This is a genomic window from Microbacterium sp. GCS4 (genome assembly GCF_001262495.1).
In the GTDB taxonomy this organism is placed as follows: Bacteria; Actinomycetota; Actinomycetes; order Actinomycetales; family Microbacteriaceae; genus Microbacterium.
On record NZ_LGYE01000001.1, the window covers coordinates 729,656 to 844,998 of the forward strand.

The following is a 115,343-nucleotide window of genomic DNA, read 5'->3' on the forward strand; positions in this document are numbered from 1 at the left end:
GTCGCGGTCTGCGGCAGGGTGACGAGGTCGCTGAGCGGAACGGCGACGTCGCGCGCCTTCTTGTCCGTGAACTCCACGGCAGCGGCCACGGCGCCCGCGGCGTCCATGAGCACGCCCTCCCTGCGGGACTGGTCCACGATCGTCGCGACCTCTCCCAGGGTGAACGTCGAGGCGGCCTCGTTCTTCGGCTCGACGCGGAACAGACGCAGCACGCCGTTCGCGGCGGCGTTGAGCACCCAGATCACCGGCATGAAAGCCTTCGACACCCACACGAGCGGCGGTGCGAGGAGCAGCACGGCGCGGTCCGGAACCGAGAACGCGAGGTTCTTGGGCACCATCTCGCCGAACACCACGTGCAGGAACGAGACGACCAGCAGTGCGATCGTGAACGACACGGTGTCGACCACGGCATCCGACCATCCGATCGCGTGCAGCGGCGTCGCCAGCAGGTGGTGAATCGCCGGTTCGGACACGTTGAGGATCAGAAGCGAGCAGATCGTGATGCCGAGCTGCGAGGTCGCGAGCATGAGCGTCGCGTGCTCCATGGCGTACAGCGCGGTCTTGGCCGCGCGGGAGCCCTGCTCCGCGCGCGGCTCGATCTGCGAGCGCCGCGCCGAGATCACGGCGAACTCGGCACCGACGAAGAACGCGTTCGCGACCAGCAGCACCACGAGCCAGGCGAGTCCTGCCCAATCGTTCATCGGGTCACCTCGCCGTCCGCGATCTCCGGGTTCGGGACGTAGCGGATGCGGTCGACCCGCCTTCCGTCCATCCGCACGACCCGCAGGGTGCCCGTATCAAGGGGCACCTCGTCGCCGACGCTCGGCACGCGCTCGAGCACGCTCATGACGAAGCCTCCGACCGTGTCGTACACGTCGCCCTCGGGCACGTCGACACCCGCGCGTCGACGCAGCTCGTCGGGGCGCAGTTCGCCTGGGAAGGTGATGCCGTCACGTCCTGTGACGACACCGGCCCGGGTGCGGTCGTGCTCGTCCGACACCTCGCCGACGATCTCCTCGACGAGGTCCTCGAGCGTCACCAGCCCTGCGGTGCCGCCGTACTCGTCCACGACCACCGCGAGCTGGTAGCCGCGGGCGCGAAGCTCAGCGATCATGCCGTCGACATGCGCGGTCTCGGGCACACGAAGCGGCTCGGTCGCGAGCGCCCCGGCCGGCACCTCGGCCCGACGGTCGCGCGGCACCGAGATCGCGGCCTTGAGGTGCACGACGCCCGTGATGTCGTCGAGGTCGTCGCCGTACACGGGGAAGCGGCTGTGCCCCGTGCGACGCGCGAGCTGCAGCACGTCGTCGGCCGAGTCGCTCGCGGCGATCGCGTGCATGCTCGGCCGCGCCGTCATGACGTCGGCGGCGGACAGTCGAGAGAACGTCAGCGTGCGGTCGAGGAGCGTGGCCGTGTCGGCCTCGAGCACGCCGGCCATCGCCGAACGCCGCACGAGGGAGGACAGCTCCTCGGCGGTGCGGGCACCCGACAGCTCCTCCTTCGGCTCGACGCCCATGCTGCGCAGCACTCCGTTGGCCGAGCCGTTGAGCACGACCACGGCAGGCTTGAACACGGTCGTGAAGGCGACCTGGAACGGGACGACGAGCTTGGCGGTCGCGAGCGGCAGCGCGAGTGCGAAGTTCTTGGGCACCAGCTCTCCCAGGATCATCGACAGCGCCGTCGCGACGAGCATCGCGACCACGGTGGCGAGCGGGGCGATGACCGCTTCGGGGAAGCGCCACGCGACGAGCGTCGGACGCAGCAGATTCGAGAGCGCCGGCTCCATCGTGTAACCGGTCAGAAGAGTGGTGAGCGTGATCCCGAGCTGAGCCGACGACAGGTGCGTCGACGTGTGCCGCAGGGCGCTGATCGTGAGCGAGAGGCGGGACTCCCCGCGGGCCTGGCGGGCCTCGACCTCAGCACGGTCGAGATTGACCAGAGCGAATTCGCTCGCGACGAACAGACCGGTGCCGACCGTGAGCAGCAGCCCCACGCCCAACAGGATGAAATCCATCAGAGTGACCCCTCACAGCGGAGAGGCGGGCGGTGGGGCGATGTACTGCAACTGGGAGGGTCGTCCATAGTGAGAAAATAATACGGGATCACGCCGTGCGCGAGGCCGTCACCAGCTGACCGGGAGCGCCTTGCCCTCCTCGTAGCCGGCGGCCGACTGCAGGCCCACGAGCGCGCGCTCGTGGAACTCCGCCACGGACGCCGCTCCTGCGTAGGTGAACGACGATCGCACGCCCGAGGTGATCATGTCGAGCAGGTCCTCCACACCGGGGCGAAGCGGGTCGAGGTAGATCTTCGATGAGGAGATCCCCTCGGCGAACAGCTCCTTGCGTGCCCGCTCGTACGCGTCGAGCCGTCCGAACCGCGCCTGCACCGCCTTGGTGGACGCCATGCCCCAGGACTCCTTGAAGAGGCGGCCGTCCGCATCGGACTGCAGCTCGCCGGGCGCCTCGATCGTGCCGGCGAACCAGGAGCCGATCATGACGGATGCCGCTCCCGCGGCGAGCGCGAGCGCGACGTCGCGCGGATAGCGCACTCCCCCGTCCGCCCACACGTGCGCGCCCAGCTCCCGCGCGGCCTGCGCGGTCTCGAGCACGGCGGAGAACTGCGGGCGCCCGACGGCGGTCATCATGCGGGTCGTGCACATCGCCCCCGGGCCGACGCCCACCTTGAGGATCGAGGCCCCCGCATCGACGAGGTCGCGCACACCGTCGGCCGTGACGATGTTGCCCGCCACGAGAGGGATGCCGAGGCCGAGGCCGGACACGGTGCGCAGCGCATCCAGCATCCCCTCCTGGTGGCCGTGCGCGGTGTCGACCACGAGCACGTCGACGCCCGCGGCCGCGAGGGCCTTCGCCTTGGCGGCGACATCGCCGTTGATGCCGACCGCTGCCGCGACCGCGAGGCGCCCGTCAGCGTCGAGCGCCGGCCGGTACAGGGTCGACCGCAGCGCGCTCCGTGCGCTGAGCGTGCCGACGAGGTGTCCGTGGCGGACGATCGTGACCGTCTCGACGCCCGCGTCGGTGATGACGTCGAACGCATGACGCTCCGAGCCGATGTCATCCGCGTCGAGCGCGGGGGTGCCGGCGTGCACGAGGTCACCCAGCTGCGCGTCGGGCAGCGCCGTCGCGAGGCGCGTGGCGGGGAGAACACCGAGGATGCGCTCGACGTCGAACGGCGCGGAGCCGGTCGCCACCACGATGCCGTGACCGGGAGCCGCCGGGAGCAGACGCATCGCGTCGGCGACAGAGGCCTCGGGTGGGAGGACGATCGGAGTGTCCCAGAGCACGGGCTGCGCCTTGACGTCGCGGATCGCGGCATCCAGATCCTGCAGCGGCATGTCCTGCGGCAGCACGCCCAGTCCCCCGCGCCGTGCGAGCACGGCGGCCAGACGTGGGCCGGTCACCGAGTTCATGTTCGAGGCGACCAGGGGCAGCGTCGCGGGCGTTCCGTCCTGCGGGGCGAGGTCGACCTGGAGCCGACTCGTCACGGCCGAGCGGCGGGGCACGAGGAACACGTCCGAGTACGTCAGATCGACAGTGGGTGATGCGCCGATGAACTCCATGACTCCACGGTACTCAGATCACGCGACGAGGGTGTCGCGCCTGGACGATTGCACGCCGAAACACGTTAGGCTTGATGGTCGAGAGTGTGCGGGCCCGGACGCATCCTGACGTCCTGACGTGCACACGTGGAATTCAGCGATGAAAGAGGGCGATCGAGCGTGTCGAACCAGGTGACCGGCGTCAGCGGCGACGGGGGGTTCGGAGCCAATTCCTGGCTCGTGGAAGAGCTCTACGAGCAGTTCAAGGTGAACCGCGACTCCGTCGACAAGGAGTGGTGGCCGATCCTCGAGAAGTACCACTCCGAGGCAGGAGCCGGCGCAGGGACGCCGGCGGCACCCGCCGCCCCGGCATCGCAGCCCGCAGATGCCTCGGCCGCGCACCCCGTGACGGCCCCGATTCCCGTGATCGGCGCGCAGCCCGTCGCCCGCACCACGGCGAAGCCCGCCGCGACGGCGCCCATCCCGGCGCAGGCTCCCAAGCCGGAGGCCAAGGAGACGGAGTCGTCCGCCGAGGAGGACAAGGTCACCCCTCTCCGGGGGCTGCCGAAGACCCTCGCGGCGAACATGGACGAGTCGCTCACCGTCCCGACCGCTACCAGTGTCCGCACGGTCCCCGCGAAGCTGATGATCGACAACCGCATCGTCATCAACAACCACATGTCGCGCACGCGCGGCGGCAAGATCAGCTTCACGCACCTGATCGGCTGGGCGCTGATCCGCACGCTCGACGAGTTCCGCAGCCAGAACGTCTTCTACGCAGAGATCGACGGCAAGCCCTCCGTGGTCGCCCCCGCGCACGTCAACCTCGGCATCGCGATCGATCTGCCGAAGCCCGACGGCACCCGCGCGCTCATGGTGCCGAGCATCAAGCGCGCCGACACCATGACGTTCTCGGAGTACCTCGTGGCCTACGAGGACCTCGTCACCCGCGCCCGCAACAACAAGCTCACCGCGGCCGACTTCCAGGGCACCACGGTCTCGCTCACCAACCCGGGCGGAATCGGCACCGTGCACTCCGTGCCGCGACTCATGAAGGGCCAGGGCTGCATCATCGGCGCCGGTGCCCTCGAGTACCCCGCCGAGTTCCAGGGGGCGAGCGCGAAGACGCTCAACGAGCTCGCGATCGGCAAGACGATCACGCTCACCAGCACCTACGACCACCGCGTCATCCAGGGCGCCGGGTCCGGCGAGTTCCTCAAGAAGGTCCACGAGCTCCTGATCGGTCAGCGCGGGTTCTACGACGACATCTTCGCCGCGCTCCGCATCCCCTACGCACCGATCCGCTGGAATCCCGACATCGCGGTCGACCTCGCCGAGCGCGTCGACAAGCAGTCCCGCGTGCAGGAGCTCATCAACTCCTACCGGGTGCGCGGCCACCTCATGGCCGACATCGATCCGCTGGAGTACCAGCAGCGCTCCCACCCCGACCTCGAGATCGAGAGCCACGGCCTCACCTTCTGGGACCTCGACCGGGAGTTCGTCACCGGCGGCTTCGGCGGTCGGCGCATCGCGAAGCTCCGCGACATCCTCGGCGTCCTGCGCGACTCGTACTGCCGCACGCTCGGCATCGAGTACATGCACATCCAGGATCCGGAGCAGCGCCGCTGGTTCCAGGAGAAGGTGGAGGTCAAGTACCAGAAGCCCGGCCACGACGAGCAGCTGCGCGTGCTGCGCAAGCTCAACGAGGCCGAGGCGTTCGAGACCTTCCTTCAGACGAAGTTCGTCGGCCAGAAGCGGTTCTCCCTCGAGGGCGGCGAGTCGCTCGTCCCTCTGCTCGACGAGATCCTGCAGGGCGCGGCGACCGCCGGGCTCGAGGGAGCGGCCATCGGCATGGCGCACCGCGGACGCCTGAACGTGCTCACGAACATCGCGGGCAAGACCTACGGCCAGGTGTTCCAGGAGTTCGAGGGCACCCAGACGCCGGGAAACCAGCGTGGCTCCGGCGACGTCAAGTACCACCTCGGCACGCAGGGCACGTTCATCGCCGACGACGAGTCGGAACTCCCCGTCTACCTCGCTGCGAACCCCTCGCACCTCGAGACCGTCGACGGCGTACTCGAGGGCATCGTTCGCGCCAAGCAGGACCGCAAGCCGATCGGCACCTTCACCTGGCTGCCCATCCTCGTGCACGGCGACGCCGCGTTCGCAGGCCAGGGCGTGGTCGTCGAGACCCTGCAGATGTCGCAGCTGCGCGGCTACCGCACCGGCGGCACGATCCACGTGGTCGTCAACAACCAGGTCGGCTTCACGACCCTGCCCAACGACTCGCGCACCTCGGTGTACGCCACCGACGTCGCCAAGACCATCCAGGCGCCGGTCCTGCACGTGAACGGCGACGACCCCGAGGCCGTGATCCACGTCGCGCAGCTCGCGTTCGAGTACCGCGAGCGGTTCCACCGCGACGTCGTGATCGATCTGGTCTGCTACCGCCGCCGCGGACACAACGAGGGAGACGACCCCTCGATGACGCAGCCCCTCATGACCGACCTGATCCAGGCGAAGCGCTCGGTGCGCAAGCTGTACACCGAGTCGCTCGTGGGCCGCGGTGACATCACCGAGGAGGAGTACGACGAGGCCAAGGCCGACTTCCAGAACCGTCTGGAGATCGCCTTCGCCGAGACGCACGCCGCAGAGACGGGGGCCACCCCGGTCGTATCCGAGCAGGCGCCGATCGAGGAGCAGGTCGGAGCCCCCGAGGTCACCGGCGTTTCGACAGAGGTGATCCAGCTCATCGGCGACGCCTTCGTCAACAAGCCCGAGGGCTTCACTGTGCACCCGAAGCTGCAGCAGCAGCTCGAGAAGCGCCTCGACATGAGCCGCAACGGCAACATCGACTGGGGCTTCGGCGAACTGCTGGCCTTCGGCTCGCTCCTCGTCGAGGGCACGCCCGTGCGACTCGCCGGTCAGGACTCGCGACGAGGCACCTTCGTGCAGCGACACGCGACCCTGCACGACCGCGCGAACGGCCAGGAGTGGCTGCCGCTGTCGAACCTCTCCGACTCTCAGGGGCGGTTCTTCGTCTACGACTCGCTGCTCAGCGAGTACGCGGCGCTCGGCTTCGAGTACGGATACTCCGTCGAGGCTCCCGAGGCTCTCGTGCTCTGGGAGGCGCAGTTCGGCGACTTCGTCAACGGCGCCCAGTCGGTGATCGACGAGTACATCTCCGCGGCCGAGCAGAAGTGGGGGCAGCAGTCCAGCGTCACTCTGCTCCTCCCCCACGGCTACGAGGGCCAGGGACCCGACCACTCCTCGTCGCGGATCGAGCGCTTCCTGCAGATGTGCGCACAGGACAACATGATCGTCGCGCGTCCCTCGACCCCGGCGTCATACTTCCACCTGCTGCGGCGCCAGGCCTACGCGCGTCCGCGCAAGCCGCTCATCGTCTTCACCCCGAAGGCGATGCTGCGACTGCGCGGCGCGACCAGCCCGGTCGAGGCGTTCACTCAGGGCCGATTCGAGCCCGTGATCGACGACACCCGCGAACTGGACCGCAACGCCGTCAAGCGCGTGCTCGTGCACTCGGGCAAGGTCCACTGGGATCTGCGGTCCGAGCTCGAGAAGAACCCGAACCCGGAGATCGCGCTCGTGCGGCTCGAGCAGCTGTACCCGACGCCGATCGATGCACTGAAGGCCATCACCGACACCTACCCGAACGCGGAGCTCGTGTGGGTGCAGGAGGAGCCGGAGAACCAGGGCGCATGGCCATTCCTTGCGCTCTCCTTCGCGGACGTACCGGGCGACCGCACGTTCCGTCCGATCGCACGCGCCGCCTCGGCGTCTCCCGCGACGGGGTCGTCCAAAGTGCACGCCGCCGAGCAGGCGACACTGATCCGCGAAGCGGTCACGCTCGGCTGAATCTGCGCGACAAGATGAAGGGCCCCGATCTCCTGATCGGGGCCCTTCGTCATGCGGCGTCGGGGGTGCGACGGTGCCGCCCGGTCAGTACCAGATGTCGAGCACGGGCGCCGGCAGGCTCACGAACGCGCGGTCGAGTGCCGCGACCGTGTCCGGAGTCGCTGCGATGCGTCCGGCACCGGCGAGGGATGCCGCGCGCACGCCGCCCGCATAGATCGATGACAACGCGGACACGTCGAGTTCGACGTCCGGTGTGACCGCCTCGACGGATTCCACCGCGGCGGCTCCGGCGGCATCGACCCGGAGACGCCAGTCGCCGGCGGCGAAACCGAGGGGGTCGGTCACGCGCAGCACGACGTCGAGCGGCGACATGTACCGCCGTGCGGTCAGCGCGGCGGTCACGTCGAGGATGCGCAGCCACCCGTGATCATGCACAGTCTGCGTCACACCACGCTGATCGAGCACGAGCCAGGGCAGAGAGTCGTCGAGCGGACGCAGGTCTGCCTCGACGCGATCGACGAGGTCGTGCTGCAGCGCGAACCGCCACAGTGCGCCCGTCGCCTCCGCCGTCTCAGCGACGAGCAGGCGCACCTTCATCGTGTGGCGCCACGCGGCCTCTCCAGAGCCTTCGGCCAGCGTGTACGCCATCGCACCGCGCACCTCTCCCGAGGCGTCCCGGTAGCGCACACCGCGGACGCTGTCGCGGTCCGTGTCGGCGGGCGCGAGTCCGGACATCTGCTGCCAGCGCGCCGTCCATCCGGGGATCTGCCCCGGCCTGGACCCGCGTGCGCGCTCGTGCACAGCGCCGAGCTCGCTCGCGAGCGTGTCGCGATCGACGTACTCCAGTCGGCCGGGCGCCGCCGGAGCCGCCCAGCCCGCACGGCGTGTGTCGACGGCGACGCGCGCGACGGGGATCGCCGAGCCGAATCCGTAGCGCCCGTAGATCGTCGCCTCCGAGACCGTGAGCCCGGCCACGGGGACGCCGGCGGCCACCGCGGCGCGCAGCTCGCCTTCGAGCAGGGCTCGCGCGATGCCGCGCCGACGATGCGTCGCGGAGACCGTGACCCCGCTGATGGCCCACATCGGGAGCTCTCCCCCGCCGGGCAGGCTGAGGGGCGTGACCCAGGAGTCGACCGTCGCGACGGGCCTGCCGTCGGGTGCGCCTCGATCGAAGACGCCGATGTTCCGACGGGACTCGAAGGTCGCGGTGCCGAACGCGAGCGACTCCGCGCTCTGCTCCGGTCCGAGGAAGCCCCGCGAGACGGCGCGTTGGAACGCCTCGGACTCCGCGGCATCCGAGGTGTCGATCACCCGGTAATCGAGCTCGTCTGCGGAGAGGCGATCGGCGGAGGCGGAGTCGGCGGGGATGTCGCGTGCGTCGATGAGCGTCATGCCACCACCCTACGGGTGGGCGGCGACGTAGTCGGACGGGCGCCGCTGCGGCCTAGTGCTGCGCGGCCTGGACCTCGCGCAGGCGCGCGAACACCTGATCGCGGAGCTCCTCGGGAGCCGTCTCCTTGCACGCACGCGCCACGACCTCGGTGAGGGTCTTCGCGACCAGCGCCTCGTCCCGGCACGACGGGCAGTTCTCGAGGTGCTCGCGGATCTCCGAGTGCTCGGTCTTGCAGACCTCGTTGCGGAGGTACTCCTCCAGGTCCTGGCGGGCCTTATCGCAGCCGCAATCGCTCATTTCCTGCTCCTCGTGTCGGCCGCGGAGATTCCCCGCTCCGCGGCATAGTCGGCCAGCAGCTCCCGCAGCATCCGCCTGCCTCGATGCAGGCGGCTCATCACGGTGCCGATGGGCGTCTTCATGATGTCGGCGATCTCCTGGTAGGCGAAGCCCTCGACGTCAGCGAGGTACACCGCCAGCCGGAAGTCCTCCGGGACAGCCTGCAGCGCGTCCTTCACGACGGATGCCGGCATGTGGTCGATCGCCTCGGCCTCGGCCGAGCGGCTGTGCGAGGCCGTGGTCGACTCCGCGCCGCCGAGCTGCCAGTCCTCGAGCTCGTCGATCGTGCCCTGGAACGGCTCCCGCTGCTTCTTGCGATAGATGTTGATGTACGTGTTCGTGAGGATGCGGTACAACCAGGCCTTGAGGTTCGTGCCCTGCGAGAACGTCGACCAGGAGCCGTACGCCTTCACGAACGTCTCCTGCACGAGGTCGGCGGCATCGGCCGGGTTGCGGGTCATGCGCATGGCGGCGGCGTACAGCTGGTCCATGAACGGAAGCGCCTGCTCCTCGAACTCCCGTCGAGGGTCGCTGACCGTGCTTGCGGGTGCGGTGTCATCCATCACCGGCCAGTCTAGGCCGCTGAGGCGCACGGATTCGCGTTCCAGCGTGGCGAGCATGCTTCTCTCTTCCGGTCTCGAGATCGCGCCGTTCGGTCGGGCGGCGACTCGTCTTCACTAAAGTGGGAACCGATGAGCGCTGACAGGTATTCCCCCGCCCCGGTCCGCGGCGCCTACACGGCCCCGACCGCCTCCGACGCCGTGCACGCCACCGTGACGATTCCAGGCTCGAAGTCGCTCACGAACCGCGAGCTCATCATCGCAGCGATCGCGGACGGCCCCGGTCGGCTCGTGGCACCTCTGCACTCCGACGACTCGCGACGGATGGTCGACGCGCTCCGCGCGCTGGGCATCGGGATCGAAGAGGTCGAAGGGTCGGGCGAGTTCGGTCCGGACCTCGTCGTCACTCCCGCCAAGCTCGTCGGCGGTTCGACCGTCGACTGCGGTCAGGCCGGCACCGTGATGCGCTTCATCGCGCCGCTCGCGGGACTCGCGGCGAACGACGTGCACCTCACCGCACACGAGTCGGCGCTGCACCGACCGATGGGCGGGCTCATCACGGCGCTCCGCGACCTCGGAGTGGACATCGACGACGAGGGCACCTGGGCGCTTCCGTTCACGATCCGCGGTCACGGCCGCATCATGGGCGGGCGTGTGGAGATCGACGCATCGGCCTCCAGCCAGTTCGTGTCGGGTCTGCTGCTCGCTGCGCCGCGCTTCGACGTCGGACTCCACCTCGTGCACACCGGGGAGCACCTGCCGAGCCTCCCGCACATCGACATGACGATCGAAGCGCTCAGCCGCCGCGGCATCCGCATCGAACGCCCCGCGCACGGCGAGTGGCTCGTCGAAGCCGGGGTGCCGCGCGCCAAGGAGATCGCGATCGAACCCGATCTCTCGAATGCCGCGCCCTTCCTCGGCGCAGCCCTCGTCGCGGGAGGGTCCGTCTCCGTTACCGGGTGGCCCGTGCACTCGACGCAGCCCGGCGCGCTGCTGCCGGAGATCCTCCAGGCTCTGGGAGCGCACGTCGGTCGACACAGCGGCACCATGACCGTCAAAGCGGGCTCCGAGATCCGCGGTCTCGACATGGACCTGTCCGCGGCCAGCGAGCTCACTCCGACGCTGGTGGGGCTCGCCGCCTTCGCCTCCGGGCCGACCACGATCCGCGGCATCGGACACATCCGCATGCATGAGACGGACCGCATCGCGGCGCTCATCACGAACCTCCGTGCCCTCGGCGGCGAGGCAGAGGAGCTGCCCGACGGCCTGCGCATCATCCCGCGTCCGCTGCACGGCGGCACGTGGAAGGCCTACCACGACCACCGCATGGCGACGACCGGCGCGCTGATCGGTCTGCGTGTCCCCGGTGTCGAGATCGACGACATCGGCACGACCGCGAAGACGCTCCCCGAGTTCACGGTGCTGTGGGAGCGGATGCTGCGAGGCGCGTCCGCGTGAGCTGGCTCGACGACGCCGACGACCTCGAGGACGACTACGAGGAGTACGACGAGAGCAGCATCCGCACCCGCCCGAACCCGAAGGCGAACCGGCCGCGCACCAAGCGGCGCCCGGCGCACGATGACGCCCAGATCGGACGGGTCCTCGGCGTCGACCGCGGACGGTACTCGGTCATGCTCGACGAGAACGGCCCCGAGGAGCGCACCATCACGGCGGCCAGGGCGCGCGAACTGCGCCGGACCCCGATCGTCACAGGTGACCAGGCACGAGTCGTCGGCGACACGTCCGGCGAAGAGGGCACACTGGGACGTATCGTCGGGATCGTCGAGCGCACCTCGCTCCTTCGGCGCAGTGCGGACGACACCGATCAGGTCGAGCGGGTGATCGTCGCGAACGCCGATCAGATGCTCGTCGTGGTCGCCGCGGCCGATCCGGAGCCGCGCGCACGGCTCGTCGACCGCTACCTCGTCGCTGCTCTGGATGCCGGCATCCGGCCGCTTCTCGTCGTCACCAAGACGGACCTCGCCGACCCCACCTCGTTCCTCTCGCATTTCGACGGCCTCGACCTCCGTGTGTTCACCAGCGCGCGGGCGGAGATGCCGGTCGATGAGATCGGCGCGGCGCTCGTCGGCCACTCGACCGTGTTCGTCGGCCACTCGGGCGTGGGCAAGTCGACGCTCGTGAACGCACTCGTGCCGACCGCGCTGCGCGCCACCGGCCATGTGAACCAGGTCACGGGCCGAGGGCGTCACACCTCGTCGTCGACGGTCTCCCTGCGGTACGAGAGCGCTGACGGGTCGGGCTGGGTCATCGACACCCCCGGAGTGCGCTCTTTCGGCCTCGGACACGTCGACCCGGCGAACATCCTCGCCGCTTTCACGGAGCTCGCCGTGATCGCCGAGAACTGCCCGCGCGGCTGCACGCATCTCGCCGACGCTCCGGACTGCGCACTGATCGAGGCCGCGGAGCGCGGTGAGCTCGGCGAGACGGGGCTCGCGCGACTGGATTCGCTGCAGCGCCTGCTGCAGACCTTCGCCGACAAGGCGGAGCAGACGCCCGGCCGATAGGCTGGACCCGTGACTGTGCGCCTGGAACCCGGAACCGCTGCCCCCGACTTCTCCCTGCTCGACCAGGACGGCGACACCGTCCGGCTCGCGGACCTCCATGGCGAGAAGGTCGTGCTGTACTTCTATCCCGCGGCCATGACTCCCGGATGCACGACGCAGGCCTGCGACTTCCGCGACAGCATCTCCTCGCTGCAGGGCGCCGGGTACCGCGTGATCGGGGTCTCGCGCGACGAGCCGGCGAAGCTGCGCGAGTTCCGCGAGCGCGACGGGCTCACGTTCACGCTGTTGAGCGACCCCGACCACTCCGCACACCTCGCCTATGGCGCGTGGGGCGAGAAGATGAACTACGGCAAGGTCGTCGAAGGAGTTCTGCGTTCGACCTTCGTGATCGACGAGGACGGCACGATCGCTCTCGCGCAGTACAACGTGAAGGCCACGGGGCACGTCGCCCGGCTGCGCAAGCAGCTCGGCATCGACGCCTGAGCGCTCCGCCTTCGCTGAGCGCTCCTCCTACTCGGAGGGGCTCGCGTTCTCCGCGCGCGTCGTGGCGATCAACAGCACGAAGCACAGCAGCCCCGGCAGTCCGACGGCGAGGGTGAACACCCACGACACGGGCTGGATCGTGAGCGACGCCAGGGCCAGCGCGACGGCGAGCACCTGGAAGACGATGCCGCCCGAGCGCGCCCAGGAGCGCCCCGTCCTCGTGCCGATCGCGAAGGCGGCGAGCGCCGCCGCGCCCAGCAGTGTGAGCACGATCAGCGCGATCGCGGTGGGCAGGGATGCGGCATCCCCTGACCCGAGGCCGACGATCTCGATGAGGGCGAACACGATCAGCGCCAACGCCTCGAGGGCGAGGATCGCAGCGGCCGCGAGAGCCAGGGCCGGTGAGCGCACGTTGTCTCCTGAGAATCGAATGGGAAGCGAAGAAACCCTTGATTTCGCCTGGTTCATGTAACAGAATAGACAGCGTCATGTGCTCCCACAGCGGCGTGGGGCGGGCTTCGTGCCCGCATCACAGAATGCGGGCAACCGTCCGTATCTCAACAGGGTAGCTGAACCCGAACTGCCACCCGAAATCCGCGTCGTCGCGCTGCGACGGCTCACAAGTCCCACACCGAGGAGCCCCCTATGGATTGGCGCGACAAGGCCGCCTGCTTGACTGTCGACCCCGAGCTTTTCTTCCCCGTCGGGAACACCGGTCCGGCAGTCGACCAGATCGAGAAGGCCAAGACCGTCTGCGCCACCTGCACCGTGACCGAGATCTGCCTGCAGTACGCCCTCGAGACCAGCCAGGACTCGGGCGTGTGGGGAGGCCTCTCCGAAGACGAGCGCCGCGCCCTCAAGCGCCGCGCCGCTCGCGCCCGCCGCGCCTCCTGACCGTACTACGCCGAAGCGGCCCCGGACACCGTCCGGGGCCGCTTCGGCGTATCAGGGCGTGACCTCGCACTCAGGCGGTCAGCCAGCGCAGCGGGATGTCGATCACGACCTCCGTGCCCTCACCCTCGCTCCCCCGCCACTCGATCGAGCCGCTCAGCTCGCCCTGGATGAGGGTGCGGATGATCTGCGTGCCCAGCCCCTGCCCGACTCTGCCCTCCGGCAGGCCGTGCCCGGTGTCGCGGACGATGACGCGCAGGTTCTCCTCCGTGCGGGTCGCGTCGATCGTCACGATGCCCTCCTGGCCGGCCAGACCGTGCTCGACGGCATTGGTCACCACCTCGGTCAGCGCGAGCGCCAGCGGCGTGGCGTACTCGCTCGGCAGCACCCCGAAACGACCGGTGGACTGGGTGCGCGCGCGGGTGTTCGGCGCCGAGGCGACCTCGGCGACGAGCTTGAGCACGCGGTGGAAGACCTCGTCGAAGTCGACCTTCTGCGTCAGCCCCTGGGCGAGCGTGTCATGCACCACCGCGATCGCGTCGACGCGCCGCATGGCCTGGGTCAGAGCGTCTCGCGCCTCGTCCGAGTGGGTGCGTCGCGCCTGGATGCGCAGCAGCGAGGCGACCGTCTGCAGGTTGTTCTTGACGCGGTGATGGATCTCACGGATCGTCGCGTCCTTGGTGATGAGCTCCTGCTCCTGGTGTCGGAGCTCCGACACGTCGCGGCACAGGACGATCGCGCCGATGCGGGTGCCGTGGTGCTTGAGCGGGATCGCGCGGAGAGACACCGTCACGCCCCGCGCCTCGATGTCGGTGCGCCACGGGGCACGACCGGTCACGACCACGGGCAGCGATTCGTCGACCTGACGCGACGGCGGCACGAGGCGGGTCGTGACCTCGGCCAGCGACTCCCCCTCGAGCTCGTCGTCGAAGCCCATGCGGTTGAAAGCGGAGAGGGCGTTGGGGCTCGCGAACGTCGTGATGCCGTCGACATCGATGCGGATCAGTCCGTCCGAGGCGCGCGGCGCCCCGCGACGGGGAGAGGTCGGGGCCGCGAGGTCGGGGAAGCTCCCGTCGGCGATCATGCGGAACAGGTCGTTGGCGCATTCGTCGAACGTGATCTGCTGCCGGGACGGCGTGCGCGCCTCGCCGAGGTTGGTGTGCCGTGTCACGACGCCGATGACCGACGGGGGCCGCTCGGCGTCGCCGCGCACGTTCACGATCGGCACGGCCCGAACGCGGGTCGGGGTCTCCTCGAACCAGTCGGGTGACGAGGAGTCGACGATCTCCGCGGAGTCGAATGCGCCCTGCACCTGCGTGCGCCATTGCGGACGGACCCGCTCCCCGACGATGTCGCGGTAGAAGAGGGTGGCGGCGCCGCTGGGGCGGGCATGGGCGACGGCGATGAAAGACCCGTCCTCGGTCTGCACCCAGACGACGATGTCGGCGGACGCGAGGTCCGCGAGAAGCTGGCCGTCACCGGCGAGTCGATGGAGCCATTCGACGTCGTTGTCGGTCAGGCGGCCCTGAGCGTGGGCGAGATCACTGAGTGTTGACACCCGTCCAGCCTAGAGCGCACCGGCTCACAGGATCGCCAGCGACGTGGAGCGCCACCGACGATCGAGCCCCTCCAGGCGGATCGCGACAGCCCTGGTGCGTCCGGGCCCCGCGACCACGACGACCGCCTCGACGATGCCGTCCGCGGGCTCCGAGGCGCGGATGCTCAGGATCTCGAAAGATGGACGCGCCGGTGGCACACCGCGCGCACTGCGGGCCCGCGCGGACAGGTTCGCACGGGTCACCAGGCTGCGGTAGGCGTCCTCGCTGAACCAGCGGGCGAGCTGATCGACCTCCCTGATCCCTGCGAGGACCTCGAGCACGCCTCTCGTCAGGCTCCGCAGCAGCGGCAGCGGGTCCGGCAGCTCGAGGCGTGGTGTGGGCTGCGGGCCGAAGTACTCGTGAAGCGACATCTGGGACCTTCTCCGTCCGGGGAACTGCGGTCAGTAGAGCACGCGGGATCACACCGGATCGGGGCTTCCGCCGAAGTGTGTGGATAACTCGTATGCCCGAACCATGCGGTCGCCTACCGTGTCTCGGGTGCACTGGGATCGTCTGTTCGAAGACCTCGAGGGTCAGCTCGCCTCCGAGTGGGAGAGCGAGCGCGCCGCGCTGGATGCCGAGTCGGAGCGTCTGCGCATCTCCCGTCTGGACCTGCGGGACCGGCTGCGGGTCCTCTGCGACTCCGGGGCCGCGGCCACGGTCGACGTCGCGGGCGGCGATCGCATCCGCGTGCGCCTGCAGGCCCTCGGCGCGGACTGGACGGCCGTGGCCCTGGCGGAGCCTGAGGGCGCCTTCCGGGCTCGCGCGACCCGGATCGTGCCGGTGCACGCGATCCGCGGGATCGGGGTCGACCACGGTCAGCTGCTCGCGAGCCTGGACGGCGCCGACCGCGACGACGGAGTGCTCCAAGAGCGGATGACCCTCGGCTTCGTGCTCCGCGACCTCGCGCGCCGTCGGGTCCCGGTGCGCGTCCTCAGGGTCGGAGACTCAGAGCTGCACGGGACGATCGACCGCGCAGGGGCGGATCACCTGGACCTCGCGGTCCACGATGCCGGCGCGCCGCGGACCGTGAGCGCCGTGCGCAGCTTCTGCATCGTGCCGTTCAGCGCTCTCGCCGGGGTGCAGATCGTCGGGGATCACATGCCCTGAGCGCGGACGCCGCCCCACAGCTCGGGGAAGCTCGCCTCGTTGGCCTGACGCCACAGCGCCATGCGCCGCGCCTCCTCGACCTGCTCTGCGAGGTATCCGGCGAGGCTCGGCTCCTCGATCCGCCACCGCGGCGGCGCACCGAGCCTCGATCCGCGCAACCGCCCCTGGTACACGAGCTCGACGACCTCGTCGACCTCGATGCCCAGCAGTTCCGCCACCTGCGCGGGAGCGAGGTAGCGCGCGGCAGGGACGGAGGACTCGGACATGCCACCATTCTCCCCCTGCGGCGGTCATGCTCCCCGATCCGTCCGACGGTGTGGATAACTCGCGGAGTGCACCGCCGATTTCTGTTTGCATGTCCCGCATGAGCATCCACCCCCGACCCCGTCGCGCATTCTGGGTCGACCTCCGTTTCGTCATCGGCCTCGCCCTGATCGCCGCGTCGATTGCCGGCGTCGGGCTCGTGGTGTCCTCCGCAGGAGCGACCTCGCCCGTCCTCCAGGCCTCGCGCACGATCGTGCAGGGCGAGGTCGTGACGGCCGATGACCTACGCGTCGTGGAGGCGAACCTCGGCCCGCTCGTTGACGACTATCTCTCCCCCGCATCCGTGCAGGAGGGCGTCGTGGCCGCGCGCACTCTCGACGAGGGCGAGCTCGTCCCTCACTCGGCTCTCGCGGACGCGGACGCGAGCCGCACGACCACCGTCGTCATCGCGAGCAGCACCGGTGTCCCCCGGGACGTCGTCCCCGGGACCGTGGTGGAGCTGTGGGAGACCCCGGAGGCCACGGAGGACGGCGTGGTCGGTGCACCGCGCGTCCTCGTCGGCGACGCGATCGTGCACTCACTGGTCGCGGACGACAGCGTGCTCGCCGGCGGACACACGGGTGTCGAGATCGTGATCGAACGGAGCGCGGTGACGGACGTGCTCGCCGCGATCGCCGCAGGCGCGCAGCTGGCGATCGTGCCCGTCGGGACCGACCGATGACCACGGTGCTGATCGGCCTCTCCGAGCCGCGCGCGGGCGCCCTGGCCGCCGAGCTGGAGCTCGAGGGAGCCGTCGCGATGATCGCGCCGGCCGAGGCGCTCCTCTCGTCTCTGGCGGGCGCCGACGCCGTCGTCGTCCCCGCACGACGCGAGCTGCTGACGCCCGCGTTCATCGCTGCCTGCGACCGTGCCGCCGTGCGGGTCGTCCCGGTGGGCGATCATGACAGTAGGGCGCTCGCACGACACGGACTGCCGGCCACCCTCGCCGCGGACGCGCCCGGCTGGGAGGTGCTCGCCGCACTCGGCGACACCGACCCCCTGCCGCCGTCGGAGCACGACGGAGACCACCGCATCATCGTCGTATGGGGCTCGCACGGCGCACCGGGCCGCTCCACAGTCGCGGTGCAGCTCGCGGTCGAGCTCTCCCGCCACGGGCGGCGGACCGCACTCGTCGACGCCGATACCGTCGCTCCGTCGCTCGCCCTCATACTGGGGCTGAGCGATGACGCACCCGGGATCGCCGCCGCCTGCCGACGCGCAGAGCTCGGGTCCCTCGACGATGCCGAGCTCACCCGGTTGTCGGTCGCCCTGCCGACGAGCGCCGGCGAGATCGCCGTCCTGAGCGGGATCAACCGTCCGTCGCGATGGCCCGAACTCTCAGCCGAGCGTCTCCGTGCGGCACTCGGCGCATGTCGGGCCTGGGCCGAGGACTGCGTGGTCGACGTGTCCGGCGCGTTCGACGCCGACGACGAGGTGACGTTCGACATCGCCGGACCTCGCCGTCACGCCGCGACGACGTCGGCGTTGGCCGAGGCGGACGCCGTCGTCGCCGTCGTCGCCGCCGACCCGCTGAGCATCAGCCGTTTCCTCCGCGATCACGCCGAGCTGCGCCGCCTCATCGGAAACGCCCCGCTGCGGATCCTCGTCAACAAGGTGCGGCCGGGTCCGCTCGGACTCGATGCGCGCGGTCAGATCCGTCGCACCCTCGAGAGGTTCGCGGGTGTCACGGACATCGTCTTCCTCCCGGTCGACCAGCGTGCGACGGACTCCGCGCTGCTGCAGGCGCGCCCGCCGTCCGACGTCGCCCCGCGCTCGGCGTTCGTCGCCGCGGTGCGGCGTGCCGCGGCAGAGCTCGCCGCGGGCTCCGCTCCGACTACTGCCGGTAGCTCGCGAGGAAGTTCCCGAGCCGTTCGACGGCCTCGGCGAGGACGCGCGGCTCCGGGAGCGTGACGATTCGCAGATGGTCGGGAGTGGCCCAGTTGAACCCGGTGCCCTGCACGAGCAGGATGTGCTCGGACACGAGGAGGTCGTAGACGAGCTTGGCGTCGTCCCTGATCTCGTGCACGTTCGGGTCCAGTCGAGGGAAGGCGTAGAGCGCCCCCTGGGGCTTGACGCAGGACACGCCGGGGATCGCTTCGAGACCCTGCCAGGCGACATCTCGCTGCTCGTGCAGCCGTCCCGTCGGCGCGATCAGCGCGTCGATGGACTGCACACCGCCCAGCGCCGCCTGCACCGCGTGCTGGGAGGGCACGTTCGGACACAGGCGCGTCGAGGCCAGCAGCGTGATGCCCTCCAGGAACCCCTTCGCGTGGGACTGCGGGCCCGTGATCACGAGCCATCCCGAGCGGTAACCGGCGACGCGGTATGTCTTCGACAGGCCGTTGAAGGTGAGGCACAGCAGGTCGGGCGCGACGGTGGCCGTCGGGATGTGCACGGCATCGTCGAAGAGGATGCGGTCGTAGATCTCGTCGGACAGCAGCAGCAGCTCGTGCTCGCGCGCGATCTGCACCATGCCCTCGAGGATCTCCTTCGAGTACACGACACCCGTCGGGTTGTTCGGGTTGATGATGACCATCGCCTTCGTGCGCGGCGTGATCTTCGAGCGGATGTCCTCCAGATCAGGCTGCCACTCGTCGTCCTCGTCGCAGACGTAGTGGACGGGGGTGCCGCCGGCCAGACTCGTCATGGCCGTCCACAGCGGGTAGTCGGGCGCCGGGATGAGGACCTCGTCGCCCTCGTCGAGCAGTGCCTGCATGGTCATGGTGATGAGCTCGGACACGCCGTTGCCGAGGAAGACGTCCTCCGGGTCGAAGCGCGGGAAGCCCTCGATCTGCTCGTAGCGGCTCACGACCGCGCGACGTGCCGACACGATGCCCTTGCTGTCGCTGTAGCCGTGGGCCGTCGGGAGCGCCGCGAGCATGTCGTGCACGATCTGGTGCGGGGCCTCGAAGCCGAAGATCGCCGGATTCCCCGTGTTGAGCTTGAGGATCCGGTGGCCCTCTGCCTCGAGTCGCGCCGCCTCGACGAGCGTGTTTCCACGGATCTCGTACAGGACGTTCTTGAGCTTCGACGACTGGTCGAAGTGGCGCGATGGGGTCATTGCGCAAGCCTACAGGGACGCGAAGAGGGCCACTCCGCACGGAATGGCCCTCTTCTCACGATGCGCGTCCGCGCGTGCTACTTCTTCTTCTTGGACTGTGCGCGACGCTGTTCGCGATTGCCGGCGGCCGGCGCCTCGGCATCCGTGCGCTGACCGAAGGCGCCGCGCGGAGCATCCTGCTGCGGCTCCTCCTGCTGTCCTGCCTGCGCCCGAGCGGCCGCCTGGCGCAGGCGGTCGGTCGCCGCCTGCTGAACCTGACCGCGCTCGTTGCGGACCTCTACCTCGCCGGCGTCGTTCGCCGCCGAGTACTCGAGTCGCTGCTCGCCCGCGCCGTCCGACAGCCCCTTAGCCTCGACCTCGGCGGTCTCGGAGTCCCCGGCGCGACGCACCTCGACCTCGAGGTTGTAGAGGTAGCCGACCGACTCCTCCTTGATCTGGCCCATCATCGACTGGAACATCGCGTAGCCCTCGCGCTGGTACTCGATGAGCGGGTCGCGCTGGGCCATCGCGCGGAGGCCGATGCCGTCCTTCAGGTAGTCCATCTCGTAGAGGTGGTCGCGCCACCGGCGATCGAGCACCTGCAGCACCACGCGACGCTCGAGCTCACGGGTCGCGGCCTCGCCCAAGGACTCCTCGCGCGCCTCGTACGCGATCTTCGCGTCGGAGAGCAGCTCGCGGGTCAGCCCTTCGGCCGTGATGCCGCCCTTGCGGTCGGCGGCCTCCGACACGACCTCGTCGATCGTGACGCTGACCGGGTACAGGGTCTTGAGCTCCGTCCACAGGGCGTCGAAGTCCCAGCTCTCGTTGTGGCCTTCGCCCGTGTGATCGCGCACGACGCCGCTGATCGCATCCTCGATGAAGTGCTGGACGCGGTCGGCGATGTCGTCGCCCTGGAGCATGTGCCGACGGTCGGCGTAGATGGCCTCGCGCTGACGGTTGAGCACGTCGTCGTACTTGAGGACGTTCTTGCGCATCTCGGCGTTGCGTGCCTCGACCTGCGACTGGGCGCTGCGGATCGCGCGGGACACCAGTCCCGACTCGATCGGGACGTCGTCCGGGAAGTTCGTGCGGGACAGGATCGCCTCGGCCGCGCCGGACTGGAACAGACGCATCAGGTCGTCCGTGAGGCTCAGATAGAAGCGGCTCTCGCCGGGGTCCCCCTGACGGCCGGAACGTCCGCGCAGCTGGTTGTCAATGCGCCGCGACTCGTGGCGCTCCGTCCCGAGCACGTAGAGGCCACCGGCCTCCTGCACCTTGGTGGCCTCCTCGGCTACGACGGACTTCATGGACTCATACGCCTCGTCCCAGGCGACCTCGTACTCCTCGGGGGTCTCGACGGGGTCGAGTCCCTTGCTCTTGAGCTCCTGCACCGCGAGGAACTCCGCGTTGCCGCCGAGCATGATGTCAGTACCGCGGCCGGCCATGTTCGTCGCGACCGTGACCGCACCCAGGCGTCCGGCACGTGCGACGATCTCCGCCTCACGTGCGTGGTTCTTGGCGTTGAGGACCTCGTGCTTGACGCCCTTCTTCGCGAGCAGACGCGAGAGGTACTCGCTCTTCTCGACACTCACGGTGCCGACGAGCACGGGCTGGCCGGCGGCGTGGCGCTCGGCGATGTCCTCGACGACCTGCGCGAACTTGGCGGTCTCGTTCTTGTACACGAGGTCGGGCTGGTCCTTGCGGATCATCGGACGGTTCGTGGGGATCGGGATCACGCCGAGCTTGTACGTCGACATGAACTCCGCCGCCTCGGTCTCGGCCGTGCCGGTCATGCCGGCGAGCTTGTCGTAGAGACGGAAGTAGTTCTGCAGTGTGACGGTCGCGAGGGTCTGGTTCTCGGCCTTGACCGGCACGCCCTCCTTCGCCTCGATCGCCTGGTGGATGCCCTCGTTGTACCGACGGCCGACCAGGATGCGGCCGGTGTGCTCGTCGACGATCATGACCTCGTCGTTCATGACGACGTAGTCGGTGTCCTTCTTGAACAGCGCGAGCGCCTTGATGGAGTTGTTGAGGAACGAGATGAGCGGCGTGTTCGCGGACTCGTACAGGTTGTCGATGCCGAGGTAGTCCTCGACCTTCTCGATACCCGGTTCCAGCACGCCGACCGTGCGCTTCTTCTCGTCGACCTCGTAGTCCTCGCCGGCTTCGAGTGTGCGGGCGATCTTCGCGAACTCGGCGAACCAGCGGTTCGCCTCGCCGGACGACGGACCCGAGATGATGAGCGGCGTGCGCGCCTCGTCGATGAGGATCGAGTCGACCTCGTCGACGATCGCGAAGAAGTGCTCGCGCTGGACCAGGTCCTCCTTGCGCCACGCCATGTTGTCGCGCAGGTAGTCGAATCCGAACTCGTTGTTCGTGCCGTAGGTGATGTCGGCCGCATACTGCTCGCGGCGCACGGCGGGAGTCTGACCCGACACGATGATCCCGGTGGTCATGCCCAGCGCACGGAACACCCGCCCCATGAGCTCGGCCTGGTAGCTCGCGAGGAAGTCGTTGACGGTGATGATGTGCACGCCCTCGCCCGCGATGGCGTTGAGGTATGCGGGGAACGTCGCCACGAGGGTCTTGCCCTCACCGGTCTTCATCTCGGCGATGTTGCCGAGATGAAGCGCCGCACCGCCCATGATCTGGACGTCGTAGGCGCGCATGCCGAGAGTGCGCCGGGCCGCCTCGCGCACGGCCGCGAACGCCTCCGGCATGAGCTGGTCGAGCGTCTCGCCCTTCTCGAATCGCGCGCGCAGCTCGGTCGTCTCGTTGCGCAGCTCCTCGTCGGTGAGCTTCGAGATGTCCTCTTCCAGCGCGTTCACGGCCTTCACCACCTGGTTCAGGCGACGGATGACCCGTCCTTCGCCGGCGCGCAGCAGCTTCTCAAGAGGATTGGCCACAGATGTCATCTCCCTGTCGATGGGTCCGGCGGCACCGTCGGTTGGGGCGTCGCGCCAGGCATACCTTGCCATGTTACCGGGCCGTGACCTGCACGTGGCCTGCATGGCGCGCCGCCGGTCGGTTTCCGGGTATGCATATAGTGGTCCTCGACTCCAGGAGGCCTCATGTCGGTGCGCCAGACGCTGCTCGCGATCCTCGTCCAGGGCCCGTGCTACGGGTATCAGCTGCGCCACGAGTTCGACCGCCGCACCGGGTCGGTGTGGCCGCTCAACGTCGGGCAGATCTACAACACGCTCGAGCGGCTCGAGCGCGACGGACTCGTGCAGCGCGGAGCCGCGGACGCACAAGGGCATGTCTACTGGGAGATCACCACGGCAGGGGCGGACGAGGTCGACCGCTGGCTCCTCGCTCCGGTCGCACGCAGCACCGTGGCCCGCGACGAGCTGACGATCAAGATCTCGGTCGCCGCCACACTCCCCGGGGCCGACGCCGGAGAGATCATCGATCGCCAGCGAGAGGAGAGCACGTCAAGACTCCGCGCCCTCCTGGCCCGCCGGACGTCGCACGTCGACGCGGATGCCGAAGGCCTGGCGCGTTCGCTGGTGCTGGACTCGTTGATCTTCGCGGCGGAAGCCGAGCTGCGCTGGCTCGATCATGTGCGCACGCGTCTCGCGGAGCATCCGCGGCATGCGCTGGCCCTCGAGCTCGACCCCGAACGGCCCCGGCGCGGGCGACCGGCCCGCATCGCCGGCTCCGTGCTCGTCGTCTGATCCCCGTTCGCCTGGAGCGGATGCACAGCCCGTCTGAAGCCCCGGGAAACTAGGATCTGAGACATGGCTGGAATTTGGGGCAGACGCAAGCGCGAGCAGGAAGAACTCGCCGCACAGGACGCCGATCTGGCGCGCCGGGCCGAGCAGGCGCTGGTCGCCGCCGACGAGCGCATCCGGTCCACCTCCGACGAGCTGGTCTTCGCGCAGGCCGAGCTCGGCGACTCGCTCACGGGCGACCTGTCGAAGGCGCTCGACGCGGTGCGCACTCATCTGCGCGAGGCCTTCCAGCTCCATCAGCTCAACCACGACGAGATCCCCGACACCGCGGAGGAGCTCCGCACTCGCAACGCGCGCATCGTGCAGCTCTGCGACTGGGCGCAGGATCTCCTCGACGAGAAGACCTCCGACCTCGCCGAATCGATCGCGAAGGTGCGCCGCGCTCCCGAGATCATCGCGCAGGTGCGTGCGGACGCCGCCGCGCTCAGCTCGCGGATCCCGCACACCAACGACACCGTCGCGCGGCTCTCGGCACGCTACGCGGATTCGGCCATGCACCAGATCACCGCGAGCGCCGCGGAGGCCGAGCAGCTGATCGCGTTCGCCACCCACGGAGCCGACGTCTCCGAACGCAGGCGCGAGGCGAAGCAGAACGAGGAGGCGAACCTCGCGCTCGAGACCGCCACCGAGGCGACACGTCGCGCCTCCGCGCTGCTCGACGCCGTGGAGGACTTCGAGATCGAGGCGCTGCGCGCCGAGTCCACGCTCGCCGAGGTCGTGGCCGACTCGCGCGGAGATCTCATCGCCGCGCGCACCGCCCCGCAGGTACCCGCCGTGGCCGCGGCCGTGAGCGACCTGCAGAACGCGCTGAGCGCGCTCTCCCCTGCTGGCTCCCCCGGCGACCCCTTCGCCGAGCTCTCGCAGCTGCGCGCGGCCAACACCGCGCTCGACGACGCGATCGCCAAGGCCCGCCACCGCGCGGAGCATCCGTTGCCCAGCATCGCGCAGGTGCAGCACGCGATGGACGACGCGGACCGACAGCTCGGCGTGGCCCGCGGACTCATCTCCGGCCACCGCGGCTGGATCGGTGCGGATGCGCGCACCCGGCTCGCGGAGGCCGAGCGACTGCGCGTCGACCTCGCAGATCTCCTCCCCGCCGAGGACACACGGGACCAGGCGCTGGCGAGTGCACGCCGCGTCGCGCACCTCGCGGCCGAAGCACTGCAGCTCGCTCAGCGCGACATCGACTCCTCCCGCCCGCAGGACCAGGGGTGGGGTGGCGACGGCTGGGGCGGCGGAGGCGGCTGGGGCGGCGGACGCCGCGGCGGAGGCGGAGGGGACATCGCGTCCGGCATCCTCGGCGGTCTCGTGATCGGCAGTCTCCTGGACGGCATCTTCGACTGATCGCCGCACCATCCGGGCGGATGGATCCCCGCGGACCGAGAACGGCCCGCCTCCTGTCGAGGCGGGCCGTTCGCGTGTCATAGAGCGCTCAGGATGCGAGCGCTTCGGCAGGGGGCGCCTGGGTGTCGAGCGCGATCACGCCGTAGTCCCAGCCCTTGCGCCGGTAGACGACGCTCGGGTGGTCGGTGCGCGCGTCCACGAACAGGAAGAAGTCGTGACCGACGAGCTCCATGCGGTCGACGGCCTCCTCGACCGTCATCCACTCCGCGTCGAAGCTCTTAGTGCGGATGACGACGGGCGAGTACGTCTCGTCCTCGTCGCTCTGCACGGGCACGCTGCCGGTCGCCACGGCGCGCAGGACGTCTGCGGATGCCGGCTCGACGTCGATCCCCTCGAGGGAGCCGCTGCCCTTCTCGAAGTGCGCTCCGCGGGGATGCTGTCGGCCATCGACCCGCTTCTCCTTGGCGCGACGGAGCTGCTCGGACATCTTGTCGACCGCGAGGTCGAGGGCGACGAACTTGTCGCCGTCCGTGGCCTCGGCCCGGACGATCGGCCCTTTGCCGACGAGCGTCAGCTCCACGGTCTCCTCGGGGACCTGGCCGTTGCGGTACACCCGGTGGGTGACCTTGATGTCCAGTCGCTGCGCACGCGCTGCGAGCGTCTGAATCCTGGCGATCTTCTCCTCGACAACGGACCGGAAGCGATCGGTGATACCCACTCCGACGCCGACGATGCTCGTTTCCATTGCTGCCTCCTTGTCCCGGTCCTCCCGGCCAAGGGCGGACCGTGGTCGCCTTGTGACCCCCCACGGTAGTCCGCATGCGACCGGATGTCACGGGTCATTTCCTCCGTGTCGCCCATGCGGTTGCTCAGGGTTCGCTGTGACGCGGCGTGGCGGCGAGCACGACGGCGGAAGACACTCGATAGCCTGCGCGCGCGAGAGTCGTCGCCGCCTCGTCGAGCGTCGCTCCCGTCGTCATCACGTCGTCGACGACGATCACCTCGCGACCGTCGCTTCCACTCCGTGCGCGCATGCTCCCCCGCACGTTCGCCGCTCTGTCGGCGACGTCAAGACCTCTCTGATCGCGTCGACCGGGAACCGTCGAGAGCACGCGCAGCGGACGATGCCCGGTGCCGCGGATCAGGACCTCGGGCACGCTGAACCCTCGCCGACGCATCGAACGCCGCGAGGTCGGCACCGGCACCAGAGCCGCGGACGGAACCGGCACCAGAGCCGCGGACGGAACCGGGGAGCGGGCGATCGCTGCCGCGAGCGCTGCACCGAGCGGGCGCACGAGGAGAGTCTCCCCGTCGTCCTTCAGGCGTCGGACGCAACGCGCGCGGACTCCGTCGAACGGCAGGGCCGCGCGGACGGCGAGACCGCCCGGCGTGCGCAGGTCGATCGGAGCGGCGGACAGCTCTCCCCTGCACGCGTCGCACAGGATCACCTCGGGCGCGCCGCAGCCCGCGCAGCACGCGGCGAGGAGCAGACCCAGGACTTCCGTGCCGAGCGAGCGGAGGGAGGCGGAGAGATGGGGGTCGCGGAACATTCCTCGAGCATCGCCCACCGCTGCCGCAGGGGAACGCGGTGCCCCGGCGTGTGCCCGGCGTCTGTGCAGAGCCGGATCAGGCTGGTCGGCCGTGCAGGAGGGGTCCCGACGGGTCAGTGACCGGCGCGGGTGCCGAGCAGGAGCACGCCGTCGGTGGACTCGCTCCACGCCGATCCGCTGCGCGCGAAGACGGAGCCGTCCGAGGAGAGTATCCGGACGCCGGAGTTCGAGCGGGATCCCGCGATCGAGATCGCCGCGGTCGGGGCCGCCTCGACCGTGCCGGTGCCTCCCACGACCTGGGTCAGCACCGTGCGGTCCTCGCCGGAGCTCAGCACGCCGAGGCGATCCTGCCCGAGCCACACGAGTCCGAGCGCAGCGTCGTCGAGCTGGGCGACCTCCTCCGTCGGCCCGAGCTCGGTCGGCGTCCCCGCCTCGTCGCGGACGATCGCCGACACGACGAGCCACTGCTCGCCGCCCACGACGATCACGGCCGCGATGCGCGCGCCGTCCGCGGAGACGCGGATGGCCGACACCTGCGAGGCCTCGGGCCACGCCGAGGCGATCTCGAGCGCGCGGACGTCCGTGCTGATCGCCTGCAGCGCCGCGGGCGCGCTCGACGGCACCGACCAGGTGTAGTCGAACGGATCCATGGACGGGCGCACCAACAGGGCCCGGGGATCGAGCTCGTCGAAGTTGCCGTCGCCTGCCATCCAGACGTGCCCGTCGGCGAGCTGCACGGCAGCGTGCGCTCCGCTCACCGACACGTCGATCGCGGCGACCGGCTGGGTGAGGGCGAGGACCTCTTCGGTCACCCCGGGCAGAGGCGTGATCTCGCCCCCCACGAGGGTGCCGAAGGTGCCGTCCTTGAGCACGAGGCTGCCGCCGTCCGGCGGATCCTCGACGATCTTCGCGACGCCGGCCTCCAGGGGGCGACCGTCGACGGTGAAACGCACCTGGTTGATCTGCAGTTGGGACGCCGTGAAGGTCGCTTGCAACTGTGTCCGCATGCGTGCGAGAGTGACGGGATCGAGGCCGAGGGCCGCTCGGTTGAGCGCGACCTCCGCGACCTGGTCGGCGTCGATGGGTACCGCGTCGCGCGCCAGTTGCACCCCGGCGGGGAACGCGCTCTGCACGGCCGGGTCGAGCCACGGGCTCGGCGCCCCGCCGATCAGCGTCTGCGCGATGGTCGTCGCGACCGTCGCGCGCCGTGGGAACCAGCGCACATCGGGCACCAGCCGCTCCCAAGTGACGTCGTAGTACTGCAGGGCGTAGTCGTCGTACACGCGGGAGAAACGCGCCTCGTCGAGGACCACGCCGTCCGGCGCCTCGGAGATGCGCCACTGCCCGTCGCTCTTCACCACCACGAACGCCGAGTTCGATGCTCCGATTGCTTCGCTGTAGGCACCGGTGCCGTCGACGCTCGCGATCTGCTCGAAGGTCACGCGCACGTCGGCGCGATCGCCGTCCTCGGCCTCCGCGTCGTCCTCCACGTTCGAGTCGAAGGACCGGGTGGACGCGCTGACGTCGACCGACACGCCCGTGCCGGGACGCCAGGTCGCGGCGAGATCGGGCGTGAGAAACGTTCGTGCAGTGTCCCAGTTGTCGGCCGGGGTGATCGCCGCTTCCATGAAGCCCTCCACGATCGCGGCCGGCCCGGCCCCCTCGGCGGGGCCCGAGGCGAGCGGGAGGAAGTCCGGGTCCTCCGGCGAAGCGCCGAGGGGGAGGCCGCGCTGCGCATCCCCTGTCGTGGGAAGCCCCGTGCAGGCTGAGAGCAGCAGAGCTGCGGTCACACCGAGAGCGAGGGCTCGAAGCATCCGGGGGAAGCGCGCGGTCATTCCAGGCTCCCTCGATCGAACAGCTCAGCCGGGAGATCCGCGAGCTGAATGGGCTGCGTCGCATCACCGACCTCCCCGAGCGCGTCCTGCGGCTCCAGGGCGATGGGCGACGGTCCGTCGAGGGTCTCGCCGCGCGGGATCGTCAGGACGAAGTTCGTGCCGACGCCCAACTCGGACCAGACCGCGAGGGATCCGCCGTGCAGGGTCGCATCGCCGAGAGCGATGGAGAGGCCGAGCCCCGTCCCGCCGATCGTGCGCTGCCGCGACGGATCGGCGCGCCAGAAACGGTCGAACACGCGCTCGGCATCCGCCGGGTCCATACCCAGCCCGAAATCGTGCACCCCGGCCGCCACTGCATGCTGGTTGCTGTCGACCGTGACGACGACCGGTCGCCCTTCCCCGTGTTCGATCGCGTTGCCGATCAGGTTGCGCAGGACGCGACGGACGCGCCTCGGGTCCATGTCCACGGGCGAGTAGCCGCCGGGCGCGACGAGCCTCAGTTCGCTGCCGCGCCCGTCCGCGAGCGGCCGCATCTGGTCGATCACGTCCTCCGCGAGGTGGGCGAGGCTCGTCGCCTCGAGCTCGAGCTGCACCGACCCCGCATCGTAACGACTGATCTCGAGCAGATCCGACAGCAGCGTCTCGAAGCGCTGTACCTGGGTGTGCAGCAGCTCCGTCGTGCGCGCCGTCGTCGGGTCGAACTCCTGCTTCTGGTCGTTGAGCATGTCCGCGGCCAGACGGATCGTGGTGAGCGGCGTGCGCAGCTCGTGCGAGACGTCCGACACGAACCGCTGCTGCACGAGCGAGAGCTCGCCGAGCTCCTTGATCTGCGCTTCGATGCTGTCGGCCATGGCGTTGAACGAGCGGCCGAGCGTCGCGAGCTCGTCCTCGCCGTACACGTCGAGGCGAACTCCCAGATCGCCTGCGGCCAGACGTGCACTGGTCTCCGCGGCCTGGACGATCGGTGTGGCGACCGTCCGCAGCACGACGAAGGAGATCGCGGCCACGATCGCCACGAGTCCGATCCCCGCGATCCACAGCGTGCGCTGCACGAAGGTGAGGGTGTTGTCGGCGTCGGCGAAGTCGTAGGCGAAGTAGATCTCGAAGGGCCCCGCCTCCGGCACCTGCAGCTGCTGTCCGACGATGACGCCCGGCACGGATCGGCCGCCGACCTCGAGCGACACCGACTGCCAGGACTGCCAGTCGTCGAACTCCGCGACCCTGTTGTGCAGCGCGTCACTGATGTTGTTCATGCTGAGTCCGGCCGTGAAGCCGTTCAGCGGGATGTCGACGTTCGCCTTCACGCGCACTCCCGCGAGGCCCTCCGCCGTGGAGTTGCGGCCGAGGTCCGCCTGCACACTGTCCCACAGTTCGGACAGCGCACCCGGGTTGTCGCCGAGTGCGGTCGCGTCGAGTGTCATCTGCGCCTGGTCGATGGAACGCCGGGCGTCTTCGAGCGCCTCGTTCTTGCGCGATTCGAACAGGTCGCTCTGGATCACGAGCGCCATCGTCACACACGTGATGAGGATCGCGGTCGAGGTGAGCAGGAGTGTGATCGTGAGAGTCCGGAACCGCAGCGAGCGACGCCAGAGGGCACCGAGCACCCCCGGCCAGCCGCGCCAGTCGCGCAGGACAGCGATCGCCGTGGTGGTCGCTGTGGTCGCGGCCATGACGGACCTAGGCCGGGCTCCCGGCCCGGTAGCCCACGCCGCGCACCGTCATGACGATCCTCGGGTTGTCGGGGTCGAGCTCGACCTTGGCGCGGAGCCGCTGCACGTGCACGTTCACGAGACGCGTGTCGGCCTTGTAGTGATAGCCCCACACCTGCTCGAGCAGCATCTCGCGCGAGAACACCTGCTGGGGCTTGGACGCGAGGGCGACGAGGAGCTGGAACTCGAGCGGCGTGAGCGCGATCGGCGTCGTGCCGCGGCGCACCTCGTGCGCGTCGACGTCGACGGTGAGGTCTCCGACCCGCAGCTGCTCCCCCACGGTGGTGGGCGCTGGACGCAGCCGGGTGCGGATGCGGGCGACGAGCTCCTTCGGATTGAACGGCTTGACGATGTAGTCGTCGGCGCCGACCTCGAGGCCGCGCACGACGTCGGACGTGTCGCTGCGCGCGGTGAGCATGATGATCGGGACGCCCGACTCGGCTCGGATCCGCGTGCAGATCTCGATGCCGTCCATGCCGGGCAGCATGAGGTCGAGGAGGACGAGGTCGGGGCGCTGCGTGCGCCACTCCTCCACCGCTTTCGCGCCGTCCGCGCAGAACACCGGCTCGAAGCCCTCCGTGCGCAGCACGATGCCGATCATCTCGGCGAGCGCGGTGTCGTCATCGACCACAAGGATGCGTGAGGTCATAACTGTTACCTTATGGCACTGAGTACCACGGCCCCACGTCTGCGCGGGCGAGGTGTGTTATGACACGATGGGAGCGCACGACGGAGGGAGTGCCGGTGACCGGCCAGACGTGGACCCCTGCCCCGAAGAAGGGCATCATCCCCCTGCATCCGATGACCTTCGGGATGCTGCTCGGACGCTCGTTCTCGGCGTTGCGGCACAACCCGAAGGTGCTGTTCGGGTTCGGCGTCGTGATCCAGCTCGCCGTCGTGGTGCTGAGCGCGGCGGTCATGGGGTTCGTCTTCGCGACCGCGTTCACGCGCCTCGAGTCGCTCTCGTCCTCGTCACCCGACTTCGAGGCGATCCTGGCCGGCACGATCGGCATGAGCATTGTGGCCGGCATCGCCGTCGGCCTCGCATCCATCGCCTTCACCGCTCTCATGCAGGGCGTCGTCGCCGCCGAGATCGGCAACGCGGCGCTCGGTGTGAAGGCGTCGCTGGGGGCGCTCTGGAAGAAGATGATCCCCGCCTTCTGGCGGCTCGTGGGCTTCGCGTCCCTCTCGATCGTCTTCGTCTTCGGCGTGATGGTGATCGTCTTCCTCGTCATCGCGGCTTTCGTCGCCGGGGGCCTGGGCGGATCCGTCGAGGCCATCGGCGGCCTCGTGATCGTCGTCATCCTTCTCGTCCTCGCCACCATCCCGCTCGTGGTGTGGCTCACCACCAAGCTCCTGCTCGTACCGTCGATCCTGGTGCTCGAGCGCGCGCGGTTCCGCGAGGCGCTGGTGCGCTCGTGGCGGCTCACGCGCGGCCGGTTCTGGGTCGCGTGGGGCGTCACCTTCCTGATCGGCGCGATCATGGGGATCGCGATGCAGGTCGTGAATCTGCCCGTCAGCCTCCTGAGCACGATGCTGGGCGGAGTGATAGCCCCTACCGGTTCCCAGGACCCCGCGGCCATCATGGGTTTCGTGTTCGCGCTGCTCGCACCGCAGATCCTCCTCCTCGTGCTGCAGGCCATCACACTCGTCGTGCAGAGCTCGGCGGGGACCCTCGTGTACCTCGACTCCCGCATGCGGTACGAGGGCCTCGACCAGGCGCTCATCAGCTACGTGGAACGTCGTGATCTCGGCTGGACCGAGGAACAGCTCGAGGATCCGTTCGCGGTCGACCCCGCCCGGGCCGTCACGAGCGCTCCCCCGCCCAAGCAGGTGCCCGAATGGGCGCTCGGTGCGGGATACGCGGGCGACCCGTACCCGGGTCAGCAGTACCCGGGTCAGCAGTACCCGGGTCAGCAGTACTCGCCGTACCCGGAGCAACAGCCCGTGCATCCGCAGTATCCCGGGCAGCAGTATCCGGCACAGCAGTATCCGGCGCAGCCTCCTGCCCCGCCGCACCCCGGACAGCAGTATGCGGCCCCGCAGCAGTCGTCACAGCCTTCGGACGCATCCGCACCGCCGCCCTACGCGCCGCCGCCCGCGCCCCACGACGCCTCCGGCGCACCGGATCCCGGCAGCTCGGGCTCCGACTCCGGCGGTGCAGGCCGCGCATGATCCGTCCGATCGACGTGTTCGTCCCCGACGGGGACGACGCCAGGCGCTGGGCCGAGGAGGAACTCTCGAACCCGCGCTACGCCGACGCGAAACCGACCTGGTTCGATCTCCTCATGCGTGACATCGGACGCTTCCTCGGCGACCTGTTCAGCGCCGACAACGGCGCCACCGTGGGGCCGACGGCACTGATCGTCGTCTGCGTGATCGTGGTGGCTGCCCTGATCGTCGCACTCCTGGTCTGGGGACGCCCGCGGCGCTCGCAGGCCGTGCGCAGGCCGTTCGCGGGGCTGCTCGGCGCCGACGACGACCGCAGCGCCGCCGAGCTGCGGTCCGACGCCGAGCGCAGCGCCCGCGACGGGGATTGGGACGCGGCGACGATCCTGCGCTTCCGCGCCCTCGCGCGCGACCTCCTCGAGCGCGATCTGATCGATCCCGCTCCGGGGGCCACGGCGCAGGGGATCGCCCGCGAGGTGTCTTCCGTGTTCTCTCAGGAGTCCAGCGCGGCCCGCGCCGCCGCCGTCTCGTTCGACGACGTCCGCTACCTGCGGCGTCCCGCGACGTCCGAGAGCTACGCCGAACTCGCCGCGACGGACGAGCGACTGCGCGCGGCGCGCCCACAACTGGTCAGCGCATGAGCGCGGTAGTCGAGGAGATCCCGGCGTCGACCGCCGAGGCGCCCCAGCCGGGTCGACGGCTGCGTGGCCTCGGCGGCTGGGCCATCGTCGCGGCACTCGTTCTGCTCGGGGTGTTCGTCGCGACTCAGGTCGGCGTCCAGATGCCGGGCGGTCGGGGATCGCTCGACCCCGAGGGAGTGGGCGACTCCAGCAGCATGGCCCTCGCCGAGCTCCTCCGCGACCAGGGCGTCGACGTCACCGTCGCACGGACACGCGCGGAAGCCCGGGCGGCGCTGACCGACGACGCGACACTCGCGCTGGCCAATCCCTACACGCTCACCGACGATGCGATCCTCGACCTCATCGAACCCGCCGACCGCGTGGTGTTCCTCTCCTCCGGCACGCACCTGCTCTCGCTCCTCGACCTCGGCGGCAACGCCGCCCCCGACTCCGCCGCCGTCGGGCCGTCGTGCGATGTCCCCGAGTTCGCCGACGTCGGCTCGATCCGACCCGACCGTCTGTTCGACCCGGCCGACGGCGTGAAGGGATGCTTCGGATCCGCAGACGCCGCCGCCGTGCTGCTCGACGAGTCCGAAGGCCGCACCCGCATCATGGTCGAGGGAGCGCGCCTCTTCAGCAACGCCTACCTGGCTGAGGACGGCAACGCGGCGCTCGGACTCGCTCTGCTCGGCCAGACCGATCGCGTGGTCTGGTACGTGCCCAGCTTCGAAGACACCGACATCGAGGGGCAGTCCCCCGACACCCTCGGGTCCCTCACCCCCGGCTGGGTCACGCCCGCAATCCTCCTGCTGCTGCTCTCGGGGCTCGCGGCCGCCCTGTGGCGCGGTCAGCGCTTCGGCCCCCTCGTCGCGGAGACCCTGCCGGTGACGGTCCGCGCCTCCGAGACCATGCACGGCCGGGCCCGCCTGACCGCGAAGTCCGGCGACGCCGGCCATGCCGCGGAGGCGATCCGCGACGGAAGTCGCCGACGGCTGGCGCGTCGTCTCGGTCTCGCGGTGCATGCCACGCCCGACGAGGTCGCGGACGCGGCATCCGACCGCCTGCGGATCCCCCGCGGGACGCTGCAGTCGTTGCTGTCGGGGCCGCTGCCCGGCGACGATCCTGCGCTGGTCGAGTACTCCCGGCGCCTGCAGGAGCTCGAGGCCGCCGTCGATGCGGCTCTCGCGGACATGCGGAGACCCGAATGACCCGAGCGCATCCGATGACTCCACGAACAGACACTCCCATCAGCCTTCGACCGGAAGCCGAGGACACCGCGTGACCACCGACCCCACAACCGACTCCCCCTCCACCACGTCGGCGCCCTCCGCGACGGCGGCGACCGCATCCGACGGCGACCTCCGACAGGCCATGCACCGGGTGCGCTCCGAGGTCGACAAGGCCGTCGTCGGTCAGGCCGGCACCGTGACAGGACTGCTCGTCGCCCTCCTCGCCCGCGGCCACGTCCTGCTCGAGGGTGTCCCCGGTGTCGCGAAGACCCTGGTCGTGCGCTCGTTCGCACGCGCGCTCGGCCTCGACACCAAGCGCGTGCAGTTCACGCCCGACCTCATGCCCGGCGATGTGACCGGATCTCTCGTGTACGACGCGCGCACCGGCGAGTTCGATTTCCGCGCGGGCCCCGTGTTCACGAACATCCTGCTCGCGGACGAGATCAACCGCACGCCCCCGAAGACGCAGGCGGCGCTGCTCGAGGCGATGGAGGAGCGTCAGGTGTCGGCGGACGGCACGAGCCGCGCGCTGCCCGATCCGTTCCTCGTGGCCGCCACGCAGAACCCCATCGAGCACGAGGGCACGTATTCCCTGCCGGAGGCGCAGCTCGACCGCTTCCTCATGAAGCTGGTCGTCGGGATGCCGGAACGCGACGCCGAGGTCTCGGTGCTGCGCCGACACGCCTCCGGCTTCTCGCCGCGCGAGCTGACCGGGGTGCAGCCGACCGTGACCGCGGACGAGATCCGTGCGGCGCAGGACGCCGCCGCTCGCGTCGAGGTCACGGACGACGTGCTCGGCTACGTGGTCGACCTCGCTCGTGCGACGCGGCAGTCCCCGTCCGTCGAGCTGGGTGCGAGCCCGCGTGCCTCGACCGCGCTCCTCGCGGCGGCGAAGGCCTGGGCCTGGCTCAACGCCTCCTCCGCCGTGACACCCGACCACGTGCAGACCATGCTCGTGCCCGTGTGGCGGCACCGGCTGCAGCTGCGACCCGATGCGCAGATGGAGGGGGTCTCGGCTGACGCCGTGCTCACCTCGGTCGTGCAGCAGACCCGGGTGCCGATCTAGGTGTTCGTCACCGGTCGTCTCGCGCTCGCGGTCGCCGTCGGCGTCGTGCCCGTCGTCCTGTCCGGGCTCGCCGGGTTCCCTCCGTACGCGGCGCTGGGGATCTGGATCGCAGTGTGCGCCGTGCTCGTCGCGCTCGACGTGCTGCTCGCACCCAGCCCGCGCACCGTCGTCGTCACCCGACGCGTGCCGACGAGGACTCGCCTGGGCGAGCTCGTGCCCGTGAGCGTGGCGCTGCAGAACCAGGGCACCCGCACGCTGCACGCGCTGATCCGCGACGCGTGGCAGCCGACGGCGGGTGCGGGCAGTGACCGCCAGCGCCTCGTCGTCCCTCCGGGCGAGAGGCGGCGGATCGACATCCCGCTGCTCCCTCGACGCCGTGGCGAGCTCGTGAGCGAGTTCGTGATGATCCGCTCGCGTGGTCCGCTCGGCCTCGCTGGACGTCAGGCGCGGCATCGCGTGCGTGGGACGGTACGAGTGCTGCCGGCGTTCTCCTCCCGCAAGCACCTGCCGTCCCGGCTCGCCCGTCTCCGGGAGCTCGACGGCAACACGAGCGTCCAGGTGCGCGGCCAGGGCACCGAGTTCGACTCGCTGCGGGAGTACGTGCGCGGCGACGACGTCCGCTCTATCGACTGGCGCGCCACGGCGCGCGCGGGGACGACCATGCTGCGCACCTGGCGCCCCGAGCGGGACCGTCACGTCGTGATCATCATCGACACGGGTCGCACGGCGGCAGCACGCGTCGGCGACGGCACCCGCGTCGACGCCGCGCTCGAGGCATCGCTGCTGCTCGCGGCGCTGGCGGCCCGGGCCGGGGATCATGTGCACCTGCTGATGTACGACCGGGTGGTGCGCGCACGGGTCACCGGGGTCGAGGGTGCGGCGCTCCTGCCCGCACTCACCGACGCGATGGCCCCCGTGCACGCGCGACTCGTCGACACGGACTGGTCCGGCGCGTTCGCGGCGGTGCGCACTCTCACGACCCGCCCCTCACTGATCGTGGTGCTCACGGCACAGGACGCCGCGGAGTCCGCCCGCGGCTTCCTCGGCGCGTTCCCTGATGCCGGTCGTGCCACCTCGATCCTCGTGGGCTCGGTCACCGACGACGGGATCGCCGATCTGACGACGCAGCGGGGATCGCGCGAGGAGATCTATCTCGCCGCCGCCGCCGAACGCACCATGCGCGATGCGGAGAACGTCGCCGACGCGATCCGCCGTGCGGGCGGTGAGGCGATCGCCGCAGACCCCGAGACGATGCCGCCGCGCATCGCAGACCGCTACCTGGAGCTGAAGGCCGCAGGTCGGCTCTGAGACTGCATGTCGGGGCGCGCCGCGTCAGCCTGCCACGAGACGCGGCGTACCCGCCTCGTACTCCACGAGGTCACCGGTCTCACCGCGTCGGTGAGCACGGCCGCCGATCACGAGCATGTAGATGAGGAACACCGCGAGCGCCGCGGCCCCGATCCCGATCTTCACCGGCCATGGCAGTGTCCAGCCGGTCACGAAGCCCTCGACGAGCCCCGCGAGGAACAGCGCGAAGACGAGGCCGATCGCGACGGTCGCGAGGGAGCGCCCCTCGGCCGCGAGCGACTCGGTGCGCGAACGATGACCTGGAGCGACCCACGACCAGAAGAGGTGCAGACCGCCCGCGGCCGCGACGAAGATGCACGTCATCTCCAGCATCCCGTGCGGCAGGATGTACAGCACCATGATGTCGGCCTTGTCATGTGCGGCCATGACCGCGCCCGACACCCCCAGGCCCATCGCATTCTGCACCAGCGCGTACACCGGCCAGATCCCCGTGACGCCGAACAGCACGCACTGCAAGGCAATCCAGGCGTTGTTGGTCCACACCATTCCCATGAAGACGGCCGCCGGGTTCTCGGTGTAATACCCGGTGAAGCTCTCGTCCGCATACTGCTCCAGCGCGTCGGGCGGCCCGAGCGTCGCGATCAGCGCAGGATCGGAGGAGATCCACGCCGCGGTGCCCACTGCGACCGCGATGAAGGCGACCGCGATCACGAGGGTGGTCCAGCGCAGTCGGTACAGCGCCGCGGGAAGCTGCAGCGTGAAGAACCGCGCGGTCTGCGTGAGGACGCTGTCCGAGGCCCCGGTGAGTCGCAGTCGGGCGCGCACGAGCACCGTCGACAGGTAGGACCCCTGCGGAGACTCCCCCACCGAGGTCTTCAGCTCGGCGAGATCCGCGGATGCCGCGCGATAGCGGACGATCAGCTCGTCGACGCCTGCTCCGTCGAGGCGCGCACGGCTCAGCTCCTCCAGGCGTTCCCATTCGGCCCGGCGTGCATCTGTCAGCGCATCGGCATCCACCTGATTTACTGTACTCATGTCTGCCCCGCTCGATACATCCGACGAGGTGCTCTCCGGCGAGGCCGTCGCGATCGACGTGCAGCCCGTCGGCTTCGTCCTCCGGGCTGCCGGCGCCCTGATCGACATGGCCGTCGGCTTCGGAGTCTTCCTCCTGTGGATCTTCCTGCGCGTCTGGCTGCTCGACGCCGGCGTCCTCGACGAGGCGACCGATCGGATCGCGACCGTGAGCGCGCTCGTCGTGAGCTTCGTCGTGCTGCCGATCACGATGGAGGTGGCTCTCAAAGGCCGCAGCTTCGGCAAGCTCGCGGTCGGCGGTCGCATCGTGCGCATCGACGGCGGTGCGACCGGATTCCGTCACGCCTTCATCCGCGCCCTGCTCGGCGTGCTCGAGATCTACATGACGCTGGGGAGCGTGGCGGTGCTCTCCGGTGTCTTCAGCTCTCGTTCGCAGCGCCTCGGCGACATGGTCGCGGGGACGTACAGCCAGCGGGTGCGCACGCCGAAGCTCGCGCCTTCCGTGCCGGTGCTCCCGCCCTCCCTCGCGGGGTGGGCGCAGATCGCCGATGTCGCCCGGCTCCCCGACCGTCTCGCACGGCGCATCTCGCAGTTCCTGCAGACCGCGCCGCGGCTGGTGCCGACCGCACGTGCGCGCGTCGCCCACGATCTGCTCGCCGAGGCGTCGGCCTTCGTCTCCCCGCTTCCCCCGGTCCCGGCCGAGCAGGTGCTCGTCGGCATCACGGTGCTGCGGCGCGAGCGAGAGCGCCGAGCGCTCGAGAACGCCGACCGTCGCGCCGAGAAGCTCACCGGACGCCGCGTCGGCGTCTGAGGCAGCGTCCGCGTCGTCCGCGGCGTCGTCGGTCGACCGTGTGGCGACGACGCGTCAGGCGCGGAGCGCCTCGTGCCGCACCACGAGCCAGCCGGCGGGGACCGACAGACGATCGGCGTGCGGCGCGCACAGGTCGTGCGCGTGGGGATGGTTCGCGGCGCCGAGCGGGCCCAGCGCCGCCATCTGGTCGCCGTAGTCGTAGGTGAGCGTCGCCACCGCTTCTCGCGCGCAGCCGACCTTCGAGCAGAGTCTTCCGTCCATCACCGTCAGGCTACGTCCGCTCGGACTCGGTTCGTGGATGCCGCGCCGCCGGTTCCTCCCTCGGTTCGGCCTAGACTTTCGCTATGCCTCGTCGTGCCCGCTCCTCCGCCGCCCCTCGTCGTGGAGCGCGCCACGGACGGCACGGACGTCTGGGGCGGAGCGAGGTCGTCCGGCCGCCGCTCGCGCCGCTGGACGGGCGGATCGACCGGTTCGACCTGACCGTCGGAACCGCCGTCGAGTTCCTCAGGGGCACGTGGCCCGAGCTGGAGGAGGTGCGGTTCGAGATCGGCGCGATGCCCGCCTTCGACGGTGGCGACGAGGTCCCGCGGTGGTACCTGGACCGGCAGAACAGCCGCATCGTGCTGTTCCGGCTCCCGATCGAACGGATGCTGCCGCCGGGCCACGACGACGGCGCGCATCGACGCATGGCGATCGAGAGCGCGGTGTTCCGTGCCGCGGCCGAGTACGTGGGCCGTGAGCCCTGGGATCTCGGTCACGACCACTGAACGGACGCCCCTAGGCTCACGTCCCGAAGATCGCCCGCGTCGCGCTACCCCTCAGGGATAGACCGTGATGCTCTGCTGCGCTCCCGCGGCCGGCCACACCGGCCAGCCGGCCAGCGCCCCGGCTGCGGACATCGTCACGGAGGCGTGCACCGGAGACGAGGGCGTCACCGAGTAGACGGTACGCGGGTCGAGGTCCACGGCCGCCGAGGAGCCGGCGGGCACGGTGACCGTCGTGGGGTCCCCGGCCCCCTGTTCCGCGATCTCGACCTCGGCATCCTGTTCCTCGTCGTTCACGAGAACCAGCCGAGGGTCAGGACCGTCGGGGACCGCCACCAGGACCTCGGAGTCGAACTCGGGGGCGGGCAGGAGCCACGCGAAGTCGGTCTGCGGCCCTGAGCCGTCCTGTTCGCGCACACCGGCCAGGACGGGGACGTCGGCATCGACCTCGACGGTGTACTCCCCCGGCGGCACGGCTGACAGCGAGAGCTCGGTCGGCTCGTCGGCCGTGAGCGGAATGGGCAACTCCACGACGGAGGAGGACTCGCCGACCGTGCGGACGGTCACGACCGCCTGAGCATCGTTCTCGGGCGACATCAGGCGGACGACCGCCGTCTCGCTGCCGTCCGCCGGGCTCTCGATCACCTGGACGCCCGGGATGACGGGATGCCGCTGAGGAGCCGTCACGGCGTCCTGGAGGTCGGCGCCGGCGGGGTCGAGGGTCCGGGTGAGCGAGGACTGCAGCACGGCGCGCACCGGGGACCCCGTGGTCGTGACCTTCACGACCGGGATCTCCGAGCCGCTCGCGATCGACGTCAGCGGAAGAGCGACCTGCGCTCCGGCCGGTACGATCACGGACGTCGATGCGCGCACGGTGCCGAAGAGCGACAGCGTCACCGTCGAGGGCACCGCGCCGGGGTTCGTGAGCACGATCAGGTCCTTGGCCCCGGTCGCGACCGTGCCGCCGAGCAGCCAGGATTCGGTGCTCGTCGGGCGGCACGGGGCCGCGGCGAAGCCGAACAGGTCCTGCTCCGCCAGGTTGACGGACTCGGTCGCCCCGAGCAGCGGCGCGATGCGCCCATCCACCTCGCCGACGAGCCGGCGGACGTCGCCGGCTCCGACGAGGTCGTCGACGCGGAGGGCGGTCGATTCGGGTGCGCCGTCGGACCCTCCCGAGGTGATCGTCGGCGTCGCCGCCGAGACCATCTCGAACGGATTGGCGGAGTCGCGTCCGAGAGCACGGAAGTCGCCGTTGCACACGAGTACCGTGTCGCCCGGCATCGGGGTCACGTCGGCCTGAGCCGGCTCGTGCGAGACGGTGGGCCACGGCGCGGCGATCGCGAGCACAGCGCCCACGACGCACGCGGCCGCGACCACGGCCCCGGTGAGCACGCGGGCGCTCGTCGCTGCCACACGGAAGACTCGATTGCCGTTCATCGGCTCTCCTCCTCGGGACGTGGATCGGACGAGGCGGATGCATCGGACTCAGAGTCGGACTCGGACTCGGGCGCGGGCGCGGGCGCGGGCGCGGGCGCGGGCGCGGGCCGATCCTGCTGGTCCGATGCCGGAGCATCGGACAGGGGATCTCCGGATGCCGGATCATCGGTTGCGGGGACGTCGAGGTCGTCGTCATCCGCCGAGGCATCGCCCGGCGGGTCGTCACCCGCCGGAGCCTCGCCCGCGAGCCCGTCGGACTGCGCCGCAGTCTCGACGGAATCCGGCGTCGTCTCCGACTCGTCCTCGGGCTCCCCGCCCTCGACATGCCGCGGCAGAATGATCCGCTCCTCCGGCGCGAGACCCACGATGCGCGACGTGGCGCGGGCGGCACGCCGAGACGCTCGGGTCGGGATCGACAGCAGCAGAGCAGCGAAAGCCAGAACCAGCTGCAGGGTGATGACGAGGCGCGATGTCGCCTGCTGCGTCGCGGAGAGCGTCGCTCGGGGCTCGGCGTCGGCCTCGAGACGGTAGAGCACGCCTCGATCGGTCGTCCCCGCCTGCACGAAGCCTGCGCGCTGGTCGAGGGCGGTGACCGCTGCGGTGCGCAGTGCGCGTGCGCGGTCGGCCTCCTCGCCGGGCACCTGCGCGAGGAGCACGTAGGAGATGCCCAACTCGCCGAGCTCACCGGCCGCATCGAAGTCTCGGGCGGAGAGCAGGTCAACGGACAGCGTCGTGACGTCCTGGCCGCGCTGTGCGGTCGCTGTCGAGAGGAGCGTCGTCTGCGCGCCGAGGGTCTCGCTCGCACCCCACGCGACCTCGGAGGAGAGACCCCCGTCGTTCTGCGGGGTGAGCACGAGAGTGCCGACCGGACGATCTCCGCCCGCCTGCGCCGCGACGTACGCCGGCAGGGTCGATGCAGGGCCGTCGGTCAGGACGGAGGTCTCGTCGCCTCGATGCTGGGCGGCGAGCGCTGGGACGGCGCACACGGCGATCGCAAGACCGGCGACCGCCGCACTGACCACGCGGAGCCGTGGAAGCGTGATCGCGCTGTCCAGGGTCACCAGCGCTGCCCCGAGAACGCCGATCCAGGCGAGACTCAGTCCGGTACCCGGCCAGATCGCCACCGGAACCCCCTGGGCGAACGCGACCGTGATCCCCACCGCGAGAAGCGCCGTGGCGAGCCCCGAGGATGCGACGACGAGCAACGTGATGCCGGCTCGCCAGCGCGGGGAGACCGTCGATGCGAGCGCGAGCAGCGCGAGAGGTGCGAGGAGGATCCCGGCCCACGGAACGATCTCCGCCCCGACGAGCGTGTCCCACCTCGCGATGTCGGGCGACGGGAATCCCGAGACGAGTCCGAGTCGACCGGCAGCGTCCGCGGCCGCCTGGGGTCCGGCCCACAGGTACCCGGGATCCGCGAGCACGGCGATGAGGCTCCCGTGGCGCACCTGCCAGAAGACGAGCGGCACGAAGAGCGCGGCAGCGGGGACCAGGACCCAGAGCAGACGCACGGCGCCGCGGATGCGTGCGCCGGCGAGGCTGATGCCGACGGCCACCACCCACAGGAGCAGCAGCGCGGGTGCGAGAGAGGGCGCGCACGCGACGACCGCGGCGAACACGAGGGACGCAGCGCCCGCGGCGCCCCACGACCGGTGTGCCACGACGGCGGTGTGGAACAGCCACGGGAGGAGGAGGTGCACCAGCACGGCGGCGGGACGGCCGTCGACCAATGCTGTCAGGAAGGTCGGCGCGAGCGCCCAGACGATTCCGGCGAAGATCCGCAGGCCCGCACGGTCCGTCACGCGCGTCGCGGCGAACCAGCCGCCGAGGACGGCGAGCGGGAGGGCGAGGATCCAGAGCAGAACGAGGGAGAATGAGGGTCCGGCCGGCCATAGGGACCCGAGCACCGCGATCACCGCCGCGAAGGGGTCGGCAGGCCCGATCACGTCGACGCCCAGGCCGCGGAGCCCCCAGGCGGCGTCCGCCCACAGTGCGCCGACCGTCGTGCGAAGCGGGAGCAGGGCTCCGCCGCCCAGCACGGGCCAGGCCAGGAGGGTGGTGAACGAGGCGACGCTCACGACGAGCGCACCGAGCACGGCCCAGGCGCCGCCGCCGGAGAAGAACCGGAGCTCGCTCACGGCGCCGTGCTCGCTGCCGTGCCCGTCGTCGAGTCGTCGACGCAGATCGCCGCGCGTGACCCGCAACGGGGCGATGCTCGACCAGCTGGAGGTGCGGAAGGCGCGGATCCGCTCTCGCGACCTCGTGATCGCGGGAACGCGGGCCATGGCCGTCACCGCCGCGCCCCATTCGGGCGCGACCGCTTCGGGACGCTTGCCGATCAGATGGGTCACCGAACGCCACAGGGCGAGCGGGAGCAGGCTGAGCCAGTGCAGGGGCACGGCGACGGCGGGAGCGTAGGCGAGCCGTCGGTGAAGCTGGGCGAGCCTGGTCGCGAACGCGCGGCGGCTGCGTCCGACGGGAAGGGCGGCGGGTCCGTCGGGCGAGACGGAGATGCGCGCGGCGGGCGCGAGGACGACGCGCCCCCCACCGAGGCGCGCGCGGACGCCGAGGTCCAGCCCCTCGTCCGCTCCGGCGAGCGCGGGGTCGGGACGGAGCGCGTCGCGGACCTCCGAGCGGATGAGCATCCCTCGGATGTCGGCGCCGAGGACGTCATCCCGGCCGTCGTGCTGCCCCTGGTCGAGTTCGCCGGCTGCGAGTTCGACGGACCGGCCGAGACCGGTCATGCTGACCCCGAGCGAGACGATCTCGCGATCGTCATCCGTGTGCACGAGCTTGGGAGCCGCGATTGCGGCGGAGGGCGAACGCTCGAGCGTGCCGATCAGCCGCTCCAGTGCTCGCGGATGCGGTGCGGTGTCATGTGCGAGCAGCCAGACGGCGCTGCCGGCCGCGACGCGCGGCCGGGCGAGTTCGACGGCCTCGGCGAAGGATGTGCTGCCGCGCGCCTCGATGACGCCCTCGACCAGGGAGGCCACCGCGTCGCTCTCGCGCGCGGTCGTGGCGTCACCGCACATGACGAGCGTGATCGCGACGGCGCGGGTCGATTGGGCGCGCAGTGCGTCCAGCGTGCGGAGCAGTTGCGCGCGAGCGGAGGAACCGGGGCGCGCCACGATGATGGCATGAACTCGGGCTGGCATGACGTGGTCAGCCTAAGCGGCTCGGCCCCGGGTCTGCGGCAGTGGCTCCGGCGTGGCCGCGAAGCCGGAGGCGACGCGGCTGGTCAGCTGGCGCGGCGCTTGAGCTTGCGGCGCTCGCGCTCGGAGAGACCGCCCCAGATGCCGAATCGCTCGTCGTTGTTGAGCGCGTACTCGAGGCATTCTCCGCGGACGTCGCACGATGTGCAGATCCGCTTCGCGTCGCGGGTGGAACCGCCCTTCTCGGGGAAGAAGGCCTCCGGATCCGTCTGCGAGCACAGGGCGTCGGTCTGCCACGCCAGAGCGTTGTCGTCGTCGGACTCGACCTTTCGAACCCCGGGAACGCCGAGGTTGATCGGATCGACGAACCAGTTCTCCGGTACGTCCGAACGGTAACCCGTCATCTCGATCTCCAACCCTTGTTCCGCCCCCTCGGCGGGCCGTGCACCACTAATTACACCCGTGTGATTCGCTGCGGTCAAGTCGCGGATCGTAAACCCTCAATCATGTCTTGAAGGTTCATGGACGTTCTTCGGCGTGTCGCGCCCGCCGAGTCACGCTCGCGAGCGAGGTGCAGCACCCGGCGTGGCGATGAAGGCCTCGCCCCGACCGGACAGGGTGAGCGACGTCTCCTCTGCGCCGGCGAAGACGACCGTGCCGACGGGGACGCGCGTCGCGCTCCCGTCCGCTCCCGTCACCGAGACCTCCCCCGCGGTCGCGAGGACCATCGTCGGACCCTCGACGGTCAGCTCGAGCGCCTCCCCGGTCAGTTCCGCGCGACGGAGCGCGAAGTCCTCGATCGGCACGGAGTACTCGGTGAGCGCTCCCTCCGTATCGGGTCGCAGGACCGGGACCTCACCCGGCGCGGTGTCGAGCACGGACAGCAGCTCCGGCACGTCGATCCGCTTCGGAGTGAGGCCGCCACGGAGGACGTTGTCGCTCGCGGCCATGATCTCGACGCCCAAGCCGGAGATGTACGCGTGAAGCAGGCCCGCGCGGAGGAACACGCCCTCGCCGCGGCGCAGGACGACGTGGTTCATGAGGAGGGCGACGACGACGCCCGGGTCACCCGGGTAGGTGTCGGCGATCGTCGCCACGGCCCGGAGGGTGGTGGCCCACTCCCCCGTCTCCGCTGCCGCCGCGGAGCGGACCGACGAGATCACCTCGTCGACCTCGACCTGTGCATGCCCGGAGAGCAGCCAGCCGATCGCGTCGCGCAGAACGTCGCCGTCGCCTCGCAACCGGGCGGCGAGCGCGGCGACGCCTTCTCCGTCACCCAGCGCACGCAGCAGCTCGAGCGTCGCATCGACCGGCCGCAGCCCGCTCAAGGACTCGAATCGATCGCTGAGGGCGACGATCAGCTCGGGCTTGTGGTTGTCGTCGCGGTAGTTGCGGGTGGGATCGTCCATCCCGAGAGCGGACTCGCGAGCCCAGCCGTCCTTGGCCTGCGCGATCGTGGGATGGACCTGGATCGACAGCGGGGATGCCGCGGCGAGCAGTTTGAGCAGATAGGGAAGCCGTCCGCCGGTGACGGCATCGAGGGTTCCTCCCCCGGCCACGTCGGCGGGGTCGCCGGGGTGGTCGCCGAACCACACCTCGGCTTCGGGAACGGCGGACGGTCTTCTCCCCTCAAGCTCGGCCAGAAGGGTGTGCGATCCCCAGGCGTAGTCGCGCGGAACGTTCGTCAGGCTCAGCAGCATGTGACCAGGGTAGGGGTCTGCGCCGACACGATGCGACCCGGACGTGGGCGCCGTGCGCGTCGCACCCGGTGCGCGCTCGGGTGCGCGCGGTAGCCTGAACGCGATGGCGCAGTACACCAAGCATCCGGCGGCAGCTCCGCCCCAGGCCCCTGAGCGGGAGTCGACGGGGCATCTTCTGCTGCGCGGCTACATCATCCTCGTGCTGTTCGCCGTGTTCGCCCACGCCGCGGTCTACAACCTCGTCGGCGGTTACGGTGCGGCCGCGGTCCTCGCAGGGTTCCTCATCGCGACGCTCGCGATCGGCATCCCGATGGTCGCCCGCCGCCGTCCGCAGCGCTTCGCCTGGCGTCGGCTGCCCTGGGCCGCGACCGCCTACACGGCTCTGGCGCTGATCTCGGTCGCCTGGTCGCAGTGGCGCGAATCGACGCTCCTCACCTGGGCGCTGCTCGCGACGGTCACCGTGAACGCCCTGTTCATCGTCCACGTGCTCTCGTGGAACGAGATCGTGCGCGCGCTGGCCTCGGCGTTCAAGTGGATCCTCGGGCTCTCCCTCGCGCTCGAGCTCTGGGTCGCACTGATCGTGCACGGGCCGATCCTCCCGAACTTCTTCGTCCGTCCGGAGGGGGAGAAGATCAACGCGCACTGGTACTGGGTGCGCGGCAACCTCCTCGACGGCGACCGCATCCAGGGGATCGTCGGCAACTCGAACCTGCTCGCCATCATCAGCCTCTTCGCGATCATCGCGTTCGGCGTGCGCTTCGCGGCGCGCGCCCGCTGGCGGACCACGCTCGCGCTGTGGATGCTGCTCGCCGCATACTTCCTGCTGCGCGCAGGCTCGGCGACCGCGTACGCGTGCGCCGCCGCCGCCGGGGTGGTGCTGGTGGTGGCGCTCCTGATGCGACGCCAGCGCACCCCGGGCGGCCGCACCCGCCTGTACATGATCTTCTTCGGTGGAGGCGCCGTGCTCGTCGCCGCCGCGTGGGCGCTGCGCGAGCCGCTCCTGTCGCTGCTGGGCCGCAGCGGCGACCTCACGGGACGCTCCGACCGCATCTGGACCAAGGTCCTGGAGCGCGCAGCGGAGCATCCGGTGTTCGGCAACGGATTCTCGAGCCCCTGGGTGCCCTACGATCCGGCGTTCGACGGATGGATCGTCGACCACGGGATCACGGTGTTCCACGCCCACAACATGTGGCTGGACGTGCTGATGCAGCTCGGCGTCGTGGGCGTCGTGCTGATGGCGCTCGCCTATCTGAGCCTGCTGTGGCGATCCTGGTTCTTCGCGGTCGACCGCCCGCGGTGGGATCTGACGAGCGACCGTCCGTACTCCCCGATCACCCTGCTGCCGAGCCTCTTCACAGTCGTGCTGCTCGTGCAGGGCCTCACCGAGTCCACGCCCATCATGCTGTGGGGCTGGATGCTCCTCGTGATGCTGTCGTTCAAGATCAAGTCGATCCCCCTGATCGGCGTCGGCGAGCGGGACCGTGTCATCGAGCATGGCGAGAGAGCGCGGCGGGTTCCGTGACGGCGGGCCGGCGGTTCGTCGACCTCCTCGGCTCGGCCGAGTTCGCGCGCGCGTTCACGATCGCGGTGCTCAGCGCCGTGTTCGGATCGTTCGCGATCGAGCGCATGACCTCGCAGGTGACGCTCGCCACGATCATCACGATGCTGTGCGCCGTCGGCGCCGCGATCCTGTGGGTTCGACGCGAGGAGCTGTCGCTCCTGCGACTCGCCCCGTCGTCCCTGCTCGCCTTCCTCGCCTGGGCACTCGTGAGCCTCTTCTGGACCACCGACAAGTCCGACACCGCCTTCGGATGGATGGCGCTGTTCGGCTTCGCCTTCCTCGCGATCACGGTCGGCCACATCCGTGACACGCTCCAGACGGTGAGGGCACTGGGAGACACACTCCGCATCCTGCTCGTGCTCTCCCTCGGGGTCGAGATCCTCTCGGGGATCCTGTTCGACATGCCCTTCGGGTTCCTGGGCATCCAGGGGAACCTCGCCCTGGGCGGGCCGGTGCAGGGCCTGTTCGGCAGTCGGAACTTGCTCGGCTTCGTCGCCGTGCTCGCCCTCATCACGTTCGTCATCGAGTGGCGCTCGCAATCGGTCACGGCACCGATCGCAATCCCGTCTGTCGCGCTGGCCGCCCTGCTCGCCTTCCTGTCGTCCTCCCCCACGGTCATCGTGCTGGCGGCCGCCGTCGGCATCGTGACGGTCGCGCTCACGATCGTCCGTCACACGCCGTCGGAGCGACGCGGACTCGTGCAGTGGGTCCTCGGCATCCTGGTCGTTCTCGCCCTGACTGCGGCCTTCGCCCTGCGGCATCCGATCATCGCGCTGCTCGACGCAGGGTCCGACTTCTCGATCAGGGCGACGCTGTGGAACACCATGCTGGACTTCGTGTCGCTGAAACCCATCACAGGATGGGGGTGGTTCGGCCCGTGGGCCCGTGGCGAGTACCCCTTCACCTACATTAACTTCCTGCTCGACGATCACCATCAGAGCGGCCTCAACGCCTACTTCGACGTGATGCTGCAGCTCGGATGGGCCGGACTCGTCCTGTTCCTCGCACTCGGGGGCGCGGCGACGGTTCGATCCTGGCTCGTCGCCAGTGTTCGGCGTTCGGTCGTCTACGCCTGGACGCCGCTCATGCTCGTGACGCTCGCGGTCGACTCGATGTTCGAGAGCTTCACGCTCGAGGGAGCCGGATGGTTTCTCCTCGTGCTGTGCGCGCTGCGCGCAGGACAATCCCGCTCGTGGCGGGAGAACATCGACGCCGCGCACACCGGGGCGATCCCCACGCTGCGGCCCGAGCGCTGAGCGGGTCCACCGGGAACTCCTGACACCTGCGGGTAGGCTGGGGTCTGCTCGCGGCGTTCCGCGGGACCTCACCCTTCGGAGAATCTCACTCGTGACAACCGTCCCCTTCGCCCCGGCGTCCGCCACGATCGTCATCGTCACCTACAACCGGACGCATCTGCTGACCGGACTCCTCGAGAGCATCATCGCGATGGACCCGAAGCCGGGTCACGTCGTGATCATCGACAACGCCTCCTCCGACGACACGACCGAGGTGGTCGAGTCCTTCCGTCCGCGCCTCCGCACCGACCTCGTCTACCGCCGCCTGGAGACGAACACGGGCGGCTCCGGCGGATTCAGCGAGGGGATGCGCACCGCGTACGAACTCGGATCCGAATGGATCTGGATGATGGACGACGACGTCGAGGTCGTTCCCGACGGCCTGGCGAAGATGGGCAAGTGGGCGCCGCGCTTCAAGAGCATCCAGGGCCGCCGCTACGACTACGACGGCAGCGAGTTCTACTGGCAGTACCGCATCGCCGAGCGCATGGGCATCCCGATTCCGTTCGCGCCGTCGGGCTTCGATGCGTCCGGGTTCAAGGAGATGAACAGCGGATGCTTCGAGGGCATGTTCATCCACCGGTCGATCGTGACGCAGATCGGGTTGCCCGACCCGCGTTTCTTCATCTACTGGGACGACCAGATGTACGGCTGGCTGGCGTCGCGTAAGACCACCGCCGTGATCGTCGACGAGTTCGTGCTGCGCCGTACGCGCGAGATCAAGCAATGGGACATGGGCATCCGCCACATGAACGCGTCGAGCAACGCCTACCGGTTCTACATCATGCGCAACCGCGCGTACATCAAGCAGTACTACCGCGTGCACGGCGTCTACAACCCCGTCCTGTTCGGACTGGGCACGGCGATGACCTTCGCGAAGGAACTCATCCGCCTGGTCTTCGTCGAGCGCACGGTGCGCGGCACGAGCAACCTGTTCCGCGGGCTCAAGGAGGGCGGACGTCTCGGACGTGACCGCTCCTGGCAGCCGATGGCACCCCTGGAGGACTGACGAGATGAGCGACGAGCAGCAGCCGGATGTCCGCTGGGCGCCGATGGAGCCGAAGCCGCGGAACCGGGGACGGGTGTGGCTGATCGTCGGCCTGGTCGTGGCTGCTCTCGTCATCGTCGGCGTGGTGCTGTTCTTCCTGCTGCCTCGCGGCGACGAGTCCGCGCCGGGTGCCACTGCGACGCCGAAGCCGTCGGCGACCGCCACGTCCACCCCGACGGCTGAACCCACCGACTCCGCGGAGCCGACGACGCCGCCTGTGACGGCTCCGCCGGAGCCGGTCGACCCAACGATCGAAGCTTTCCGCGGTCAGGTGGAGGCATGGCTGTCGGATGGTGCGCGCGGCCTCGACATCGTCGCTTCCTCGACCGGCCAGGACGCACTGTCCGCCGTCACGATCCTGCAAGAGGACGCGCAACGCCTCGGCGGTGCGCTCCCCCCATCGTCGATCGCGGATCAGTGGCGCACTGCCGCCGAGCAGTACACGCAGAAGCTCGTCGATGTCCGAAACGCCGTCTCCGCCCCATCGGACACGACCGTGTCGATTGCCGCTGCTCGCGAGGCTCTCACGGAACTCTCCGCCCTCGTCGGACTCTGACGCCCCACCGCGCCGCGCTCAGCGACGCCCCCACCACGACGCGCTCAGCGGGCGTTGTAGTCCGCGTTGTAGCGGTCGAGCACCTCGCTGATGGGGGCGTCCAGCACCAGGCCGCCCTTGTCGAGGTAGAGACCACGCGTGCAGAAGCGCCGCAGGTCGCGCTCGTTGTGGCTCACGAAGAACAGCGTGCGCCCCTCGGCGAGCAGCTCGTCGATGCGCTTGTAGCACTTGTCGCGGAAGGCCTTGTCCCCCACCGCGAGCACCTCGTCCACCAAGAGGATGGGCTCGTCGAGCTGCGACACAACAGAGAAGGCCAACCGCACCTTCATCCCGTTGGACAGGTGCTTGTACGGGGTGTCCTCGAATCCGGCGAGCTCGGCGAAGGCGATGATGTCGTCGTAGCGGCGGGACACCTCATCGCGTGACATGCCGTGCAGCCCTGCCGTCAGCCGCACGTTCTCGCGCACCGTGAGGTCGCCCACGAATCCGCCGGTGATCTCGATGAGGGGCGCGACGCCGCCGTTCACCTCGACGCTTCCCTCGTCGGAGAGCAGGACGCCGGCGACCAGGCGCAGAAGCGTCGACTTCCCCTGTCCGTTGCGACCCACGACGCCGATCGACTCTCCCTGCTGCACCGAGAACGACACGTCTCGCAACGCCCAGAACTCCCCCGGCCGCGAACGCCGCGACGCGCCCGCGAAGAGGTCCTTGAAGCTGCGACGACCTCGCCTGTTCCGGCGGAAGTGGACTCCCAGACCCTGCACATCGATCGCCGGCGCCATCACAGCTCCTTCAGCACGGGACGCTCGAGGGAGCGGAAGGTCCAGACTCCGAGGACGAGGATCACGATGGTCATCGCCACGCTCACGAGGAGGGTGAAGGGGTTCCACTGATCGGGGAAGAACGGCATCCGATACAGCATCATGATGCCCGCGAGGGGGTTGAAGGCGCCGATCGTCTGGAAGACCCCGGGCAGGTCGGTCACGTTGTAGATGATCGGGGTGGCGTAGAACATCGCGCGGAGGACAAGGGCGGTGGTGCGCTCGAGATCGACGTACATCACGCACAGCGGGGCGACGAGCAGCCCGAGCCCCACGAGCAGGACCGTCTGCAGGAAGACCGCGACGGGCAGCCACAGGATTCCCCAGCCGATCTGCACGGTCTGGGCAGGGTCGAGTTCGACGATGAGATTCACGACGATGAAGATCACGAGGACCGGGAGCGAGAAAAGGTACTCCATGCCCTTACTGAGCACGATCCGGTTGATCCAGATGGATCGGGGGATCGCGGTCGAGCGCACCAGCCTCGCGTCCTTCTTGAACGCGCGGGTGAAGTCCGACACCGAGGAGTTGAACCATACCCACGGCAGCAGCGCGCTGATGAGGAAGATGATGTACGGTTCTTCACCGACGTCCCGATGGAAGATCTGCGTGAACACGAACCAGTAGATCGCGCTCATGACGAGCGGATCGAGGACGGACCACAGATACCCCAGGAAGCTGGTCGAATACCGGACCTTGAGGTCGCGGGCCGACAACAGCCACAGGGAGTGCAGATAGCGCCGGGGCGTCCCGGGCGCCCCGACAGCAGCGTGACTCACGATGTCGATCCTACGAGAGCGAGTTGTTCCACAGCGACAATGCCGATCCGATGGCCATGTGCATGTCGAGGTACTGATACGTGCCGAGGCGGCCACCGAAGTGGACGTTCCGCTCCCCCTTGGCGAGCTCCCGATAGGCGAGAAGTCCGTCGCGGTCGGCAGCCGTATTGACCGGGTAGTACGGCTCATCCTCTCGTTTCGCGAACCGGGAGAACTCGCGCATGATGACAGTCCTGTCGGACCCGTACACGTCCTTGCGCTCCGGGTGGAAGTGCTTGAATTCGTGGATGCGCGTGTACGGAACGTCCATATCCGGGTAGTTCATGACACTCGTGCCCTGGAAGTCGCCGACGTTCAGCACCTCCTGCTCGAAGTCCAGAGTCCGCCAGCTGAGCGCGCCCTCGGCGTAATCGAAGTAGCGGTCGACCGGGCCCGTGTACACGATCGGGACCTGTCCGACCATCGCCTTCTTGTTCAGAGGCTGGGTCTCGTCGAAGAAGTCGACACCGAGCTCGACCTCGATGTTCGGGTGATCCGCCATCCGCTCGATCCAGGCCGTGTAGCCGTCGGTGGGCAGGCCCTCCCAGGTGTCGTTGAAGTAGCGGTTGTCGTAGGTGTATCGCACGGGCAGCCGGCTGATGATGTCACCCGAGAGCTTGTGGGGGTCGGTCTGCCACTGCTTCGCGGTGTAGTCGCGGAAGAACGCCTCGAACAGGGGACGCCCGACGAGTGCGATGCCCTTCTCCTCGAAGTTGGCGGCCGTCTTCACGTCGAACTCGCCGGCCTGCTCCCGCACCAGCGCGCGTGCCTGGTCGGGCGTGTACGCGGACTGGAAGAACTGGTTGATCGTGCCGAGGTTCACCGGCATGGGGAAGACGGTGCCCTTGTGGGTCGTATACACCCGGTGCACGTAGTTCGTGAACGTCGTGAAGCGGTTGACGTACTCCCACACCGTCGCGTTCGAAGTGTGGAACAGGTGCGCGCCGTAGCGATGGACCTCGATACCCGTCTCGGGTTCCGACTCGCTGTAGGCGTTCCCGCCGATGTGGTGACGACGGTCGATGACCGTGACCTTGCGGCCGGCGTCCGCCGCCCGCTCTGCGATGGTGAGACCGAAGAAGCCCGATCCGACGACGAGAAGATCAGAGTGATTCGCGCCCAATGCGCACCAGCTTCCCACCCTCGCTCGCGGACTCCAGAGCGGACTCGACGACCGCGAGCGTGTGCGTCGCCTCCCGCATCGTGGACAGCTCGGTCTGCTCGCCGAGAACCGCATCGCGGAACGCTTCGAGCTCGGCCCGGAGCGGCTCGCGCTTCGCGAACGCGAATCGCGTGACGTCTCCCTCGGAGACTCCCCGGAAGTTCGACACCGATTCCCATTCCAAGAGTTCCGTGCCGTTCGCGTGGAAGGTCAGATCGCCGGCAGCTGTGTCGGCGACGAACGTGCCTCGCTCACCGGTGACCATCGTGATCCGCTCCTTCATGGGGCTGAGCCAGTTGACCAGATGGTTGGTGATGATCCCACTGCCCAGACGTCCGGACATCGCGATCATGTCCTCGAAAGCACGTCCGCTCTTGAACGCGGTCTGCGCGCTGATCGACCAGTACTGCGACTGCGCCACCCACGCGGTGAGGTCGACGTCGTGGGTTCCCAGGTCCTTCGCCACCCCGACGTCGCCGATGCGCGCGGGGAACGTGCTCTGCCGACGAGTCGCGATCTGGTAGACCGCTCCGGCATCGCCCTCGGCGAGACGACGCCGCAGCTGCTGCAGCGCGGGGTTGAAGCGCTCGACGTGCCCGACGGCGCCGATCAGTCCGCGCGTCTCGAAGGCCTCGCTCACCCGGAGCCCGGATTCACTGTCGTCCGCGATGGGCTTCTCGACGAGTGTGTGCACGCCCGCCTCCGCGAGCGCGAGCGCCGCGGAGGCGTGGAATCGCGTGGGGATCGCCACGACGGCGATATCGATGCGGGCCGCGATGAGTTCATCGACATCCGCCAGGAGGGGGATCCCACCGGCGACTCGGAACGGGTCGCCTCCCGGATCGGCGATCGCGACGAGCTCGACACCTTCGATGTCACGAAGGATGCGAGCGTGGTGACGCCCCATCGACCCCACACCGAGGAGACCCGCTCTCAGCACCGCCATCAGCTGCCCGCCCCTGCGAGCGCGTTGACCGCCTCCACGATCCGCTCGAGGTCCTCCGACGACAGCGACGGGTGCACCGGGAGGGACACGGCCTCACGTGCTGCGCGTTCGGTCTCGGGAAGATCGAGACCAGGAGCGTACCGCTGAAGGGACGGAAGCCGGTGGTTCGGAATGGGGTAGTAGACTCCGCTGCCGATCGAGTACTCCTCCTTGAGCGCGGAGACGAAGCCGTCTCTGTCCTCCTGCACGCGGATCGTGTACTGGTGGTAGACATGGCGGGCACCGTCGGCGACCGGCGGAACGATCACGCCCGCGAGATGGGAGTCGAGGAACGCCGCGTTCGCCCGGCGGGACTCCGTCCAGGCTTCGACTTTAGTGAGCTGTACCCGGCCGATCGCGGCATGGATGTCGGTCATACGGGCGTTGAAGCCGATGACCTCGTTCTCGTACTGGCGCTCCATGCCCTGATTACGCAGGAGGCGCACGCGCCGCGCGGCGTCCTCTTCCGGTGCCACGACCATGCCACCCTCGCCGCTGGTCATGTTCTTCGTCGGGTACAGCGAGAACATCGTCATCGCGCCGAAAGTGCCGACCGGACGGCCGTCGAGTGCGGCGCCGTGTGCCTGGGCGGCGTCTTCGAAGAGGGCGAGACCGCGCGCCCGCGCGATCTCGCCGAGCTCGTCCATCCGCGCGGGGTGCCCGTACAGGTGCACGGGCAGGATGCCTCTGGTGCGCTCGGTGATCGCGGATTCCACGGCCGAGGGGTCGAGGGTGAAGGTGTCCGGCTCGATGTCGGCGAACACCGGCGTCGCCCCGGTGAGCGCTACGGCGTTCGCCGTGGCGGCGAACGTGAACGACGGCACGATGACCTCGTCTCCGGGGCCGACCCCGGCGGCAAGGAGCCCGAGGTGGAGCCCCGAAGTGCCGGAGTTCACTGCGACGACAGGCAGCCCCTGAACGAAGTGTTCGGAGAACTCCTTCTCGAAAGCCGCGACCTCCGGCCCCTGAGCAACCATGCCGCTCTGCAGGACGCGGTCGACCGCTGCCCTCTCGTCGTCGCCGATCAGCGGCTTCGCCGCCGGGATGAACTCGGTCATCGATCCTCCAAAGCCAGTTCGCCCTCGCGTTCGAGGTAGGTTTCGCCCGTCTCCGGGCAGGTCCAGATTCCGGGGCCGGTCTCGTCGAGCGGCACCCCTGCGCGCCCGACCCAGCCCACCCGTCGTGCGGGGACGCCCACGACGAGCGCATGATCCGGCACGTCCTTGACGACGACGGCTCCAGCTGCGACCGTCGCCCATCGCCCGATGCGTACCGGCGCGACGCAGGTCGCCCGTGCGCCGATGGAGGCTCCGTCGCCGATCTCGACGCCGACCGCGGTCCAATCAGAGGCACTCTTGAGCTCGCCTGACGGCGTCACTGCCCTCGGATACGTGTCGTTCGTGAGCACGACGGCCGGGCCGATGAAGACACCGTGCCCGAGGACGGCGGGCTCGTAGACCAGGGCGTAGTTCTGGATCTTGCTGTTCGCTCCGATGCGGACGCCGGTGCCGATGTAGGCTCCCCGGCCGACGATGCAGTTCTCGCCGATCTCGGCCTGCTCCCTCACCTGGGCCAGGTGCCAGATCGACGAGCCGGAGCCGATGCGCGCATCGGCCGACACATCGGCACTGGGAGCCACGCGGACCGGGGAAACGCCCGGCGTCGATGAGTCAGGGTTCGCGGAGACGGTCACAACGTGAGAGCTTACCGGCAACGCTCTTTGCACGCCTGGAAGGACGCGGCGTTCAGATGACGACGAGGATGAGCCGAGTATCATTGCCGCGGCAAGGCAGTTTCGCCCGCGTGCGGCGAGTTCCGCCACCGACTCGACGGCAGGACCTCTCAGATGACCGATGACCGGCCGCCCCGGGGCGACGTTTCCGCTCCTCGAGGCGTCTCGCCCCACATCCGCGCTCACGCCAAGGCGCTCTTCGCTGTGGGCATCGCGAGTATCCTCGGTATCCTCGCGTCGTTCGTCTTCCAATTGTTGAGCGCTCGTAGCGTGACTCCTTCGGAGTTCGGACTTCTCTCCGCGTTCTTCGTGATCGTGAACGTCGCTGCCGTCGGTAGCGCCTCGCTGCAGAGCACCGTCACGGTCAAGACCGCGGAGGCACTGTCGGCCCCGGCCCCTGCTTCGCGCTCGTCTCGCCGTCTTCCGTTCGAGGCTCTTGTTCTCGGTGTCGCGGGCGGCGCGCTGGTCGCCAGCGCGTCGCCTTGGCTGGCCGACGCGCTAGACACGACCCCCCCGATCATCCTCGCCGCTGCGGTGACGATTCCCTTGAGTTTCGTGTTCGCTGACGCCATGGGACTTCTCCAAGGGTCGGGCCGGATCTCACAGGCGGTGTGGTGGTCGACCTTCTCCCAGCTCGGGCGTGTCCTCTTCGCGATCATCGTCATCATCGCCGGCCTGGGGCTCGGAGGGATGGTGGGAACGGTCCTGGCGGCCCTTCTCATCGCGGTCGTGGGAGGGCTGTGGTCGTCACGGAGCATCCCGCGTCCCGCGCAGGGTGTGTTCAGTCTCGACGGACTCACGATCGTCGCGCTCACGATAGCGTTCGCCTGGCTCACCACCTCCGACGTGATCTTCCTTCGCGCTGGCGCACCCAGCGATCTCGCGGGCATTTACGCATCGGCGACGGTTCTGGTCAAGGCCGGTCTGCTTCTTCCCTCGACGCTGTCCCTGTACCTTCTCCCCCGTTTCGTCAAACATCGCGACAACCCCAACCTCGCTCGTGTGGGTGTGCTCGTGACGCTCGGGGTGTCGTTGGCCACCAGCCTCGTCATGATCGTCGGCTTCGCAGTGCTCGGAGACTGGTTGATCTCCCTCATCTATAAAGAGGACTACAGCTCCGCGGCGGAGCTGCTCGTCCCGGCCGCCGTCGCATATCTTCCATGGATCGCGGCTCAGGGGATGATGATCAAGATGACGAGTTTCGCTTCACGCGGCGCAGCCCTCCTCCTGCTCGTGGCGGTCGCGGCTCAGGCGATCGGCTTCTCTGTGACGGTTCCGGACGTCTACGCGATGCTGACGGTGTTCGCGGCGATCGGGTTCGTCGTGTTGATCACGTTCCTGCTCATCGATGCCCGCCGAGCCGGCGTGTTGCGCGCCGCAGAGCGCTCTCGCGCGGAAGATCCGAACTCGGGCCCCATCGTCTGAGCCGAGGCTCGCAGCGACGGCTCGATACGCTCACGGCTGGGGTTCGCGCGGAGCGCGGTGACCACCGTGGATCGCTAGAAGCAACTCTCTGATCCGACTGGCAAGAATTCGCCCCTGTCGCACGAGGATCCTTCTGTTATGAACCAAATCCTCGCGCGATGAGATCTTCCACCACGATGTCCGACGGCGAAATCGGCGGACGTCCTGCCGGGAAGCGGTGATGATCGGGGTCTTCGAGGAACGCTCGAACCGCGTCCAGGTCCCATCCTGACAGCACGACGTTGCGTCCGACGCCATCCTGACGCTCGGTGGCCACGCGATGGACGAGGGTCGGGATACCGAGCAGCGCGGCCTCTTCCTGCACTCCGCCGGAATCAGTGACAACGAACTCCGCGTGTTTGAGCAGGATGACGAACTCGCTGTGCGACTTCTTCGACTCGATCACGACACGGTCTCCTGCGTGCGCGCTCGCCAGGACGCGCTCGAGGGTCTCGGAGTTGTACGCATCCACCAGCAAGCGGATCGGAACCGGACTGTGCTTGATGAGAGCGCCGATGGTTTCCTGCACGAGTTGCTCGTTGGAGATGAACTCGAAGCGATGCAGGAGCGCGAGAGCGTACCTCTGACCGGCCTCACGTTCGACCTCGTCGTGATCGAGGACGGCATCGATCACCGTGTTCCCGTGTGTCTCCACGACGTTCTCTCGACCGCGCAGATTCGCGGTCGCGATCTCCGAAGGTGTGTAGTGCACACTGGCCATACGCCCGACGATGCGGCGATCCAGCTCCTCGGGGAACGGGTGACGCCAGTTGCCAGACCGCAGACCGGCTTCCACGTGTGCGCTCGGCACTCTGAGTCGCCGAGCGATGTATGCGCCGACAACGCTCGTCATCGTGTCGCCGTGCACAACGACGACGGTATTGGACGGAAGACTGCGCTTGAGCTCTGACCGGTGCTTCTCGATCCACCGGAATGCCTGCCACCCCCAGCCGATCACGTCGGTGGCACGGCGCAGCGGCTTTCCCCGGTTGCCGTCGGCGATGATCCGGTCGGGCTCGCGCAACCCCAGCTGAGGAAGGATCTTCCTCAGCGCCTCAGTGTGCTGCATCGTGAGCCAGTGCTCGTAGCGGATGCCCCGGGCATCGAGTCGGCGCATGATCGGAGCCAGTTTGATGGCTTCGGCGGTGGTTCCGTAGATGAAGACGATCACTGTGTATTGACGGTTTCTTTTCGAGCGCGAGCGAAAGCGCGACGGTGGACGAAGACGCCGCGGACCAGACCGGCCCAGAACACGGCGCCGAAAGGCACGACATAGGTCAGATATGAGACGATCGCACGCGCCGGGGCTCTGCGAAGCGCTGCGACACCAGCGGGCGCGAGGAGACCGAGTACCCCGAGGGCGACGAGTACGAGCAGAAGACCCCCTCCGCCGATCGGGAGCGCGATGAGCAGGGCCAGGACGTAGGCGATCGGCAGGATGCTCAATCCGACCAGGACCAGATTGCGGAGAGCACTCGTACCGGCGTAACTGTCGACGAAGAGGGTTCCACGTGTGAACGCATGGGAGAGGAAGGAGTTCACAGTGACCCGAGGCACGTAGATCGCTCCGAATCCGGGATCCAGACGCATCGGTCGACGTGTGATCACGTACCTCAGCAGCTTCGTATCGTCGGAGACGAGGGCCGCGTTGTCCTCGGGCCATACGGCTTTGCACGCCTCGAGGAAGAGCTGGCGTCCGATGAGGAGTGAGCCGGTTCCCTTCGGAACGCGATCGAAGTTCTCCTCGGTGATCTGGGTCGGCCTCGGGTCCGCCAGGTAGCTTCCCCAGAAGATATGCAACGGCACTTCCCAGAAGCGGCTGACGAGCGGACCGTCGGGTGCCGTCGGCACGTGTCCGTTCCAGACCTGACCCTCGGGCAGCTCTGGATCGACGCGCTCGAGATACTCGAAGGCGTCCGGCTGCAGGCGCATCCTGTCTCCCATGATGAGCACGCGCTCTCCAGATGCCTCCGCGGCTGCGGCGTAGAAGGCCATGAAGCGCCCGCTGTTCGGCTGGGAGACGACTCGCATCGGGATAGGGCAGGAATCCCGATAATCTCTCAGCACAGCTGCCGTATCGTCCGTCGATCCGTCGTCGACCACGACCAGCTCGACCGTCCAGGCGGTGCGCTGAACAGCGTGGACGATGGAGTCGAGGGCCGCCGAGATCCAGGGACCGGCATTGTACGACGCCAGGATCACCGAGACCGCGGGCGCACGTCCCGACTTCACCTCAGCATCCGACACAGCTGATCCCTCCTCCTGGCCGCCGGGCATTCAGACGATTCTCTCATGTGCGGGCCGGAGCGACGGACGTCGACCCGCGTGCCCACCACCACCGTATCCCCGTCGCCTTCCGCCCGCGTGTCTGCCGCTGGCACACCTCGATAGGATGAACTCCGGATTCCACGGACGTCAGCAGCCGGCTTGAGCCATCCTCAGACGAGGAGAGCTGCCACGGCCGCACACCCATCTACGAGGAGAACTTCGCGATGACCCGCCGGACACGACAGATCGTCGCCTCGGTCTTGATCCCGTTCGCCCTGCTGCTCGGGCTGCTTTCATGGGGGGTCGCCTCCCCTCCCGGCGCCAGCCCCGACGAGGACTACCACATGGGCAGCATCTGGTGCGCTGCCGGTCCCGTGGATGGTCGGTGCGAGATGGGCGCCACTGAGAAGGAGCGAGTCCTGCCCGCGGACGTCGTCGACGCGGCCGCATGCTTCGCGTTCGACTCGGGGCAGTCCGCATCCTGCCCTCTCGATGAGTCCTCCCTGAAATCGTCAACCCGAGGCAACTGGGTGGACAACGGCTATCCCCCGGTGTTCTACGGGGCGATGAGCGTCTTCGTCACGGACGACATGTCGGTGTCCGTCGTGCTCATGCGCAGCGTGAACGCGCTGCTTTACGTGAGCATGCTGACGCTGTTGTTCTTCCTGCTTCCCCTGCGGCTGCGTCCCCCCTTGGTCTGGGGTGCGCTCATCGGCATGATACCTCTGGGCGTATTCATCATCCCCAGCGTGAACCCGAGCGCCTGGGCGGTCCTCCAAGCGACGGGGCTTTGGCTGGCTGTGTGGGGATTCTTCCGCCAGACCGATGCGCGGAAATGGGGACTCGCCGCGATGTCGGTCGCGTTGATGGTGATGGGTGCAGGCGCACGGAGCGACGCCGCCGCCTATGGCGTGCTCGCGGTGCTCGTGGGCGTCGTGTTGGGGTACCGCCGCGACAGGAGATTCCTCATCGAACTCGCTCTTCCCGTAGTGTTGATCGCCATCGCGGCGTCTCTTTTCCTCACCAGCGGACAGTCAGGTGTGCTCACGGCGGACACAGAGCGCACGCAGAGCGTCTTCGCTCTCCTCGTCACGAACGTGCAGCAGCTTCCGCAATTGTGGATCGGTGCCTTCGGTTTCTGGGGGCTCGGCTGGTTCGACACGCCGATGCCCGCGCTTGTGTGGGTGACATCCGCCTCCCTCTTCGCCGCCGTCGCATTCTGGGGACTGCGCAGGATGAAATGGCGGAAGGTCCTGGCGCTCGGCGCAGTGTCGCTCGCGCTGGTCGTGGTGCCGCTCTACATCCTCGTCCGGGAAGGCATCCTCGTCGGTCAGGGAGTGCAGCCGCGCTACATCTACCCGCTTCTCGTCATGTTCGCAGGCGTCTCCCTCATAGGCCTGCGCAGGCTTTCGCTCGGGCTGAGCCGCACGCAGCTGGCGGTCGTGGTAATCGCTCTTGCCGTGACCAACAGCCTCGCTCTCCACACGAACATGCGCAGGTACATCACCGGCCTCGACAGCTCCGCGATCAATCTCGACCGCGATGCCGAATGGTGGTGGAACTCACCGCTCTCTCCCATGGTGATGTGGGTGGTCGGCTCGCTCGCCTTCGCCGTGGCAGTCATCGCGTTGGCGTGGGTCTCTGCCGCTCGCGACAGTGCAGCGAGGGCTGAGGCGATCGCCGCACTCTGACACCTCCCCCGCGAACTGCGGGCGGGCTATCGGTGGTCGCTCTCCCGAGGCTCCGAGGCCTCCGCGCGGAGGTCGTCGACATCCGCGCGGAGGATGGCGACCTCCTCGGCGAGCCTTCGCGTCTCATCCTCGGCCGTCGACAACTCCCAGGACTGGTGGAGCGTAACGCCCACGAGAAGAGCCAGCGCACCGACGAACAGCAGGTTCGACGGGACCTGGACGCCGAGCACCGAAGACAGCGAGACAAGCAGATCGGGGAAGATCGTGAGCACCAGCATCAGCACGCCGATGATGAGCCACAACACCGCGTACTTCTCTCTCAGCCTGTGGCTCAGAAGCATCCAGATTATCGCTGCGAGCACTGCCGCCGCGAAGACGATTCCCAATACGACGATGATCATGAGTGCGCCTTCCGGCGTCCGCGGGTGAGAGAGAGTCCGAGAGCGAAGAGCGACCGGAACAGGTAGACCGTGGAGCCGATCGGCCCCTGCGATGGTCGTCCGTAAGCACGTGGCCTCATCGCGACCGGCACCTGCACGACAGTCAGCCCCGCATGTGATGCGGCAACGAGAGAGTCGATGGTGTCTCCCAGATACTCGGCGGGGTAGTACCGCACGTACTGCTCGATGGCACGCCGGTTGGCGGCGCGGAAACCGCTTGTCACGTCGGTGAGCTTCGCCTTCGTCACCCGAGACACGACCGCCGCGAGAAAGAGCATCGCCCAGCGGCGGGGGCCCCTCGCCGAGTAGTCGCCGACATCGGCGAACCGCGCCCCGATCGAGATGTCAGCATCGTCCAACCCTGCCAGAACAGCCGCGATGTTCTCGGGGTTGTGCTGCCCATCGGCGTCGACCTGGATCGCCGTGGCATAGCCCCGCCGTTTCGCATATGTGAACCCGGTTTTCATCGCTCCGCCGACGCCGAGGTTGAAAGGGAGCGACAGGACACGCGCACCCGCTCGCCGCGCGACGTCCGCTGTGCCGTCCGTCGATCCGTCATCGATGACGACGATGTCGTACCGAGGGTCTGCTCGAAGGATCTCAGAGACGGTGTTACCCACGCTCTGTTCTTCGTTCCACGCGGGTACGATCACCAGCACTCGTTCAGTCTGCGTTGTCACGCTGAGCCATTCTAGTCATTGGGTCGGTGTCGCTACCGTCGCCTGTGGATCGTGATGTTGTACACCACGACCTCGCATCGCCGCAGAAGATACAGGGCTTGACACTTTAGGGTCTCGAGGATCGAGAGCTGCGCGAGACGGCGCCTCACGGCCCGTCGATCCTCCTGGTAGACCTTGTCGTCGGTCGCCGTCGTGCGACTGCGCTTCTCGAGGCGAAGGGTCTTGAGCCCGCTGTATGCTCTGGCGGGTGTGATACCCATCGATCGCGCGACGTCGAACGAAGCGAGATGCGCGGCAACGATGTCGGAGTAGTAGGCGGTCGACTTCAGGGCATGCGAGACGCTGTCACCTCGCTGCAACCAGAAGTACAGCGCGTCGCTGCACGACACAACCTTCTGCGCGCGCCGATAGAGCGTCATCGCAACCGCGACATCCTGCGCGAATCGGCCCGCAGGGAAACGCACGCCGTCGAACAGCTCCGCCCGGTACAGCTTGCCCCAGTTCGCCTCGCTGAAGTAACGAAGCTCTACTCCGCGAAGGCGTCTGTGGACCAGGGAGAAGACCCCCTGATAGGCGGCGGCCGGATCGTCGAAGACGATGTACTCGCCCGAAGCATCGTCTGCATGCGCGAGGAGCTCGGCGGCCCCTCGGCTCGCGCCGACGTTGCGCCAACGACAGCAACTGATGTCGGCGTCGGTGACGACCATCAGGTCGAGCAACCGCTCCAGCATGCGCGGAGCCATGAGGTCGTCGTTGTCGCAGAACGTGATGAACTCTCCGGTGGCCACATCGAGACCGGCATTCTGAGCCGCGGCGATACCGCCGTTCGCCCGGTGGAGAACCCGGATGCGGTGGTCGGCTCGCGCGAGATCATCGCAGATCGCACCCGAATCGTCCGTCGAGCCGTCGTCGACGAGAATCACCTCGATATCCCTGTGGGTCTGCGCGAGGATCGTGCGGACGCACGGCATTAGGTGGGATCCGGCGTTGTAGACGGGCACGATTACCGACACCTTGCGGGTGAGCGTGGAGTGCTCTTGCGTCATGCGATCCGCACGGACGTCGCGACTGGGCCCACAGAGGTGACTTCACCGACGACCTCGAACTCGGCCCCACTCATAAGTCCGTGCGACGTCGGCTCACTGATGCCCGATGCATTCACGTTGACGCTGTACGACCCCGGAGCGAGACCGTCGGTCGTGAATGTGATCGAGACGGTGCGCGACGCTCTCAGAGGATCCATCTCGATATCGAGCAGGTCTGTGTTGGAGGCGAGAGCGATCTGCCCGAGTGACGAGTCCACACTGAATCCGATGGCCCAGCGCTCGATCGGACGGATCATCTCCACATCGACGACGAGCGTGATGTCCTCTCCCGCGCGTATGGCGTCCAGCGGACGCCCCCCGGCGTCCGTGACCGCGACGCTGCGGATCTCGAGTGCTCGGGAGATCTGGTCGGGACGCGCTTGTCCCACCGCGTCATCAGCCAAGAGCTCACGGAATCGCTCGATTGCCGTCACGGGGATGCCGTCGTAGACGAGCTTGCCCTTGTCCATGACGACGACCCGGTCGCACAGCGACTGGATCTGATCGAGCGCGTGACTCACGATGATGATCGTGCGTCCTTCGTTCTGGAACTCGCGGATCTTGTCGAGGCACTTCTGCTGGAACTGCTCGTCTCCGACCGCGAGCACTTCGTCGACCAACAGGATGTCGGGGTCCGTGTGCACGGCGATCGCGAAAGCGAGCCGGACATACATTCCAGACGAATAGAACTTCACCTGCGTGTCGATGAAGTCGCTGACTCCGGAGAACTCGAGGATGGCTGCGAACTGGGCGTCGACTTCGTTCCTGCTGAGGCCGAGAACGGAACCGTTGAGATACACGTTCTCCCTCCCCGTCAGATCCGGGTGAAAACCAGCTCCCAGCTCGAGCAGTGCCGCAACTCGGCCGCGCTGTTCGACGACCCCATCCGTGGGCTGGATGATCCCGCCGAGCACCTTCAACAGTGTGCTCTTACCGGAACCGTTGTGACCGATGAGGCCGATCGTCGTCCCCGCTCTGATCGCGAGGCTCACGTCGCTCAGTCCCCAGAAATCCTGACGATGCTGGCGGCCTGCCCGGCCCAGTGTGACGACCCGCTCCTTGAGCGAGGAGTCCTTCCGTACGGTGAATCGTTTCGAGATGCTCGACACCCGGATGACCTCCGGTGCGGGCGCATCCAAGACAGGTGGTCGACTTTCAGACATGGTCACAGCTCCTGCGCGAAGTTACCCTGCAGGCGCAGGAATACTCGGTGACTCACGAAGAGCAGAACGAGACCGACGAGGAGTGCGACGAGCATCCTCACCATGAGATCGTTCGGCCATTCGACGGCATCTCCTGCGATCCAGAATGTTCGCTGGAAACCCAGGACCGCCAAAGTGATCGGGTTGTTGGTGTAGACCTCGACGAGCCAGGGGATGTTCACCAGTTGCTTCACCATCTGCCAGGAATACACCACCGGGGATGCCCAGAACAGCAACATGGTCACGACTTCCACGAGATACTGCGTGTCGCGAAGGTATACGTTTATCGCCCCGCACAGGAGTGCGAGTGCGAGGCCGAACACGACTATCAGGGCGATCGCCGGCACGAAGTAGATCAGCTCGGCGTGAAGCGGTGGCTTCCCGATCGCGATCGTGGCGGCGATGAGCACCACCAGCTGCACACCGAAGTTAAACAATGCAGCGCCCGTGCTCGCGAGTGGGAACACCTCGCGCGGCACGTACACCTTCTTGACGAGTCCGGAGTTCGCGAGAATCGATCCGGTGCCGCCGACGAGGATCTCCTGGAAGAGTCCCATCGCCGTCAGCCCGGCGAACACGTAGATCGCGAAGTCGGGGATCCCCCGGGCGGCACCGAGGAAGTGCCCGAGCACGACGAAGTAGATCGCCAACTGGACGAGAGGTCGCGCGAGGACCCAGAGGAACCCGAGCGCCGAATCCTTGTATCTCGCCTTGAGGTCGCGCTTCACCAGCAGCGAAAGCATCTCGCGGTGGTCGACGAGCTCTCGGAAGGGGCCGAAGAAGCCTCCGGTCGCACCCTTGCCGACGCTCCCGATGCTGCGCATCGGAAGCTCGGCGATCCGCGCGAAACGCGCGCTAGCGGCGGAGGGCGTCGCCTCACTCATCTGTCATGCTCCCTTGTCGCCGAGCGTCCGCATGATCCGGCGTAGGATCCGCGACGGGCGGAGCCGTCCGAGGCGTCGCCGCCAGGGAGAGATCCGCGCGAACACGGAACGGAATCGGGTTTCCAGCTCCGGTCGGTTCATGCGCGCATACATGTACGCGAAATCCTCGAGTCGTCCTTCTCCGAAGTCGCCGGCCGCGCGCATGCGCTCGATCTGCTGCATCGTGGTGTCCGTCATCGTGCTGGACATCTGATCCAGATTGTACTCAAGCGCGGTGTAACTCCGCGCCAGGTACTCGGGTGTGGCGATCGTCCGTGTGTGATACCCGAGCTCCCCCGCGGCATAGGACGGCATCCTCTCGAGGACGTGGGCCAGCCCGCCGTCCTTGTACGCCTCGGAGCCACCGAAGTCCTCGTAGCTCCACTCCTTCTCCAGCAGGAGACGAAGCGCCTCGGGGCGGGCGAAGTACATCGATCCGAAAGGAGCGAGTGGCGACAACTGATCGATAGGCACTCGGATTCCGATTTCGGCGGCGATCTCCACGAATCGGGGCCGATTATCCCACCAGGCGTGACCCATGGTGCCGTATCCGATGTGCACCATGGGCGGATACGCGAGGCCGAGACCCGGTTCACGTTGGAACAGCGCCACGACGTTCGCGACGTAACCGGCGCTGGGGAGAAGATTGTCGAACTGCTGCCTCGCGAAAAGCCGCCCAGGATTGAACGCATCCTGTGGCGTCTTCTTGGAGTGGATCTTCACGACGAGGTCGTACCCTCCGTGGAGGAGCTCCTCACGACATGCGATGAGCATCGCGCTTTGATCCCGGCCGTCGTTCGACTCGACGACTCTGACATCGACGCTTCCCCGCGCCGCCCGGGCCGTCAGGATCTCTCGGATCTGGGCGGCCCGCCCTTCATCCGCCGTCGTGATGATGAGATCGTACCCTTCGGGAAGCCTGTCGAAGCCGTCGAGCAGCTTGGCCGTGAGTTCGGGGTAGTAGATATGGGCCAGCGCGAGCGTGCGCAGCGGCGCATCGGGGCGGTACTCGTGATCGTACTCCGAGATCACGTCGAGGAGCGCCGCATCCGCGTTCAGAGTACGGGGTTCGACGTTGCGCGCGAGATCCTGCATCAGAATCGGCATCGGGTAGCCGTACCGAGCCGCCGCCTCGAGCGTCCAGGTTCCGACCACGGCCAAGCGGTCGAGATACGGGGGCCACTGGAAGAACGGTCGGCGCTTGAGCGTGGGGCATCCCGCGTCGAGCAGTTGCTCCGCGTACAGCACCGCGTGGTTCTCGACCTTGTCGGTGATCGTGGGGAAGGCGACCTCACCGACGAATCCGTAGGACGTGAATCGCTCGGTGAACACCGCCTCGTGCTTGACGACCGCGTCTTCGTACGCCGTCATCTCCGGCAGGTTCGCCCAGTAGTCGATCCACTCCGTGCTGGCCACGAGCTCCTTGCGCGCCACGAGCCAGTAGGACTGCAGGTGATAGGCCAGATAGTCACGCAGCGTGAAGGGGTTCGGCTCCACGCGGACGTGATCGGTCATTCCCCAGAAATGAAGCTCCTGGCGGTCCATGCGTTCGAACACCGGATCGAACGGACGCACGGGACCGAACCAGGTGTCGTTCGCGAGGATGACCTCGTCGAACTCCTCGATCGAGTCGGCTTCGTGATCGAGACCGTGCTTGTAGCCCCAGATGTCGAATCCACGGTTCTCCCGCTCGATGACCTCGTCAGCCACCTCTTCAAGAACGCGGCGCCCTTCCGCGGCGAGTGGACCGTTCGAGATCACGAGGATACGGTCGCAGAAGCGGCGCAGATCTCGCAGCGCGTACGGCACGTAGTCCTCCACCTCCCCGCGCCGGTCGTAGACGACGTAGATCAGCAGGCGGGTGCCGCCGGAGGGGAAGCTCGCCGCCGCGCGCGTCGGGAAGGTCGTGAGTTCGGCGGTTCTCATCAGAAGCCTCCCCTGCGGTTATTGATACGTCGCTGAGTCTCCCGAAGTCCACGGCGGCCGAGCTTCGCGATGCCGATCGCCGTGTATGCGAGGCGATAGAACGGTGCCGCGAGCGCCGCCAGCATCGGTCGGTTGAGCGTGAGGTACATGCGGGACAGCCCGAATATTCCGCGGCCGCTCATTCGTCCGGCTCTCTGGATCAAGGGGATGACATCCGCAGGGTAGCCCGTAGTCGTGGAGAACAACTGGTCCACCTTGTAGTCGATGGCCGTGTGGCTGATCGCTGCGTGCGCGGGCGTCAGCACAGTCTGGGTGTAGAAGCCGGATCCCCCGGCGACATGGGCGATGATCCGCTCCTGCGCGCGGGCCAACCCCTTCACCGGGCCGGCAGATGTGTAGTCGCGATAGCCGAGCCGCAGCTCCGCAAGCGCCGCGACGGCCTGTGGACGGCACATCCACATTCCCCCATAAGGCGAAAGGGGCGACACGTTCTCGAGCGGCACGTGGATGCCGAGTTTACGGAGCAGCCGCACAGCCGACGTGCGGTACTGACCACCTCCCCATCCCGATCCGAGAATGGAATAGCCGATGTGCATGGTGGGAGGGAAGACGACGCCGAGCTGGGGCTTGCGGGCGAACAGGCCGAGCACGTTCTGGACATACTCGCGCGACGCGAGGAGGTTCTCTGTCTGATACCGCGTGAAGTACCGCACGACGTTCAACGTCTTCTCGACATGCTTACGGGCGTGCACTTTGACGATGACGTCGTAATCGCGGTCGAGAAGGAGGTCGTGACAGCCCACGAAGAAGTCGGCCATGTCGCGTCCCTTTCGGGACGGCGTGACCCGCACATCGAGGCGTGCGTACCCGAGGGTGCGCGACTCCACGAACCTCTCGATCCGCGCCGCCTTACGTCCGTCGGTCGTCGTCACGATCAGGTCGAAGCCTGCGGGGAGGTTTCCCAGCTTCCCGCACAGATGCTCGAACTCAGGGAGGTCTCGGGCGTAGACGACCGCGGCGATCCGAAGGCCGCTCGTATCCGACCCGGGCACCACGCTCTTCTGCGGGAGGATCTCCAGGAGCCCGGCATTGGCGTTCAGCGTCCGCGGCGCCACCACCCTGGCAAGCGCCCCCAGCGCAGCGTCCTTGTTCAGCCCGCGCGCGACAGCAGCGTCGAGGATGTCCTTCCCAATGATTCCGTGTCGATCCAGGTACGTGGGGTACCAGGCCAGGAAGCCGCGGTCCACGAAGGGGTACCCGTCCTCGATCAGCAGGTCGGCGACGTGGACCGGCGCGTTCGCAGTCGGATAGCGGTCAGCGGTGAACGCGTACTCGATGCGGAGGCCGGCGTCGATGAGCCTGGGCGCGATCAGTCGCTCGTGCTCGGCGGGTAGCGGCATCCGCTCCTGCCCCGCCCAGAACCTCTGCCAGGCCGCACTGTCGAGAAGCGTGCGGCGGGCGACGAACCAGGTCCACGGCATCGCGACGAGCGGGTGTCCCTGGTCATCGAATGATGCGTCGAGCGCGCCGGCGATCTCGGCCGCCTGCCACCCGTCTCCCGGCACGGCGTCCATGCGGGCCAAGAGTTCGTCGAAGGAGTCGAGCGGTCCGAGCCATCCGTCGCCCGTAAGAACGACCTCGTCGATCTCGTCGCGGACCGGTGCGAGCAGGTCGAGCGCCTCTCGATAGTGAGAAGGCGTGAACCTCGCCGACGCCACATGCACGATCTGCGGATTGAATTCCGCCAGTCCCAGGTCGACGTCCTGGACAGCGGACGGCACCGTGACGATGAGGCGTGTGGCATGGGGCGCCAACGCGCGGAGAGCGCTGACGGCGGTCGGCAGCACACTCGGAGAATCACCGGCGAGAGCGTAGACGACGGCTCTTCGGGGCGCCGGGAGCACGCCGTTCGCCGCCACTCAGCGCCCTCCCTGCTGCAGGGCCTTGAGCAGGTACTCGCCGTAGCCGCTCTTTCGCAAGGGCTCCGCGCGCTGGCGGAGCTCGTCGTCGGTGAGGAATCCCATACGCCACGCGACTTCCTCGGGGCACCCGATCGAGAGTCCCTGGCGCTTCTCGACGGTGCGGATGAAATCCGTCGCCTCGGCGAGAGAGTCGAACGTGCCCGTATCCAGCCACGCGGTGCCCCGAGTGAGCACCTGCACCTTGAGCTTGCCGCGATCCAGGTACTCGCGATTCACGTCGGTGATCTCGAGTTCCCCGCGGGGCGAAGGCTCCAGTGCCTTGGCGATCTCGATCACGTCGTTGTCGTAGAAGTACAGACCGGGAACGGCGTAGTTGCTCTTCGGTGCCACAGGCTTCTCCTCCAGCGAGACGACGTTGCCGGCACGGTCGAACTCCACCACGCCGTACGCGGTCGCGTCGTCGACCCAGTATCCGAACACCACTCCGCCGTCGAGCTCGGTGTACTGGCGGAGCTGCGTGCCCATGCCCTGGCCGTAGAAGATGTTGTCACCGAGGACGAGCGCGACGGGCTCGTTGCCGATGTGCTCCTCGCCGAGGATGAAGGCCTGCGCGAGGCCGTCGGGGGACGGCTGCGTCTTATAGGTGATCGAGACACCGAACTTCGACCCGTCGCCGAGAAGACGCTGGAACGACTCCGCATCGTGCGGAGTCGTGATCATCAGGATGTCGCGGATGCCTGCCAGGATCAGCGTCGACAGCGGGTAGTAGATCATCGGCTTGTCGTAGACCGGGACCAGCTGCTTGGAGACGCCGAGGGTGATCGGGTGCAGCCGGGAGCCAGTGCCGCCGGCGAGAATGATGCCACGCATGGTCTCTAGTCTCCCTGATCGCGCGCACCTGAACAAACGCCACGAATCTGCCGCATGGCGTTCGCTACGCTGGTCGTCATGCAGAGACTGCTCGTCACCGGCGGCGCCGGCTTCATCGGATCCAACTTCGTGCACCACGTCATCGCGAATACGGATGCCCACGTCACGGTGCTCGACAAGTTGACCTACGCCGGCAACAGGTCGTCTCTCGACGGGCTGCCCACCGACCGCCTCCGCTTCGTGGAGGGCGACATCGCCGACGCTGAGCTCGTCGACGGACTGTTCGCCGACGTCGACGCGGTGGTCCACTACGCAGCGGAGTCGCACAACGACAACTCCCTGCACGACCCTCGCCCCTTCCTCGACACGAACATCATCGGTACGTACACTCTGCTGGAGGCGGCTCGTCGCCACGACCGCCGGTTCCACCACATCTCGACCGACGAGGTCTACGGGGATCTGGAACTCGATGACCCCGAACGCTTCACCGAGTCGACGCCGTATAACCCGTCCTCCCCCTACTCCTCCACCAAGGCGGGCAGCGACCTCCTCGTGCGCGCGTGGGTGCGATCGTTCGGTGTTCGCGCGACGATCTCCAACTGCTCGAACAACTACGGCCCGTATCAGCACGTCGAGAAGTTCATCCCGCGTCAGATCACGAACGTCATCCGCGGTATCCGTCCGAAGCTCTACGGCGCAGGACAGAACGTCCGCGACTGGATCCACGCCGATGATCACTCCTCAGCCGTGCTCACCATCCTGGACAAGGGCGAGATCGGAGAGACGTACCTGATCGGCGCCGACGGTGAGAAGAGCAATAAGGCCGTGGTCGAGCTGATCCTCACCGAGATGGGCCAGTCCGCCGATGCGTACGATCATGTCACCGACCGCGCCGGTCACGACCTGCGCTACGCGATCGACTCGACCAAGCTGCGCACCGAGCTCGGCTGGACTCCCGCCTTCGGCGATTTCGAGTCGGGGCTCGCCTCGACGATCGCCTGGTACCGCGACAATGAGTCCTGGTGGGCGCCCGCCAAGGACGCGACCGAGGCGTTTTACGCTTCCAAGGGTCAGTCATGACAGAGTTCGGCAAGTCTTTGACGGTCGCCGAGACGACCATCCCGGGGCTCCTGATCGCCGATCTTCCGGTTCACGGCGACTCACGAGGCTGGTTCAAGGAGAACTGGCAGCGCGAGAAGATGGTCGCGGCCGGTCTTCCTGATTTCGGACCCGTCCAGAACAACATCTCGTTCAACGACGAGGTCGGCACCACGCGAGGAATCCACGCCGAGCCGTGGGACAAGTGGGTTTCCGTCGCGACCGGCAGGATCTTCGGGGCCTGGGTCGACCTGCGGGAGGGACCGTCGTTCGGAGCGGTGTTCACGACGGAGATCGATCCATCGAAGGCGATCTTCGTGCCCCGAGGCGTCGGCAACGCCTACCAGACGCTCGAGCCCGACACCGCCTACGTGTATCTCGTAAACGACCACTGGTCTGCTGATGCCGAGTACTCATTCCTCAATCTGGCTGATGAGACGGCGGCGATCGCCTGGCCGATCCCCCTGAGCGACGTGGAGATCTCCGCCAAGGATCTCGCTCATCCGCGCATCGACCAGGTCACGCCGATACCTCCTCGCAAGACGCTCGTGATCGGAGCGAACGGCCAGTTGGGCCTCGCCCTGCGCGACGTGTTCGGGGACTCGAACGAGTTCGAGTACGCGGGACGTTCCGACCTCGACCTCGCCGACCCGTCGCTCTCTAGGGCGCGTCGTTGGCGTGATTATTCGACGATCATCAACGCAGCCGCCTATACCGCGGTCGACCTCGCCGAAACAGCCGAGGGCCGGGGAGACGCCTGGTCCGCGAACGCGACCGGCGTCGCAGCGCTCGCGAGGGTCGCGTCCGAGAACGACATCACCCTCGTGCACGTGTCCAGCGATTACGTGTTCGACGGCACCAAGGACAGCGCGTACACAGAGCAGGACCGGCTCTGCCCGCTGGGCGTGTACGGCCAGACCAAAGCAGCCGGCGACCTCGCCGTCTCCACCGTCCCGCGGCACTACATCGTGCGGACGTCATGGGTGATCGGCGAGGGCAAGAACTTCGTCAGGACCATGGCATCGCTCGCCGAACGCGGGGTCGACCCGAGCGTGGTGAACGATCAGGTGGGTCGCTTGACCTTCACGGCAGACATCGTCGCCGGAGTGACGCATCTGCTCCGAACTCGGGCGCCCTACGGCACCTACAACCTTTCTGGTTCCGGCGCCCCGATGACATGGGCCGACATCGCTCGGGAGGTCTTCATCGCCGCCGGCCATGATCCCGCGAGGGTGACAGGCGTGAGTACCGCTGATTACTTCGAGTCTGCGACTGGCACCGTGTCTCCACGTCCGCGGAACAGCGTCCTAGACCTCACGAAGATCGAGAGGACGGGCTTCTTCACGCCGCCCGTCCAGGAGTCGCTCACCTCGTATCTCGATTGACGACACCTCGAACTCTTCTCCGGCCCACGGGCGATCCTTCAGTACGCTGTCAGTCACGTAGGCGGGTGCTTGTTTGCCGTGCACCGTCGGATACTCACTCGGAAGACTAGGTCACCATTCTCCACTCGTATGGGTCAGTGTCACGGCACCCGAACCGTCGAGCAGACGATGAGCGGATTGCCTCCCGCACCGGTGTTGATCGCGTAGACGCACACCTGGTTGACCCCTGATGGCATCGCGACGAACTGATGGAAACCGTGGCGGGACCCGACCGAAGGATACGCGGCGCCGATGTCGATCCGGTCCAGATCGGCGAGGAAGCTCGATCCGACTCCGTTGACATAGACGTGTACCTGGATGGGATCAGTCGTGTCGGGGTCGAACGCCCAACCAGTCAGGGTCGTACCCCCCGCAGACGGAGTGAAGGTTTCGACGAATCCGATCGGAGCGCGCCCGCGATCGACGGGTGCAGTGACGCTCACCTTCACCGTCGAGCAGAGGACTAGCGGATTCCCGCCGGCGCCGGTGTTTATCGCATAGACGCACACCTGGTTGTTGCCCGCGGGCATCGAGATGAACTCACTGAAGCCGTGCTTCGACCCCATAGCGGGGTACGCCTTTCCGACGTCCGGTCGCTCCCTGTCAGCGACGAGACTCTTGCCGACGCCGTTGACGTACACGTGGACCTGGATCGGGTCGCTCGTGTCCGGATCGAACGCCCAGCCGGTGATGGTCGCGCCGCCGTTCGCCGCCACCATGCTCTCGACGAAGGCCACGGGGACACGCCCTTGGTCCACAGTCGATGTGACCTTGACCGAGGAGCACGACAGCAATGGGTTGCCACCCGTCCCGTTGTTAATCGCGTACACGCACACCTGATGCGTGCCGAGAGACATCGGAATGAACTCCTTGAAGCCGCTCCGTTGCCCCGTCCCGGGGTAAGCGGTCGCGACATCGGCGCGCTCCTTGTCGGCGAGGTAGCCTTTGCCGACGCCGTCGACGTAGATGTGAACAGAAATCGGGTCGGTCGTGTCGGGATCGAAGGCCCAGCCTGCGACTGTCGCGCCGCCCGCACCGGGAACGAGGCTCTCGACGAAGCCGACGGGGAGGCGCCCCTGATCAGGAGGCGAAGTCACCTTCACACTCGAACACACCACGAGGGTGTCACCGCCCTTGCCGTTATTGACGGCATAGACGCACACTTCGTGGGTTCCCACCGTTGCCGGAAGCCATTCGGCGAACCCGTGTCGAGATCCCATCGCGGGGTAGGCCGCTCCGAAATCCGGGCGGTCCTTATCAGCGCGGTAATTCTTCGCGACTCCGTCCAGGGTGACGCGGATCGCGATGGAGTCCGTCGTATCGGGGTCGTACGCCCATCCTGCGATGCTGATCCCCCCGGGGCCGGGAGCCATGCTCTCGACATGTCCTAGTGGAACTCGTCCAGAATCCGTCGAGGACGGAACGGTTACGGTCGCGCACCCGAGTAGCGCGTTGGCCCCTCTCCCGACGTTGATCCCATAGGCGCACACGGTGTGGGTCCCCGGGGGCGCACTGACCTTCGCGCCGAATCCATGCGCAGCCCCGTGCTGCGGGTAGTGCGCGGCGACATCCTCACGCGTTCTGCTCGCCACGAATGCGGTCGCTGTGGACCCGACGTATACGTGCACGCCGATGGAACTGGCCGTGTCCGGATCCAGAGCCCAGCCCTTCACATCGACTCCGCCGTCCACGCCGACCGTGGTCTCGAGAACACCGACCGGCGAGCCCGTCATACCGATGACTTCCTCGCACCGCAGGGTCGAGTTACCGCCGGCCCCCACGTTTATCCCGTAGGCGCAGATGCGGACTGCTCCCGAACTCGTGGCGGGGATGCGGACGTCGAAGCCGTGAGCGTTGCCCTTTCCCGGGTACGCGGCGCCGACATCCGGTCGGTTGCCATCGGCCGCATAGGCGTAGCCCGCGTTGCCGACATAGATGTGGACCCCGATGCTCTCACTCGAGTTCGGGTCGAGTGCCCATCCTCGGACGCGGAACTCTCCGGGGAGGGACTCGATCGACTCTACGACGCCGATCGGGTCGTCCTTCGGCCCTTGAGTCGGACCGAACCAATCGGTGAAGTAGTTGTAGAAGTTGCGGTTGCCGTAGGCCGAGCATCCATCGCCTTCTCCGTACCCGGCCCGCATCGCCGCGGCGTTGGGCTGGTAGGGCGTGTAGTAGTAGAGCGCCGACGTCGCCTTGTTCGCGACGTAGACGGGCGAGCTGCCGCAGGCGCGGTTCGGGTTGTAGAGGATGTTCCAGGTGTTCCCGGGCGCGTAGTACGTGAAGTATCGCCCTTCCATGTAGATCTGCATCTGCCGAGCGGCTCCGTAGATCTGGTGGAAGAAGCCGACGTAGGTCGGGTCGCAGGGAACCCCTCCATCGGGGCAACCCTGCCCGAGCGCCGCGTTGTAGCGGTTCATGCTCGGCCAGGTGTGTGTGACGAGGCCCTGCTCCTTCTGCAGCATGACGATCAGCACCTGCGGATTGATCCCGCATGACTGCGCGACGCGATAGATGATCCTCGCGGCGGACTCGTTGGGAGCGCCGGTGTATCCCTGGCAGTAACGATCAGCGGGACGGTTCACCGACGTGATCGTGAAGTCCTTCAGGCAGATGATCGGACCCCACTGATCGGACCCACCTTGACACCGAGAGACCTTGCCGTTGAAGAAAGACTGGATCTGCGCTTCGGACATCGTGTTGCGGTTGGTGAAAACGGCGTCGCTGATGATGTTGCCCGGGTCGAATCCGGCGAGTGACATCTTCGCTTGCATGGTCTGGACGCCCTTGCCTGCTGACGAGGCGGTCGCCTGCGCGGAGGCAACAGGAACCATGACACCGACCACGAGCGCCGTCACTGCGACGAACGTGGCGAGGATTCGGGGCATCCTCATGGTGTTTCGAGAGCGTGGGGCACGTCGAGACATGTGACCAGTGTGACGGAAGTTGCGGGATGATGCCACTGTTACGGCATATTGGCTATCGGTGTGTCGGCGTGTCGCGCAAGACACAGCCCGCGTTCAGGGGATCAGCGGTCCTGGTCCAGGGGTCAGAGGTCTGCATGCAGGGCCCAGATCCGCTCGGCGGCACCGTGCCAGGAGAATGCGCGAGACCGGTCAACGCCCAGCACGCTCAGCGTCCTGGCCCCTGCGCCCACCGCGTCCACGACGGCGTCCACGACCTCGTTCTCGGCCACGACCGCGCCGCCGTCGACGATCACGTCGCGGTGCGTCCCGCCGTCGACGGCGACGACCGGGACGCCGAGCGCCATGGACTCGAGCACGCGCCACGGCCAGGCATCCACCGCGCCGGTCGCCACGAGGGCGGACGCGCCCGCAAGGGTCGCCGCGCGATCGGCGGTCGGGAGACTCGTTCTGATGTGCGCACGCGTCTCGGGCAGTCCGGCCGCGGAAGCGATCTCCGCGAGTCGTGGCTCCGACCCCTCCGCCGCGTCGAGGACGACCGCATTCATCCCCGCCGCAGCAGCCGCGCGGAATCCTGTCTCGAGCGACGGGGAGGTGCCGGTGAGCACGACGTAGCCTTCGGGCAACGCGAGGGCCGCGCGGCGCTCGGCGGCGTCGAACGGCACGACGAACCCGGAGGGCACCGCTCCGGGGATCACGCGGATGCGATCGCGCAGCTTGACGAGGTCCGACAGCCGACCGGCTATCGAGTGCGTCGGCACCACCACGGCATCCGCGTGCTTGACCGCCCGCTTCAGCATCGCCCGCTGCCAGGCCACAACGGACTTCGGGAGCGCATCGGGCTCGTCCCACGCGCGCAGGTCCCAGACCGTCGCGGTCGTCTGGTCGTTGTCGTGCACGCGGTCGTGGCGCACGAGGGGCGCCATGAGCGACGCGGAGTGGACGAGCCCTCCCCCGACTCCGGGTACGAGACCGAGCTGCCATGCGGTGGCGAGCTCGCGACGAGCGAGAGAGAGCCGGTGAGTATCGGCGATCCCCGGGATGTCGGCCTCGCCTCCCGCAGGGACGATCGCCTCGACATCGCATCCGGACGGAGCCGTCTGCACCAGAGCCGCCGCGAGCTCGACACCCGCCCAGGCCACGTCCGGATCCACGACATGCTCCAGCTGATCCAGAACAACACGCAGCCGAGCACCCATGGACCAAGAATAATGTCCGCGTCTCGAAGAACCTGGGAGCGCGCCCCCGAGTCACGCCGCCGATATGTCGCTTCATGCTTGAATGCAGGAGTGAGCGACGGACGGATGCCGGTACAGCATCGATGGGTGCGATGGGTCGTCGGCGTTGTCCTGACGCTGCTCGTGCTCGCGATCGGCTGGGTCACGGTCCGCGGCATCGGCGCGGTGAACGACCTGCAGCGGGTGTCAGCCTCGGCGTCGCAGCTCAAGGCGGCGATCGGCGAGGGGGATCTCGACCGCGCGGCCGCGCTCTCCGGCCGGATCGCGCACCACGCGGAGTCCGCGCACGATCTGACCTCCGATCCGGTATGGCACGCCTTCGCGATCGTGCCCTGGCTCGGGCCGAACTTCTCCGCCGTGAGCGACGTCGCGTCGATCGCCGACCAGGTGGCGTCGGACGCGCTCGTGCCGGTCCTCGACGCCGCAGACGAGCTGGATCTCGCGAGCCTCGGCCTGTCCGGAGGAGTCATCGACCTCGCGCCGTTCGCCGCGATCGAGGCTCCGCTCGCCGATGCGAGTGCCACGCTGGCCTCGGCCGAGGACCGCGCGCTGCGCATCGACGCGGACGCGACCCTGCCTCCGCTCGCCGATGCGGTGCGCGAGATGCGCTCCGTCGTCACCCAGGCATCGACGGTGGTCGGCGCTCTGCACGGGGCATCCGCTCTCCTCCCCAGCATGCTCGGCGCCGAGGGCCCGCGGAACTATGTCGTGGCCATGCAGAACAACGCGGAGCTCCGCTCGTCGGGCGGCATCATCGGAGCCATCGCCCTGCTGCACGCGGAGGGCGGACGGATCTCCCTCGTCCAGCAGGCGTCCACGACGGACTTCCCCCCGCTGGAGCAGGCCCTCCCTCTGAGCGAGTCGACCGTCGCGCTGTTCGAGGACCGCCCGGGCCGCTTTCTGCAGAACATCACGAACATCCCGGACTTCACGGAGGCCGCCCCGGTGATCGCGCAGCGCTGGCAGCAGCGCTTCGGCACGCCGGTCGACGGAGTGATCGCGGTCGACGCCGTCATGACGAAGAACCTCCTCGCGGCGACCGGCCCCCTGGCATTCGGGCCGTTCACCGCCACGGAGGACAACGTCGTCAGCCTGTTGCTCTCGGACATCTACACGACGATCCCCGATCCAGCCGTGCAGGACCAGGTCTTCGCGCAGGCCGCGAGCGCCCTGTTCGGAGCCGCGCTCACGACCGCGGCTCCGAAGGATCTCGTAGCCGCCCTCGCGACATCCGCCGACGAGGACCGCATCCGCATCTGGAGCGCGCACGAGGACGAGGAGCGCCTCCTCGCAGCCAGCGAGCTCGGCGGCGCGATCCCCGAGGACGATGCCACGAGCCACGTGGGAGTGCTGTTCAACGACACCACGGGCGCCAAGATGGACTACTACACGGACGCGACCATCACGACGGCGATCGGCCGCTGCGACGGGGCACCCACGACACAGGTGCGCGTCACCTGGACGAACAACGCTCCGGCGGACGCAGCGACCGCCCTGCCGGCGTATGTGACGGGCGGAGGCACCTACGGGGTGGATCCGGGCACGGTGCGCACACTCATCACGGTGTACGGCCCCGAGGGGGCGACGCCCTCGTTCGTGGACCGCGAGGGAGGCCAGGGCGACGAGGGCGCACAGACGACACTCCTCGGCAGCCGTACAGCGGTGCAGCAGGAGGTCCTGCTGGCACCGGGCGAGTCCGCCACGATCACGGTCGAGTACCAGGGAGACGGCACGGGAAACCGCCTCACGACGGTCGACCACACCCCGATGATCCGCACCCCCGACATCTCCCCTGAGGAATTGCGCTGCGGTTCGTGACTTTCGTCCAACCATGATGTAGTCTCGTGTCCACTGGGGAATATCTGGGTTCTGCAATCCTGTCGTGGGGACAGGATGAGCCCACGCCAACGGATGCAGGGGTGTATCCGAGGGCGATTCCGCGTGAATTTCTGGGGAGAATCATGCTGAAGAAACTGGCTGCCATCAGCCTGACCGCTGGCGCACTCGTGCTCATGGCACCCGCTGTCGCCTCTGCTGCGCCGGCTGCGTCCGACTCGTACGCCGACAAGCCTCGCGTATCCGTGGGCGACCCGGTCATCGACATCTGCGAGGTGTCCACCGTCGTGTTCGGCGCGGGCTACTTCCAGCCGTCCGAGAACGTGGGCGTCTCGGTGTCCGGCTTCAACGCCGGCGCCTCTGCGGTGTCCGGCAACACGGCCGCTGCCGATGGCAGCCTCGTGCTGACGTTCCGCCCGCCGTCCGACGGCGAGGGATCGTACTCGCTCGCGTTCGCCGGCTCGCGTTCGTACACGGCGCTCATCACGGTGTCGCACGGACATGACTCGGCCGTGAGCTGCGACCACGACCCGGGTGTCGTCGGCGCCGGCACCGAGATGCCGCTCACGGGCGACGGTCTCGAGCTCGCGCTCACCGGTGGCAGTGTGTCGCCGTGGATCGTCGGCGGAGGAGCCGCTGCGCTCGTCGCCGGCGGTGCCCTCGTCGCGACCGGCGTCGTCCGCCGCAAGCGCGCCTAGATCAGATCCCCGCACTGCGCGGGGATCGACCGGGCGACGGTGATCCCTCCCCCTCCGATCACCGTCGTCTGGCGAATCCGGTGACCAACCGGAGAGCCCACGACCGCCTCCTTCACTCTCGATCGGCGGCCGTGGGCTCATTCGCGCACCCAGAGGACACGCCGCGCAGGCGGGGATGTCGCGGAGACTCCCGTACTCGCAGCGCACCTTCTGATCAGGGCGTCGGCGTGGGCGTCTCGGTCGGCGGGTGCAGAGTCTGCTGGATCATCGAGTGGATGTAGCCGTAGTCCGGCGAGTGCTCGTCGATGCCGTTCTCCGGCGTGAGCTCGATCGTCGTGACGGTCTGCTCCTTCGCCTTCGTCATGAGGTCGAAGAACTCCGGCAGCTTGTCCTGCGGCAGGTCGGTGCTGATGAGCGCCGTCCCCGCCGCTGCCACCTCGTTGAAGCGCGTGAGCACCGTCTGCGGAGTGAACTGCGCGAGGATCGCCTCCTGCAGCTCACGCTGGCGCTTCATCCGGTCCCAATCGCTCGTCGTGTACCTCGATCGCGCGTACCACTGCGCGGTGTCGCCGTTCATGTGCTGCTGCCCTGGTTCGATCCAGCCGATCGCCCAGGCGTCAACGTCGTGCGGGTTCACCCCATCGGGCGGGCCGCCCATCGGGAGCCGCTCGGTGACGTTGATGTCCACGCCGCCGAGCGCATCGACGAGGTCGGCGAACCCGTGCATATCGACGAAGACGTAGTACGGGATCTCGATCCCGAGCACTCCCTCGGCTGCATCCTTGGTCGCCTCGATGCCCGGATCGGAGCCGTGTGCGACAGCGTCCGGGTACAGCCCCTCGCCCTTGTCCTCCCGGCAGACCTCGGCCGCATTGCGGACGTGGTTCATCCAGCCGTTCCAGCCGCAGCTGCTGGAGCTGTGGCCCTCGAACCCGTTCGGGTAGAGCGCCTGCATGGGGCTGCCCTCGCTGAACGGCGCGTTCGGCAGCTCACGAGGGATGCCGGTGATCGTGACGGCCCCCGTGGACGCGTTCACCGAGACGACCGAGATGCTGTCGTAGCGCATGGAGTCACGCCCGTCGCCGCTGTCGGCTCCGAGCAGCAGGATGTTGTAGTAGCCGTCGCTGGGCGGGAGGCTCGGTCCGCTCTGCCCGAAGATGGAGCTGATGGTCGAGCGCACGGAGCCGACGATGGTCGCCGCGTATCCTGCTCCTCCCCCCAGCAGCCCGAGGATGAGAAGGGCGACGAGCGGGATCGCGAACTTCGACGGACCGGGGATGCGCACGAGACGCACCAGTCGCAGCACATCGAACGTCAGCACGACCCACAGCACGACGTAGCCGACCAGCAGCACCTGCACGATCGTGAGGATCGCCGCCGACAGGAACCCTCCGCCGACCGTGAGCCACAGCATCACCGGACGCGCGAACAGCGCAAGACCCGCCGCCACGATCACCAGGAACCAGGCGAGCAGCGTCGCCCCCAGACCGAAGCGTCCGAGACGGCGGTTGCCGGCGAGCACCTGAGCCGAACCGGGCACGAGAACGTTCAGGAGCACGAGCCACCACCCGCGCTTGGTCATCATCCCGGCGTCCGTGCTGTCGGGATGGCGCAGCGGCCGCGTCTCGATCAGCGGTCGTGCGGAACCGCGCGGCGGTGCCAGGGTCACAGCGACCCCTTCAGCCGTTCGTTCTTCTCCTGCACCTGGGACTCGAGGTCGCGGGCGTACGTCTCGACCCGGTCGGCGAGGTCGCCGTCGGCGGCGCCGAGGATGCGGGCCGCCAGCAGCCCCGCGTTGCGCGCCCCGCCGATGGACACGGTCGCGACCGGGATGCCGGCGGGCATCTGCACGATGGACAGCAGCGAGTCCATGCCGTCGAGGTACGCGAGCGGCACGGGGACGCCAACGACGGGCAGGGCGGTCATTGACGCGACCATGCCGGGGAGGTGCGCCGCTCCCCCGGCGCCCGCGATGATCACACGGATGCCGCGACCACGGGCCTCGCGCGCGTACGACATGAGCTTGTCGGGAGTGCGGTGGGCCGAGACGACCTCCACCTCGTGCGGGATGCCGAAGTCCGAGAGCGCCTGCGAGGCGTCGCTCATGACGCGCCAGTCCGAGTCGGAGCCCATGATGACGCCGACGAGTGGAGCAGCGGAGGAGTGGAGAGGCTCAGTCACCCACTCAGGGTATGGTCTGCCGCTGGGAGAACCCCCGAACGGCGCGCGAGATCGATCGAGCGCGCTCAGTCGAAATGCGAGGCCGCAGCCCGCGCGACGTACACGGCGTCGTCGAGGTCGTCTCCCGAGACGTTGACGTGCCCGACCTTGCGTCCGGGGCGCGGATCCTTGCCGTACGTGTGGATCTTCGCCGAGGGGTGCTCGGTCATCGCCCCCGCGAAGCGCTCGCCGAGTGTCGCGTCCTGCGGTCCGCCGAGGATGTTGACCATGACCGACCACGGCGCGCGCGGCGACGGGTCGCCGAGCGGCAGGTCGGCGACCGCACGCAGATGCTGCTCGAACTGCCCCGTCACGGCACCGTCCTGGCTCCAGTGCCCGCTGTTGTGCGGGCGCATCGCGAGCTCGTTCACGAGGATGCGCTCGTCGTCGGTCTCGAAGAGCTCGACCGCGAGCATCCCGGTGACCCCGAGTCCTTCGGCGATCGTGCGACCGATGCCCTCGGCCACCTGCACCAGACGGTCGGCGGCCGCCGGCGCCGGAGCGATGACCTCGGCGCACACGCCGTCGCGCTGAACGGTCTCGACCACCGGATAGGCGACCATCTCGCCGCCGGGACGTCGAGCGACCTGCTGCGCGAGCTCGCGCACGAAGCCGACCAGCTCCTCGACGAGCAAGGCCTCTCCGGCGGCGAGCGCGTCGAGCCAGTCCTGAGCCTCGGAGGCTGCGCGCACGACGCGCACGCCCTTGCCGTCATAGCCGCCGCGCGGCGTCTTCACGACGCCGGCGCCGTCGTGCGCGTCGAGGAATTCCTGCAGCTCCTGCGCATCGCGCACGGGCGCCCAGTCCGGCTGCGGGACGCCGAGCTCGGCGAGGCGAGCCCGCATCACGAGCTTGTCCTGGGCGAACTGCAACGCGTCGGGTCCGGGATGTACCGCGACACCGTCGGCGACGAGCGCACGGAGGACCTCCTGCGGCACGTGCTCGTGGTCGAAGGTGACGACGTCGACGTCGCGGACGAAGGCGCGGACCGCCTCGAGATCGCGGTAGTCGCCCACCGCGGTGGCTGCGAGCTGCGCCGACATCCCCTCGCCCTCGGCGAGGACGCGCAGCTCGAGTCCGAGCTCGACCGCCGGGGCGATCATCATCCTCGCCAGCTGACCTCCACCGATCACGCCCACGCGCAGCGCCATGTGCCGCCTCCATTCGTCAGGACCATTGTCCCGCATCGGCCGAGCACCCGGTGACAGCCCGCCCCGCGGCTGCCCGAGTCAGAACGTCGCGGCGCCGTCGTGTCCGGACTGCGCGTCGCGATGAGCCAGGATCTGGCTCACCTCGATCTGGTCGGCCAGCGTCTCGTGCACCAGGGTGACGTTCGGCACGTTCGCGAGACGCATCGGAGCGTCGACGCCGTTCGACAGGGTGATCGTCCCGGCTCCCCACAGGCGCTGCAGGGGCCCTCGGCGCACGCCGATGGTGTAACCGCGAGCATGGGACATCTCGCTGCGGCTCCGGGCTCCGATGCCGTGGTTCACGATCACGCGGCGGGTCGTGACGGTCACGGTGCGCGACCACCAGACGATCCACGGGACGACGACGAGCAGCACCACGAGGAGGCCGGCTGCGCTCAGCAGCATCCAGTTCTCGAAGGGCGCCGGGAGGTTGCCGAAGAAGTACGCTGTACCGCCGAGCACGCCGATCAGCACGAGCGCGGACCAGAACAGTCGCCGCGCATGCCCGCGGAACCGGGCGATGAGAAGTTCCTCGGCGGGCACACCGGGCGGCGGCATGGTCGGCCGTCCGCCGAGCGTCACGGGCTGGGTCACCCCTCCATTGTGCCTGTCGTCGCCGACAACGCGGTGCGCCACCCGGGCGTGTCAGCCCTGCACGGGGCGCACGTGCACGACGTCCCCCGCCGCGACGGCCTGCTCCCCCGCGTCGCTTCGCACCACGAGCCGGCCGTCCTCGTCGAGCCGGATCGCACGACCTTCGAGGATCCGATCCCCCGGCAGCGACACACGGACCTCCCGGCCGATCGTGGAGCAGCGCGCGGATGCCGCCGCGTGCAGCCCGCTGGCCACCGCGTCGCCCGTCTCGGCGAGACCTGCGATCATGCCGTCCAGCCCGATGAGGTAATCCGACAGCAGACGATCGGCATCGGCCACCACCCCGAGCACGGCGAAAGACGTCGCGGTCGGGACGGGGAGCTCGGATGCCGTCATCGCGGTGTTCACGCCGGTGCCGACGATCACCGCGTCGGCGGCCGCCTCGGCGAGGATGCCGCAGATCTTCCGTCCGCCCACGAGCACGTCGTTGGGCCACTTGACGGAGACGTCTGCACCGGGAAGCTGCGGGGCCACGGCATCCGCCATCGCCACCCCGGCGGCCAGGGGGATCCAGCCCCGGGCGCGCGGATCGACCGGAAGCCGACGCAGGAGCACCGAGATCGCGAGCGAGGCGCCGGACGGCGCCGTCCAGGTCCTGTCGAGGCGTCCCCTCCCCGCCGTCTGCGTGTCCGTCAGCAGCACGGAGAGGTGCGGCCAGGCCTCGGCATCCGCGGCGAACGCGCGCAACGCGGCATTGGTCGACCCCACCTCGGGCAGCTCCTCGACGCGGGATGCGATCTCCCGAGCACGGCTCAGCTCCACGATCAGTCCTCCTCGTCGTCGACCTCGTCGTCGTCATCGTCCTCGTCTGGGCGGACCGCGCCCACCTCACGAGCGCGCCATTCGTCCCATTCCGTCAGGAGACGCTCGATCGCGGCGTGGAACTTGGCCGTGGCGACGCCCTGAGCGGTGTCTCCGAAGTAGTGCTGCACCCACATGCGGAGACGTGCCGTGGCCGCCTCGTCGGCACGCACGCGCTCGACTTCGGCGAGGATGTCCCCGGCGCTCCCGGCCGTGAGCCACTCGCAGTCCGAGAGGTAGCCGCTCGTGTCGACATCCGCCCGCTCATCAACGGGGCGCGTGACCATGAGGGGCTTGCCGACCGCCAGTCGGTCGTACACCATGGCGGAGATGTCGACCACGGCGACGTCGGCTGCCGCGAGCTGCCAGCCGAGCTCCGGGCCGTCGTCGTACACGTGCTGCGCGGCGGGATCGGCGGTGTTGGCTGCGGCGATGGCGGCCAGGATCCTCCTGTGCGCGGCCCCGTACTCGGGATCGACCACCCCGCTGCGCGGGTGAGGCCGGTAGAGGAGCCGATGCGCGGGTGACGCCAGCACCGCTGCGGCCAGCGCCTCCCCGTGGGTCGCGATGGATCCGTAGTACGCGCTCGGACGGTCGCCCTCCCACGTCGGGGCGTACAGAACGACGGTGCGCTCGTCGGGCTCGTACGGCAGAGCGCCCGAGTAGTGATCGGCCTGCGGACGGCCGATCTCGATCGTGCGGGCGTCGATGTCGTAGTCCCAGAGCGTGCGCGCGAGACGATCGCGTGCGGCCTGACCGGCCACCAGCGCGTAGTCGTAGGCCTTGTACTGGTTCGTGGTCATGTACATCTTGTCGGACTCGCCGTGGTTGATGAACACGTGCCAGCGACGGCCGTATCGGAACATCTGGAAGTTGCGCGTGTTCTGGTTCACGTACAGCACGATGCGGATGTCCTGCGTCGCGATGAACCGCTCGAGATCGCGCACGGTCGGCACGAACGCCACGGGAGGGGCGTCCTCGTCGAGCAGCTTGTCCGCTCCCGTCGCCGATCGGGAGAGCACGACGACGGGCCACGTCTTCGCGAGTTCCGCCAACGGCCGGTACCACTGGCGCATCTGGTACATGTTCACCGCGCCGTCGGCGAAGTACACGGCGACCTTGTAGTGCTCAGGCGGGTGCGGCTCACGATCGACCAGGCGGCGACGCACCCGCTGCACGGCGGTGCGCGAGATCAGCGCCCGCTTCAGCAGACGGTAGGCCTTCTTCGCATCGGACGCTGCACCCATCACTCCAGGATACCGAGTGGCGTCGAAGCGCCCGGACGAGAGAGGGGCGCCGCACGGCGATGAGGAATCAGGGAACGTTCGCGCAGCCCGTGCCATGATCGTGGTGTGCCAGACGAAGACATCTCCACGCCCGAGATCGGGGTGTCGTTCGTCATGCCCGTCCTGAACGAGCAGGCCTACCTCGAGCACGCGGTGCGCTCCGTCCTCGCCCAGGCGCTCTCCGTACCCGCCGAGCTCGTCCTGGCGCTCGGCCCCTCGAGCGATGGCACCACCGACCTCGCGCAGCGCCTCGCCGCGACCGACGACCGCATCCGTCTGGTCGACAACCCCCAGGCGCACATCCCCGTGGGACTCAACGCCGCAATCCGCGCGAGCCGCTACGCCACCATCATCCGCGTCGACGCGCACTCCGAGCTCTCACCCGGCTACGCGGCACGGGCCCTCGCCACCCTGGAGCGCACCGGAGCGGCGAACGTCGGCGGGGTCATGCACGCCGACGGCCGCACCCCCTTCCAGCGCGCCGTCGCCCGCCTGTACAACTCCCCCGTCGGCCTCGGCGGCGGCGCGTACCACGGCGGCACCCAGGAGGGAGAGGCCGAGTCCGCGTACCTGGGCGTCATGCGCCGCGAGGTGCTCGACGAGGTCGGGCTCTTCGACGAGACGATCCGCCGCGGTGAGGACTGGGAGCTCAACCTCCGCATCCGACGCGCGGGACACCGCGTCTGGTTCGACCCCGCGCTGTCGGTCACGTACTGGCCGAGGGAGAGCTGGATCCGTCTTGCACGCCAGTTCCGCGCCACCGGCGCCTGGCGCGGCGAGCTCGTCCGCCGATTCGGCCGTCGCAACGGCATCCGCTTCTTCGCCCCGCCCGCACTCGTCGTGCTCGTGGCCGCGGCGCTCGTGCTCGGGGTCCTGCAGCTCGCCCGGGTGATCGGCGGCCCGACCTCGATCGTGCTGTCGATCCTGCTGTATCTGCCGCTGATCGCCTACGTGCTGCTCGTGCTCGCGGTGGCCGCCCTGCCCGGCGGCGGAGGACCGCGTCAGCGACTGTGGACGGCGATCGTCATGCCCACCATGCACCTCTCCTGGGGGCTCGGATTCCTGGGCGGCGTGCTGCGCGGAGCGCGCGACACGGTGGACGCGTCCCGACTGGGCACGCGCAACACCCCGCTCCCCTGAACGGCAGGCGACTCGGGGCGGTCGTCAGCGCGTGACGAATCCCTGGTCGAGGATGCGCGCGACCACACGCTCGGCAGCGTGCCCGTCGTCCCTCGCGTTGAACTGGGCGCGCCACGCGGTGTACTTCTCGGCGTAGCGTTCCGTGGCATCGTCGTCGGCGAGCGCGGCGACCAGTTCGTCCTGCGTGCGCACCAGCGGACCGGGTGCTCGCTCCGCGAGGTCGAAGTAGAAGCCGCGCAGCTGCCCGCGGTAGTGGTCCAGGTCAGGCACCAGGAAGTACATCGGCTTGCCGGTGACGCTGAAGTCGAACATCACGGAGGAGTAGTCCGTGATGAGCGCGTCGGCAGCGAGCAGCAGCTGGGCCGTCTCGGGATACCCCGTCACGTCGATCACCCGCGCGCCCGCCCGGTCGCGCCCCGTGTCGATCGTGCGCGAGTGCCCGCGCACCAGCACGACCGAATCGGTCTGTTGCGCGAGGTGCTCGGCATCCACGAAGTCCACCATCTCGGCGCGATCGTCGCGCCACGTCGGCGCGTACAGCAGCACACGCTCGCCGCCGCGGATGCCGAGGGCGGTGCGGATCGCGGCGGCGTCCCCGGTCACGAGCGCGTCGTTGCGCGGGTACCCTTCCACCCAGATCGGCCGTCCGAAGAACGCGTAGGCCTTGCGGAGGATGCGCTCGGAGTAGGTGTTCTGCGCCAGCAGCACGTCCCACCGGCGCGACTCCTTGACGACCGCGGCCATGCGGCGAGGATCGAACCCGGGCCGGTGCAACGCCAGACGCTTGAGGGGTGTGCCGTGCCAGGTCTGCAGGACCTTCTGCCCCTCCTTGCGCGCGAACCGCCGGCGCAGCCAGTCGTTCACCACGAGCAGACGCGCCGCCGCCCGGGCACGCCACCACTCCGGGCTGCCCTCGACCACCGCGATCGCGCCCTCAGGGACCGCGACGGACAGGTCGACGACACTCCAGTACCGCGTGACGCCGGGCGCCTGGATCGACAGCGCGCGGTCGATGGCGCGCGGGTTGCAGCCCACGCTGCGGCCGTAGAAGCTCTCGAAGAACACCGCGTTCTCGGTGCCGCCGGTCTGCGCCACGTATCGCCCCTCGAGCGTCGACTGACCCTCCACGGTGTCGTACACGGGGTCGATCGGCGCCGCGATCCGGGCTCTGCCGTCCGCGACCGCGATGCGGACGCCGGTGAGGACGTGGGCGTCGACGACGACGTCGTCCAGGGATGCCTCGGGGATGCGGATCTCGTAGGAGCCGGCGGGGAGCGGAAGCTCGGGACCGCCCCAGCGCGCGGCGCGCAGCGGGAAGGTGGCCTTCCACGTCTTGCCGCCGCCGGTGATCCGGCCCTCCACCCGCGCCCGCGGACCGATCAGGTCCGCCGTGGCGGGACGCTGTCCGGTCCCCGCGATGATCAGCGTCTCTGCCGCCTCATCGATCCGGGCCGTTGTCATGCTGCTCCCTTCGGCGCGGGGATGCCCCGCGCTCGGATCGTGTCGTACACGCGACGGGTGTTCCGACCGTCGCGGAACGCGTGCATCTCCGCGCTGAGCGTAGCGGACCGCTCCGACCTCGACGCGAACAGCGCCGTGTCGTCGAGCAGGGCGGAGAGCTGTGCGACGACGTCGCCCCAGTCGCGTGCGGCGTCGTCGCCCGCGACATCCTCGAACCGCCCGTAGAACCCGCGGGTGCGCGCGTACTCCTCCGCGTCAGGCGCGAGGTAGACCACCGGCATGCCGAGCAGGCCCACGTCGTAGGCCAGCGAGGAGTAGTCCGTCACGAGCACGTCGACCGCGGGCAGCACGGGCGTCACGTCGGCGAGGAGCGCGGAGCCGAGCATCCGCACCCGACGGGTCGGCAGCGGTGGCACGTAGCCGCCCTCCCCCAGAGGGTGCGAGCGGATCAGCAGCACGGCGTCGCGCTCCTCGAGCATGCGCACGATGCGCACCCATTCCGGCGCGCTGGGGATGGCGGGATCGGCTGCGCCGTCGCGCCATGTCGGTGCGTACAGCACGATGAGCGCACCGTCCGGGAGACCGTCGAGCGTCTGCCGAAGGAGGGCGGATGCCGCGGCGCGGCGCTCGGACGGATCCCCCGTCGACAACACGTCGACGCGGGGCTCGCCGGTCACGACGACGCGGTCGTCGCCGAGGCCGAAGGCGGATTCGAGCCGTCCTCGCGAACGGTGGGAGGCGGCGGGAAGCACGCGGATGCGCTGCGCGGCACCGCGGTAGAGGATGCCCACGAGGCGACGCAGCAGCGCGGCACCGGGAACCGCAGGCACCTGCGTCGTCGCGGGTGAGTCGAGGCCGATGCGCTTGAGCGGGATGCCGTGCCACAGCTGCACCACGAAGGCGCCGGCGATCGCGTAGCGGTTCACGTCTCCCAGACCGTGGGTCACGATCACCACGCCGGCGCGTGCAGTGGCCCACCACCCGCGGAGACCGCCCTTCGGGACGGTCCGGATGCCGAGGGCGGCCGCGTCGCGGTCCTCACGCTCCGACGAGGTGAGCCAGACGGTGTCGTGGCCCTGCGCCGACGCCAGGCGCTGCAGCGCGAGAGCGCCGTCTCCGACGCCGGCGCCGCACCCGAACACCCAGCGGTCCCCGCGCGGAAGGAGTGCGGTCCCGAGGCGCCCGATGACGTACAGAGGGATCCGGAGCAGCTTGGCCGCATTGCCGGAGCCGAAAGAGAAGGACGCCACCCCGCGAGCCTATCGCGCGGGGTGGCGCCCTTCTCTGAACCGCCTTCTCGGGTCGGTCGGCCTGTCGTCAGCCGGCGAGTTCGCCGAGCGTCACGTCGACCTCGTACTCCTTGCCGCCGCGGATGTACGTGACCTTGGCGTCGCTCCCGGCCGCCGCGGCCCGCACCTGAGCGGTGAGGTCGTTCGCACTCGTGATCGGCACGCCGTTGAACTTCGTGACGATGTCGTCGGCCTTCAGCCCGGCACCCGCTGCGGCTCCGCCGCCGGTCACCTCGGCGATGTAGGCGCCGGAGACCGAGGCGTTCTCGACGCTCGCGGCGTCGCGCACCGAGGCGCCCAACAGGCCGTGCGTCGCTGCGCCGTCGGCGATGATCTCCTCGGATACGCGCTTGGCGATGTCCGAGGGGATCGCGAATCCGATGCCGATCGAGCCGGACTCCTCGGAGCTGCCCGCCCCGGCGATCGCGACGTTGATGCCGATCAGCTCGCCCTTGCTGTTGACGAGGGCACCGCCGGAGTTGCCGTGGTTGATGGCCGCATCGGTCTGGATGACGGCGATCGAGATGCTGTCGGAGCTCTGCTGCTGACCGTTGCCGGGGAGATCGAACTGGAACGGGCCCTGGCTGTCGTTCTCGTCCGGCGACTGCTGATCCTGCGGCGCGTCCTCGGTGGACGAGTCGGGCAGGGCCGACGACTGGATCTGGATGCTGCGGTTCAGCGCGCTGACGATGCCGGTGGTGACCGAGTTCGAGAGCCCCAGCGGCGCACCGAGCGCCACCGCGGTGTCGCCGACGTTGAGCTTGGACGAGTCGGCGAAGTCGATCGGCGTGAGCCCCGAGGCATCCGTCAGCTTGATCACGGCGAGGTCGTAGATCGGGTCGGTGCCGACCACGGTGGCGGAGAAGATCCGCCCGTCCGAGGTGGTGACGCGGATGGTCGGGTCGGCGACCGCTCCCCCGAGCGTCACGACGTGCGTGTTGGTGAGCACGTAGCCGTCGTCGCTGATGATGACACCGGAGCCGCTCCCCGCCTGGTCGGAGCCGGCGACCTCGATCGTGACGACCGAGGGCAGGGCGGCGGTCGCGACCGCGGTGGTCTCGTTGACGGAGCCGGGGTTGTTGACCGTGACAGTCTCGGGCCCCTGGGCGACGCCCGTGGAGTTCTGGTTCGAGATGCCGGTGAGGATGGCCCCGCCGCCGAAGCCTGCGACGCCGCCCACGAGGGCCGCCGCGACGACGATGGCTGCGAACTTCACGCCGGCGCGCGGCTTCTCCTTGGCCTTGACGGGGGCGCCGAGCGGCTGACCCGGAAGGGTCGCGGTGTGGATGCCGAAGGAGGCGCCGGGCGCGGACGCGGTGGAAGCGCCCGGTGCGCCCTGCGGACCAGAACCTGCAACGCCGGGGACGACGAAGGGATGCTGGGGGGCGGTCGGCGCGTGCGGGCCGGCCTGCGGCAGCTGCGCTGCCGGGGCCTCGAACGCGGGAGCGCCACTGGCCGGGCTGTCCGTCGATGCGGGAGCCGCGGAGACCGGTGACTGCGGGGTCTGAGCGGTCGGTGCCGGGGCCTTCGCTGCCGGCGTCGACGTGAACGTCGAAGGCACCTCGTGCCCCTGACCGGGCGCGGCGCCGGCCTCAGCGGCGGCGGAGGTCGTCGAACGGTCGACGGTCTCTGCGGCCTCGGTGGACGGCACGGCGTCGTTCGACGCGGGTGCCGAGTGGTCCTGGGTGCTGTCTTCGTTCATGGTGTGTGCTCCTTCAACAACGCCCTCTCAGAGTGCGCCCCGTATCTGTGCGTTTCGTATGTCGAGGATGAGTTTCGGCTATGGCCTTAGCCTGTTCTTCATGAGTGTCATCCCCGGCGCATGGCGGCGCACGGCAGCGGGAGCCGGACTCCTCGCCCCTGACGGGACCGTCGCGCCCACCATCTTCGCAGAGATGTCCGCTGCGGCGGCCCGAACCGGCGCGATCAATCTCGGCCAGGGGTTCCCGGACGAGGACGGCCCCGCCGAGGTCCTGGAGGCGGCCCGATCCGCGATCGCGCACGGCGTGAACCAGTACCCTCCCGGCCGCGGCATCCCCGACCTTCTGGCGGCGATCAGCGAGCATCAGCAGCGGTTCTACGGCCTCGAGGTCGACCCCGGCAGCGAGATCGTCGTGACCGCCGGCGCGACCGAGGCCCTGACGGCGACGTTGCTGGCGCTGATCGACGGACCGGACGACGAGGTCGTCGTGTTCGAGCCGTACTACGACTCCTATGCCGCGGCCGTGGCTCTCGCGGGCGCCCGCCTTCGCACGGTTCCGCTGCGCGCGCCGGACTTCCAGCCCGATCTGGATGCTCTCGCGGACGCCGTCACCGACCGCACGCGGATCATCCTCGTGAACGATCCGCACAACCCGACGGGGACGGTGTTCGATCGTTCCGTGCTCGAGGAGGTCGTGCGTCTCGCCGAGCGTCATGACGCGATCATCGTGACCGACGAGGTGTACGAGCATCTGTCGTTCCACGCGCCGCACACGCCGATCGTGACCCTGCCCGGTGCCGCCTCCCGCACACTCACGATCTCCTCCGCCGGCAAGACGTTCTCGACGACGGGGTGGAAGATCGGCTGGGTGCACGGTCCCGCCGAGCTCATCACGGCGGTGCTCACGGTGAAGCAGTATCTGACCTACGTGAACGGATCGCCGTTCCAGCCTGCGGTCGCGGTCGGACTGCGACTGGGTGACGACTACTTCGCCGGGGCCTCTGCCGCGCTGGCGCACAAGCACGAGATCCTCGGGGACGGACTACGGGCGGCCGGGTTCTCGGTCTTCGCGCCGCAGGGCGGCTACTTCACGGTCGCCGACGCGACAGCGCTCGGAGGGACGGATGCCGCGGACTTCTGCCGGGCGCTCCCGGAGCGCGCCGGCGTCGTGGCGATCCCGCTCACGGCGTTCGTCTCGACGGGGAACCGCGCGGAGTACGCGGGGCTCGTGCGATTCGCGGCGTGCAAGCGGGTCGAGGTGCTCGAGGAGGCCGCCGCCCGTCTCGCCGCGGGCTTCTGACCTCCGCGCCGCGCGCTCAGCGCGGAACGACCCGGTAGCGACGCACGCGGAGCGATGGGTTCGTGGCGCGCACGCGTTCGATCGTCGCCCTCTCGACGGCGCCCACGGCGATGCCTTCCGCGACGCCGACTCCCGCCAGGACGACCCCCTGCGGGTCGACGATCTGCGAGTGCCCGACGCCGATCGGCGTCGGGTGATCGGCGGCGATCACGTAGGCGGTGTTCTCGATGGCCCGTGCCGCGAGCAGCGTCGTCCAGTGATGCTCCTTGAGCGGGCCACGCACCCACTCGGCCGGCACGACGAGAGCGTCGGCTCCGGCATCCACGAGCGTGCGGGCGACCTCGGGGAAGCGCAGGTCGTAGCAGGTCATCAGCCCGAAGCGGATGCCGGCGACCTCGAACGTCGAGGCGTCGCCCAGCTCCCCCGCCTGGACCCAATCGGACTCGGTCTGACCGAACGCGTCGTACAGGTGCTGCTTGCGATACGTCGCGAGGATGCCGTCGCCGCGCACCGCGACGAGCGTATTGCGCACACGATCCGCATCCGACGCCTGCTCGGCGAGCCCCGCGACGATCACGAGGCCGTGCTCTGCGGCGAGCGCCGTCAGCGTCGTGACGAACTCGCCGTCGAGTGTCTCCGCGTTCGCCGGGAGGCTCTCGTCCATGGGGTCGACGAAGTAGCTGGAGTACTCGGGGAAGACGACGAGCCGCGCTCCCCTCGACGCGGCCTCGGCGGTGAGGACCGCGATGCGCTGGAGATTGTCCCTGCGCGATGACGTCGGCGCGAACTGGCAGACGGCGACGGCAACGGCAACCGCGGTCTCGGTGGGTGTCTCAGCGGAGGTCATCCCCTCATCCTCCCCCACGACACGCCCGTCGGGTCGCGCATCCCGGCCCCGATTCGCGCACCTCCGATAACCGTGATAAGTTATTCCTTGTGCCGCGGGGTGGAGCAGTTCGGTAGCTCGCCGGGCTCATAACCCGGAGGTCGCAGGTTCAAATCCTGTCCCCGCAACGAGAATGCGACACAAGAAAGGCCCCTGATCAGGAGAAATCCCGATCAGGGGCCTTTCGCTTCCCTGTTGCCAGACGATTTCCCGCCGGAGTGCTCGCGACGCCGGCCCGATAGGCTGCACCGATGTGGTGGTCTGAAGAGGAATGGTCGACGCTGCACGACCCGGAGCACTGCGGGATGTGCGCTGACGCCCACGTCGATGAGAACCCGCACAGCCTCCTGGTCGCGTCGACCGTAACGACGCATCTGCGGATGGCCCGCAATCAGGCGCACCGCGGATACTGCATCGTGATCCTCCGAGATCACCTGACCGATCTCGCTGAGCTGCGCCCCGACCAGCTGTCGTCCTTCTGGTCCGACGTCCAGCGCGCCGGACGAGCGATCGGTGCAACGTTCGATCCGAGGAAGATCGACTACCTGGTGATGGGCCATCGGATGCCACATCTTCACTGCCATCTGCTGCCCCAGCACGTCGGCGACGACCCCCTCCGCAACGTCGACATCTCGGATGGACCGGAGCTTCCGCCCCTGGCCGCGCTGCGCCGTGACGTCCGGTCGCTGCGAGCCCGGTGGAACGACCTGACATCAGACGAGCTACTCCCGCCGAGAACCTGAAGACGCTCTGACCTCCCTCGGGGATGACGCCCTAGCCTGCCCGCGCACGATGAATCTCGATCGCCCGGACGATCGGTTCGGTGAGGCCGGGCAGTGTGCTCATCGGCCGACCTTCGGCGAGGTGCGCGATCAGCGCCTGCTTCGCGGCTGCTCTTTCGACATCATCCGGCAATTCGAACGCGAGAACGTCGAAGTCCCGCTCGGCGAATCGCGGCACGGTCGCTCGCACACCTCCGAGACGAGGATCCTCGCTCTCGACGTGCAGATAGGAGCGCAGTTCCGGGTCGTGCCCGGTGCCGCCCACATGAACGATCGCACTACTGTCGACGTCGATCCAGACGTAGAGCCAGGATCCAACGGGGCGAACGCGACCATGTCGGACGGTGACGACTCTCGGGGAGCTGGGGAGCATCCGCCGATCCCACGGGTCAGTCGGCGTTCGGTGTCACCCCAGCCCTAACGCGCACCGAAGCTCACGGAGCGGACGCCCATCGCCGCGGCCTCCTCGCGCGCGAGATCGCGCTCGGCATCGAGATCGAGTCCGCGGGCCAGGATGACGTACGCGACCGCCGAGGCCACGAGTCCCACGAACAGCGCGATGTCGATGCCGCCCATAGCCGCTGCGATCGGACCCGTGAACCAGGTCGTCACGACGAACGGGATCATCGCCGCGATCCCGACGACGTAGGCCGTGATACCCCGCCAGCCCCACGCCCCGTAGATGCCGTGCGGGCGGAACATCTCCGCGACCGCGTACCGCCCGTGGCGCACGAGGTAGTAGTCGACGAGGTTGACCGAGGTCCAGGGCACCAGCACGTACAGCAGCACGACGAGGAAGCTGCCGAAGGAATCGAGGAACGCGCCCGTCGAGAACGCTGCTCCGAGCAGTCCCGCGACACCCACCAGCGCACAGGCGACGACGCGCGTCATCCGCGTCGGCCGCACGGGTCGGAACGAGTCCGCGACCGTGATGAGCTCGATGCTGGCGGCGTAGATGTTGATCGTGATGACCGTGATGAGCGCCGGCAGCGCCGACCACAGCAGCACCACGCCGAGCCCCGGGAGGATCGCGTCGGCGGCTGCCGCGATCGCCTCCACCGGGTCGGACTCGGTGAACAGCGAGGCGACGAACGCGCCGAGGATCATGAGCCAGCCGGCACCGACGATCACGCCGGACGCGGTGTGGAACAGTGCCTTCCGAGGGCTCGTCTGCGGCGGGAGGTAGCGCGAGTAGTCGGACACGTACGGCGCCCATCCGAGGGCGTAGGCCGCCGCGGCGGCGAACTGCACCAGGAACGCCGGCCAGTTCACCTCCCCCATCGAGAAGTCGATCGGAGCCAAGGGAAGTGCGAAGAGCGCGACGACGGTGAAGACCCCGAATGTCGCGAGGAACAGCCAGGTCAGCCACTTCTGCACCCGGTGGATCCAGTGATAGCCGACGATGGCGAGCGTCAGCGCGAGCGCCGTGATGAGCACGTACCATCCTGCCCCCGCGTCCACGCCGGTCGTCGTGGTGAGCACCTGACCGGCGAGCAGCTGGTTGAAGATGTTGAACCCGACGATGCTCGCGACGACGACCAGGCACACGATCGCGACGCCCCGGTAGCCGAACTGCGCGCGGGACTGGATCATCTGCGGGAGTCCGAGCTGAGGTCCCTGGGCGGAGTGGAAGGCGGTGAACACCGTGCCGACGCAGACGCCCAGCACGATCGCGAGGACCGACACCAGGAAGTTCGCCCCCATCGCGACGCCGACCATACCGGTCGCGAGAGTCGTGAGATTCGCGTTCGACATGAACCAGAGGGAGAACAGGCTGGACGGAGTGCCGGTGCGCTCGGTCAGCGGCACCCAGTCGATGGACTTGACCTCGATGCCGTTGGTCGCGGGGACAGCGACCGGGGTCTGCACGATCCCGGGTTCGGGGGCGCTGCTGCGGGGGTCGTTCATGAGTACGGTCCTCTCGGGTGAGGGTGGGGGATGTCGGGGCGGAACGCGCTCAGGACTCGTGCGGACGGTAGAGCTCGGGTCTCCGGTCGGCGAACAGGTCGTTGTGCGGTCCGAGGGCTTTGTCTGCGGAGAGCTTCAGGGATGCCGCGGCGACGCCGTCCCTCTCCTCCGCGACCACCCAGCCGGAGCCGTCGATCACGGCCGTGCCTCCCGTCCACTCGACGCCGCGCTCCGAGCCGCGGCGGTCGGCGATCACGGTGGGAAGCCGCGAGGAGCGCGCCGAGGCCATGGCCTGGATGGTCTCGGGAGCGCGCTCGCCATCGGGACGCGGCACGAGGGGCCAGTTCACGGGCAGCGCGAGGAGGTCGGCCCCGGCCAGCGCGAGCGCGCGCGGGACCTCCGGGAACTCGTTGTCGTAGCAGATCGCGACACCCAGACGTCCGACGGCGGTGTCGACGAGCATCCCGGCATCCGTCCCGGGTGTGAACACCCGCTTCTCCTCGGCCCACAGGTGCGACTTGCGGTAGACCGCGAGGATGCCGTCGGAGGAGAGGACCGCGGCGGAGTTGTAGAGGTCGTCGCCGTCGCTCTCGGCGAAGCCGACGACCGCGATCGTGCGGGAGCCCAGACGACGCCCGAGACCGGTCAGCCGTTGGTCGTCGCGCGTGAGCGCCAGCGCCTGGGCCTCCGCCCGATCCCGGAACACGTACCCGCTCGTGGCGAGCTCCGGCAGGACGACCAGTCGGGCGTGGTCGTCGCCGAAACCGTCGAGGGCCGCGGCGAGACGTCGGAGGTTGCCGTCGAGGTCGCCGACCTCGACGGCCGGGCTGACGGCGACCGCTTCGAGGGCACGCGCAGACGGATCGACCATGCAGCAACAGTAGGCCCGCGCACGGCATCGTCCCATCCCGCGGATCCTGTGGGTGCCATCGGATGAGCCGATGGCACCCACGCGTTCAGGCGAACAGCGTCTCGCCGACGAACCCGCCCTCACGGCATCCCGGCGGGATCGCGAACACCGCCGAGCCGATCGGGACCGTCCATTCGTTCAACAGGTCGAGCTCGTCGAGACGCTTCTGCATCGGCGTGAACTGCCGATCGATGTCGGCCTGGAACGATACGAAGATCAAGCCGGACTCCGACACCTCGCCCCCGACCGGACGTTCGTCGTAGTTGTAGGCACGCCGGAAGATGCGCTCCGCTCCGTCGCCTCGCGCCCGGCGGATGTGCGCGAACTGCGGGATGACCGGGAACCCGATCGTGGTCGTCGCCTCGAAGTCCGGTTCGTCGAACTCCTCGGTGCCGGTCAGGGGCGCGCCGTTCGCCAGGGTCCGCCCCACCGAGGCGTCGCGACCGCTGCGATCCAGCCGGTCCCACTTGTCGAGGTCCATCCGGATGCGACGCACGACCATGCCGGTCCCTCCCGCCAGCCAGCCGTCCTCGGCCCACACGACCCGATCGAAGTCCGCGGTCCCCGGTTCGGGGTTCGTCGTCCCGTCGACCTGGCCGAACAGGTTGCGCATCGTGGTGCCGGGGCGCTCCGTGCCGTACGCGCGACGGAACCCCTGCTGCGTCCACCGCAGATCCGTGAAGCCGCGGGCGTCCTTCAGCAGCATGCGCGTCGCGTGCGCGACCGTGAGCGGATCGTCGCCGGCGATCTGCAGCAGGAGGTCGCCGTCGGAGAACTCGGGTCGCAGCCGGTCGACGCGGAACGGAGGCAGCGGCGCGAGCCACGCGGGCGCCGCTCCACCGGCGCGCGCGACGAGTCCGGGGCCGAACCCGAACGTGACCGTGAGGTTCGCGGGAGACAGCGCCAGCTCGGGCTCGGAGTCCGCGAGCGCCGGACGCCCCTGCGTCAGCCGGGCGGCATCGTCCGTGAGGATGCGCAGCAGACGGATGAGGCCTTCGCGGTCGATGTCGGCGTGCAGATCGAAGGCGGCGAAAACACCGTGCGCCTGCGCGGCCGTGTCGATCCCGGCCTGATGCACTCCATGGAACGGCACGGTCCCCTCGCCGTTCATGGGGGCTGCGGGAGCAGGCGCGGTGTCCGGACGATTCAGGACGAGGTCGGCGCCGACCGCCGCGACCGCGCCGACGCCGGCGACAGCCCCTCCGAGGAGGAACTGCCGCCGGGTCGACCCGGCACGACGGATGCGGGCGCCCTCAGTGGGCGCGGGCATCAGTGATCCATGCCCTCGTGCCCGTCGCCCGACTCGTAGTTCTCGTTCGCCCCGGAGTAGTCCTTGACCGGCGCGGTGAACTCATAGGTCGAGTCGTCGGAGAAGGTGAGCGTGAACGTCGCCTCGTCGCCCGCGCGCAGCGGGCCTGCGAGATCCATGAGCATGATGTGGTTCGCACCGGGCTCGAGGGCGAGCGTCCCGCCGGCGGGGATCACGAAGCCCCCGTCGATCTCGCGCATGACCATCTCCCCCGACTCGTTCTCGACGGTCTCGTGGAGCTCGATCATGCTCGAGGCCTCGGACGCCACGGAGACGACCGTGACATCCGCGTCGCCGCTGTTGGAGAGTGTGCCGAACGCCGCCGACATGCCCTCCTCCGCCGACTTGACCCAGGCGTCGTCGATCGTGACGACCTCACCGGCGACGACCGGCTCGGACTCGCCCGGTGCGGACTCGGCCGCACATCCCGTCAGCGCGAGGAGGGAGACCGCGACGACGCCGAACAGGCGCGAGGCGAGCAGGGTGCGGGTGGTGGTACGGGTGTTCATGATGATGCCTTTCACAGATCATCGGCCGCCGCGCCGGACTCCGGCGAGGCGGCTGCCGTCCGGGGACGGCGGAGGAATCGATACAGGACGAAGACGGCTGCGGCGACTGCCGCTCCGCCTCCCGCGACGAGGAGGGTCCGGACGACCCCGCTCGTCTCTTGTGCGACCTGATCCGAGTTCGCGGCGTCGGGCGTCTCCCCTGCCGAGGACGGTGTTCCCGCGATCGTGAACGGCGTGGCGTCCCCGATCGTGAACGGGATGACCCCCGAGATCGGGTGTCCGTCCTCCGAGACGACCTGCCAGCGCACCTGGTAGCCCGCGACCGGCATGTCGGGACGCAGCTCGGCGGTGACCGTGCTGCCCGAGACCGTGACGCTGCCGGCGGACCAGTCGGCGCCGGACTCGTCGACCACCAGCACGACAGCGCCCGCGGCCGAGTCGTCGAGCACCAGCAGCTCGCCCGAGAACGTCATCGTGACGCTCGTGGGAGCCGCCGCCAACTGTTCTCCGTCACTCGGAGTGCTGGACACCAGCTGATCGTGGGCGGAGGCGGGGGCCGCGATCGCGAAGACCGCGATGGCCGCCACGATCACCCCCGCCGCACCTCTGCGGAAAGGAGACATGGGGAAAGTACCTCTCGACGGACGTCGACGCGCGACGTCGTGACTGCGTTCGGATGTCGAGCGCAGTGCGCGCGCGACGTCGGCGCCGTCATGACCAGGACAGTCGGCGGCGCGAAGGGATCAGATCGCAGAAGAGAGAGGCGGCGCGCGGCCGCGGAGCGTCGCGAGGAGCGCGGAGGCCGCGGACGGCACCAGGACCGGCACGACCCGGAGACTGCGGATGCGCGGGACGGAGGGGCGCGTGAGCGCGGCGTCGACGCGACGACGCACCCAGCGGACCGCCTGCGCGGCGAGGGCGCCCAGCGCCATCACGAGCCGCTCTCCGCGATGCAGGGCGGCGATCGTCACGAGTGCTGCGAGCAGATGCCCTGCCCACATCCCGCCGTCGGCGATGACCGCCTCGGAGACTCCGACGCCCGGAGGCAGAACCAGTGGTCCTCCGTGCACGTGCGGAGCCGAGACGCCCGACGGCGTGACCGTGCCGAGGACGAAGAGCACGTGGAACAGGAGTTGGCTCAGGCCGACCGACAGCGACAGCCGGATCAGCGACAGGCGTCGACCGGCGAGCAGCACGCACACCATGAGCGAGAGCACCCAGGGCACGACGACGCCGAGCGGGCCGGGCATGTCGCCGCCGCCGGTCATATGACCCGCCAGCGCGACGAAGATCGCGACCGAGGAAGCAGCGATGCCGCGGACGACGGCAGGCTTCCGGGTGGAGGTCACCGTCTCAGTCTGCCATGCGTCGTGCACCGACGCGGACGCGCCCGCATACGACGAGAGGACGCCCCCGAAGGGACGTCCTCTCGTGCGTGAGGCGCGGATCTACTCGCCGGAGCCCTCGAGTTCCAGCAGGATGTTCACGGCATCGGTGAGGCGCTTGTCCGCCTCGGCGAACGCCGTGAGGTCGCCCGACTTGAGTGCCGCGTCGCGATCGAGCAGCGCCTGCTGCGCGTCCGCCAGCGCGTCCGCCTGGGCATCGGTCGGGGTGGTCGGCTCCGTGGGCACCTCACCCGTGTCGGGATCGGGCGTCGGCTCCACCTGGTCGTCGCCGCCGGTCGCACCGGAGTCACCGCCGAACAGCGTGTCGAGCGCCGCGGTCAGGGTGTCCTCGAACGCGACCTTGTCGCCGAAGGCGACCAGCACCTTCTGCAGTCGCGGCAGCTTCGTGCCCTCGGACGACTGGACGTACACCGGCTGCACGTACAGCAGACCGCCGCCGACCGGGAGCGTCAGCAGGTTCCCGTACAGGACCTCCGACTCACCCTGCTGCAGCAGGTTGAGCTGCGGCACGACGGAGGTGTCGGAGTTGTAGGTGTTCTGCACCTGTCCGGGGCCGGGGACCGTGGTGTCCGTGTCGATCTCGAGCATCCGCAGCTGACCGTAGCCCTCCGCCTTCGTGCCCGCCTCCGATCCGGCGTCCGAATCGACCGCCAGGTATCCCATGAGCACGTCGCGGTTGCCACCGCTGCCCGAGGCGCTCGGGATGAACGTCGAGAACATCGAGAAGCGCGGGGAGTCCTGACCGGGCATCTGCATGGTCAGGTAGTACGGCGGCTGGAGCACCGCGTCGCTGCGCGGGTCGTTCGGCGTCTGCCACCGGTTGTCCTGCTGGGCGAAGGAGCCCGCGGTGTTGATGTGGTAGATCCCGAGGATGTCCCGCTGCACCTTGAACAGGTCGGTCGGGTACCGCACGTGGCTCATGAGATCGCCGGACATCTCGCTGACCGGCTTGAGCGTCGACGGGTAGATCTTCTGCCACGTCTGCAGCACGGGGTCCTCGTCGTCCCACGCATACAGTGTCACGCTGCCGTCGTAGGCGTCGACCGTGGCCTTGACCGAGTTGCGGATGTAGTTGATCTCGTCGATCGCGAGCGTCGGCGACGGGACGTTCGAGTCCGCGATCGCGTCGGACAGGCTCACGGTCGTCGAGTACGGGTAGGAGGAGCTCGTGGTGTAGCCGTCGATGATCCAGACGATCCGACCGTCGACCACGCTCGGGTAGGGGTCGCTGTCGAGCTCGAGGTACGGCGCGACCTTCTGCACGCGCGTCTTCGGGTCGCGGTCGTACAGGATCTGCGAGTCCGGGTTCACGAGGTTCGAGAACAGGATCTGCTCGGACTGGAACTTGAGGGCGTAGAGCAGCTTCGTGAACGTGTTGCCGATCTTCGGCCCGCCGTCGCCCTCGAACGTGGTCTTGGTCTCGCTCGAGCCGTCCTTGCCGCGCGGGTAGTCGATCTCGACCGGGTCGCTGCCCTCCGGGGCGCCGACGATCGAGTACTCCGGCGAGTTCTCGCCGAAGTAGACGCGGGGCTCGAAGTTCTCCTGGTCGGTGAGGAAGCCGGAGGACGGGATGCCGCGCTCCAGGAACACGGGCTCGCCGTCACTCGTGCGCTGGTTACCGGCGGCGGCGACCAGGCCGTAGCCGTGCGTGTACACCGCGGCGCGGTTGTTCCAGTTGGTGACGTCGACGCCGTTCATGTCGAGGTCGCGCACCGACACGACCGTGTCCTGCATCGCGCCGTCGATCTCGTAGCGGTCGACGTCCATGTTCTCCTGGAACTGGTAGTAGCCGCGGTACTGCTCGAGCTGGCGGACCGTCGGGCTGATGACGGCCGGGTCGACGATGCGGATGGATGCCGTGGTCTCGGCGTCGGCGCGGAGCTGGCCGGCCTCGGCGTCGGTCTCGGCCTCGAACGGCGTGGTCTCGAGGTCGGCGACCCCGTACGCCTCCTTGGTCCCGTCGATGTTCTTCTGGTAGTACTCCGCCTGGTACGCGTTCTGGTTCGGGCGGACCTGGAAGGTCGTGACCGCCCACGGGTATCCGACTCCCACCACGAGCGAGGCGATGATCAACAGGGCGGTCGCGGCGAGCGGGAAGCGCCAGCGGCCGATGACCGCCGTGACGAAGAAGAGGATGGCGACGATCGCGGCGATGATCGCGAGGATCGCGAGTCCGGGGATCGTGGCGTTCACGCCCGTGTAGGCCGGGCCGACGATGCGGTCGTCCGGGGAGACGAGCGTCTTGAAGCGGTCGAGCCAGAGGCTGGCGGCCTGCACGAGCAGGTAGAGACCGGCGATCACGGCGAGCTGGATGCGCGCGGGCTTCGAGATGCGCAGCTCGCCCTGGCCGATGCGCACCGAGCCGTACAGGTACGACACGAGCGCCGTGACGATCAGCGTGAGCAGCAGGACGGCGGAGACGAACGCGAGAAGGATCGAGTAGAACGGCATCGCGAACATGTAGAAGCCGGTGTCGATGCCGAACTGCGGGTCGACCGTGTCGGTCGCGACGCCGTTGAGCCACATCCAGACCGTTTTCCACTGGCTTGCGGCTGAGAAACCGGCGAAGAGCCCGAAGAAGATCGGCATGCCCCACATCGCGAGACGGCGAAGCGGCTCGATGACCTCCTGGTACCGATCCAGCTGCGAGCTCAGTCGCACGTAGACCGGGCGCAGGCGGTACGCGAGTTGGATCGCCACGAACAGCGGCACCGCCATGCCGAGGAATCCGACGACGAACATGATCACGGTCGCGATCCACTGCGTCGTGAGGACCCCGGCGAAGTCCAGCTGGTCGAACCAGAGGTACTCCGTGTAGAGCGAGGCGAAGACGAAGAAGGCAGCGATGAGCGCGGCGATGATCGCCAGCGAGATGCCGAAGATTCTTCGCGAGGTTCGAGGAGTGGCCGGGTTCGGTGCGGAAGTCGAGGTCACCCCTCCATCCTAGGCACGCCTCACTGTGCTCCGGCTGTCATCCCGGTCACGGGGAGGTCACGACGCATACGGCCTCCGAGTCACTGCGCGGAGGCGACCTCGCACGTCGGCAGCGCCGAGACGTCGCCGTCGTCTGCGATGACCTCGAGCGCCGCGAGGGACTCCTCCAGGGTCGATGTGCTCAGCACGGTCAGCCCGTCGGGGATGTGTCCCACGACCTCGTCGCAGTTCGACTGCGGGGCGAGGAAGTAGTCGGCCCCGGCATCGCGGGCCCCGTAGAGCTTCTGCCGGATGCCGCCGATCGGCCCGACCGTGCCCTCGGCGTCGATCGTGCCGGTGCCTGCGACGTTCTGTCCGCCGTTGAGCTCGCCAGGGGTCAGGGTGTCGATGATCCCGAGGGCGAACATCATGCCGGCGCTCGGACCCCCGACGTTGTCGAGCTGCAGCGTGACGTCGACCTCGAAGTCGTAGTCGGTGCGCAGCGTGACGCCGATCAACCAGGTGGTGACGTCGCCCTCGGTGTGCTTCTCGGGTGTGACCTCGACCGTGGTCTCCGCCCCGGCGCGGAGCACCGTGAGGGCCACCGGGTCTCCCCCGGCATCCTGGATCGCGTCGCGCAGCTGCGTGGCGGAGGTCACCGCGGTGCCGTCGACCGCCGTGATGACGTCCTCCGACTCGAGCGCGCCCTGCGCCGGAGCATCCTCGACGACGTCGACCACCGCGACCTGCGCCCCGGTGTCGTAGCCCAGCTCGTTCAGCGCCGCGGCCGTGGCCTCGTGCTGAGAGTCGACCATGAGCGTCGCGTTGCGCTCGTCGCGCTCCTCGCTCGTCTGCCCCGCGGGGAACACCGACTCGATCGGCACGACCGCGCGCGACGAGTCCGCCCAGGCCAGCGCGAGCTCGAACCAGCTGGGCGTGCGCTCGCGGTTTCCGACGACCTGGACGGTCGTGAGGTCGAGAGTGCCGCCGGTCTCGTAGGTCTCAGCGCCCTCGACCTTGATCAGCGGCACTTTCTCGCCGTCCGCTCCCGGGGCCGTGCCGAGAGTGTCGTAGACGGGTCCCGGTCGCTGGATCACGTAGGGCGTGGGAAGGAAGGTGAGCACCACGAGCGCGATCAACGCGACGACCAGCGCCCATACTCCCAGTCCGAGCTTCACAGACCGGGTTCGATCCACAGGTTCCTCCGTCGTTCGCGGGCGGCGTACAGCGATCTGCCCACGTTCGGGGACTCGCGGCCGTTCCTGTGACTAGCGTAGATGCCACGGCTTCAGACGTGCTGAGAGGCGATCGCGATGGCAGACAACGACCCGACACCCGAGGACTTCCAGGAGTTCCTCCGACGAATGATGGCCGGGCAGGGCGCCGGCGACATCGATCCCGAGGCCCTGCAGAACGCCTTCGCCGGCATGGACGGCCTCCAGCTCGATCCGGCGATGATGCAGACGATCATGTCTCAGCTGCAGGGCGCCTTCGGCGGCGATGCGTGGGAGAACGCGCTCCGTCAGGCTCTGCACATCGCGAACCGGGACGGGCTCGGGATCTCCGAGGGGGCGCGCACCTCGCTCGCGGACTCGTTCGCCCTCGCGAACCTCTGGCTGGGCGAGGCGACGACCATCTCCGAGCTCGGCGAAGCACCCAGGGCCATGACCCGCGGCGAGTGGGTCGAGGCGACGCTCCCGGTCTGGAAGGAGATCGCCGATCCTGTGTCGACGAGCATCGCGGACGCCCTCACCAGCGCGCTCGACACCCAGGTGCCCGAGGACATGCGCGGCATCGTGCAGGGAGCGGGCAAGCTCATGCGCGGTCTCGGCGGCTCGGTCTTCGCCGCGCAGTTCGGCCAGGTGCTCGGCAACCTCTCGCTCGAGGTGGTGTCGGGCGGAGACGTCGGCATCCCCGTGCTCCCCGCCGGCACCGCCGCGGTGATCCCGCAGAACCTCGCCGCGTTCGGCGAGGGGCTGGAGATCCCCGAGGACCAGATCGCACTGTATCTGTCGACGCGCGAGCTCGCCTACGCGCGTCTCTACCGGCACGCCAAGTGGCTGCACCTGCACGTCATGGCGCAGATCACCGACTTCGCTCGCGGGGTCACGGTCGACGTCGAAGCGCTCGAAGACGTCGCGAGCCGCCTGGACCCCTCGAACCCGGAGGAGCTGCGCGCGGCGATCGAGGGCGGGGCGCTCCTGCCCACGCAGAGCGAGACGCAGCGCGAAGCGCTGGCTCGACTCGAGAACCTCGTCGCGACGATCGACGGCTGGGTCGACGTGGTCACGGCGCAGGCCACGGCACGTCTGCCCGACGGCGCGAGGATCGCGGAGGCTGCGCGTCGCCGGCGCGCGGTGGGCGGCCCCGCCGAGGACGCGCTCGGTGCGCTCGTCGGCCTCAAACTGCGTCCGCGTCGCCTGCGGGAGGCGTCGGCGATGTGGCAGGCCGTGACGGATGCCGTCGGCGCCGCGGGGCGCGATGCGCTGTGGGACTACCCCGACCTCATGCCGACGTCGGAGGACATCGACGACCCGACCGCACTGGTCGCCCGGCTCCAGGCCACGGCGCGCGGCGAGCAGCCGGCGACGGACGAGTTCGACGAGGCGCTCGCGCGTCTGCTCGACGGCGACGACTTCTCCGGACAGGGCGACGAGGATGCCGGGGACGGCCCCGCGGACGACCACGGCGACGAGGGCGGAGCGCCCGAGGGCGATCGACCGGTATAGGTCAGGAGCTCTTCGGCGTCTCCTCCTCCACAGGCGCCGGATCCGCCGCAGTTGTCCACGGATCCGGCTTTCGTGGACCAGGTGGGGCCGCCGCATCCGCACAATCGAGGGATGCCGCCGCTCACGCCCAAGGTCCTCACCCGACTCGACCCCTCCGTCCCGCTGCTGTGGCGTGACGGCGAGACGCTGCAGATCGGGATCGAGGGCACGCTGCGGATCCCCGCCGCCGACCCCTGGGTGGAACGACTGCTCACCCGGATGGCCATCGGGTTCCGGCGGGCGTCGTTCGACGTGATCGCGCATGCGGCCGGGGCCCCTCGCACCCAGGCTCGAGCGTTGCTCGCACGACTCGAGCCGCTGCTGGTCGACGACCCGCCCACGCCGCGCGCCGCATGGGTCGAGAGCCTCGGCGTGCACGACGGCCGGTGCGCTCCGCGTCTGCGGGACGCTCTGATCGACGAGGGCGTCGCCACCGGCATCCGCTCGGACCCCGGGGACATCGGCGTCGTCCTCGTCGAGGGAGCCGCCGCCTCGATCGAGTTCGCGCGCTACCTGCGCGTGGACACCGCTCACCTACCGGTGTCGCTCGAGCGGGGGCGGATCACGATCGGTCCGCTGGTCGTCCCCGGCGAGTCACCCTGCCTCGCGTGCCGGGACGGCGCGGCCACGGACGACGACCCCGCGTGGCCGCGCATGCACGCCCAGCTCATCGGTCGCCCCTCCGGCCCGATCAGCGCCGCACGCATCGCCGGTGCAGCGACCGTCGTCGCGCAGATGCTCGCCGACGATCCTGCCGGCGGCTCGGTCGTCGTGATCAGCCGCGACGGACGCCGCGCCCGGCACCCGGTGCCGTTTCACGCAGGATGCCGGTGCCGCGCGCCGTGGTCCCGATCTCCGCGAGGAACCGCGACGGAGCCCGTTCCCCTCGTCCGGCCGACCGCGACCACGACAGCGAGAGGGTACGCGCGGCCCGCGTGACGCCGACGTAGGCGAGTCGTCGTTCCTCGTCGATCGCCTCGAACCCGGTGGCATAGGAGATCGGCAGGGCGCCCTCCGCCCATCCCGCCAGATGCACGTGCGGCCACTCGAGACCCTTCGCCGCGTGCAGGGTGGACAGCGTCACGGTGCGCATGGTCGGCTCGTGCTGATCCTTGGCGCGCGCCATGAGCGCATCGCTGAACGAGCGCAGCGTCTCCCCCGGCGCGGCCTCCTCGGCGAGCCGAAGGATGGCACGCCGAGCCTCCCAGCCGTCGCGCTGCGCGCCCCCCGCCGCCGGCGGCTCCTCGGTGAGACCGAGTTCGCGCAGCACACGCTGCACGCCGGGAAGGAACCCGTGCTCGGTCGGCGCAACCGCGGCGGCGCGCAGCGCGAGGATCGCCTGACGCACCTCCGGCATCGCGAAGAACCGGGTGCCGCCGAGCACCGAGGTCGCGATGCCCTGTGCGGCGAGCGCCTGCTGCAGCACGGCCGACTGCGCGTGCGCCCGGTAGAGCACGGCGACGTCGGCGGGCGAGGCGCCGGCCTCGATGCTCGCCGCGATCGACGACGCGATGCCCTCGGCCTCCTCGCGCTCGCTGTCATAGGCGGTGACCGTGGGGGTGTCGGCCGAGAACGTCTCGCGCGCCGGGACCAGCTCGAGCGCGCCGGGCCGACCGCGCATGAGGGCGTTCGCGGCGGTGAGGATCGGGGCCTGCGAGCGGTAGTTGGTCTCCAGCCGGACGATCGTCGCGTCGGGATGCCGTCGCTCGAACTCCAGCAGGAAACGCTGCTCGGCGCCGGCGAAGGAGTAGATGGTCTGGCTCGCGTCGCCGACCACGCAGATGTCGCGGCGGTCTCCGAGCCACAGCTCCAGCAGACGGTTCTGCAGCGGGGACACGTCCTGGAACTCGTCGACCGTGAAGTGGCGGTACTGCTCGTGCACGGAGGCGGCGACGCGGGGCTCGGCCTCCAGCATCCCCGCGCAGGCGAGCAGCACATCTTCGAAGTCCAGCTGGTGCCGCTCGTCCTTGAGCGCCTCATAGCGCTGCTGCAGTTCGGCGAGCTGCGCCGTGTCGACGCCGCTCACGCTCCGGCCGAGCGCCGCGTGCTGCTCGACCGACAGCATCGAGACCTTGCGCCACTCGATCTCGGACGCGATGTCCCGCAGGGTCGCGGTGCTCGGGCGCAGCCGCATCGCGTCGGCCGCCTGGCCCAGCATCCGCACCTTGTTGTCGATGATGGACGGCGCGGGCGATCCGGCGAGCGTCGGCCAGAAGAAGTTGAGCTGGGCGAGAGCCGCGGCGTGGAAGGTGCGGGCCGCGACGCCCTCGACGCCCAGCGCGCGGAGTCGACCGCGCAGCTCGCCCGCCGCCTTCGCGGTGAACGTCACCGCCATCACCCGCGAGGGGCTGTACGCGCCGGTGTCGACGCCGTGGGCGATGCGATGCGTGATGACCCGGGTCTTCCCCGTGCCCGCCCCGGCGAGCACCGCGACCGGACCGCGCAGCACGGATGCCGCCTCCCGCTGCCGTTCGTCGAGCGCGTCGAGTGCGCTCACGCGCCCTCCTCGAACCACGACACGATCAGCGCGCGGGCGATGGATGCCGCGCCGGGAAGACCGACCGGACCGTCGCCGGCGAGCGCGGTGCCGATCTCCTCACGGGTGAACCAGCGCACGTCGACGATCTCCTCGCCGTCGGGGCGCACCTCGTCCTCGTCCAGCGCGACCGCCCGGAACCCCAGCATGAGCGAGCGCGGGAACGGCCACGGCTGCGACGACATGTAGCGCAGTGAGGCGAGACGCACCCCCGACTCCTCGGCCAGCTCCCGGTGCACGGTCGCCTCGAGCGACTCCCCCGCCTCCGTGAAACCGGCGAAGCACGAGTACATGCGACCGCCCCAGTTGGCGTTCGCCCCGAGCAGCAGCCGCTCTCCGTCGGCGCTCTCGACCGCCACGATCACCGCGGGGTCGGTGCGCGGGAAGTGCTCCCGGCCGCACACCAGGCAGCGGCGGGACCACCCCGCCTGCAGCAGCTCGGTGCCGCCTCCGCACCGCGGGCAGAACGGCGCGTCTCGCAGCCAGCCGCCGAGCGCGAGGGCTTCGATCAGGATCTCGGCGTCCTCGCCGCCGAGGCGGCCGCCGAGGTCGCGGAGCCCGAGCCAGGTCTCGTCCGGCGCGGTGTCCACGCTGTCCACCTCGGGGGCGAGGGCGGCGAGGAGCACGGCGTCGCCGGCCGCGTCCCGGCCGAGCAGGGCCCAGGTCGCTTCTCCCACGTCGTCCGCCGAGACTCGCAGAAGTGCGGGAGCCTCGAGGTCGTCGCCGTCGATGCGCACGCGTCCGTCACGGACGGCGATCACCGTGGTCGCGGGCTCCGCGCGCAGACGATCGATCACTCCGACCTCGGTCCGCAGGTCTGCCGCACGGTCGAAAGGCGCGCGCATCGTGGTCATCGACTCCCTCTCTCACGGGCGTGGCGGAGGCGGGACGGCCCCCGCGCCCACCTACCCTGGGTGTATGGGACGCTCTCCATTCACTCTAGCCGCGGCGGTGACGGCCGCACTGCCCGGAGCCGAGGTGACGGGAGCCCGCCCGCTGACCGCCGACGGCGACGGCAGGTTCGATTCCGCAGTCGCCTCACTCGCCGACGGCAGGGAGCTCGCGATCCGCGTCGCGGACGACGACGAGACCGCGCGTGAACTGGCCGCGGAGGCCCTCGCCCTGCGAGCGCTCACCGCAGGAGCACGAGCGATGCTGCCCTTCGCCGCGCCGGAGTACATCGGGGAGACGCGGCTCGGCGACGCACGCGCGCTCGTGACGGAGCTGCTCCCCGGCTTCCAGATCGAGGCCGCCCTCGTTCCCGCCGGGCGCGGCGCGGCCGAGTCGATGGGATCCGCGATCGCCGCCGTGCACGCGCTGCCGACGTCAGTCGTGCGCGGAGCCGGGCTGCTCATGCGCTCGGCGCAGGAGAGCCGCGACGAGCTGGCGCGGCTGATCGACACCGCCGCCGCGACGGGTCGCGTTCCCGCGCGACTCACCGTCCGCTGGCGCGAGGCCGTCGCCGACGACGAGCTGTGGCGATTCGAGTCCACGGTCGTGCTCGGCGGCGTGCAGGCGACCTCCTTCCTGTTCCGCGATGACGACGAGAGGGGCCCCGAGGTGACCGGCCTCCTGGGATGGCACTCGCTGTCGGTGGGGGATCCGGCGCTGGACCTGTCCTGGCTCTCGGCCGCGCCGGATGCCGCGGGAGACGTGCACGCGTCGTACGCGCGCACGGTCGACCGCGTGCCGGACCCCGCCCTGGAGGTGCGCGCCCGGTTGCTCGCGGAGCTCGAGTTCGCCCGATGGCTCGTGCACGGCGACTCCCTGCGTCGCTCCGACATCGTCGACGACGCGGCGGCACTTCTGGAGGCCCTGGCCGACGGACTGCATGCCGACGATCTCACGGTGGCCGACTCCCGCGGAGACGGCGTCGACTCGGCGATGGACGCACTGGACCGCGTGCCCGAACCCGCGGCATCGAGCGTGGACACGTCGATGCAGACGGACGCGTACAACCCGAACGAGCTGTGGCAGGACGAGTCCGACGAGCGCTCCACGGACGACGGCGCGGATGATACGAACGCCGATGCCGCGATCACCGATGACGACGGCACCCATGATCTGACCGAGGCGGCGAGCGCGGCCGCCCACCGCATGGAGGTCGGGGGCCTGGAGACCGAGGATCTGTCCGACGTGAGGCGTGGTCTCGCGCACGACGCGACGGAACGAGCGGACGACGATGCGCGGGACTCGGGGCGCACCGCCCCGCACGACGATGCGACCTCACCCGAGGACGAGGCTCAGCGCGCCGCGCGTGCCGCGCTCCAGCGCTGGAGGAGCTCAGCCTCCGAGTAGACGCGGTCGCCGCGGATGACGAGGTCGTCGCCCACGTAGTAGAGAGCGACATCGATCTCCTCGAGGGGCACCCCGAATCTGCGGTGGTAGGCGAGCCGGTAGAGCGCGAGCTGCAGCATCCGCTCCTCCCGGTCCTTCGCCGTGCGCGGTGCCTTGCCGGTCTTCCAGTCGACGATCTCGATGCGGCCGCCCCGATCCTCGCGTCGGTACACCGCGTCGAGCTTGCAGATCACGATATGCCGATCCTCTGGCGCCGTCTCGAGTCCGCCGCCGAGCACGAAGTCGATCTCGATCTCCACCGCGATCGGCCGCCTATCGCCCCACTCGCTCCGCTCGAAGACGTCCTGCAGCGCTGCGAGGTCGGCCGCATCCGCCGGTGACACGTCCGCGCCCGTCTCATCCGAGGAGGGGACGATGTCCTCGTCGTCCAGCTCCCAGAGCGCCTCGTCGACGCGCTGTCCCACGCCCACGAGCTCACTGCGGCGTTCGACCCAGGCGTGGAAGAGGGTGCCCAGGCGGGTCTGCCGATAGGGACGCTCCGGCATCGGGCGCACGATCGACGACAGGGTGTCGCCGAAGTCGGTGACGTAGTCCTTGAACCGCGAGGCAGGCACGCGCGTGGGCGGCGGGGCGTCCGTGCCCCGCAGCCTCGCCGCGCGCTCGGCCAGCAGCCGCGTGAGCTCGGGCGTGGGTTCCGCCGTCCCGTCTCCCGCTTCGCGCACCGCACGAGCGGCTGCCTCGACGATCGGGCGCCGCGCGCCGAGCGGATCGATCGGCCAGGTGAGCGTCGCCCCGGGGCCGTCGTAGGGGTTGTCCTCGGGATCGACCTCGGGGATCGGGCGTGCACCGCTCGCCTCGATCGCCTCGAGCAGATAGGGGCTCGGCGCCTTGGGCTGCTTCTGCCCCGCCCAATGCGCGCCCGTCAGCAGCAGGTCGGTGCGCGCACGGGTCACCGCCACGTAGGCGAGGCGACGCTCCTCCTCCTGCTGGTACTCGCGGTAGGAGTCCTTGAACACCGTGAGGGCACCAGGGGCCGTTTTGCTGCGACTGGTGAGAGAGGCGATCCCTGCCTTGAGGCGCTTCGCCGGGTCGGGCTCCTCATCCGTCGGGGGGATCCAGGTGAACGTCGGGAGTGCGGCGCTGTCGCCGCGCAGCGCGAACGGCAGCACCCCGAACCCGAACCATCCCGCGGTGTCGGTCGGACGCGAGGGGAGCTCTCCCTCGACCATCCGCACCACGGCGACCGCGTCCCACTCGAGTCCCTTCGAGCCGTGGATCGTGAGCAGCTGCACCACTCCCGGCTCCGGAGGTTCGGGGCGCGGCATGAGCTCGTCCGTGCTCTCCGCCTTGTCGAGCCAGGCGAGCAGGCTCGATATCGTGCCGCGCTCATCGGCGGCCAGGAACGCCCTGACCTCGTCCGTGAACGCACGCAGCTGTGTCGCGGCGATGCGCGCCGGCCCGCGCGTCTCGTTGGTCGCGAGCTCGATGTCGAGGCGCAGCTCCAGCTCGATCAATCGGAGCAGGTCGGGCAGCGGAAGCGAAGAGGAGCGCCGCAGCCGCTCGAGCATCTCGCCCGCCGCACGGATCCTCGCACGACCCTCCGGGGTGATCTCCGCCAGCAGGCGGTAGTCGTCGGCGAGACCTCGGACCACGTCGACGGCATCGACGATCGACAACGCCTCGTCCGCCCCGCGCGATGCCCGGATCCTCTGCCGCAGCTCGTCGTCGAGGGGCAGCAGCCCGCTGTCGCGTCGGGACAGCTCGGCCGCGAGTCCCTGCAGCGCGGCCATGTCGGCGACCCCCACCGCGAACCGCGGCCCCACCAGGAGACGGATCAGCGCGGACCCCGCCGTAGGGTCGTGCAGCACCCGCAGGGTCGACACGACGTCGACGACCTCGGGGGTCGAGAGCAGGCCCCCGAGACCGAGGATGCGATGCGGGATGCCGCGCCCGGCCAACGCCGCCGCGAAGGTCTGCATGTGCCTTTTGGAGCGGAACAGGATCGCGCCCGTGTGCGGCGCCGCCGCGTTCTGATGAGCCGCCCGCCGCTCGGCGAACCATGCGGCGACCTCTCGTGCCTCGTCGTCGACCGTGAGGGGGAAACGCACCTCGACGGCGCCGTCGCCCGCACCGGGGCGAGGCTCGAGCGGCGGCACGTCCAGACCGTCTCGGCGCAGTGGGCCGAGCACCTCGTTGGCGATGTCGAGCACACCGCGGTCGTTGCGCCAGCTCGTCATCAGGCTGTAGTTCTCGACCGGCTCGCGTTCGGCGAAGGTGCGCGCGAACGCGTGGAGGTTGTCGGCGCTCGCGCCACGCCATCCGTAGATCGACTGGTGCGGGTCTCCGACCGCCATCACGGCCGAGTCCCGGAACAGTTCCGCGAGGAATCGCGTCTGGATGACCGAGGTGTCCTGGTACTCGTCGAGGAGCACGACCCGGTGCTGATCCCGCAGTTCCTCGCGCACGTCCGCGGAGGACTCTACGATGTCGTAGGCGCCGCTCACCTGGTCCGCGAAGTCGAGCACGCCCCGACGCTCCTTCTCGGCGATGTACTCGCGGACCAGACTCGTCAGCGCCGGGAGCACCCGCAGGTTGGCGGAGACACCGCCGATGTCGGCGTGGCTCGCGTACGGCGCGAACGCCTCGGCCTGGCGCAGCGCGATCCGGTCGGCGCGTCCGAGATCGGCGCGGTGGTCGAGCGCATCTCCCGCGAGCCGCTGCACCGCGTCCACGACTCCGTTGAGGGACCGGTCGATCTCCTCGAGCTCGGGGAGATCGGCGCGCAGCACGATGTCGCGCGCGAGCATCCATGACGCCGCCTGGCTGAGCATCGCGACGTCGGAGTCCCGGCCGATGCGCGCCGCGTGCTCGCGCACGATGCCGTCGGCGAAGGCGTTGTACGTCGACACGCGCGGCCGGATCAGCAGATCCTCCACCGCCGGCGCCGCCGCTCCGCCCTCGACCGTGCCGAAGCGCGCCGCGAGGTCGTCGAGCACCTGCGCGCGGACGAGTTCGCGCTGACGACCGGCGGCCGCCTTCCCCACCCGCTCGAGCGCTCCTGTCGCGACGATCTCGGGCAGATGCGGCAGCAGGCCGCGGCGACCGTACTCGTCGATCAGCGCAAGCCGGGCAGCGATCCGCTCGGCGAGCTCCCCCGCCGCTTTGCGCGTGAACGTGAGTCCGAGGATCTCGTCGCGGCGCACATGCCCGTTCGCCACCAGCCATACGACACGGCCGGACATGGTCTCGGTCTTGCCGCTGCCGGCTCCCGCGACGACGAGCGCGGGAGTCGGCGGTGCTTCGATCACGCGCTGCTGCGCGGCGGTGGGCGGCAGTAGGCCGAGCGCCGCGGCGACATCGAGCGCCGACACCCCGTGCCCGGTGCCGTCCCAGACGGTCACGAGCTCACCGCCGGGACCGTGTGGATGCGGCAGGGCTGCACGCGCCACTGCGTGTCGGCGCAGTGGGCGTCGACGCGGGCGGTGAAGCTCGACGCCGACATCCCCCGCGCGGCATCCGCGATGCGCCCGAGGAACTGCACGCGCTCCTCCCCCGCGAGCGTGTGCTGGTGCGCGACGCGGAAGTCGCTGCCGGACAGGGTCTTGGCGACGAGAACGAGTCGCGCGCCGGCGAGCGCTGCGGGGGCCGCCCCCTCGATGAGTCCCTGCTGGACGGCGACCTGATACGCGGCGAGCTGCGCGTGGTCGGCGACCTTCTGTTCGCTCTCGGGTTCGTACTTGCCGGTCTTCAGATCGACCACGACGACGCGCTCGGCCTCGGGCGCGGCCATCCGCGTCCACTTCTGGCCGCGCGCCTTGGCGTGCTCGCCGCCGCCGGGGGCGTAGGCCTCCACCCGGTCGATGAAGCCGTGCACGATCGCCCGGTGCGGCTGCGGGTCCCCGTCGCCGGTCACGTCGTGCACGCCGGGCCCCGTTTCCAGGTCGCCGTCGCCGTCGTCGGGGACGTCCACCGCGAAGCGGAACTCCACCTCGCCGGCCAGCACACGACCGCCCTCCGCGGAGACCGCCGAGAGGTAGCTGTGCAGCCGGTCGATGTAGAGGTCGGCGCGGCGGCGCTCCTTGCGCCCGATCCACGCCGTCTCGAAGTCGAGTTCGGGCCAGTGCTCGGCCAGAACGGCCCGGAGGCGGTCGAGCTCACCGTCGGGAACCTTCTCCATCGCCTCATGCACGATCGTGCCGATCCCGGCCGACGGCGGCATGACCGAGTCGCCGCCCAGCGCCGACACGGCCCAGTTCAGCTCGCACTCCTCGAAGGACTCCATGCGCGACGGCGAGACGCGCGCGGCCTCCACGGTCAGGTCGTGCAGGGGCGCCTCGGTCGTCGTCGGAGTCACTCCGTACCACTCGTCGGGGTCCGCGCCGGGCACGCCCTCGCGGGCCAGCACCGCGAGCTGGCCCGCCGCGTGCTCCCTCGCCGCCACCGCGGTCGCCGTCGTGAGTGTCCGGCGGTGGCGTGCGACGAGGCCGCGCAGGGTGAGCGGATGCTCGGCCGAGGCGTGCATCTCGGGCGGTTCCGGTGCGGGCAGGAAAGCGAAGAACGGACTCGGCGTCATGTCGTCGTCGTCGACGGCGGTGATGAAGAGCCGAGTCCTGGCACGGGAGATCGCCCGTACGAACAGACGCAGTTCGTCGTGCAGCACCGCACGACGGCGATCGAGCACGCCCGGAGGCTGCTCGGCGACCCCGGTGCGAGCGGCACTCATCGCATCAGCGAGGCGCCAGGTCTGCAGCAGTCCGCCCCGGAGCCGCACGTTCGGCCAGACGCCGTCCTGCACACCGGCCACCACGACCACGTCGAACTCGGTGCCGAGAGCGGTCGCCGGGGTGAGCAGGGTGACACGCCCCGGCCTGTCGGGGCTCGAGAGCGAATCCTCCGGAACCTCGCTGTCCAGCACGTCGCGCACGAACGCCTCCGGCTTCTCGTTCGGCGTCCGCTCGACGAATCTCTTCGCGGCGCCGAACAGCGACACGAGGGCATCGAGTGCCCGCGCGGTCTCCGCGCCGCTCGCCTGCAACGAGGACTCGCGCCACGCGATGCGCAGTCGGCGGCCGTCGACGGCCCGCGCCTGATCCCAGACCCGCCAGAGCAGGTCGTGGATGGTCTCGCCGGCGGCCGCCGCCGCCGACACCTCGGCGACCGCCTCCGCGAAGCGGGCAGCGATACGAGACTCCTGCGCGTCGATGAGCGTCAGGTGGGCGGGCTCGGTGAGCGCCTGACGCAGCAGCTCGCGAGCGGGTGTCGAACCGCCGAGGTCGA

At 69.1% G+C, this 115,343-nt stretch carries 96 protein-coding genes and 1 tRNA gene (2 of these 97 running past the window's edge); 33 read left to right on the forward strand and 64 right to left on the reverse strand.

Features of this window, described 5'->3' with window-relative positions:
- The 3 genes from AKH00_RS03690 to AKH00_RS03700 form a co-directional block, all read right to left on the reverse strand.
- On the reverse strand, nucleotides 1-701 hold the 5' portion of the coding sequence (locus tag AKH00_RS03690; RefSeq protein ID WP_050721332.1) for a hemolysin family protein. The gene continues 361 nt to the left of window position 1, outside the view; 701 of the gene's 1,062 nt are visible here — the first part of the coding sequence; its start codon is at nucleotides 699-701; the stop codon falls past the left edge of the window.
- Nucleotides 698-2,014: a hemolysin family protein gene (locus AKH00_RS03695; RefSeq protein WP_050721333.1), complete on the reverse strand. Its 1,317-nt coding sequence runs from the start codon at nucleotides 2,012-2,014 to the stop codon at nucleotides 698-700. Before AKH00_RS03695 ends, AKH00_RS03690 begins: the two co-directional genes overlap by 4 nt.
- Nucleotides 2,015-2,122: 108 nt before the next feature.
- Nucleotides 2,123-3,577 carry a GuaB1 family IMP dehydrogenase-related protein gene (locus tag AKH00_RS03700; RefSeq protein WP_050721334.1) on the reverse strand — a complete coding sequence of 485 codons (1,455 nt, stop codon included), beginning with the start codon at nucleotides 3,575-3,577 and terminating at the stop codon, nucleotides 2,123-2,125.
- Nucleotides 3,578-3,736: 159 nt separating this feature from the next.
- On the opposite strand from AKH00_RS03700, the gene AKH00_RS03705 reads away from it, so the two are divergent.
- Entirely contained in the window at nucleotides 3,737-7,432 is a 3,696-nt protein-coding gene (locus tag AKH00_RS03705; RefSeq protein ID WP_050721335.1) for a multifunctional oxoglutarate decarboxylase/oxoglutarate dehydrogenase thiamine pyrophosphate-binding subunit/dihydrolipoyllysine-residue succinyltransferase subunit, read from the forward strand.
- Between the two features lie 84 nt (nucleotides 7,433-7,516).
- Here AKH00_RS03705 and AKH00_RS03710 read toward each other — a convergent pair whose 3' ends face one another.
- Genes AKH00_RS03710 through AKH00_RS03720 form a run of 3 tightly spaced genes read right to left on the reverse strand, consistent with a single transcriptional unit; the run spans nucleotide 7,517 to nucleotide 9,781 of the window.
- Nucleotides 7,517-8,824, reverse strand: a complete 1,308-nt coding sequence (locus AKH00_RS03710) for a GNAT family N-acetyltransferase (protein WP_050721336.1) — start codon at nucleotides 8,822-8,824, stop codon at nucleotides 7,517-7,519.
- Between the two features lie 52 nt (nucleotides 8,825-8,876).
- A complete protein-coding gene (locus AKH00_RS03715) occupies nucleotides 8,877-9,122 on the reverse strand; it encodes a zf-HC2 domain-containing protein (RefSeq protein WP_050721337.1) in 246 nt (81 codons plus the stop codon).
- Nucleotides 9,119-9,781 carry a sigma-70 family RNA polymerase sigma factor gene (locus AKH00_RS03720; protein WP_050721338.1) on the reverse strand — a complete coding sequence of 221 codons (663 nt, stop codon included), beginning with the start codon at nucleotides 9,779-9,781 and terminating at the stop codon, nucleotides 9,119-9,121. Before AKH00_RS03720 ends, AKH00_RS03715 begins: the two co-directional genes overlap by 4 nt.
- A 72-nt stretch (nucleotides 9,782-9,853) precedes the next feature.
- Between AKH00_RS03720 and aroA the strand changes: the two genes are divergently transcribed.
- Genes aroA through bcp form a run of 3 tightly spaced genes read left to right on the forward strand, consistent with a single transcriptional unit; the run spans nucleotide 9,854 to nucleotide 12,729 of the window.
- Nucleotides 9,854-11,179, forward strand: coding sequence for a 3-phosphoshikimate 1-carboxyvinyltransferase (gene aroA / locus AKH00_RS03725; RefSeq protein WP_050721339.1), 1,326 nt, complete (start codon nucleotides 9,854-9,856; stop codon nucleotides 11,177-11,179).
- On the forward strand, nucleotides 11,176-12,246 hold the full coding sequence (gene rsgA / locus AKH00_RS03730) for a ribosome small subunit-dependent GTPase A (RefSeq protein WP_050722026.1): 1,071 nt from the start codon (nucleotides 11,176-11,178) through the stop codon (nucleotides 12,244-12,246). Before aroA ends, rsgA begins: the two co-directional genes overlap by 4 nt.
- Nucleotides 12,247-12,255: 9 nt before the next feature.
- Entirely contained in the window at nucleotides 12,256-12,729 is a 474-nt protein-coding gene (gene bcp, locus AKH00_RS03735; RefSeq protein WP_050721340.1) for a thioredoxin-dependent thiol peroxidase, read from the forward strand.
- Between the two features lie 27 nt (nucleotides 12,730-12,756).
- On the opposite strand, the gene AKH00_RS03740 is transcribed toward bcp, so the two are convergent.
- Nucleotides 12,757-13,140, reverse strand: a complete 384-nt coding sequence (locus tag AKH00_RS03740) for a hypothetical protein (protein ID WP_050721341.1) — start codon at nucleotides 13,138-13,140, stop codon at nucleotides 12,757-12,759.
- A gap of 234 nt (nucleotides 13,141-13,374) precedes the next feature.
- On the opposite strand from AKH00_RS03740, the gene AKH00_RS03745 reads away from it, so the two are divergent.
- Nucleotides 13,375-13,623, forward strand: a complete 249-nt coding sequence (locus AKH00_RS03745) for a WhiB family transcriptional regulator (protein WP_017203224.1) — start codon at nucleotides 13,375-13,377, stop codon at nucleotides 13,621-13,623.
- A gap of 70 nt (nucleotides 13,624-13,693) precedes the next feature.
- Here the strand turns inward: AKH00_RS03745 and AKH00_RS03750 are convergent, their stop codons facing one another.
- Together AKH00_RS03750 and AKH00_RS03755 are read right to left on the reverse strand one after the other, a co-directional pair.
- On the reverse strand, nucleotides 13,694-15,178 hold the full coding sequence (locus AKH00_RS03750; protein ID WP_050721342.1) for a sensor histidine kinase: 1,485 nt from the start codon (nucleotides 15,176-15,178) through the stop codon (nucleotides 13,694-13,696).
- A 24-nt stretch (nucleotides 15,179-15,202) separates the two neighbouring features.
- Nucleotides 15,203-15,589 carry an Rv3235 family protein gene (locus AKH00_RS03755; protein WP_050721343.1) on the reverse strand — a complete coding sequence of 129 codons (387 nt, stop codon included), beginning with the start codon at nucleotides 15,587-15,589 and terminating at the stop codon, nucleotides 15,203-15,205.
- A 127-nt stretch (nucleotides 15,590-15,716) separates the two neighbouring features.
- Between AKH00_RS03755 and AKH00_RS03760 the strand changes: the two genes are divergently transcribed.
- Complete coding sequence (locus AKH00_RS03760; protein ID WP_050722027.1) at nucleotides 15,717-16,328, forward strand: hypothetical protein; 612 nt, start codon at nucleotides 15,717-15,719, stop codon at nucleotides 16,326-16,328.
- On the opposite strand, the gene AKH00_RS03765 is transcribed toward AKH00_RS03760, so the two are convergent.
- Complete coding sequence (locus tag AKH00_RS03765) at nucleotides 16,316-16,594, reverse strand: helix-turn-helix domain-containing protein (protein ID WP_050721344.1); 279 nt, start codon at nucleotides 16,592-16,594, stop codon at nucleotides 16,316-16,318. The two genes, AKH00_RS03760 and AKH00_RS03765, sit on opposite strands and share 13 nt — an antisense overlap.
- Nucleotides 16,595-16,692: 98 nt before the next feature.
- Here AKH00_RS03765 and AKH00_RS03770 point away from each other — a divergent pair, with 98 nt between their 5' ends.
- Both AKH00_RS03770 and AKH00_RS03775 read left to right on the forward strand, forming a co-directional pair.
- Nucleotides 16,693-17,313 carry an SAF domain-containing protein gene (locus AKH00_RS03770; protein ID WP_050722028.1) on the forward strand — a complete coding sequence of 207 codons (621 nt, stop codon included), beginning with the start codon at nucleotides 16,693-16,695 and terminating at the stop codon, nucleotides 17,311-17,313.
- Nucleotides 17,310-18,542: an AAA family ATPase gene (locus AKH00_RS03775; RefSeq protein WP_050721345.1), complete on the forward strand. Its 1,233-nt coding sequence runs from the start codon at nucleotides 17,310-17,312 to the stop codon at nucleotides 18,540-18,542. Before AKH00_RS03770 ends, AKH00_RS03775 begins: the two co-directional genes overlap by 4 nt.
- Here the strand turns inward: AKH00_RS03775 and AKH00_RS03780 are convergent.
- On the reverse strand, nucleotides 18,466-19,692 hold the full coding sequence (locus AKH00_RS03780) for a pyridoxal phosphate-dependent aminotransferase (RefSeq protein ID WP_050721346.1): 1,227 nt from the start codon (nucleotides 19,690-19,692) through the stop codon (nucleotides 18,466-18,468). The genes AKH00_RS03775 and AKH00_RS03780 overlap by 77 nt on opposite strands.
- Nucleotides 19,693-19,769: 77 nt before the next feature.
- On the reverse strand, nucleotides 19,770-22,577 hold the full coding sequence (gene secA / locus AKH00_RS03785) for a preprotein translocase subunit SecA (protein ID WP_050721347.1): 2,808 nt from the start codon (nucleotides 22,575-22,577) through the stop codon (nucleotides 19,770-19,772).
- A 165-nt stretch (nucleotides 22,578-22,742) separates the two neighbouring features.
- Between secA and AKH00_RS03790 the strand changes: the two genes are divergently transcribed.
- Entirely contained in the window at nucleotides 22,743-23,348 is a 606-nt protein-coding gene (locus AKH00_RS03790; protein WP_050721348.1) for a PadR family transcriptional regulator, read from the forward strand.
- Nucleotides 23,349-23,411: 63 nt separating this feature from the next.
- Entirely contained in the window at nucleotides 23,412-24,749 is a 1,338-nt protein-coding gene (locus AKH00_RS17960; protein WP_050721349.1) for a hypothetical protein, read from the forward strand.
- Nucleotides 24,750-24,837: 88 nt separating this feature from the next.
- On the opposite strand, the gene hpf is transcribed toward AKH00_RS17960, so the two are convergent.
- The 5 genes from hpf to mtrA all read right to left on the reverse strand — a co-directional run bounded on the left by hpf (nucleotide 24,838) and on the right by mtrA (nucleotide 30,492).
- On the reverse strand, nucleotides 24,838-25,494 hold the full coding sequence (hpf, locus tag AKH00_RS03800) for a ribosome hibernation-promoting factor, HPF/YfiA family (RefSeq protein ID WP_050721350.1): 657 nt from the start codon (nucleotides 25,492-25,494) through the stop codon (nucleotides 24,838-24,840).
- Nucleotides 25,495-25,618: 124 nt separating this feature from the next.
- A complete protein-coding gene (locus AKH00_RS03805; protein WP_050721351.1) occupies nucleotides 25,619-26,299 on the reverse strand; it encodes a ComF family protein in 681 nt (226 codons plus the stop codon).
- 113 nt (nucleotides 26,300-26,412) lie between these two features.
- Complete coding sequence (locus tag AKH00_RS03810) at nucleotides 26,413-28,134, reverse strand: LpqB family beta-propeller domain-containing protein (RefSeq protein WP_050721352.1); 1,722 nt, start codon at nucleotides 28,132-28,134, stop codon at nucleotides 26,413-26,415.
- Nucleotides 28,131-29,804: an MtrAB system histidine kinase MtrB gene (gene mtrB, locus AKH00_RS03815; protein WP_050721353.1), complete on the reverse strand. Its 1,674-nt coding sequence runs from the start codon at nucleotides 29,802-29,804 to the stop codon at nucleotides 28,131-28,133. The genes AKH00_RS03810 and mtrB overlap by 4 nt, the downstream gene beginning before the upstream one ends.
- Before the next feature lie 7 nt (nucleotides 29,805-29,811).
- The gene (gene mtrA / locus AKH00_RS03820) at nucleotides 29,812-30,492 is read right to left on the reverse strand and encodes an MtrAB system response regulator MtrA (RefSeq protein WP_050721354.1); all 681 of its coding nucleotides are present in this window, start codon (nucleotides 30,490-30,492) and stop codon (nucleotides 29,812-29,814) included.
- A gap of 95 nt (nucleotides 30,493-30,587) precedes the next feature.
- Here mtrA and AKH00_RS03825 point away from each other — a divergent pair, with 95 nt between their 5' ends.
- The 5 genes from AKH00_RS03825 (at nucleotide 30,588) to AKH00_RS03845 (ending at nucleotide 36,235) form a co-directional block, all read left to right on the forward strand.
- The gene (locus tag AKH00_RS03825) at nucleotides 30,588-32,018 is read left to right on the forward strand and encodes a hypothetical protein (protein ID WP_200903791.1); all 1,431 of its coding nucleotides are present in this window, start codon (nucleotides 30,588-30,590) and stop codon (nucleotides 32,016-32,018) included.
- Nucleotides 32,015-32,653 (forward strand): DUF4129 domain-containing protein, encoded by a 639-nt coding sequence (locus AKH00_RS03830; protein WP_050721355.1) that lies wholly within the window; start codon nucleotides 32,015-32,017, stop codon nucleotides 32,651-32,653. The genes AKH00_RS03825 and AKH00_RS03830 overlap by 4 nt, the downstream gene beginning before the upstream one ends.
- Nucleotides 32,650-33,840, forward strand: coding sequence for a DUF4350 domain-containing protein (locus tag AKH00_RS03835; RefSeq protein ID WP_050721356.1), 1,191 nt, complete (start codon nucleotides 32,650-32,652; stop codon nucleotides 33,838-33,840). Before AKH00_RS03830 ends, AKH00_RS03835 begins: the two co-directional genes overlap by 4 nt.
- Nucleotides 33,841-34,003: 163 nt before the next feature.
- Nucleotides 34,004-34,927 (forward strand): AAA family ATPase, encoded by a 924-nt coding sequence (locus AKH00_RS03840; RefSeq protein ID WP_050722029.1) that lies wholly within the window; start codon nucleotides 34,004-34,006, stop codon nucleotides 34,925-34,927.
- Complete coding sequence (locus AKH00_RS03845; protein ID WP_050721357.1) at nucleotides 34,928-36,235, forward strand: DUF58 domain-containing protein; 1,308 nt, start codon at nucleotides 34,928-34,930, stop codon at nucleotides 36,233-36,235. It abuts the gene before it with no gap.
- A 24-nt stretch (nucleotides 36,236-36,259) separates the two neighbouring features.
- Here the strand turns inward: AKH00_RS03845 and AKH00_RS03850 are convergent, their stop codons facing one another.
- A complete protein-coding gene (locus AKH00_RS03850) occupies nucleotides 36,260-37,252 on the reverse strand; it encodes a stage II sporulation protein M (protein WP_050721358.1) in 993 nt (330 codons plus the stop codon).
- 16 nt (nucleotides 37,253-37,268) lie between these two features.
- Between AKH00_RS03850 and AKH00_RS03855 the strand changes: the two genes are divergently transcribed.
- Nucleotides 37,269-38,078 carry an RDD family protein gene (locus AKH00_RS03855; RefSeq protein WP_050721359.1) on the forward strand — a complete coding sequence of 270 codons (810 nt, stop codon included), beginning with the start codon at nucleotides 37,269-37,271 and terminating at the stop codon, nucleotides 38,076-38,078.
- Between the two features lie 54 nt (nucleotides 38,079-38,132).
- Here the strand turns inward: AKH00_RS03855 and AKH00_RS03860 are convergent, their stop codons facing one another.
- Nucleotides 38,133-38,339, reverse strand: a complete 207-nt coding sequence (locus AKH00_RS03860) for a DUF3499 family protein (protein ID WP_050721360.1) — start codon at nucleotides 38,337-38,339, stop codon at nucleotides 38,133-38,135.
- 83 nt (nucleotides 38,340-38,422) lie between these two features.
- Between AKH00_RS03860 and AKH00_RS03865 the strand changes: the two genes are divergently transcribed.
- Nucleotides 38,423-38,845 (forward strand): hypothetical protein, encoded by a 423-nt coding sequence (locus AKH00_RS03865; RefSeq protein WP_235556678.1) that lies wholly within the window; start codon nucleotides 38,423-38,425, stop codon nucleotides 38,843-38,845.
- A 51-nt stretch (nucleotides 38,846-38,896) separates the two neighbouring features.
- On the opposite strand, the gene AKH00_RS03870 is transcribed toward AKH00_RS03865, so the two are convergent.
- From AKH00_RS03870 to manA, 4 genes are all read right to left on the reverse strand, one after another.
- Nucleotides 38,897-40,279 (reverse strand): DUF5719 family protein, encoded by a 1,383-nt coding sequence (locus tag AKH00_RS03870; protein WP_050721361.1) that lies wholly within the window; start codon nucleotides 40,277-40,279, stop codon nucleotides 38,897-38,899.
- The gene (locus tag AKH00_RS03875; protein ID WP_082297378.1) at nucleotides 40,276-43,434 is read right to left on the reverse strand and encodes a glycosyltransferase; all 3,159 of its coding nucleotides are present in this window, start codon (nucleotides 43,432-43,434) and stop codon (nucleotides 40,276-40,278) included. Before AKH00_RS03875 ends, AKH00_RS03870 begins: the two co-directional genes overlap by 4 nt.
- Before the next feature lie 83 nt (nucleotides 43,435-43,517).
- Entirely contained in the window at nucleotides 43,518-43,835 is a 318-nt protein-coding gene (locus AKH00_RS03880) for a WhiB family transcriptional regulator (protein ID WP_082297379.1), read from the reverse strand.
- A 150-nt stretch (nucleotides 43,836-43,985) separates the two neighbouring features.
- On the reverse strand, nucleotides 43,986-45,131 hold the full coding sequence (manA, locus tag AKH00_RS03885; RefSeq protein ID WP_050721362.1) for a mannose-6-phosphate isomerase, class I: 1,146 nt from the start codon (nucleotides 45,129-45,131) through the stop codon (nucleotides 43,986-43,988).
- 103 nt (nucleotides 45,132-45,234) lie between these two features.
- Between manA and AKH00_RS03890 the strand changes: the two genes are divergently transcribed.
- From AKH00_RS03890 to AKH00_RS03905, 4 genes are all read left to right on the forward strand, one after another.
- Nucleotides 45,235-46,653 carry an O-antigen ligase family protein gene (locus AKH00_RS03890; protein WP_050722032.1) on the forward strand — a complete coding sequence of 473 codons (1,419 nt, stop codon included), beginning with the start codon at nucleotides 45,235-45,237 and terminating at the stop codon, nucleotides 46,651-46,653.
- Nucleotides 46,650-47,948: an O-antigen ligase family protein gene (locus AKH00_RS03895; protein ID WP_050721363.1), complete on the forward strand. Its 1,299-nt coding sequence runs from the start codon at nucleotides 46,650-46,652 to the stop codon at nucleotides 47,946-47,948. The genes AKH00_RS03890 and AKH00_RS03895 overlap by 4 nt, the downstream gene beginning before the upstream one ends.
- Before the next feature lie 91 nt (nucleotides 47,949-48,039).
- Entirely contained in the window at nucleotides 48,040-48,996 is a 957-nt protein-coding gene (locus tag AKH00_RS03900; protein ID WP_050721364.1) for a glycosyltransferase family 2 protein, read from the forward strand.
- A gap of 4 nt (nucleotides 48,997-49,000) precedes the next feature.
- Nucleotides 49,001-49,591, forward strand: a complete 591-nt coding sequence (locus AKH00_RS03905; protein WP_050721365.1) for a hypothetical protein — start codon at nucleotides 49,001-49,003, stop codon at nucleotides 49,589-49,591.
- Between the two features lie 44 nt (nucleotides 49,592-49,635).
- Here the strand turns inward: AKH00_RS03905 and AKH00_RS03910 are convergent, their stop codons facing one another.
- From AKH00_RS03910 to AKH00_RS03935, 6 genes are read right to left on the reverse strand one after another with little or no spacing between them, the layout of a single operon-like run.
- Nucleotides 49,636-50,373 carry an ABC transporter ATP-binding protein gene (locus tag AKH00_RS03910; RefSeq protein ID WP_050721366.1) on the reverse strand — a complete coding sequence of 246 codons (738 nt, stop codon included), beginning with the start codon at nucleotides 50,371-50,373 and terminating at the stop codon, nucleotides 49,636-49,638.
- Nucleotides 50,373-51,191 (reverse strand): ABC transporter permease, encoded by an 819-nt coding sequence (locus tag AKH00_RS03915; protein WP_050721367.1) that lies wholly within the window; start codon nucleotides 51,189-51,191, stop codon nucleotides 50,373-50,375. Before AKH00_RS03915 ends, AKH00_RS03910 begins: the two co-directional genes overlap by 1 nt.
- A gap of 10 nt (nucleotides 51,192-51,201) precedes the next feature.
- Entirely contained in the window at nucleotides 51,202-52,353 is a 1,152-nt protein-coding gene (glf, locus tag AKH00_RS03920) for a UDP-galactopyranose mutase (protein WP_050721368.1), read from the reverse strand.
- Nucleotides 52,334-53,338, reverse strand: a complete 1,005-nt coding sequence (locus AKH00_RS03925; protein WP_050721369.1) for a Gfo/Idh/MocA family protein — start codon at nucleotides 53,336-53,338, stop codon at nucleotides 52,334-52,336. Before AKH00_RS03925 ends, glf begins: the two co-directional genes overlap by 20 nt.
- The gene (locus tag AKH00_RS03930; RefSeq protein WP_050721370.1) at nucleotides 53,338-54,435 is read right to left on the reverse strand and encodes a DegT/DnrJ/EryC1/StrS family aminotransferase; all 1,098 of its coding nucleotides are present in this window, start codon (nucleotides 54,433-54,435) and stop codon (nucleotides 53,338-53,340) included. Before AKH00_RS03930 ends, AKH00_RS03925 begins: the two co-directional genes overlap by 1 nt.
- On the reverse strand, nucleotides 54,432-55,016 hold the full coding sequence (locus tag AKH00_RS03935; RefSeq protein WP_235556679.1) for an acyltransferase: 585 nt from the start codon (nucleotides 55,014-55,016) through the stop codon (nucleotides 54,432-54,434). The genes AKH00_RS03930 and AKH00_RS03935 overlap by 4 nt, the downstream gene beginning before the upstream one ends.
- A gap of 207 nt (nucleotides 55,017-55,223) precedes the next feature.
- On the opposite strand from AKH00_RS03935, the gene AKH00_RS03940 reads away from it, so the two are divergent.
- The gene (locus tag AKH00_RS03940; RefSeq protein ID WP_082297381.1) at nucleotides 55,224-56,534 is read left to right on the forward strand and encodes an oligosaccharide flippase family protein; all 1,311 of its coding nucleotides are present in this window, start codon (nucleotides 55,224-55,226) and stop codon (nucleotides 56,532-56,534) included.
- Nucleotides 56,535-56,670: 136 nt separating this feature from the next.
- Here AKH00_RS03940 and AKH00_RS03945 read toward each other — a convergent pair whose 3' ends face one another.
- Both AKH00_RS03945 and AKH00_RS03950 read right to left on the reverse strand, forming a co-directional pair.
- On the reverse strand, nucleotides 56,671-57,744 hold the full coding sequence (locus AKH00_RS03945; protein ID WP_050721373.1) for a UDP-N-acetylglucosamine 2-epimerase: 1,074 nt from the start codon (nucleotides 57,742-57,744) through the stop codon (nucleotides 56,671-56,673).
- Nucleotides 57,741-58,820 (reverse strand): glycosyltransferase family A protein, encoded by a 1,080-nt coding sequence (locus AKH00_RS03950; protein WP_235556680.1) that lies wholly within the window; start codon nucleotides 58,818-58,820, stop codon nucleotides 57,741-57,743. The genes AKH00_RS03945 and AKH00_RS03950 overlap by 4 nt, the downstream gene beginning before the upstream one ends.
- A gap of 245 nt (nucleotides 58,821-59,065) precedes the next feature.
- Between AKH00_RS03950 and AKH00_RS03955 the strand changes: the two genes are divergently transcribed.
- Entirely contained in the window at nucleotides 59,066-60,532 is a 1,467-nt protein-coding gene (locus tag AKH00_RS03955; RefSeq protein ID WP_050721375.1) for a DUF2142 domain-containing protein, read from the forward strand.
- Nucleotides 60,533-60,558: 26 nt separating this feature from the next.
- Here AKH00_RS03955 and AKH00_RS03960 read toward each other — a convergent pair whose 3' ends face one another.
- From AKH00_RS03960 to rfbA, 8 genes are all read right to left on the reverse strand, one after another.
- On the reverse strand, nucleotides 60,559-60,933 hold the full coding sequence (locus AKH00_RS03960; RefSeq protein ID WP_082297382.1) for a DUF2304 domain-containing protein: 375 nt from the start codon (nucleotides 60,931-60,933) through the stop codon (nucleotides 60,559-60,561).
- Nucleotides 60,930-61,652 (reverse strand): glycosyltransferase family 2 protein, encoded by a 723-nt coding sequence (locus tag AKH00_RS03965; protein ID WP_235556681.1) that lies wholly within the window; start codon nucleotides 61,650-61,652, stop codon nucleotides 60,930-60,932. The genes AKH00_RS03960 and AKH00_RS03965 overlap by 4 nt, the downstream gene beginning before the upstream one ends.
- A 32-nt stretch (nucleotides 61,653-61,684) precedes the next feature.
- Nucleotides 61,685-62,698, reverse strand: a complete 1,014-nt coding sequence (locus tag AKH00_RS03970; protein ID WP_082297383.1) for a glycosyltransferase — start codon at nucleotides 62,696-62,698, stop codon at nucleotides 61,685-61,687.
- Nucleotides 62,695-63,900, reverse strand: coding sequence for an ABC transporter ATP-binding protein (locus AKH00_RS03975; protein ID WP_050721378.1), 1,206 nt, complete (start codon nucleotides 63,898-63,900; stop codon nucleotides 62,695-62,697). Before AKH00_RS03975 ends, AKH00_RS03970 begins: the two co-directional genes overlap by 4 nt.
- Nucleotides 63,901-63,902: 2 nt before the next feature.
- On the reverse strand, nucleotides 63,903-64,823 hold the full coding sequence (locus AKH00_RS03980) for an ABC transporter permease (RefSeq protein ID WP_050721379.1): 921 nt from the start codon (nucleotides 64,821-64,823) through the stop codon (nucleotides 63,903-63,905).
- Between the two features lie 3 nt (nucleotides 64,824-64,826).
- Nucleotides 64,827-66,788, reverse strand: a complete 1,962-nt coding sequence (locus tag AKH00_RS03985; RefSeq protein WP_050721380.1) for a rhamnan synthesis F family protein — start codon at nucleotides 66,786-66,788, stop codon at nucleotides 64,827-64,829.
- Complete coding sequence (locus tag AKH00_RS03990) at nucleotides 66,788-68,635, reverse strand: rhamnan synthesis F family protein (RefSeq protein WP_161804377.1); 1,848 nt, start codon at nucleotides 68,633-68,635, stop codon at nucleotides 66,788-66,790. The genes AKH00_RS03985 and AKH00_RS03990 overlap by 1 nt, the downstream gene beginning before the upstream one ends.
- Nucleotides 68,636-68,707: 72 nt before the next feature.
- Nucleotides 68,708-69,580: a glucose-1-phosphate thymidylyltransferase RfbA gene (gene rfbA / locus AKH00_RS03995; RefSeq protein ID WP_050721382.1), complete on the reverse strand. Its 873-nt coding sequence runs from the start codon at nucleotides 69,578-69,580 to the stop codon at nucleotides 68,708-68,710.
- Nucleotides 69,581-69,658: 78 nt separating this feature from the next.
- On the opposite strand from rfbA, the gene rfbB reads away from it, so the two are divergent.
- Nucleotides 69,659-70,660: a dTDP-glucose 4,6-dehydratase gene (rfbB, locus tag AKH00_RS04000; protein ID WP_050722034.1), complete on the forward strand. Its 1,002-nt coding sequence runs from the start codon at nucleotides 69,659-69,661 to the stop codon at nucleotides 70,658-70,660.
- Nucleotides 70,657-72,063, forward strand: coding sequence for a sugar nucleotide-binding protein (locus AKH00_RS04005; protein ID WP_050721383.1), 1,407 nt, complete (start codon nucleotides 70,657-70,659; stop codon nucleotides 72,061-72,063). Before rfbB ends, AKH00_RS04005 begins: the two co-directional genes overlap by 4 nt.
- Before the next feature lie 140 nt (nucleotides 72,064-72,203).
- Here the strand turns inward: AKH00_RS04005 and AKH00_RS04010 are convergent, their stop codons facing one another.
- On the reverse strand, nucleotides 72,204-74,990 hold the full coding sequence (locus AKH00_RS04010) for a hypothetical protein (protein ID WP_235556682.1): 2,787 nt from the start codon (nucleotides 74,988-74,990) through the stop codon (nucleotides 72,204-72,206).
- A gap of 161 nt (nucleotides 74,991-75,151) precedes the next feature.
- A complete protein-coding gene (locus AKH00_RS04015) occupies nucleotides 75,152-76,225 on the reverse strand; it encodes a glycosyltransferase (protein WP_050721385.1) in 1,074 nt (357 codons plus the stop codon).
- Between the two features lie 126 nt (nucleotides 76,226-76,351).
- Here AKH00_RS04015 and AKH00_RS04020 point away from each other — a divergent pair, with 126 nt between their 5' ends.
- Together AKH00_RS04020 and AKH00_RS04025 are read left to right on the forward strand one after the other, a co-directional pair.
- Nucleotides 76,352-78,082, forward strand: a complete 1,731-nt coding sequence (locus tag AKH00_RS04020) for a DUF4012 domain-containing protein (RefSeq protein ID WP_235556684.1) — start codon at nucleotides 76,352-76,354, stop codon at nucleotides 78,080-78,082.
- Nucleotides 78,083-78,225: 143 nt separating this feature from the next.
- On the forward strand, nucleotides 78,226-78,798 hold the full coding sequence (locus AKH00_RS04025; protein ID WP_050721387.1) for a hypothetical protein: 573 nt from the start codon (nucleotides 78,226-78,228) through the stop codon (nucleotides 78,796-78,798).
- A gap of 214 nt (nucleotides 78,799-79,012) precedes the next feature.
- Here the strand turns inward: AKH00_RS04025 and AKH00_RS04030 are convergent, their stop codons facing one another.
- The 6 genes from AKH00_RS04030 to AKH00_RS04055 form a co-directional block, all read right to left on the reverse strand.
- The gene (locus AKH00_RS04030) at nucleotides 79,013-80,467 is read right to left on the reverse strand and encodes an LCP family glycopolymer transferase (protein ID WP_050721388.1); all 1,455 of its coding nucleotides are present in this window, start codon (nucleotides 80,465-80,467) and stop codon (nucleotides 79,013-79,015) included.
- Complete coding sequence (purE, locus tag AKH00_RS04035) at nucleotides 80,464-80,931, reverse strand: 5-(carboxyamino)imidazole ribonucleotide mutase (protein WP_050722035.1); 468 nt, start codon at nucleotides 80,929-80,931, stop codon at nucleotides 80,464-80,466. Before purE ends, AKH00_RS04030 begins: the two co-directional genes overlap by 4 nt.
- 113 nt (nucleotides 80,932-81,044) lie before the next feature.
- Nucleotides 81,045-82,169, reverse strand: coding sequence for a 5-(carboxyamino)imidazole ribonucleotide synthase (locus AKH00_RS04040; protein WP_050721389.1), 1,125 nt, complete (start codon nucleotides 82,167-82,169; stop codon nucleotides 81,045-81,047).
- 78 nt (nucleotides 82,170-82,247) lie between these two features.
- On the reverse strand, nucleotides 82,248-82,766 hold the full coding sequence (locus AKH00_RS04045) for a PH domain-containing protein (RefSeq protein ID WP_082297469.1): 519 nt from the start codon (nucleotides 82,764-82,766) through the stop codon (nucleotides 82,248-82,250).
- Between the two features lie 87 nt (nucleotides 82,767-82,853).
- Nucleotides 82,854-83,624, reverse strand: coding sequence for a biotin--[acetyl-CoA-carboxylase] ligase (locus tag AKH00_RS04050; protein ID WP_082297384.1), 771 nt, complete (start codon nucleotides 83,622-83,624; stop codon nucleotides 82,854-82,856).
- Nucleotides 83,625-83,626: 2 nt separating this feature from the next.
- Entirely contained in the window at nucleotides 83,627-84,910 is a 1,284-nt protein-coding gene (locus AKH00_RS04055; protein ID WP_050721392.1) for a CDP-glycerol glycerophosphotransferase family protein, read from the reverse strand.
- 153 nt (nucleotides 84,911-85,063) lie between these two features.
- On the opposite strand from AKH00_RS04055, the gene AKH00_RS04060 reads away from it, so the two are divergent.
- Nucleotides 85,064-86,089 (forward strand): glycosyltransferase, encoded by a 1,026-nt coding sequence (locus tag AKH00_RS04060; protein ID WP_050722036.1) that lies wholly within the window; start codon nucleotides 85,064-85,066, stop codon nucleotides 86,087-86,089.
- Between the two features lie 24 nt (nucleotides 86,090-86,113).
- Here the strand turns inward: AKH00_RS04060 and AKH00_RS04065 are convergent, their stop codons facing one another.
- From AKH00_RS04065 to AKH00_RS04075, 3 genes are all read right to left on the reverse strand, one after another.
- Nucleotides 86,114-87,550, reverse strand: a complete 1,437-nt coding sequence (locus AKH00_RS04065; RefSeq protein WP_050721393.1) for a CDP-glycerol glycerophosphotransferase family protein — start codon at nucleotides 87,548-87,550, stop codon at nucleotides 86,114-86,116.
- Nucleotides 87,547-88,800, reverse strand: a complete 1,254-nt coding sequence (locus AKH00_RS04070) for a CDP-glycerol glycerophosphotransferase family protein (protein WP_050721394.1) — start codon at nucleotides 88,798-88,800, stop codon at nucleotides 87,547-87,549. The genes AKH00_RS04065 and AKH00_RS04070 overlap by 4 nt, the downstream gene beginning before the upstream one ends.
- 67 nt (nucleotides 88,801-88,867) lie before the next feature.
- On the reverse strand, nucleotides 88,868-90,541 hold the full coding sequence (locus AKH00_RS04075) for a S1C family serine protease (protein WP_050721395.1): 1,674 nt from the start codon (nucleotides 90,539-90,541) through the stop codon (nucleotides 88,868-88,870).
- Between the two features lie 100 nt (nucleotides 90,542-90,641).
- On the opposite strand from AKH00_RS04075, the gene AKH00_RS04080 reads away from it, so the two are divergent.
- Entirely contained in the window at nucleotides 90,642-91,841 is a 1,200-nt protein-coding gene (locus AKH00_RS04080) for an aminotransferase class I/II-fold pyridoxal phosphate-dependent enzyme (RefSeq protein WP_050721396.1), read from the forward strand.
- Between the two features lie 16 nt (nucleotides 91,842-91,857).
- On the opposite strand, the gene AKH00_RS04085 is transcribed toward AKH00_RS04080, so the two are convergent.
- Nucleotides 91,858-92,688 carry a carbon-nitrogen hydrolase family protein gene (locus tag AKH00_RS04085; protein WP_050721397.1) on the reverse strand — a complete coding sequence of 277 codons (831 nt, stop codon included), beginning with the start codon at nucleotides 92,686-92,688 and terminating at the stop codon, nucleotides 91,858-91,860.
- A 93-nt stretch (nucleotides 92,689-92,781) separates the two neighbouring features.
- Between AKH00_RS04085 and AKH00_RS04090 the strand changes: the two genes are divergently transcribed.
- Both AKH00_RS04090 and AKH00_RS04095 read left to right on the forward strand, forming a co-directional pair.
- Nucleotides 92,782-92,855: transfer RNA gene (locus AKH00_RS04090), tRNA-Met, on the forward strand.
- A 123-nt stretch (nucleotides 92,856-92,978) separates the two neighbouring features.
- The gene (locus tag AKH00_RS04095) at nucleotides 92,979-93,470 is read left to right on the forward strand and encodes an HIT family protein (RefSeq protein WP_050721398.1); all 492 of its coding nucleotides are present in this window, start codon (nucleotides 92,979-92,981) and stop codon (nucleotides 93,468-93,470) included.
- A 31-nt stretch (nucleotides 93,471-93,501) separates the two neighbouring features.
- Here the strand turns inward: AKH00_RS04095 and AKH00_RS04100 are convergent, their stop codons facing one another.
- From AKH00_RS04100 to AKH00_RS04140, 9 genes are all read right to left on the reverse strand, one after another.
- Nucleotides 93,502-93,774: a hypothetical protein gene (locus tag AKH00_RS04100; protein ID WP_050721399.1), complete on the reverse strand. Its 273-nt coding sequence runs from the start codon at nucleotides 93,772-93,774 to the stop codon at nucleotides 93,502-93,504.
- 152 nt (nucleotides 93,775-93,926) lie between these two features.
- Complete coding sequence (locus AKH00_RS04105) at nucleotides 93,927-95,417, reverse strand: purine-cytosine permease family protein (RefSeq protein ID WP_082297385.1); 1,491 nt, start codon at nucleotides 95,415-95,417, stop codon at nucleotides 93,927-93,929.
- A 49-nt stretch (nucleotides 95,418-95,466) separates the two neighbouring features.
- Nucleotides 95,467-96,288, reverse strand: coding sequence for a nitrilase-related carbon-nitrogen hydrolase (locus AKH00_RS04110; RefSeq protein WP_050721400.1), 822 nt, complete (start codon nucleotides 96,286-96,288; stop codon nucleotides 95,467-95,469).
- An 85-nt stretch (nucleotides 96,289-96,373) separates the two neighbouring features.
- The gene (locus AKH00_RS04115) at nucleotides 96,374-97,597 is read right to left on the reverse strand and encodes a Dyp-type peroxidase (RefSeq protein ID WP_050721401.1); all 1,224 of its coding nucleotides are present in this window, start codon (nucleotides 97,595-97,597) and stop codon (nucleotides 96,374-96,376) included.
- Entirely contained in the window at nucleotides 97,597-98,145 is a 549-nt protein-coding gene (locus tag AKH00_RS04120; protein WP_050722038.1) for a copper chaperone PCu(A)C, read from the reverse strand. Before AKH00_RS04120 ends, AKH00_RS04115 begins: the two co-directional genes overlap by 1 nt.
- 11 nt (nucleotides 98,146-98,156) lie before the next feature.
- A complete protein-coding gene (locus tag AKH00_RS04125) occupies nucleotides 98,157-98,768 on the reverse strand; it encodes a copper resistance CopC family protein (protein WP_235556685.1) in 612 nt (203 codons plus the stop codon).
- A 120-nt stretch (nucleotides 98,769-98,888) separates the two neighbouring features.
- Nucleotides 98,889-99,494 carry a hypothetical protein gene (locus tag AKH00_RS18095; protein WP_050721402.1) on the reverse strand — a complete coding sequence of 202 codons (606 nt, stop codon included), beginning with the start codon at nucleotides 99,492-99,494 and terminating at the stop codon, nucleotides 98,889-98,891.
- Nucleotides 99,495-99,593: 99 nt separating this feature from the next.
- Nucleotides 99,594-102,485, reverse strand: coding sequence for a UPF0182 family membrane protein (locus tag AKH00_RS04135; RefSeq protein WP_050721403.1), 2,892 nt, complete (start codon nucleotides 102,483-102,485; stop codon nucleotides 99,594-99,596).
- Between the two features lie 80 nt (nucleotides 102,486-102,565).
- Complete coding sequence (locus tag AKH00_RS04140) at nucleotides 102,566-103,660, reverse strand: YlbL family protein (RefSeq protein ID WP_082297386.1); 1,095 nt, start codon at nucleotides 103,658-103,660, stop codon at nucleotides 102,566-102,568.
- Nucleotides 103,661-103,777: 117 nt separating this feature from the next.
- On the opposite strand from AKH00_RS04140, the gene AKH00_RS04145 reads away from it, so the two are divergent.
- Complete coding sequence (locus tag AKH00_RS04145) at nucleotides 103,778-105,193, forward strand: zinc-dependent metalloprotease (RefSeq protein ID WP_050721405.1); 1,416 nt, start codon at nucleotides 103,778-103,780, stop codon at nucleotides 105,191-105,193.
- Between the two features lie 814 nt (nucleotides 105,194-106,007).
- Here the strand turns inward: AKH00_RS04145 and AKH00_RS04150 are convergent.
- The gene (locus AKH00_RS04150) at nucleotides 106,008-107,729 is read right to left on the reverse strand and encodes an ATP-dependent helicase (RefSeq protein ID WP_050721406.1); all 1,722 of its coding nucleotides are present in this window, start codon (nucleotides 107,727-107,729) and stop codon (nucleotides 106,008-106,010) included.
- Nucleotides 107,726-108,622, reverse strand: coding sequence for an NAD(+) diphosphatase (nudC, locus tag AKH00_RS04155; protein WP_050721407.1), 897 nt, complete (start codon nucleotides 108,620-108,622; stop codon nucleotides 107,726-107,728). The genes AKH00_RS04150 and nudC overlap by 4 nt, the downstream gene beginning before the upstream one ends.
- Nucleotides 108,623-108,686: 64 nt before the next feature.
- Between nudC and AKH00_RS04160 the strand changes: the two genes are divergently transcribed.
- Nucleotides 108,687-110,066 (forward strand): hypothetical protein, encoded by a 1,380-nt coding sequence (locus tag AKH00_RS04160; RefSeq protein WP_235556686.1) that lies wholly within the window; start codon nucleotides 108,687-108,689, stop codon nucleotides 110,064-110,066.
- On the opposite strand, the gene AKH00_RS04165 is transcribed toward AKH00_RS04160, so the two are convergent.
- Together AKH00_RS04165 and AKH00_RS04170 are read right to left on the reverse strand one after the other, a co-directional pair.
- Nucleotides 110,012-113,467 (reverse strand): ATP-dependent DNA helicase, encoded by a 3,456-nt coding sequence (locus tag AKH00_RS04165; protein WP_200903792.1) that lies wholly within the window; start codon nucleotides 113,465-113,467, stop codon nucleotides 110,012-110,014. The genes AKH00_RS04160 and AKH00_RS04165 overlap by 55 nt on opposite strands.
- Nucleotides 113,464-115,343, reverse strand: the 3' portion of a protein-coding gene (locus tag AKH00_RS04170; RefSeq protein WP_050721409.1) for an ATP-dependent helicase. The gene runs 1,360 nt beyond the window's last position; 1,880 of the gene's 3,240 nt are visible here — the last part of the coding sequence; its start codon lies beyond the right edge, outside the window; its stop codon occupies nucleotides 113,464-113,466. The genes AKH00_RS04165 and AKH00_RS04170 overlap by 4 nt, the downstream gene beginning before the upstream one ends.

Coding starts and splice junctions, on each gene's coding strand:
- AKH00_RS03975 (WP_050721378.1), bottom strand. CDS start 63,900: ATGTCTGAAAGTCGACCACCTGTCTTGGATGCGCCCGCACCGGAGGTC.
- mtrA (WP_050721354.1), bottom strand. CDS start 30,492: ATGACCTCACGCATCCTTGTGGTCGATGACGACACCGCGCTCGCCGAG.
- AKH00_RS04145 (WP_050721405.1), top strand. CDS start 103,778: ATGGCAGACAACGACCCGACACCCGAGGACTTCCAGGAGTTCCTCCGA.
- AKH00_RS03695 (WP_050721333.1), bottom strand. CDS start 2,014: ATGGATTTCATCCTGTTGGGCGTGGGGCTGCTGCTCACGGTCGGCACC.
- AKH00_RS03780 (WP_050721346.1), bottom strand. CDS start 19,692: ATGACCCCATCGCGCCACTTCGACCAGTCGTCGAAGCTCAAGAACGTC.
- AKH00_RS04060 (WP_050722036.1), top strand. CDS start 85,064: ATGCCCGTCCTGAACGAGCAGGCCTACCTCGAGCACGCGGTGCGCTCC.
- AKH00_RS04110 (WP_050721400.1), bottom strand. CDS start 96,288: ATGGTCGATCCGTCTGCGCGTGCCCTCGAAGCGGTCGCCGTCAGCCCG.
- AKH00_RS03930 (WP_050721370.1), bottom strand. CDS start 54,435: ATGACCGAGTTCATCCCGGCGGCGAAGCCGCTGATCGGCGACGACGAG.
- AKH00_RS03925 (WP_050721369.1), bottom strand. CDS start 53,338: ATGGCGGTGCTGAGAGCGGGTCTCCTCGGTGTGGGGTCGATGGGGCGT.
- AKH00_RS03790 (WP_050721348.1), top strand. CDS start 22,743: ATGTCGGTGCGCCAGACGCTGCTCGCGATCCTCGTCCAGGGCCCGTGC.
- AKH00_RS03910 (WP_050721366.1), bottom strand. CDS start 50,373: ATGGCGCCGGCGATCGATGTGCAGGGTCTGGGAGTCCACTTCCGCCGG.
- AKH00_RS03940 (WP_082297381.1), top strand. CDS start 55,224: ATGACCGATGACCGGCCGCCCCGGGGCGACGTTTCCGCTCCTCGAGGC.
- AKH00_RS03840 (WP_050722029.1), top strand. CDS start 34,004: ATGCACCGGGTGCGCTCCGAGGTCGACAAGGCCGTCGTCGGTCAGGCC.
- AKH00_RS04095 (WP_050721398.1), top strand. CDS start 92,979: ATGTGGTGGTCTGAAGAGGAATGGTCGACGCTGCACGACCCGGAGCAC.
- AKH00_RS17960 (WP_050721349.1), top strand. CDS start 23,412: ATGGCTGGAATTTGGGGCAGACGCAAGCGCGAGCAGGAAGAACTCGCC.
- AKH00_RS04055 (WP_050721392.1), bottom strand. CDS start 84,910: ATGGGTGCAGCGTCCGATGCGAAGAAGGCCTACCGTCTGCTGAAGCGG.
- purE (WP_050722035.1), bottom strand. CDS start 80,931: ATGGGCTCCGACTCGGACTGGCGCGTCATGAGCGACGCCTCGCAGGCG.
- AKH00_RS03775 (WP_050721345.1), top strand. CDS start 17,310: ATGACCACGGTGCTGATCGGCCTCTCCGAGCCGCGCGCGGGCGCCCTG.
- AKH00_RS04005 (WP_050721383.1), top strand. CDS start 70,657: ATGACAGAGTTCGGCAAGTCTTTGACGGTCGCCGAGACGACCATCCCG.
- AKH00_RS03980 (WP_050721379.1), bottom strand. CDS start 64,823: ATGAGTGAGGCGACGCCCTCCGCCGCTAGCGCGCGTTTCGCGCGGATC.
- AKH00_RS03970 (WP_082297383.1), bottom strand. CDS start 62,698: ATGACGCAAGAGCACTCCACGCTCACCCGCAAGGTGTCGGTAATCGTG.
- AKH00_RS04045 (WP_082297469.1), bottom strand. CDS start 82,766: ATGCCGCCGCCCGGTGTGCCCGCCGAGGAACTTCTCATCGCCCGGTTC.
- AKH00_RS04075 (WP_050721395.1), bottom strand. CDS start 90,541: ATGAACGAAGACAGCACCCAGGACCACTCGGCACCCGCGTCGAACGAC.
- AKH00_RS03905 (WP_050721365.1), top strand. CDS start 49,001: ATGAGCGACGAGCAGCAGCCGGATGTCCGCTGGGCGCCGATGGAGCCG.
- aroA (WP_050721339.1), top strand. CDS start 9,854: ATGAGCGCTGACAGGTATTCCCCCGCCCCGGTCCGCGGCGCCTACACG.
- mtrB (WP_050721353.1), bottom strand. CDS start 29,804: ATGGCCGCGACCACAGCGACCACCACGGCGATCGCTGTCCTGCGCGAC.
- AKH00_RS04025 (WP_050721387.1), top strand. CDS start 78,226: ATGCTGAAGAAACTGGCTGCCATCAGCCTGACCGCTGGCGCACTCGTG.
- AKH00_RS04115 (WP_050721401.1), bottom strand. CDS start 97,597: ATGCCCGCGCCCACTGAGGGCGCCCGCATCCGTCGTGCCGGGTCGACC.
- AKH00_RS04065 (WP_050721393.1), bottom strand. CDS start 87,550: ATGACAACGGCCCGGATCGATGAGGCGGCAGAGACGCTGATCATCGCG.
- AKH00_RS03715 (WP_050721337.1), bottom strand. CDS start 9,122: ATGAGCGATTGCGGCTGCGATAAGGCCCGCCAGGACCTGGAGGAGTAC.
- AKH00_RS03960 (WP_082297382.1), bottom strand. CDS start 60,933: ATGATCATCGTCGTATTGGGAATCGTCTTCGCGGCGGCAGTGCTCGCA.
- AKH00_RS03855 (WP_050721359.1), top strand. CDS start 37,269: ATGTCTGCCCCGCTCGATACATCCGACGAGGTGCTCTCCGGCGAGGCC.
- AKH00_RS04160 (WP_235556686.1), top strand. CDS start 108,687: ATGGGACGCTCTCCATTCACTCTAGCCGCGGCGGTGACGGCCGCACTG.
- AKH00_RS03710 (WP_050721336.1), bottom strand. CDS start 8,824: ATGACGCTCATCGACGCACGCGACATCCCCGCCGACTCCGCCTCCGCC.
- AKH00_RS03700 (WP_050721334.1), bottom strand. CDS start 3,577: ATGGAGTTCATCGGCGCATCACCCACTGTCGATCTGACGTACTCGGAC.
- AKH00_RS03835 (WP_050721356.1), top strand. CDS start 32,650: ATGAGCGCGGTAGTCGAGGAGATCCCGGCGTCGACCGCCGAGGCGCCC.
- rfbA (WP_050721382.1), bottom strand. CDS start 69,580: ATGCGTGGCATCATTCTCGCCGGCGGCACTGGCTCCCGGCTGCACCCG.
- manA (WP_050721362.1), bottom strand. CDS start 45,131: ATGCTGCTGAGCCTGACGAACGTTCCGCGCGACTACGCCTGGGGATCG.
- AKH00_RS04105 (WP_082297385.1), bottom strand. CDS start 95,417: ATGAACGACCCCCGCAGCAGCGCCCCCGAACCCGGGATCGTGCAGACC.
- AKH00_RS03860 (WP_050721360.1), bottom strand. CDS start 38,339: ATGGACGGAAGACTCTGCTCGAAGGTCGGCTGCGCGCGAGAAGCGGTG.
- AKH00_RS03805 (WP_050721351.1), bottom strand. CDS start 26,299: ATGTTCCGCGACCCCCATCTCTCCGCCTCCCTCCGCTCGCTCGGCACG.
- AKH00_RS03720 (WP_050721338.1), bottom strand. CDS start 9,781: ATGCTCGCCACGCTGGAACGCGAATCCGTGCGCCTCAGCGGCCTAGAC.
- AKH00_RS03830 (WP_050721355.1), top strand. CDS start 32,015: ATGATCCGTCCGATCGACGTGTTCGTCCCCGACGGGGACGACGCCAGG.
- nudC (WP_050721407.1), bottom strand. CDS start 108,622: ATGACCACGATGCGCGCGCCTTTCGACCGTGCGGCAGACCTGCGGACC.
- AKH00_RS04010 (WP_235556682.1), bottom strand. CDS start 74,990: ATGCCCCGAATCCTCGCCACGTTCGTCGCAGTGACGGCGCTCGTGGTC.
- AKH00_RS04085 (WP_050721397.1), bottom strand. CDS start 92,688: ATGACCTCCGCTGAGACACCCACCGAGACCGCGGTTGCCGTTGCCGTC.
- AKH00_RS04125 (WP_235556685.1), bottom strand. CDS start 98,768: ATGTCTCCTTTCCGCAGAGGTGCGGCGGGGGTGATCGTGGCGGCCATC.
- AKH00_RS03880 (WP_082297379.1), bottom strand. CDS start 43,835: ATGACGGGTTACCGTTCGGACGTACCGGAGAACTGGTTCGTCGATCCG.
- AKH00_RS03810 (WP_050721352.1), bottom strand. CDS start 28,134: ATGACCGCGCGCTTCCCCCGGATGCTTCGAGCCCTCGCTCTCGGTGTG.
- AKH00_RS03955 (WP_050721375.1), top strand. CDS start 59,066: ATGACCCGCCGGACACGACAGATCGTCGCCTCGGTCTTGATCCCGTTC.
- AKH00_RS04040 (WP_050721389.1), bottom strand. CDS start 82,169: ATGGCGCTGCGCGTGGGCGTGATCGGTGGAGGTCAGCTGGCGAGGATG.
- AKH00_RS04080 (WP_050721396.1), top strand. CDS start 90,642: ATGAGTGTCATCCCCGGCGCATGGCGGCGCACGGCAGCGGGAGCCGGA.
- AKH00_RS03985 (WP_050721380.1), bottom strand. CDS start 66,788: ATGAGAACCGCCGAACTCACGACCTTCCCGACGCGCGCGGCGGCGAGC.
- rfbB (WP_050722034.1), top strand. CDS start 69,659: ATGCAGAGACTGCTCGTCACCGGCGGCGCCGGCTTCATCGGATCCAAC.
- AKH00_RS03770 (WP_050722028.1), top strand. CDS start 16,693: ATGAGCATCCACCCCCGACCCCGTCGCGCATTCTGGGTCGACCTCCGT.
- AKH00_RS03875 (WP_082297378.1), bottom strand. CDS start 43,434: ATGCCAGCCCGAGTTCATGCCATCATCGTGGCGCGCCCCGGTTCCTCC.
- AKH00_RS03765 (WP_050721344.1), bottom strand. CDS start 16,594: ATGTCCGAGTCCTCCGTCCCTGCCGCGCGCTACCTCGCTCCCGCGCAG.
- AKH00_RS03870 (WP_050721361.1), bottom strand. CDS start 40,279: ATGAACGGCAATCGAGTCTTCCGTGTGGCAGCGACGAGCGCCCGCGTG.
- AKH00_RS03865 (WP_235556678.1), top strand. CDS start 38,423: ATGCCTCGTCGTGCCCGCTCCTCCGCCGCCCCTCGTCGTGGAGCGCGC.
- AKH00_RS04120 (WP_050722038.1), bottom strand. CDS start 98,145: ATGAACACCCGTACCACCACCCGCACCCTGCTCGCCTCGCGCCTGTTC.
- AKH00_RS03755 (WP_050721343.1), bottom strand. CDS start 15,589: ATGTCGCTTCACGAGTACTTCGGCCCGCAGCCCACACCACGCCTCGAG.
- AKH00_RS04015 (WP_050721385.1), bottom strand. CDS start 76,225: ATGGGTGCTCGGCTGCGTGTTGTTCTGGATCAGCTGGAGCATGTCGTG.
- AKH00_RS03890 (WP_050722032.1), top strand. CDS start 45,235: ATGGCGCAGTACACCAAGCATCCGGCGGCAGCTCCGCCCCAGGCCCCT.
- AKH00_RS03745 (WP_017203224.1), top strand. CDS start 13,375: ATGGATTGGCGCGACAAGGCCGCCTGCTTGACTGTCGACCCCGAGCTT.
- hpf (WP_050721350.1), bottom strand. CDS start 25,494: ATGGAAACGAGCATCGTCGGCGTCGGAGTGGGTATCACCGATCGCTTC.